This window comes from Streptomyces sp. NPDC096324 (assembly GCF_044763015.1).
GTDB lineage: Bacteria > Actinomycetota > Actinomycetes > Streptomycetales > Streptomycetaceae > Streptomyces.
Map to the genome: position 1 here is coordinate 286,042 of NZ_JBIWFK010000001.1, position 114,236 is coordinate 400,277.

Genomic DNA, 114,236 nt, shown 5'->3' on the forward strand with positions numbered 1-114,236 from the left:
GCGCACGACTTCATGTCGCTGCCGCTGACCGCGCTGCCCCGGGACCCCGTCACCCTCGCCCGCTTCGGTCTGGCCGGGCTGCCGCCGTCGACCTGGCTGATGCGCCGCTTCCGCGACGAGCGGGCCAGGGCGCTGTTCGCCGGTCTGGTGGCGCACGTCATGGCGCCGCTGGAGGGAATCGGCACGGGCGCGGTCGGCCTGGTCTTCGCGCTCGCCGCGCACGCCCGGGGATGGCCCGTCGCGCGCGGCGGCTCCCAGTCCATCGCGGACGCGCTCACCGCCTACCTGAAGGACCTCGGCGGCACGGTCCACACCGACTACGAGGTCAAGCGCCTGGACGACCTGCCTCCCGCTCGGGCGTACGTCTTCGACACCTCACCCAAGGCCCTGGCCCGCATCGCGGGCTTCGGGCGGTATTACGAGGGCTACCGGTACGGAGCGGGCGCCTTCAAGATCGACTACGCGCTGGACGGGCCCGTGCCCTGGACCGCCGAGCAGGCCCGCGTCGCCGGGACGGTCCAGGTCGGGGCGAGCCGGGCGGAGATCGGCACCGCGCTGCGGGCGGCCTCGCGCGAGGGCCGGGCGCCCGACGTGCCGTTCCTGATCACGGTGCAGCCGAGCGTCGTGGACCCCTCCCGCGCCCCCGAGGGCAAGCAGGTCTTCTGGGCCTACGGCCATGTCCCGAACGGCTGGACCGGAGACCTCACCGACGCGATCGAGCGCCAGCTCGAACGGTTCGCGCCGGGCTTCCGCGACCGCGTCCTGGCCCGCGCGACCGCCGGACCCCCCGTCCTCGCCGCCCGCAACGCCAACTACGTGGGCGGTGACATCGCCTGCGGCGCCGCCTCAGGACTCCAGCTCATGCTGCGCCCCAGACTGTCCCCGTCCCCGTACGGCACCCCGCACCCCGCCGTGTTCCTGTGCTCCTCCGCCACCCCGCCCGGTCCCGGAGTGCACGGGATGTCGGGACACAACGCGGCGAAGGCCGTCTGGAGGAGGCTGAGAGAGTCATGACCACGATCACGCTGGTGCAGGGCGACATCACCCGGCAGAGCGTCGACGCCGTCGTCAACGCGGCGAACTCCTCGCTGCTCGGCGGCGGAGGCGTCGACGGAGCCATCCACCGCCGCGGCGGTCCGGCCATCCTCGCCGAGTGCCGCGAGCTGCGCGCCGGCCACTACGGCAAGGGCCTGCCGACCGGCCGGGCGATCGCCACGACCGCGGGCGACCTCGACGCCCGCTGGGTGATCCACACCGTGGGCCCCCGCTACTCCCCGGAGGACGACCGCTCGGAGCTGCTGGCGTCCTGCTACCGGGAGTCGCTGAAGGCCGCCGACGAGCTCGGAGCCAGGACGGTCGCCTTCCCCGCCGTCTCCGCGGGCATCTACGGCTGGCCGATGGACGACGCGGCACGCATCGCGGTGGAGACCGTCCGGGCCGTCGAGACCGCTGTCGAGGAGGTCCGCTTCGTTCTCTTCGACGAGCGGGCGTACGACGCGTTCGCCGGGCAACTGCGATGAGGTGCCGGACGCCCGGGGCCGCGGGCTGAGCGGACCGGCGCGCCGGGCTCTCCCCGCGGGCACCGGGGCCGGTCCTTCGTGCGTTCGGGGCGCTCCTGGGCACCGTCCGAGGCGCCGGGCCTGCCGCTTCCGGCGGGTCGGCGGGCGGCGTCCTGCGTGCGGGCCGGCCGTATCGCCCGTCACAGGGGCAGTTCGACCACCAGGGGCCGGTGGTCCGAGACGGGGGTGCTCGGCGCGTGCGCTCCGGTGGCCGCGCCCGCCGCGATCCCGCCCGCCAGCACATGGTCGAGCTGGAGGAAGGGACGGTGCGCCGGGTAGGTGGGTGTACGGGCCAGATCCCGCCAGCCGCGCGGCGTCGGAGGGGTGCCACCGGGCCCCCTCCGGCTGCCGCGGACCGGTCCGGCGGGGCCGAGGACCGTCCGCGGAAGGGCGCCGGGCAGATTGAAGTCGCCGAGAAGCACCCGGGGTCCGGGCAGGTCGGCGATCCAGGCGCGGACGGCGCGCAACTGGAGCACGTTCCAGCCGGGCACGAACGACAGATGCAGCGCCACGACGGTGAACGGCCCCCGGCTTCCCTCCAGCACGGCGGCCAGCGCGGCCCGCGGCTGGTCCCTGGACATGGTGAGTCCCCGGCGGCCGGGTGTCCGCAGCGGCATGGGGACCGGTGCCGGCGCCAGTCGGCGTGCTCTCCAGTGCCGTACGGGCAGCCGGGACAGCAGGGCGATGCCGTGCGAGGGGACGCCGTCGCCAGCCTGGGCCTCGCGCGGCCCGTACACCCGCAGACCGGGTACGGACGGTTCCGGGACCCAGCCGCCGCCCGGCTTCGCCGTGCCGTGGAAGGCGGACGCGTAGCGCCAGTGCGGCGCGCCCGACCCCGCGGCCGCGGCGGACGCCTGGTCCACCCCGCCCGAGCGTTCCTGCAGCCGGTCCACTTCCTGGAGTGCCACCACGTCGGCGTCCAGTGACGCGACGGCCTCCACGAGAGGCAGCTCCGGGCCGCCCGCGGTCCGGACGGACACGGGTCTGCCGTCCACCAACGTCCGTCCGTGCAGCACGTTGAACGTCGCGAACCGCACCCGTCCGGAGCGCGGGGCACCCGGATCAGCCGTCTCGGAAGGTGTCATGACCGCGACCGTACCCGCCGGCACCGCCGAAGGGTGGCCGGTCCTTCCGGCGGGGCGGGCGCGGTCGGCGGTGGCGCGGGTCATCGGCGGGGCGGCGCCGTCGGCCCGGTGGGGTCACCGGCGGGCGAAGGCGCCGGCGCGCCGGGTCACAGACCGGGCCGCGTCACAGACCGGGCAGGGTCTGTGACAACAGGCGCAGCAGGTCGCTCGTGGCGTCGGCCGCGCCCAGCGCGGGCAGGGCGCCGAGCGCGAGCACGGCCGCGCCGACGGACCGCACGACGGGCGGGGGAGCGGTCTGCAGGGCCGCGATGCGGCGGGTGACGGCGTGCTCGGAGAAGTGCAGGGCGCATCGGGTGCGGGCGCGCTGGGAGACGAGGGCGGCGCGGGCCAGCGCGCGGGCCGTCGTGTTCCGGTCGCCGACGCTGCTCGCGGCCTCCTCGTCGGCCCACCGTTCCAGCAGGAAGACGACGGTGTCGCGGACGGGCACGAGCAGCGGGTTCGCCGCCGCGGCCAGGGCCACGGCGGTCGACAGCGCCGCGTGGCGGTGCGTCAGGTGAGCGCGCTCGTGGGCGAGCAGAACCCGTCGTTCGGCGGGCTCCAGCGCGCCGAGCATCGAGGCCGTGACCAGGATCCGGCCCGGCTTGCCGGGGATCGCGAAGGCGTGCGGGGTCGGCGAGGCGGCGACGACGAGTTCGCTGTCCGGTGGGTGCCCCTCGCAGAGCCTGAGCAGGACCCTGCGGGTCGCGTTGTGCGCGCGTACGACATGAAGGAGCCGGTGGGCGATCACGGCGAGGGCGGCCACGGCCAGCACGGCGACGGTCTCCGGAACGGGCTCGGGCAGTACCCGGCCCTCCTCGCCCGCCTCGGCGATCACCTCGGGAGCCTGGTTGATCAGCGTGACCCCGAGCAGCAGCAGCGCCCAGGTGGACGCGGCCGCGGTCAGCGCGGCGGCCGCGACCAGGACGCGGGCGGCCAGCGCGGGCGACACCCGCCTGCCGACCAGCGGGGCGACCGAGGTCAGGAGCAGCGCGAGGACGAGGGGAACGTAGACGTCGATTCTCACGGCCCGTTCCCTCCCAGGAGATCGCGCAGGGCTTCCTCCTCCTGGCGGCTGAGCCCGGTGACGAACTGCTGGAGGGCCGCGATCGGGTCGGGTCCGCGGTCGAGCGCCTCGTGCATGGCCTCCGCCGTCAGCTCGGCCGCGTTCTTGGCGGGGCGGTACGCGCCGCGCCGGCCGTCAACGTCCCGGAGCACAAGCCCCTTGTCGTACAGACGTTTCAGGATGGTGTGCACGGTGTTGTAGGCGAGGCCGCCACCGATCTCGGCCTGGATCTCGGCGGGCGTCAGGGCGTCGTCGGTGGCCCACAGGGCGGCGAGGACCTCGCTCTCCAGCTCGCCCGCGCTGCGCCGTTCCGCCCTTCCGTGGGGACCTGTGCCAGCCATGCCCGTCACCTTACAGCGCGTAGTCGACCCCGGATCGGTGCCGGTCCGGGGTGTGGACAGGGGTGTGGACCAGGGATGCGCGAGGTCGCGTACCGGCCCGGGTGTCCCCCGCGTGCCTGTCGTGTTCGGCGGCTTCTTCCGGTGGGCGGTAGTTTGTCCGTGATTCCCCGGCTCCCGGCCTCACCCTACGCCTTGTAGGGTGAGGAAACCCTACAGCGTGTAGGGCTGAAGGGTGGACGATGGCCAAGACCCAGAACGTCCCGCTCATCGGCGTCCGGCGGCCCGGACCGCCGGACGGGACGGCCCGGGTGTCCCGGAGGCCCGGTGACCTGGGCCTGCTCGCGCTGGTCGCGGCCGCCTTCGCCCTGGCCCAACTGGTCCTCGTGCACCCGGACATGGGCCTCGGCTGGGACGAGACCGTGTACACCAGCCAGGTCTCCCCGCATGCCCCCGCGGCATTCTTCAGCGCGCCACGGGCCCGCGGAATCTCCCTGCTCGTCGCTCCGGTGGCCTCCTGGTCCTCCTCCACCACCCTGCTGCGGATCTACCTCGCCCTGCTCTCCGGGCTCGGCCTGTTCGTGGCCCTGCGCGTCTGGCGCGGACTCTTCCCGGCGCGGGTCCTCGCCTTGGCGGGCGCCCTGTTCGCGACGCTCTGGGTGACCGTCTTCTACGGCCCGCAGGTCATGCCCAACTACTGGGTGGCGATCGGCGCCCTGGCCTGCGTCGGGTGCTTCGTCCGGGCCCAGGCGGGCGGCCGCGACCGGGCGGCCCTGTGGGGGACCGGACTGAGCGCCGCCCTCATGGCGTGGATGCGGCCCCCCGACGCGGTCTGGGTGATCCTGCCGCTCCTCGTCATCACCGTCGCGGCCCCCAGGTGGCGGCGGGTCCGGCCGCTGCTCGCGCTCGTCGCGGGTCTGTCGGCCGGAGCGGCCGAGTGGATCATCGAGGCCTACGTGAGCTACGGCGGCCTGGGGCAGCGGCTCGCCGACGGGTCGCGCATCCAGGGCGGCCTCGGCTGGAACATCGCGGTCGGCGACCAGATGCGCAGCCTCGGCGGACGCGTGCTGTGCCGGCCCTGCTCCGGCGGGATGCCGGACCCCTCGGTGATGGTGTGGTGGTTCGTCCTGCCGCTGATCGCCGCCCTCGGCCTGGTGATCGCCGTGCGCTCCCGTCGCCCGGCACCCACCCTGGTGCTCCTGGCCTGTGCCACGACGGCCGGGATCCCCTACCTCCTCATGATCGGATACGCGGCGCCGCGCTTCCTGCTGCCCCTCTACGCCCTCGTCGCGATCCCCGCCGCCGACGCGCTCGTCCACCTGGTCACCGCCCCCGGCGGTCGGTGGCGGCCGGTGGCCGTGACACTGGTGGCCCTCGCCCTCGCCGCGCATCTGGTCACACAGTTTGCGGTGCTGCAGTCCACGGTGCGGCGCACCGCCGACAGTCACCGGGGCTGGGCGGTGACGGCGGCGGAACTGCACCGGCTCGGAGTGCGGCCGCCCTGCGCGCTGGCCGGTCATCTGTCCGTCCCCATCGCCTTCTACGCCGGCTGCGCCTCGGTGGCGACCGACGGGCACAACGCCAACACCACCGCGGCCGACATCGCGCGTTCCGTCCGGCGCATGCCGGTCGCCGTCGTCGCGACCCCGGGCGGCTCGCCTCCCGGGTACGCCCGCGCCTGGGCACTCCACCGCGCCGGCGCCGTCGACATCTACGTCTCTCCGGGAGCGGGGAGCCCTACGCCGTGACGCCTCGGCCGAAGCAGCTCTCACCGGCGGACGAGAGCGGGCTGTCCGCTGCCCCAGGGGTGTCGCCGCCCGAGGTGGTGGGTGCTCCGGCGCGGGGCTCGGCGCCCTGGAGCGGGTCTCCCGGCGGTGCGCCCGCGTCGGTCGCGGGGTCCGGGGCGGCGGTCGGCGACCCGGGGACGCCACGGCCCGAGCGGGTGTGCGGTCCGCCCGAGCCGGTGTGCGGGCTGCCCGCGGGTGACACCGACCCGGGCGGTTCGGTGTCACCCGCGGGCGGCGGCCGGTGGGTGACCGTCGGGCGGCGGCTCGCCGGGCGGGACGGGCGGGTGGGGTGGCACGCCGGGCTTTCGCTGACCGTGCTGGTGTGCGCCGGGTTCCTCGCCCACCGGCACTGGCCGATGATCGCGGCGGGCGCCGGTCGGCTGGCCCACGCCGACCGGGGCTGGCTGCTGGTGGCCGCCGCCGCCACCCTCGCGACCTGGGTGTGCTCCGCACTCGCCCAGCAGGGCGCGGTGACGGAGCCGCTGCCCGCCGGGCGGCTGGTGGCGGTGCAGTTCGCGGCCGCCGCCGCCAACCATGTGCTGCCCTCGGGCCTCGGCGCGGGGGCGGTCAATCTGCGCTTCCTGACCCGGTGCGGACTGCCCCTCGCCCGTTCCGCGACCGCGCTCGCGGTCAAGGCCTGCGCCGGAACCGTCGTACGCGGCTGTCTGATCGGCGGACTCGCCGTGGCCTGTCCCGGCGCGCTGCGTCTCCCCGGACCGACGGCGAGCACCTGGACCGTGGCCGCCTGGACGGCCGGTGTCGTGGTCGCCGCCTCGGCCGCGGTCCTCTTCGCCGGACCGCTGCGGCGGGCGCTGCGCCGCGTGCTCCTGGACGTCCGCGCCGTGCACGAACTCCCCGCGCGGGCCGCCGCGCTGTGGGGCGGCTCGCTGGCCTTCGCCGCGCTGCACGCCACGGTGGTCATCGCCGTGGCCCAGGCCGTCGGCCTGCCGCTGTCCCCGGCCCGGGTGGCCCTCGTCTACCTCGCCGCCAGCAGTGCCGCCGTCCTGCTGCCCACCCCGGGCGGCCTCGGCTCCCTGGACGCCGCCCTCGTGCTGGCCCTCACGCTCGCGGGAGCGCCGGGCGAGGCGGCGGCGTCCACGGTGATCGGCTACCGGCTGCTCACCGTCTGGCTCCCCCTGCTCCCCGGCCTGGTGGCACTGGGCGTGCTGATCCGCCGCCGGGTGCTGTGAACGGCACCCCAGGGGCCCGGCCCGGGGGCGTACGGCGGTCAGGATGCGTTCAGGCTTCCGCTGACAGCCTCGGGCCTCATGAGCTACGAGACAACAGAGACCGACGGGACTCCCGAGGCCTACGGCCGCCGCTCCGGCGCCCAGGACACCCATGGGCGCCGCGTGCGCTGGAACAAGGTGCCCGAAGTCACCGCGTACTTCTGGATCATCAAGGTGCTGTGCACGACGGTCGGCGAGACCGCCGCCGACCTCCTGAACGAGAAGCTGGGCCTCGGTCTGACCGGTGTCTCCCTGCTGATGAGCGGACTGCTGGCGGTCGTCCTCGTGGTCCAGTTCCGGACCAGGAGCTACCGGGCGGGCGTGTACTGGCTCGCGGTGGCGCTGATCAGCGTCGTGGGGACGCTGATCAGCGACAACCTGACCGACAACCTGGGCGTGCCGCTGGAGACCAGCACCGCCGTCTTCGCCGTCGCCCTCGCCGTGACGTTCTTCGTCTGGTACCGCCGTGAGGGCACGCTGTCCATCCACAGCGTCGACACGCTCGCCCGCGAGGCCTACTACTGGCTGGCGGTCCTGTTCACGTTCGCCCTCGGCACCGCGGCCGGTGACCTGGTCGCCGAGCGCATGGCCCTCGGGTACTGGGTCTCCGCCGTGCTGTTCGCCCTCGCGATCGCCGCGGTCGCCGTCGCGCACTTCGCCCTCGGCCTGAACGCCGTGCTCAGCTTCTGGATCGCGTACATCCTGACCCGTCCGCTGGGCGCGTCGATCGGTGACTACCTCTCGCAGCCGACCGGCGACGGCGGTCTGGGCTTCGGCACCGTCGTCACCAGCGTGCTGTTCCTGGCCGTCATCCTCGGGCTGGTCGTGTACCTCTCGATCACCCGCCGCGACGTGGCCGGCGCCGACCGGTCCACCCTCCGGGCGGGCTGACCGGGGAGTGCCCGCGACGCGGCGCGTGGTCGGACTCCCGTCGGGCTCTCACCCCGACGGGAGTCCGACCACGAAGGTCGCGCCCACGGCGCCCGACTCCTCGTGATGGACCTCGCCGCCGGCGGAGCGGGCCAGGCGTCGCGCGAGCGGCAGACCGAGGCCCGCTCCGCCGTGTCCGTCCCCGGGATCGGCGCGGCGCCCCGGCAGGAAGAGCTGCGGCGCGAACGACGCCGGTACGCCCGGTCCGTCGTCGCCGACCTCCACCCGGACGCCGCCGGGCCCCGCTCCCGCCCGGATCGCGACCCGGGAGCGGGCGTGCCGCAGCGCGTTGTCGAGCAGCGGACTGACGATGCGCTCCAGCAGGGCGTCCGGAACCCCGGCCACCAGACCGCCTTCCGGGCCCCGGACGGTGATCTCCACGTCCGGCCGGGCCGTCGCGGCCCGGTCCGCGAGCCGGCGCAGCACGGACACGACCTCACCGGCGCCCGGCAGGGCGGCGGCGCTGTCACGGGCGTCGTCGAGCAGCGTGTCGCAGATCGTGCGCATGGAACCGGCCGCGTCCGCCACGGCCTCGTGCGCGGCCCGGGTCTCCTCGGCCGACCGTGGCCGGGACCGCAGCCAGTCGAGCTCGGCGATGATCCGGGCGAGCGGATTGCGCAGTTCGTGCGACAGCTCCCGGGTGAGCTGCCGCTCATGGCGCAGCAGGGCCCGGATGCGGTCCAGGAGCGCGTCCAGCGACTCGCCCAGCCGGGCGAGTTCGTCGGGTCGGGCGACGCTCCCGAAGCGTTCCTCGGAGGCCACGGCGCTCCACCGGGTGGCCTCGTCGGTCATGGTGCGTACGGGGCGCAGGGCACGCCCCACGGCGAGGCGCGTCAGCGCGTACGTGCAGGCGAGCATGACGGCGTCCAGCGCGAGCGACGCGAACAGCAGGGTGTCGGCCGAACTGCGGTAGGGGGACAGGTCGAGGGCGGTGACGACGGCCGCGTCGGCGCTGTCTCCCGGCACCGGCCGCGCGCACAGGCGGACCGGGCCGTGCGCGCGGGAGGTGAGGCAGCCGGTTCCGCCCCGGGCCGCGAGGGCGCCGGCCGCGCGGGTGAGCGGGCCCGCGGCGGTGGCCGTCGGCGGTCTCTCCAGGAGCCGCCCGCCCGCGTAGATCCACACGTTCGCGTCGAGCAGTTCCTCGCCCGGAGTCTCCAGGAGACGCACCCGGGCGCCGCTGGTGTCGACCGTCGCGGCGACGGCGGTGGCCCGGGTGCGCAGTTCGTCGTCCGCCTGGTGCTGGAGGTGCTGTCGTACGACGGTGTTGAACGCCACCGTGAGAATCACCATCAGCAGGGTGGCGGTGGTCAGCGCGACCAGCGAGAGCCGGCCCCGAAGGGTTCCCGGTGCCCAGCGCGCGGCGCGTGTCCGCCAGGGCACGGCGCGTGCCCCGGAATCCGCCGCCGGCCTCGGCCGCGTGTTCGGGGGACCGTCTTTCATGAGAGCCGGTGTCCGATGCCCCGGGCGGTCGTGACCGTCAGCTCGCTGCCGCCGTCCCGGAGCTTGCGGCGCAGCCGGGTCAGATACTGGTCGAGGGTGTTGTCGCTGACCCGCGCCCCCTCCGGCCAGCCGGCCCGGGTCAGCTCCCGCCGGCCGACGATCGCCCCGGACGCCGCGATGAGCGCCGCCAGCAGACGGAACTCCGTCGGGGTCAGCGCGACGCGGCTGCCGCGCACGGTCAGGCTGTGCGCGACGGGATCCAGCACCAGGTCGCCCGCGGTGCCGGACGGCACCGGTCCGGCGCGCTTGAGGGCGGCCCGCAGCCGGGCCGCCAGCTCCGTCAGATGGAACGGCTTGGGCAGGTAGTCGTCGCCTCCGGCCGCGAAGCCGGCCAGCCGGTCGGTGAGGTGGTGGTGGGCCGTAAGGAAGATCACGGGGGAGAGGAAGCCGCCCGCCCGGATCGCCTGGCACACGTCCCGTCCGTCGGCGTCGGGCAGGCCGACGTCGAGGACGGCCGCGTCGATGCCGTCCCCGGCCAGCCGCAGCGCGGTCGCGCCGTCCTGTGCCGGCACGGTGTCGAAGCCCTCGTCCCGCAGTCCGCGCCGCAGGACGTCACGCAGCGCGTGGTCGTCCTCGACGACCAGGATCCGCCGGCGCATACGGCCCGCTCACCCGCTCTTCGCGAGACGGGGAGCGAGGAGCAGGACTCCGAGCCGCGACGCGGTGAGCGGGTGTCCCGACACATCGGGCAGCCTGCGCAGGGCGGCCACCATCGTCATCGCGACCAGCGTGCCGACGAGCAGACCGGCCGCCACGTCGTGCGGATAGTGCGCGCCCACCCAGACCCGGGAGGCGGCCATCACGCCGGCGGCCACGACGGCGACGGTGCCGACGCGGCGCGCGACGAGGAACAGGGCCACGGCCGCGGCGGCGGCGATCGCCGCGTGGTTGCTCGGGAACGACCAGTCGCCGTGGGCCGGGCACGCCTCCAGCGTCGCCACCCGCAGGCTCTGACAGGGCCGGTCCTCGCGCACCAGCAGCTTCACACCGAGATCCACCCCGTACGCCACGACCACGACGACGGGCACGGCGAGCGCGACCAGCGCCGCCCCGGGGCTCTCGCGCCGGGCACGCCACCAGGCCACCACCATCAGCACGGCGAACAGGCCGAGCCCGTACGTCGACCAGAAGGCCACCAGGTCGTCGAGCCATGCGGGGGAGTCCCGCGCGAGATCGGTCACGTACCCGTAGGCGGAGCCGTCGATCGAGGATCCGTCGAATGCCAGGATCATCCCTGGACCTCCTCCTTTCCTGCGGCGCCCCGCCGGCGCGAGCGGTACAGCTCGACGGCGAGGGGGGCCAGGGACACCAGCACGATCACCGCGATGACCGGGAGCAGATAGTGGTCGACGTTCGGGATCGAGGAGCCCAGCGCGTACCCGGCGAGGGTGAGGCCGAGGCTCCAGACGAGGCCGCCGGCCACCTGCCACACGGTGAAGGTCCGCATCGGCACGCCCAGGGCGCCCGCCATCGGGTTCAGCACCGTACGCACGACGGGGACGAAGCGGGCCAGCACGATCGCCTTGGCGTGGCCGTACCGCTCCAGGAGTTCCTCGGCCCGGTGCGCGCCCGACGCGAGCCGGGGGGAGGAACCGCGGGCGAGCAGCGCGCCGCCCGCCTTCCGTCCGATCAGATAGCCCGTCTGGGCGCCGACCAGCGCGCCCACGGCCGCGGCGATCAGCAGCGGGGGGAGTGACAGCTTCAGGCCGTTCTGCCCCGACCCGGTGCACAGGAGGCCCGCCGTGAACAGCAGGGAGTCACCGGGGAGGAAGAAGCCGATCAGCAGGCCGGTCTCCGCGAACATCACCACGCCCACGCCCAGCACACCGAACGCGGCGAGCAGGGACTGCGCGCTGAGAATATTCACGGCGAGGTCGGACGCCGTGAACAAGGATGCGGCCATCGTCGCGGACCCTCTCATACTGGAAGGGGCAGGCACGGTCGAAACCCGTGCCCGACTGACTACAATTGTGTAGACGGTCTACTGAACTGTAGACGATGGTGGGGTGAGGATCGTTCCCATGAGCAGGGACAAGGACGAACGCCGGCCGGCCGGCGAGCTGGAGGCCGGCGTGATGGCGGCGCTGTGGGCCGCGGGCGTACCGCTCACGCCGGGACGCGTCCAGGCCGAGCTGGACTCCGGTCTGGCCCGTACGACCGTGACGACGATCCTGTCCCGGCTGCACGAGAAGGGCATTGTCGGCCGCGAGCGGCTGGGCCGGGGCTACGCGTATTTCCCCGTCCAGGACCCGCACGGCCTCACCGCGCGCCGCATGCACAGCGAACTCGACCGGGACGACGACAGGGGGACCGCGCTGGCCCGCTTCGTCGCCCAGCTCAGCCCCGACGACGAGCGGCTCCTGCGGGACCTGCTGGAGCCGGATCTCGGCACGCGTCCGGAACCGGGTGCCGGATGATCCTGCTCCTGGTTCCCCTGCTGGTCCCCTTCGCGCTCGGACCGCTGGCCCGCCGCTGCCTCGACCGGTTCGGCCCGGTGGCCGCGCTGTGGTCGGTGACCCTCGCGCTCGTCGTGCTGGCCGGAGCCTCCGTGGCCGCGCTGGGCGCGCTCGTCCTGACGGGCCTGCTCAAGGTGCCGCTCCTCGCCGGCCTCGGTGACCTCGTCCACCCACTGCGTACGGCCTCGGACCTCGTCGTCCTGCCCGCGGCCGCCGCCGCGACGGGTGTGCTCACCGTCGGCGCGTGGACCGTCGTCCGCTCGGCCCTGCGCCAGGTCCGCGCCTTCCGCACCGCGCGCAGCCAGGCCGACCGCCGCCCCGCCGCCGGAGACCTGTGCGTCATCGAGTCGCCGCACCCCGACGCGTACGCGCTCCCGGGCCGGCCGCACCGCATCGTCGTCACCACCGCGATGCTGCGCAGCCTCGGCGCCGACGAGCGCGAGGTCCTCTTCGCCCATGAGCGGGCCCACAACGCGGGCGGCCACCACCGCTTCCTCGTCGTGGCCGAACTCGCGGCCCACTGCCACCCGGGGCTGCGCGCGGTCCGCGCGACCGTCGCGCTCGCGGCGGAGCGCGCCGCGGACGAGGCCGCGGCCGCCGTCGTGGGGGACCGGCGGCTGACCGCGCGGGCCATCGCCCGGGCCGCCCTGGCCGTCGGCGAGGCCCGCTCCGAACGCCCCGGCTTCGCCCCCGCGGCCACCACGGGTCCCGTACCCCAGCGGGTCGCCGCCCTGCTCTCCGTCCCGCGGCGCCGCCCCCGGGCCGCCGCCTGGATCGCCGTCCTGCTCGCCGCCTGCGCCGCCGTCTCGGCCGGGGCGTCGGGGGCGGGCGTCGTCGCGTTCCACCACGAGGTGGAGGTCGCGCAGGGCGAGGAGACCCGCTGACCGGGTTCCGTCCGCGCGTGTCCGTACAGGCCGCGGCGGGCCTCCCCGGCGGGCGACGTTGATGTCGGATTCTCGCCAGCCCCGCCCTCCGGGGTGCCTGATGCTTGAGGCATGCAGAACGGGATGCACACGGACACGGAACGCTGCGTGCGTGCCGTCCAGTCCAAGGACGCGCGTTTCGACGGATGGTTCTTCACCGCGGTGACGACGACGGGGATCTACTGCCGGCCGAGCTGCCCGGTCGTGCCGCCCAAGCCCCGGAACATGACCTTCTATCCGAGCGCCGCCGCCTGCCAGCAGGCCGGATTCCGGGCCTGCAAGCGCTGCCGCCCGGACACCAGCCCCGGCTCACCCCAGTGGAACCACCGCGCCGACCTGGTGGCCCGCGCGATGCGGCTGATCGGCGACGGAGTCGTCGACCGCGACGGTGTACCGGGCCTGGCCGCCCGGCTCGGCTACAGCACCCGCCAGATCGAGCGGCAGCTTCTCGCCGAGCTGGGCGCGGGACCCCTGGCGCTCGCCCGCGCCCAGCGTGCCCAGACGGCCAGGCTGCTCATCGAGACGACACCGCTCCCGATGGCCGAGATCGCCTTCGCCGCCGGGTTCTCCTCGATCCGAACCTTCAACGACACGGTCCGCGAGGTCTTCGCGCTGTCCCCGAGCGACCTGCGCGCCCGGCTGCCCAGGAGCCGGGCCGGGGTCACGGCCGCAACCCCGCGCACGCCGGGGGTCCTGAACCTCCGGCTCCCCTTCCGCGCCCCGCTCAACCCCGACAACCTCTTCGGACACCTCGCCGCCACCGCCGTACCCGGGGTGGAGGAGTGGCGCGACGGCGCGTACCGGCGGACCCTGCGGCTGCCGTACGGGCACGGCGTCGCCGGTCTGACACCGAGGCCGGACCACATCGCGTGCCGGCTGACCCTCAGCGACCTGCGCGACCTGTCCGTCGCCATCAGCCGCTGCCGCCGCATGCTGGACCTGGACGCCGACCCGGTGGCGGTCGACGACCAGCTCCGCACGGACCCGCTGCTGGCACCGCTGGTCGACAAGGCCCCCGGCCGCCGGGTGCCGCGCACGGTCGACGAGGCCGAGTTCGCCGTACGGGCGGTGCTGGGGCAGCAGGTCTCCACGGCCGCCGCGCGGACCCACGCCGCCCGCCTGGTGACCGCGTACGGCGATCCGGTCGAGGACCCCGAGGGCGGCCTCACCCACCTCTTCCCCTCGCCGCGGGCGCTCGCCGCGGTCGACCCCGAGTCCCTCGCGATGCCCCGCACCCGGCGCACGACCTTCACCACCCTGGTGGGCGAACTCGCCGACGGAACACTTCATCTGGGGGTGGAGAGCGACTGGGAACAGACGAGGGCCCGGCTTCTCGCGCTCCCCGGATTCGGTCCCTGGACCGCCGACGTGATCGCGATGCGCGCCCTCGGGGACCCGGACGCCTTCCTCCCCACCGACCTCGGAATCCGGCGCGCCGCGCGGGAGTTGGGGCTCCCGTCCACGCCTGCCGCGCTGACGGCCCGTGCGGCGGCCTGGCGTCCCTGGCGGGCGTACGCGGTCCAGTACCTGTGGGCCACGGACAGCCACCCCATCAATTTCCTGCCGGCGCCGGGCGGCGCCCCGCACATCCCGGACGTCAAACGCACCGCACGCATCTCACGCACCGAGGACGCCCAGTGAAACGGCACACGGTCATCGACAGCCCCTACGACCCCCTCACGCTCGTCGCCGACGACGACGGCGTCCTGTGCGGCCTCCACATGGTCGCTCAGCGCCACCGTCCGCCGGAGGAGACCTTCGGCGAGCGCGACGACACCCTTTTCGACGAGGTGACCGAGCAGCTCAACGCCTATTTCAAGGGCGAGTTGAAGGAGTTCACCGTCGAACTGCGCCTGATCGGGACGCCCTTCCAGCGCAGTGTGTGGGACCAACTGCGGCAGATCCCCTACGGCGAGACCCGGTCGTACGGCGAACTCGCCGAAGCCCTGGGCAACATGGGCGCCTCCCGCGCGGTCGGCCTCGCCAACGGCAGGAATCCGATCGGGATCATCGTGCCCTGCCACCGGGTGATCGGCGCGGGCGGCAGCCTCACCGGCTACGGCGGCGGCCTGGACCGCAAGCGGCAGCTCCTGGATCTCGAGAGCGGATCGGCACTCTTCTGACCGGCGGCGGTCCGTGCCGGCCGGTGATCGAAACGTGTTGGCAACAGAGCGCAACCCATGGGGAGTTGACAGAGTCTGAACAGCCATGAAGATCTCCTTTCTGCTCCACAACGCCTATGGGATCGGGGGCACGATCACCACCACCTTCAATCTGGCCCGTGCGCTCGCCGCGCGGAACGAGGTGGAGATCGTCTCGGTGCTGCGGCACCGCGAGCGGCCGACGCTGTCCCTGGATCCCCGCGTCTCGTTGCGGTCGCTGGTGGATCTGAGGCAGGACAAGGAGCATCCGTCGCATCTGAGACCGGCCAGGGTGTTCCCCCGAGCCGAGTACCGGTACCGGCAGTACAGCGAGTTGACCGATGAGCGGATCGGCGCGTGCCTCGCGGAGACCGACGCCGACGTCGTGATCGGGACCAGGCCGGGGCTCAACGTGCATCTGGCCCTCCAGACTCCGCGGCACGTCGCGCGCATCGGCCAGGAGCACCTCACCCTGGACAACCATCCGCCCCGGCTGCGTTCCGCCCTGCGCCGGGCCTATCGCCGGCTCGACACGCTCACCACGGTGACCGAGGCGGACGCCGCCGCCTACCGGCGCAAGGTGCGGATGCCCGGAGTCCGGGTGGAGGCCCTTCCGAACAGCGTGCCGGAATCCGTGCTGTCACCCGCCGACGGCGCCGCCAAGGTGATCATCGCGGCAGGTCGTCTGGTCCCCGTCAAACGGTACGACCTGATCGTCGAGGCCTTCGCCGTGGTCGCCGCCGAACACCCCGACTGGCGGTTGCGCATCTACGGCAAGGGCGCGGAGCACGAGCGGCTGCGGCGGCTCGTCGGGGACCTCGGCCTGTACGACAGGGTCCTCCTGATGGGCGCGGCCACCCCCATGGAGGCCGAGTGGGTCAAGGGCTCGATCGCGGTGGCGGCCTCCGACTACGAGGCGTTCGGCATGACCATCATCGAGGCGATGAGCTGCGGCCTGCCGGTGGTGAGCACCGACTGCCCGCACGGACCGGGCGAGATCATCGAGGACGGCGTGGACGGCCGGCTCGTACCGGTCGGCGACCGCGACGCGCTGGCCGAAGCGCTGCGGGGACTCGTCCGCGACGACGAGTGGCGCCTGCGTGCGGGCCGCGCGGCCAGGAAGAACGCGCGGCGCTTCGCTCCGGGCCCCGTCGTCACCCAGGCGGAACGCCTGTTCGCCGAGGCCGTGTCGGCGAGACGGGAGGGCCGGCCGGTGCTCCGGGAACGCTCCGCCGCGTGCCGCGTCCTGGCCGGCCACGGCTTCGCCCTGCGCGACGTGGCGCACAGCGCCGCCGACGGCGCGCTGCGCACCCTGAGGAGGCAGAAGTGAGCACGGACCCGGAGACGCAACCCCACGTCGGCTGCTCGATCGGCGCGGACGGCCGGATCACCTTCGACCTGCCGCCCGGGTCACCCGAAGGGCAGCGGCTGCTGCTGGGACTGCGCCCGAAGAAGGGACAGCCCGAAGAGACCGTCCACGTACTCGACTTCGAGCCCGCCGGTGAACGCCGGTGCGCGGTCCTCGACGCGCACCCCGTTCTCGCCGAGGGCCGCTGGGACGCGTACCTGCTCCCGGAACCGGGAGCCGAGCGGCAGCGTCTGCGCGCCGGTCTGCGCGATCTGCGGGCACTCGTCGACGGACACCGTCGGCACCGGCCGTCCCCGGTCGCCGTCCGGATCCCGTACATGACCAAGGACGGCCACCTCGCGGTCCGCGCCTGGCTGCGCACCACCCACGTGGAGGCCGAGGCCGTCGACGTCACCGGTCGCTCGATGACGGTCAGGGCACGCCTGCACGGCGTCTCGCTCCAGGAGGGAGCCGTCGTGAGCCTGAGGCTGCGGGGTGCCGGTGCCACCGCCCGCACCGTGGAGCCGCGGGCCGAGGACGAGGGACGAAGCCTCTCCTTCACCGTCGACTACGCGGAACTGGCCGGCGGGACACCGTCGGGGGCCGGCGTCTGGGACGTCTTCGTCCGTCCCGCGGCCCAGGCACCCCGGATACGCGTCGGCCGCCTTCTCGACGACCTGGCGGACCGCAAGGAGATCGTCGTCTACCCGACGGCCGATGTCGGCGGTGCCGCCCTGCGCCCCTACTACACCGTCGACAACGACCTCTCCGTGGAGGTGGGCGCGAACGCATGACCTGTATGGCGCACCGCGGTCTGCCTCCCGGGTGACCCCGGTGGCGTGGCCCCGCGATCGCTGATGTCTGTACGAAGGGGAGAGCAGGCAGAAAGCGGGAGATCATGGAGCGGAAGCACAAGCGCCTCGCGACGCGCCGCGCCGCCGGGGTGGCCGGAGTGGTGTTCGCCGTCCTGACGGCCGCCGCGATCGCACTCGTGCGCACCGCTCTGCCCGGTGGCGGGGACGACGTGACCCTCGACGCCGGACAGCGCGGTGGCCTGCGGACGGCGCTGGAGCTGGTGCCGTTCGCCGGGATCGCGTTCCTGTGGTTCATGGGTGCCCTCCGCGAGCAGGGCGGCCGGGCCGAGGACCGGTTCGTCGCCACCGTGTTCCTGGGCAGCGGCGTGGTCTTCGTCGCCACGCTGTTCGGCGCCGCCGCGGCGGCCGGGACCGTGCTCGGCGACGGTACGCGGGACTCGACCTTCGGCAGCCACTTCGCGTACGCCCTGCTGACCACGTACGCCATGCGCATGGCGGCGGTGTTCATCATCGCGACCTCGACCATCGGCCGCCGTCTGGGCGCCCTCCCGCGCCCGCTCGTCGCCATCGGCTACCTCGCGGGACTGACCCTGCTCGTGGCGGGATCGGGCGTGCCGTGGTCCGAGATGGTCTTCCCTGCCTGGGCGCTGCTGCTCAGCCTGAACATCCTGTGGGGCCGGCCTCCCGCCGCGGCACGGAAGGCCACCCCCGCCTGACCTTCCCGGCACGGAGGTCGCCCCGGGCCCTCAGAGTCGGCCCGCTGCCGCGGTCCGGTCCGGCCCTGACGCTCACTCGAACGGTCTTCCCCTCGTCGCGGCTTCCCGTCAGGTCACCGACAGTGGTCGCAGGAGGGGTGAACGGGCCATTGGAGAGGACCGATCCCGTGGTAAGGATTGCCGTCGATCTGAACCGGTGTCAGGGGTACGCGCAGTGCGCGTTCCTCGCCCCCGAGATCTTCGCCATGCACGGCCAGGAGGCCCTGCTGTACGACCCGGACGCCGACGACGCGCACCGCGAGAAGCTGGATCGGGCCGCCGCGGCCTGCCCCGTGCAAGCCGTCCTCGTCGACGCCGTCGAACCCGGCGCGGTGGAACCCGGTGGCGCGGAGGCCGACGGCACGGAAAGCGCCGCGGACGTACCGGCCGAGGCGGTGTCCGGTGCCCGCTGACGGATCCCTGGAACGGCTCAGGCGCGACGGCCGCATCGTCGTCGTCGGCGCTTCGCTGGCCGGGCTGCGGGCCGCCGAAACCCTGCGGGACAAGGGCTTCGCCGGGTCCCTGACCCTGATCGGCGACGAGCCCTGCGAACCGTACGACCGGCCCCCGCTGTCCAAGCAGGTGCTGCTCGGCAGGGCGAGCGCCGAGCGCACCGCGCTGCCCAGGCTCCGGGCCGTCGACGCGACCTGGCGGCTCGGCACTCCGGCCACCGGACTGGACATGGCCGCCGGACGAGTGCGCCTGGCCGACGGGGACGAGGTGCCGTACGACCGGCTCCTGATCGCCACCGGCACCCGGGCGCGACCGTGGCCGCACGAGGAGGAGGCGGACCTCGACGGCGTCTTCGTGCTGCGCGGCCGCGACGACAGCGCCGCCCTCGCGCGGCGCCTCGACGCGGGCCCCCGGCGGGTCCTGGTCATCGGGGCCGGATTCACCGGCTCCGAGATCGCCTCCGCCTGCCGCGAACGCGGGATCCCCGTCACCGTCGCCGAACGCGGTGCGGGGCCCCTGGTCGGCGCGCTCGGCGGGGTCGTGGGCGCGGTCGCCGCCGAGATGCACCGCGAGCACGGGGTGGACCTGCGGTGCGGGGTCGAGGTGACCCGCCTGGAGGGCGACGCCTCGGGAAGGGTGCGCGCCGCCCATCTGTCCGACGGCTCGACCGTCGAGGCCGACGTGGTGATCGTCTCGCTCGGCGCCCTCCGCAACACCGAGTGGCTCGCCGGGTCCGGACTCGGCGCCGGACCCCGTGGCATCGCCTGCGACGCCGGCTGCCGCGCCTTCGACATCCGCGGGATCGTCACCGACGACATCTACGCGGCCGGCGACGTCGCCCGCAGCCCGCACGCCCTGTTCGGCTACCAGTTCCTCTCGCTCGAGCACTGGGGCAACGCCGTCTCACAGGCCCGGATCGCGGCGCACAACATGCTCAGCGAGAGCAGCGACCGGCTGCCCCACCTGGAGGTGCCGGCGTTCTGGTCCTCGCAGTTCGGCATCAACATCAAGTCCGTCGGGATCCCGTCGATGGGTACGGAGATCCTCATCTCCCAGGGCTCACTGGCGGACCACCGGTTCCTCGGCGTCTACGGCTACCAGGGCCGAGTCATCGGCGCCGTCGCCTTCGACCACGGCCGGTGGCTGCCGTTCTACCAAGAGCTGATCGAGACCACCGCGCCCTTCCCGCCGCCGTTCGCCACGGTCGACCGGCGCCCGGACGGACAGCGGCCGCTCGACGCGGACTTCCCCGACCCCTCGGTCCCCACCCACGGCCCCACCGTGACCCTCAGCGGATACTCGCCCGCCGACCGCCGGATGACGTTCACCCCGGCGCACTGACCGCACGGCCACGAGGACTCTAGGACCCGCCATGACGCCATCCCTGCTGCACCAGATCCTGGACTACGCGAACCGGGCCGACCCGTACCCGATCTACAAGGAGCTGCGGAAGACCCCGGTCCACCACGAGGGCGACGGGCCGTACGTGGTCAGCACGTACTACGAGATCCGGAGCCTGCTGCATGATCCCCGGATCAGCTCCGACGCCCGCAACCTGGCATCGAACACGGCCGATCCGCTGGCCTCGGAGGCGCCCGCGCAGGAGAGCACCCTCCCGCCGGGCTTCCTGAAGCTCGACCCGCCGGAGCACGACCGGCTGCGGCGCATGACGAACCGCCCCTTCGGCCCGCCGCACTCACCGCACCGGGTCGACGGGATGCGCGGAGAGCTCCGCGACATCGTCACCGGTCTCATCGACGGCATCGGCGACCCGGAACGGATCGACCTGGTCGAGCAGTTCTCGTATCCCTTCCCGGTGACGGTGATCTGCCGGCTGCTCGGCGTGCCGCGCGAGGACGAGGCGCGCTTCCACGTCTGGGCGGACACCCTCGCCGCCAGCCTGGACCCCGACCCGGACGCCGGTACCGCCCAGCGGGGCGAGGACACGCAGGACGCCCGGATGCAGTTGGGCATGTACCTGGCCGGCCTGATCGAGGAACGCCGCAAGAACCCCGGCGAGGACATGCTCTCCCAACTGGCCACGGCCGAGGGGGAGGACGGTCCCATGACCACGATGGAACTGCTCAGCACCGCGGCGCTGCTGCTGATCGCCGGGCACGAGACCACGGTCAACCTGATCACCAACGGAATGCTGACCCTGCTGCGCAACCCCGGCGTACTCCAGCGGCTGCGCGCCGATCCGCGGCTGGCCGTGCCCATCGTCGAGGAGCTGCTGCGCTTCGAACCGCCGGTGCAACTGGTGCCGCAGCGCACCGCCCTAGCCGACATCGAGGTCCGCGGGGTCACCATCCCCAAGGGCGCCCCCATCTGGCTGGTCCTCGCGTCGGGCAACCGCGATCCCCAGCGCTTCGAGGACCCGGACCGCTTCGACCCGGACCGCAAGGACATCCAGCACCTCGGCCTGGGCAGCGGCATCCACAGTTGCTTCGGCGCACCGCTGGCCCGGCTGGAGACCCAGTTCGCCCTGGCGGAACTGGCCCGGAGACTGGAGAACCCCCGCCTGCTGGAGGAGGTCCCCCCGTACCGCCGGAACGCCGTACTGCGCGGCCCGCGCCACCTCTCCATCACCTGCGACGGGATCCGCCCCTAGGGCCTGTCTGACCTGGTGCCGGCTAGTCGCGGTCGCCCCGGCCCAGGGTGTCCTCCAGCCAGTCGAAGACCACCTCGCAGTGCTGTTGCGGCGCCATCGGCGAGCAGTGCAGCTGGGCACCGGTGGCCGCCCGCATCAGCCGGAACTCCTTCCGGGTGCGCAGCAGTTCGAAGAACTCGCGTGGCTGACCCGGGTAGAAGAGCTCGTCGTCGTAGTCGAGGACCAGTGTGGGGCACTTGATGCGGCCCACGATCCGGGTGATGTCGAGTGCCATGATCCGCTGGGCCGGTGTCCAGAAGTCGGTGAAGAGCCGGCCCTGCCGGGCGGCGAGCATCGCCGGGATCGAGAAGGGCTCGATCCGCTTCTTGAGGACGAACTGCTCGGACGGCGTCAGCCCGGGGGCGACCTCCTCGTTCCAGATACGGTTGGTCTCCGCCTTGTCCGGCGTCACGATGTCCCGAAGCTCCGCCGGGAAGCCCAGCCACGGGGAGAGGCAGCCCGGCAGCGCGGCCAGAGCGGCGATCCGGTGCTCGAAGGCCGCGGCGCGTGGTGCGAGGTCACCGCCCATGGAGAGGCCGGTCAGCGCGATCCGACGGGCGTCGACGTCCCCGCGGCGCTCCAGCCAGTCCACGAGCGGCGAGACCACCTGCTCCCAGCGCGGGCTGAAGACGAGTTGGTCGACGAAGAGCAACTGGCCCTGGCCCGGGCCGTCGTACACGAGCGCGTTCCAGCCGCGGGCGAGCGCGGCGGAGACCCCGTAGGTCCACATGTCGACGTTCGGGCCGTCGCTCCCGTTCGTGAGGATGACGGTCGGCCGGGGTCTTCCCGAGTCGTCGGGGCGGAAGAACCAGACGGGAATCGAGGTCCTGCCCTGGTACGGGACCTGGTCGGTGATCGCCGCCGGCGTGCACAGCCGCGCGAAGGTGTCCCAGGACCGGCGCCCCGCCAGATAGAGCCTCTTCTCGTCACCCGGGGTCTCCGAGCCGAGCACGAAGAACAGCGCCTGCCCGTAGTACTGGGCGGCGCGCAGCGAGTGGGCGCGGTGCGTCTGCTCGTGAGGCGAGACGGTGGTCGTCAGCCGGTCGCCCCAGCGGCGGAACTCCGCGGTGTAGGTCTGCTCGCTCGCCCCGGCGGCGTTGATGGCGTTGACGGCGGTCAGCACCTCCCCGACCTCGGCCGCGCCGAACCCGGCGCCCCCGAGCGCGAGCAGCGCGTTGAAGTTGAGCCCCGGGTCCGTGAACAGCTGCATGGCACCGGGCGTCGGCGACGCGTCGGCTGCGGGAGCCGGGGCCGAACGGCGGCCGTCACGCTCCGTCGCGAACGCCGGTGCCGAGCTCGCCGGGGCGGCTGCCGCCGCGGACAGCGCGACCGCACCTGCCCCTGCCGCGAGCCCGGCGAGCGCGCCCCGTCGGGTGAGCGTCTGCGCATGGTCTGTGAACGCGTTGGTCATGAGACCGAACGTAGGAGCAGGCCTCGCCACCCACCGGCCCGCCGCTCCCGACGGTACTTCGAACGGACCCCTGGGAGCGCGGGAACGGCCTCCGGCGCAGCGACATCGCGGCCGGACGGGGCTTCGTGGCTATCGGCTCGCCGCGTGCAGCCGGCGCAACAGCTCCGGCAGGGCCGTGCCGATGGGTTCGCGGACGATCTCGTCGGCGAGTTCGTCGTACGGGGTCGGCTCGGCGTTGGCGATGACGAGCCGGGCTCCGTGGTCGGCGGCCACAGCCGCGAGGCCCGCCGCCGGCTGGACCTGGAGACTGCTGCCGACGGCGATGAAGATCTGGCAGGCCTTGGTGATCGCGGCGGCTTCGCCGAGGACGACGGGGTCGAGCCGTTCGCCGAACATCACGGTCGCCGGCTTGAGGATCCCGCCGCACGTCAGGCACGCCGGGTCGCCCTCCCCGGCGTCGACGCGGGCGAGCGCGTCCTCCATGGGCGTCCTGGCGTGACAGCGGGTGCACACCACCGCCCGTGCGGTGCCGTGCAGCTCGAGGACCTTGCGCGCGGGCATCCCGGCGAGCTGGTGCAGCCCGTCCACGTTCTGCGTGATCACCCGTACCGGGGTCCCGGACTTCTCCAACTCGGCGACGGCCCGGTGCGCGGCGTTGGGCTGTGCCTGGAGCGCACCGTTCTCGCCCCGCATCAGCCAGGCCCGGCGCCGGATCTCCGGATCACCCATGTAGTAGTCGTACGTGACGAGCTTCTCGGCCTCGGGATCCTTCCGCCACAGCCCGTTGGGCCCGCGATAGTCGGGGATCCCGGAGTCGGTGGAGATGCCCGCCCCACTCAGGACGGCGACGAGTGGCCTGTTCATGGCATGAAGGTACGGCGCTCGCCCGCCGGGAGCGACGGGATATCCGGGCGGGACACGGAGAGTCGCGGATGGGGACCGGGAGGAGGAACATCGGACTCACGGAGACAGAGTGGTGGTTATGGGGACGCCTTCGATGCATTTCAGCGAGAGTCCGGAGGATCCGTTCGCCCTCGGGCATGCCGCTTCGGCCGTGCTCGACGATCACGGCACAGTGGTCGGCTGGAGCGCACGTGCGCAGGAGGTGCTGGGCTACCCGGCCAAGGAAGTGATCGGCCGGCCGTGGCGGGACCTCCTGGTCGACGCCTGTGACCTGCCACTCGCGCGGTCCGTCGTCGTGGACGCCATGAGGGCGGGGGGCTGGTTCGGCGTCCTGCCGGTCCGGCACCACGACGGACGGCGTGTGGAGATGGGTTTCCGGGCGCGTGCGATCACCCGCGACGGAGATCGCCAGGAGTGGTTCCTGGTCGGTGCCCCCGCCGCGGAGGTCGTCGCCTGGCAACGGGACCGTGCGCTGCTGGACGGCCTGTACCACCGGTCCCCGATCGGTCTGGCCATCCACGGACCCGACCGGAAGGTGATCCGGGTCAACCGCGCGATCGAGAAGGCGAGCGGCATCACGGCCCAGGCACCGGTGGGCCGTAGTTCCGGTGAGTTCCTGGTCGACGAGGACGCGGGTCCGGCCGAGGAGCGGGTACGCCATGTCCTGGAGACCGGCGAGCCGTTGATCTTCACGGAGCAGTCGGCGCGCACACGCCACGCCCCGGGCCGGGAACGGATGGTGTCCGTCTCCGCGTTCCGGATGGAGGACTCCTCGGGCCGGGTCCTCGGCGTGGCGGAGACGATCGAGGACGTGACCCAGCGCTACCGGGCCCGCCGCAGGCTCACTCTGCTGAACGAGGCGAGCGCCCGCATCGGCACCTCACTGGACGTGACGCAGACGGCCCGGGAACTGGCCGAGGTGGCCACCTCCGGCCTGGCCGACTACTGCTCGGTGGACCTCCTGAGGCCGGTGACCCTCGGTGATGAACTGCCCCTGGACATGGCGGGTGCGCTCCTGCGCGTGGCCTTGTCGCCCGCGGAACCACGCGTCCCGTTCCAGGAGGGCGAGGTGGTCCCGCTCCTTCCGGAGTCGCCGCAGGCGCGGTGCCTGGCCGAGCGCCGCCCGATTCTCGAACGGCTGCTGTCCCTGCGCCCCGAGTGGTACGCCACGGACCGGCGGCGGATCGAGGTCGCCCTGGGTCTCGGCGTTCATTCCCTGATCGCCGTGCCGTTGATGGCACGCGGTCTGGTGCTGGGCGTAGTGAGCCTGTGGCGAGTGGGCCATTCCGAGCCCTTCGAGGACGACGATGCCGCGGTGGCCCATGAGTTCTCCTCGCGCGCGGCCGTCTGCATCGACAACGCGCGCCGCTTCACCCAGCAACAGAGCGCCGCTCTGACGTTGCAGCGCAGTCTGCTGCCGGGCACGGTGTCCGACCTGCCGGCCGTCGAGGTGGCCTGCCGGTATCTGCCGGCGAGCGGTGAACCGGGCATCGGCGGTGACTGGTTCGACGTGATCCCGTTGTCGGGGGCCCGAGTCGCCCTCGTCGTGGGAGACGTGGTCGGCCACGGAATCCACGCCGCGGCCTCGATGGGGCGCCTGCGCGCCGCCGTGCGCACCCTGGCCAGCCTCGACCTCGAACCGGACGAGGTGGTGGCCCGACTGGACGATCTGGTCAGTCTGCTGGCCGCCGAGATGGAGACGAACGCCGAGGGCAACCAGTCGGCGATCGAGCAGGTGCTCGGGGCCACGTGCGTCTACGCGGTCTACGATCCCGTCTCCCGGCACTGCTCCCTGGCACGCGCCGGCCACCCGGCACCCCTGGTCTCCACCCCGGACGGCCGGGTGACCGTGCTCGACCTGCCCGCGGGTCCACCGCTCGGCCTGGGCGGACTGCCCTTCGAGATGTACGACGTCGATCTCCCCGAGGGCAGCGTGCTCACGCTCTACACCGACGGCCTCCTGGAGGCGCGCGACGGCGACGTCGATGCCGCGATCGAGGGTCTGGGGGAATGCCTCGCCCACAGTGCCGATCCTCTGGAGCGCATCTGCGACGGGGTGGTCGAAGCGCTGCTGCCCACGGACCGCCGGCCCACCGACGACATCGCGCTGCTCATGGCCCGTACCCGGGTGCTGCCGCCGGAGAATTTCGCCACCTGGCACCTGCCCCTGGAGGCGACCGCCGCCGCCCGCGCCAGGGAGCAGGTCACGGCGAAGCTGGCCGAATGGGGGCTGTCGGACATGGCCTTCACCACCGAACTGGTAGCCAGCGAGCTCGTCACCAACTCCTACCGGTACGCGGACGGCCCCGTCACCCTGCGCCTCATCCGTACGCAGTGCCTGATCTGCGAGGTGTCCGACGCCAGCCACACCTCCCCCCACCTGCGAAGGGCCCTCAGCACGGACGAGGGCGGCCGCGGGCTCTTCCTGGTCGCGCAGCTCACCGAGCGGTGGGGCACCCGCTACAGCCACGACGGCAAGACGGTCTGGACGGAACAGCCTCTCCCGCCCTCCTGACCGGACAGGGCCTCCACGGCTCCGGCGGGTTCAGGCACTGCCCGAGGCGAGATACGCGCGTCTTCTGGCCATCCGGGCCGTGGAAGCGTGAAAGGTGATTCCCGACTGGCGTGAACCGAGGGTCACCTCGAAGACCTCCGCCCGCACGGTCATGTCGATACTTCCTGCGGCGGTGGCGTCCCATCCGGTGACCCGAAGTCCCGTCACCCCCGCGAAGACCAGGTGGAACTCGAAGGCGTTGAAGCCCTTCTCTCGCCATTCCGCAGGATTCGCAGAGCGTGTGTCCGTCCCAGGTGAAGGTGATTTCCTCCAGGACGCGCTCTTCGGCGGGGGCCAGGCGCTGCTTGGCGACGCGCCGCCCCAACGGGTCGTACCGGTAGCGCCACCGGGTGCCGTCGGGGGTGACGACGGAGGTCAGGCGATCCTCTGCGTCCCAGGTGTAACGCCAGGTATCCGGTTTACGGGAGAGGCGGGACTTCTGGCGCAGCACGATACGGCCTGCCGCATCGTGTTCGAAGCGGACGCTGCCGGCGCGCAGGATGCGGCTGCCTGCGTACACGCGAGGTCCCGTGGCGTCATGGTGAGGGTGAGTTGCAGGCCAGTCGGCGAACGTCTGGTTACCGGCGTCGTCGTAGGCGTACCGTTCCGTCCAGTTCTCGGCGCGGACCGCGGTCACGCGTCCCGCGGAGTCGAGGTCGATGTTCCGGGTGCCTTGCGAGCCCTCGATCCGGGCCAGTGCGCCGTCCGGGCGGTACGAGAAGGCGCGATGCTGGATCACACCCGCTTCGCCGACCAGGCTCTGCTCGGTGAGCCGGCCGACGGTGTCGAACGTCTGCGCCAGGGCGAGCGCGTCGCCGAACCGGTAAGCAGTCTCACGGCCGACCCCGTCACGCTCGAAGCCGATCGCGTGCCCGGAAACGGTGAGTTCGGCCGGCCGTCCGCCCACGTCGTATGTCCATGCGCTGGTGGCGCCCGATGGCGTGGTGCGGAGGGTACGGCGGCCCAGAGCGTCGTACGCGTATCGCAGAGAGCGGCCGTTCACCGTCTCCGACAGGCGTTTGCCGCCTTCGTCGAGTTCCAGCGCGAGCGTGGTGCCCGGTCCCGTCGCGCCGACGAGCCGACCGGATGGCGCGTAGGTGAAGGTCGTGAGCCGGCCTTCGGTGTCCTTGCTTGTCATCTGGCCGAGCGGGTCGCGTTCATAGCGCACGGTCTCGCCGAGAGCATTGCTTCGGCTCAGGAGCCGGCCCGCGGCGTCATGGGTGTAGGTGCGGGTGCGGTCGTCGAAGTCGATCTCCGCGACGAGGTGGCCCACGGAGTCGTAGCGATAACTCCATTCGAGACCGGTCGAGTTGATTACTCGTGTGAGGCGTAGCTCGCTGTCGTGGACGAACTCGTGCCGGACGCCGTCGGGGCCGGTACGCGCGGCGACGAGGTCGAAGTGCGTGTACTCGAACGACGTGACCGAGCCGATCGGATCCGTGTGTTCGACGCAGTTGCCCTCGCCGTCGTACGTCCACGTCTCGACGGCACCGTCCGCCGCGGTACGCCTCAGAGGCCGCCCCTCGACCGTCCACTCGAGCCGTGTCGTCGCGCCGACCGCGTCGACCATGGTGACCACACGCCCGAAGGAGTTCCGTTCGTAGCGAGTGACGGCGCCGGCCCGGTCCGTCACGGTCAGCGGGAGCCCCGCCGCGTCGCACCGCATGCGCGTGGCGGCGCCCAGGGCATCGGTGAGTCCGGTCAGACGTCCGTGGCCGTCGTACGAGAATCGCGTGACGGCTCCGGATGCGTCTGTCACCGCAGTGCGGTTGCCTCGCCGGTCGTACTCCTGGCGCCACACCGCGCCACCTGGCAGCGACACGGCCACCGGATGACCCAGATCGTCGTACTCAGTCCTCGACCCGTGCTCCCGGTGAATCCGAAGGCTTGTACGAGATGGACGGGATTCCGGAACTGACGCCCTGGCGCACGGCGACGGTCCGGGCCCACCTTCGGTAGGTGAGGTGAAGTGGGCCGTGCGGAAGGGGTGTTGGCCGGGCGACGGACCGGTCGGCGGGGAGCGGGACCCTGGTGCCGGGCAGCGCGGGTTGCGCCATGAGGGTGGAGATCGCGCGTCCACCCGGAGGGTTTCCGGAGCCCGGTGCGCGGGCCACGCAGGAACGGCGGATCCCGTGGGTACGCTCGCGCCCCGACGGCAGAGTCCCAGGGGCAGGGCCAAAGCCAGGGCGACGGCATGGGCGAGGGACGGCCACGGCACGGGCCTCGGTGCGGCTGCTCGCGGTGCCGGCCGTCACCCAGTCGTCCCACAACAGCACCCCGCCGAACGCACGTAGGAGAAGACCCATCACCGAGCCGAAGTCCGAGGAGACCGGGCCCGCTCCGGGGGAGCGGTCCGGCGAGGCCGAGTCCCCGCCGGACAACCAGCCCATGGAGGCCGAGCAGCTCAGGAACATGCTGGTCCAGCCCGCCTACCGGCGGGCGCTGGTGTTCTGCGCCGTGATCGGCGTCCCGGTCTCGCTCGCAGCGTTCTGGTTCCTGGTGCTCCTCCACGAGCTGGAACATCTGATGTGGGAGCAGTGGCCGCACGATCTAGGGTGGTCGGACCCGCCGTGGTGGTGGCCGCTTCCCCCGATGCTGCTGGCCGGGGTGCTGGTGGGCCTGATCGTGCTGTGGTTCCCGGGCCGGGGCGGACACATCCCGGCTTCGGGCCTGCACGCCGGCGGGACGTCCACATCCGCTCTGCCGGGCGTCGCGCTCGCCGCGCTGGCCAGCCTTCCGCTGGGAGCCGTGCTCGGCCCCGAGTCGCCGCTGATCGCCCTCGGCGGAGGTCTCGCGCTGCTGTTCCGGGATCTCGTACGGGCTCCCGCGACCCCGGCGGGCACGGCGCTGCTCGGTGCCGCGGGCGCCGCCGCGGCCATCTCGGCGATCTTCGGCAGCCCCCTGGTCGCCGCCGTGCTGCTCATGGAGGTCGCCGGTGTGGGCGGACCGCAGCTGTTCGCGGTGATGCTGCCCGCGCTGCTGGCCAGCGGAGTCGGCGCCATCGTGTTCACCGGGTTCGGCAGCTGGACCGGACTCCAGACCGGCAGCCTCAGGATCGGGATCCCCGCGCCCTCGACCCTGCACACCGGGGACGTGGTCTGGTCGGTGCTCATGGCGGTCGTCATCGGGTTCGGCGTCCACTGGATCATCGTGGGCGGCCGCTACGCGGCCCGTGCCGTGTCCGCTCACACGATGCGGACCACGGTGCTGTGCGCGCTCGGCGCCGGCGGCTGCGCGGCGCTCTACGCGGCCCTCACCGGGCGTTCACCGGCCGAGGTGGCCCTGTCCGGTCAGACCACCCTCTCCCAGCTCGCCGCCCACCCGCACGCGTGGTCGGTCGGCAGCCTCGTGGCCGTCGTGCTGCTCAAGTCCGCCGCGTACGCGCTGTGTCTGGGCACCCTCAGGGGGGGGCCGGTGTTTCCCGCGCTGCTCCTCGGCGGTGCGACGGGCGCCCTGCTGGCCCCGCTCCCGGGGTTCGGCGTGGCGGCGGCGATGGCGTCGGGCATGGCCGCCGCGTCCGCCGCCGCGCTCAGGCTGCCGGTGAGCTGTGTCGTGCTGGTCGTGCTCCTCGTGGGCAACTCGGGAACGGTGCCGGTGATCGTGCTCGCCGCCGTCGTGTCCTTCGTGACCGTGGAACTGCTTCCGCAGGGCCCGGACATCCCGCCGTTCAGGGCCGCGGCCCGTCGAGCGCCTCGTCCAGCGTCGTCGCGGCCATGATGAGGGAGAGATGGGTGAACGCCTGCGGGAAGTTGCCCAGTTGCTCCCCGCTCGGGCCGATCTCCTCCGCGAACAGGCCGACATGGTTGGCGTACGTCTGCATCTTCTCGAAGGTGTAGCGGGCCTGGGGGAGCCGTCCCGCGCGGGCGAGCGCGTCGACGTACAGGAAGGTGCAGAGGCTGAACGTCCCCTCCGAGCCGCGCAGTCCGTCCGGGGAGGCCTCGGGGTCGTAGCGGTAGACGAGGCTGTCGGAGACGAGGACGCGCTCCATCGCGTCCAGGGTGCGCAGCCAGCCGGGGCTCCGCGCGAAGACGAAGCCGACGCGGGGCGCCAGCAGCAGGGAGGCGTCCAGGACGTCACCGCCGTAGTGCTGGACCATCGCCTGACCCGTGTCGTCCCAGCCGCGCGCCATGACCTGTTCGAAGATGTCGTCCCGCGCCTTCGTCCAGCGGGCCGTGTCGGCCGGTCTGCTGAAGTCCGCGGCCAGCTTCAGACCCCGGTCGAAGGCGGCCCAGCACATGACGCGGCTGTAGGTGAAGTCCTTGCGCCCGCCCCGGGTCTCCCAGATGCCCTCGTCCGGGCGGTCCCACGAGTCCGCGAGCCAGTCGAGGATGCCGCTCAGCGCCTTCCAGCCGTGGTAGCCGCCCTGTTCACCCACCGCGCGGTCCTCGGCCAGCGCGTAGAGGGCCTCGCCGTAGATGTCGAGCTGCAACTGGCCGGCGGCCCCGTTCCCGGCGCGTACGGGATACGACCCACGGTAGCCCTCGAAGTGCTCCAGGATCTCCTCCGCCAGATGCGGGTCGCCGTCGACCCGGTACATGATCTGAAGGGGCTCGTCCTCCGGTCCCTCACGCTCCTGGAGGCGCTGGCCCAGCCAGCGCGTGAAGTGGGTCGCCTCCTCCACGAAACCGAGGTCGAGCAGGGCCCGCACCGACAGTGAGCCGTCCCGCACCCACGTGTACCGGTAGTCCCAGTTGCGCTCACCGCCGATCTGCTCGGGCAGTCCCATGGTGGCGGCGGCGACCGGCGCTCCGGTCGGGGCGTACGTCAGGAGCTTGAGGGTGATCGCGGAGCGGTGAACCATCTCCGTCCAGCGGCCTCGGTAGTTCGAGGTGCGGACCCACTTCTGCCAGAAGTCGACGTTGCTCCAGAGTTCCTCGGTGAGTCCGTCGAGGGTGGGCGGCGGCGGGGCCTCGCCGCCCGGCCCGCACACCGTGAACACGACGGCGGCCGCCTCGCCGTTCCGCAGGGTGATGCCGCCCCGGACGTCGTCGCCGTCGCGTTCGAGCGGGATGTTGCCCTGGAGGTACGCGGTCGCCACCGGGGACCTGAACGCCGCCGTACGGGGGGTGATGTCGAGTTCGTGGCTCGCCCGCGCGTAGTCGAACCGCGGCCGGCACTCCAGACCGAAGCGCACGGTGCCGCGCACCGAGCGGACGATGCGCACCAGACTGTGCCGGTCGCTCGGCGTCGGGCCCGGGAGGACCGGCATGTGATCGAGGACTTCGCCCACGCCGTCCGGGGACATGAACCGGGTCACCACGACGGCGGTGTCCGGGTAGTAGAGCTGCTTCCAGGTGCCCTCGGGGTGTTCGGGGGCCAGACGGAAGTATCCGCCGCCGTCGTGGTCGAGCAGCGAGGCGAAGACGCTGGGGGAGTCGAAGCGCGGTGCCGCGAACCAGTCGATCACTCCCTGGGACGACACCAGGGCCGCTGTCTGCAGGTCCCCGACCAGGCCGTGCTCGGCGATGGGCGGATAGCGATCCATGCGGGTCTCCTTGTCGGGCCGGAAAGGCCGGAGGGGCCGGAGGGGCCGGAGGGGCCGGAGGGGCCTGAAGAACCGGAAGAACCGGAAAGGACGAGGGCCGGGCGGGTCGGGCAGGGCGTGGTGTGGCGGGAGGAGCTGCGCCCGGGGTCAGGCCGCTTCGGCCTTGACGCGCCCCGAACGGACGGCGTCGACGAGTGCCCGGTGGTCCTTCTCGTTCTGGTCCGCGTACGCCTCGGCGAACGGGACGAGCGCGCGGTCGAAGACGTCGCCCCCGCCCAGATAGGAGGCGATGGCGATCCGGTCGCCCGACCTCGCGTGCGCGCGGGCCAGCGTGGCACCGCACAGCTCGCCGAAGGCCCGCATGCCCGCCGGCACCATCAGCTCGGGTTCCGCGATGCCCTTCCAGTCCCGCAACTGCCGTACGTAGAAGTCCCGTCGGCGGCCGTCGATGCCCTCGGCCCGCTCCCAGCCCAGGAAGATGTCGCTGGTGGCCTGCATGAGCCGCTGGCCGGCGACCACGCGCTCGCCCTGGGTCCGGTACTCGCTCGCGCCGGCGTAGGGCGCCAGCACCGACTCGTCCGCCTCCTTGGCCTGCAGCAGCAGCGGATCCGAGTCGTCCCGGCCGAGCATGAGGATGATCCAGCAGCGGGTGCCCACACTGCCGACCCCGACCACCTTGCGGGCGGCGTCGGCGAACCGGAAATGCTCCAGCAGGAACCGCCGGTCCGAGTTCAGACTCCGCCCGTAGCTCCCGATCAGCCGGCGGAGCTGCTTCTCCAGAGCACCGCGTTCGAGGTCGGGAAGCAGGTCATGCAGCGGCACGACGAGCGGGGGATCCGCGGCGATCAGGGTGTTGCCGTCGACCACGTGCGTGAGCTTGTTGAACGCCTGGAGGCTGTCCCGGCTGCGCGCCTTGTCGGTCGTCTTCTTCCAGCGGTCGCGGGCCCACGAGCCCAGCTCTCCCGCGATGTGGGTCCGCACCCAGTCCTCGTCGAAATGCGTGTACCAGACAGGCAGATTGCCCAGCCCGGCGAAACGTCTCATCCACTCGCGGTACGACCGCACCGTCGTACGGACGATGCCGGCACGCTCCTTCGCGCTGTAGCCGTTCGCCCGCCCGGCGATGACGAAGCTCGCGGACAGCCGCTTGACGTCCCACTCCCAGGGGCCGGGCAGCGTCTCGTCGAAGTCGTTGATGTCGAACATCATGCGGCGCTCCGGCGAGGCCAGCAGCCGGAAGTTCAACATGTGCGCGTCACCGCACAGTTGCGCCCGGATCCCGGACCGGGGGGTGCCGGCGAGGTCCGCGGCCATGATGGCGGCGGCCCCGCGGTAGAAACGGAACGGCGACTCGGTCATCCTGCCGTAGCGGATCGGTACGAGCTCGGGCACCCGGGTCGCGGACTGCGCCTCCACGATGTCCACCGGGTCGGGCCGCTTCGGCGAGGGGGCGAAGTCGGCATGGCTGGAGCGCGGCACGGCGGACCGGGCGGCCTTGCCGAGCGCGGCACGCTCCGCCGGGGTGTGGTGCGGATGACGGCTGGCGGCCGGATGCTTGGGGGTCATGGGGGACGCTCCCGCGATGTGGTCGCCGAGGCGGCTGGCGCCGGTTGGCGCCCGGCGGTCGACTCCGCCGGTCACCGTCCTCGGATCGTGGTCGGGCCCGCCCGTGGAGGGGCGTCCGGCCCGGATCACCAAGGTAACTCTGGGCGATTTGTCCGGCGAGTTGAGCTAATCGGGCGAGCCCAGCCGGCGGGCCATCGCGGGTTCCCGGGCGATGACGGCGCTGACGGTGATGCCCGCGGGGATGACGACGCACAGTCCGATCAGCCAGGACAGCACGGTGAAGACCGCGCCCAGCGATCCGTGGCGCTCCAGGCTGTGGTTGAGCGCCTTGGGCACGTACAGCTTGGCGACCACCGACAGCCCGGTGAGGGCCACCCCGGTCAGGATCGCCCCGGGCAGCAGCGGCGGCCAGGGGACGCGGCCCGCGAGCAGCAGATGCTGGGTCCACCACCAGACACCGACCTCGGTGACCAGGAGCAACGGGATACCTGGCCAGGAGCCCACACCGAATCCGGTGCGCAGCGGTCCCTGCAACGCGATGACGACGAGCATGGTCACGATCCACACGAACCGGCGCCAGACGGCGAGGCGCGCGCTCGCGCCCGGCAGCCGCCAGGCGCGCCGGCACAGCCGCTGCATCGCCCTGCTGCACGCGGTGGCGGAGAGCAGCACCATCAACAGGCTGACCACCCCGACGCTCTGGCGCAGGCTCGCGGAGCTCGCCCCGGCCACCTTCTTCAGTCCCTGTTCCGCGGCGCCGGTGATGCCGAGGATGTGCCGTCCGCCCAGGCCGCGAGCCCCGCGGCACGGGCGGCGTTGGGCCGTACGGGGAGGGTGCCGTCCGGTCGTACGGGGAGGTGCCGGGCTTCGATGTGCCGGGCGGGGCATCGGATTTGTGGACGCGCGTGGGGGAGGTGACGATGGGGGCATGCGCGACACCGCGGCGCTCGGCCGCGCGAGACCACGCGGGGGCCGTGATGGTCCTTGACCTGCTTCTCATCGCTCTGGCGATCGCGCTCGACCCCCTGCCGGTCACCGGATTCGTGCTGGTGCTCTCCGCGGACAGGGGAATCTGGAAGGGCCTCGCCTTCATCCTGACCTGGCTGGCCTCCTTCGTCGCGATCATCGCCGCCGTACTCCTCATGACCGGCGGCGAGCCACCGGCCCCCCACTCGGCGCCCTCCACGGCGGCGCTGGCCGTCAAACTGGCCATCGGCGTCGGACTCGTGCTCTACGCGGAACGCAGACGGCGCAACCTCGGCAAGCGGCCGAAGTCCTCCGGTTTCATGTCCCGGATCGAACACATCTCCGCCTGGACGGCGGCCGGCCTGGCGCTGCTGCTCCAGCCGTGGGGCATGATCGCGGCCGGAGCCTCCACCGTCGTGGACGCGAACCTCAACCACGCCGCGTCGTACGCGGCCCTGATGGGCTACGTCCTGCTGGCCAGTTCCAGCATCCTGGCGATGGAGCTCTACGCGACGTTCTCCCCGCGGTCGGCCCGCATCCGGCTCGGGAAGCTGCGTGCCTGGATGGAGCGGCACCAGGACCAGGCGCTGGTGTCGCTGTTCCTGTTCCTGGGACTGTGGCTGGTCGGCAAGAGCATCTACCAGCTCACCGCGTGAACCACCCGGACCGGACCCCGAACCCGAACCACCCGACCACCCGAATCACTCGAACGGCTCCCTCACCGGCGGCTCGCGGAGGCGCCGTACCGAAATGCGGCCGCTTCCGACCGGTGCTGCAATGGCATGGACCAGGGGCAGGGCAAAACCATGACCACGCAGGGGTGAAGCCGTGAGCGAAGATGAATTCGTCGAGATGGGACCGATCGACTATATCGTCGTGGAGTTTCCCGGTAACCGAATGACCGGTGAGGGACTTCCGATCCTGGTCGATCTGGTCGACCGCGGCGTCATTCGGATTCTCGACCTTCTGTTCGTGAGAAAGGACGAGGACGGGTCCGTGGTCGGCATGGAGGTCGCCGACTTCGACGGCGACGGAGCCCTCGACCTCGCCGTGTTCGAGGGCGTGTCCTCCGGTCTGCTCGGCGAGGACGACATCGCGGAGGCCGGGAAGGCGCTGGAGCCCGGGAACTCCGCCGGAATCCTCGTCTACGAGAACCTGTGGGCGGCGCCCTTCGCCGCCGCGCTGCGCCGCGGCGGCGCCCAGCTCGTCGCCTCCGGACGCATTCCGGTGCCGGCCGTGCTGGCCGCGCTCGAAGAGACGGACGCCTGAGGCCGGACCTCGCGCCGAACGGCCGTCGGGGGGCCCCCCCCCCCCGGGGGGGGGGGCCCCCCGCCCGGCGTGCCCGGGGGGGGGGGGCGGGCCCGGGGGCGCGGCGGCGGCCCCCCCCGCCACCCCGCCCCCCGCCCCCGCCACCCCCGCCGCCCCGCCGGCCGCCCGCCCCCCCCCCCCGGCCGCCCCCCCCCGACGGCCGGAGATTCCGGGGAGGTCGTGCGCGGCTACGCGGTACGGGCGGCGTCCCGGCCGGATCCGACGCACAGCGCCCAGATGACGAAGGCGTCGATGGCGATCAGCACGCTGGCCCACACCGGCGAGTACGGCAGCCACATGAAGTTGGCGACCATGGCCAGTCCCGCGAGCGTGATGCCGACGACCCGGGCCCACAGCATGCCGCGGAACACGGCGACGCCGGCGAGGACGACCAGGACGCCGAGGGTGAGGTGGATCCATCCCCAGCTCGTGAGGTTGAAGGTGTAGACGTAGTTGCCGGTGGTGACGAACACGTCGTCCTGGGCGATGGCGGCGATGCCCTGGAATATCGCCATCGCCCCTCCGAAGATCATCATGACTCCGGCGAAGGCGGTCCAGCCGGACACCCACGCCCCGGAACCCCCGGCGGTCTCCTGTCGGTGATGCGTACCCGTCGTAGCCATTGCGAGCTCCTCCCGCGTAGACCTCGCCACTGACCGGGCGACGGTCGGTGGCCCACTTTTCAGCTTGCCACGGGAATGACGGACCGGCAGATCATCGAAAAGCGCTCCCGGCGGCGACGAGATCGACGTGCGGGGAAACGGGTTCGGTGCTCCAATGGTTCTGCCCGGTGCGCCGAGAGGAATTCGGCGCGCGTTCCATATGCCGTGTGCCGGAAAGGAAACCACCGTGCCAGGTCTCCTCCGCGGGGTCGCCCGCACCGCCGTGGTGGCCGGTACGGCCACCGCCGTCTCCAACCGTGTGTCACGTCGTCAGCAGGGACGATGGGCGCAGCAGGAAGCACAGCAGCAGTACCAGTACCAGGAGCAGCAGGCCCCGCCGCCTCCGCCCGCCGCGCCGGGCGACGAGATGACCAGCAAGATCGATCAGCTCAAGCAACTGGGCGACCTCAAGGCCCAGGGCGTGCTGACCGACGCCGAGTTCGAGGCGCAGAAGGCCCGGATCCTCGGCTGACCCGTACGCCCGGTCGAGGCCCCTCGTCGAGGACCCCTGACGAACCCCGGCGAGGAACCCCGGCTGGGACCGGTTTCGTGAACACCGGCCGACGGCCGGGGGCCCGGCCCCCGGCCGCCGAGGTGTGTCGGGGCCCTGGGCGGCTCGGCCGGTGACCGTTGCCGGTCCGCTGTCGGCCCGCCCGTTCGCCGTTCTCGGTCCGCGCGGTGGTGCTCAGCCCACCCGGTGGCCGTTCTCCAGTTCCGCCGTGCCCGAGCCCTCCGCCAGGACGTCGAGTGCGGTGAGGACGCGACGGCCCGTGGCGCCCGACAGATGGCCCGGCACGTCCTCGCGCGGTACCAGCCGCCAGGACAGCAGCTCGTCCTCCTGCAGCCGGATCGACTTGAGCTCCCGGTCGTCCAGCACCCCGCCGTCGTACAGATAGGCCACCAGCGGCGGGCGCTCCGGTCCCAGGATCCAGTCGACCGCCAGCAGCCGTCCGAGCTCGACGTCGAGCCCGATCTCCTCGGCCGTCTCGCGGCGCGCCCCCTGCCGCGGGCTCTCGCCGTCGTCCGACTCCACGGTCCCGCCCGGGAGCGTCCAGCCGTCGCGGTAGTTCGGTTCGACGAGCAGCACCCGCCCCTCGGCGTCGCGGAAGAGGGCGGCGGCCCCGACGAGGACACGGGGCAGGCCGGCGATATAGGCGGCGTAGTCCGAAGTGCTCACCCCGGAAGCGTAACGAGAAGCCGGCTCAGGCCTCGACCAGCGCGACCGTGCGTGACGCGAGCTCGCTGATCCGTACCCCGTCGAAGCCGAACACCGCGCTGCGGACGGTGTCCTCCAGCGGGTCCTTCCACTGCGGCGGAATCGCCCGCGCACCGCACAGGACGCCCGCGACGGAGCCCGCGGTCGCGCCGTTCGAGTCGGTGTCCAGGCCGCCGCGGACCGTCAGCGTGATGGTGCGGGTGAAGTCGCCGTCGCCGTAGAGCAGCCCGGCGGTCAGCACGGCCGCGTTCGGGACCGTGTGGATCCAGCCCATCCCCGCGGTCTCCTCGGACACGGTGGTGAGCGTGTCCTCCCAGGACATGCGCGTCCCGTGGAGCGCGAGCACCCGGCGTACGGCGCGGGACAGGCGGCTGCTCGCGGGGATCACGGTGAGCGAGGTCTCCAGCGCGTCCCGGACGGAGGGGGCGGTGAAGGCCGCGGAGATCAGCGCCGCCGCCCACATCGCGCCGTACACGCCGTTGCCGGTGTGGGACAGGACGGCGTCACGCCGGGCCAGGGAGGCCGCGCGCGGCGGCATCCCCGGGGACGTCCAGCCGTAGACGTCGGCGCGGATCAGCGCGCCGATCCATTCCTGGTACGGATTCTCGTACGTGGCGGTCACCGGCGGCCTCAGCCCCTGGGCGAGGTTGCGGTAGGCCGCGCGCTCCGCCGTGAACGTCTGGAGATACGGAAGCCGCGTCAGCCACAGGTCACCGACCTGCTCGGTGCTGAACGAGAAGCCGTAAGTCTCCAGCAGGTCGAGTCCGAGGATCGCGTAGTCCACGTCGTCGTCGCGGCAACTGCCGTGGATGCGGCCGCGCACGCACGCGCGCCACTCGGGCCGCAGCTCGAACTCGCCCCCGTCGCCGGCGCCGTCCTCGGGGGGACCGGGGAGATAGTCGGTCAGGGGCAGGGCCGCGGCCCGCCGCAGATAACGGTCGATCCGGTCCCGCGTCCAGTGGTCGCCCTGCTCGACCGGCTTGCCGAGCATGTTGCCCGCGATCCGGCCGAGCCAGCCCCCGAGGACGCGGTCGGCGAGGTCGGTGCCCACAGGGGTCATGGCTCCGGTCTACCCAATTCCGGGCGGTCCCGCAGGCTGGGCGGGGGCATGACGGCGAGGGTCCGCTCCGGTTATGGTCGCAGCGGCGCGACTGCCTTGGTGTGTGCAAGGCCCGGAAGCAAGGGGAATGCAAGGTGGCGGACGCCGCTGTGGATCGGACCCCGCGTGTGCTCATCGCGGCGGACAAGTTCAAGGGATCACTGACGGCCGTGCAGGTCGCGGAGCGGGTGACGGCCGGACTGCGCAGGGTCGCACCGCACGCCCGGGTCGAGTCGCTGCCCGTGGCCGACGGCGGCGACGGCACCGTCGACGCCGCGGTCGCGGCCGGATTCGAGCGCCGCGAGGTGCGCGTCGCCGGACCGCTGGGCGACGAGGTGACCGCCGCGTTCGCGCTGCGCGGACGGACCGCGGTCGTGGAGATGGCCGAGGCGAGCGGGCTCCAGCGGCTGCCCAGGGGCGTCTTCGCGCCGCTCTCGTCCTCCACCTGCGGCACGGGGGAGCTGTTGCGCGCCGCGCTCGACGCGGGTGCCGACACCGTCGTCTTCGGGGTGGGCGGCAGCGCGACCACGGACGGCGGGGCGGGCATGCTCTCCGCGCTCGGCGCGCGCTTCCTCGACGCGGAGGGCGAGCCGGTGGCTCCGGGCGGCGCCGCGCTGGCCGACGTGCGGAGCGCCGATCTGTCCGGCCTCGACGACCGGCTCGCCGGCGTCGACCTCGTCCTCGCCAGCGACGTGGACAACCCGCTGACCGGTCCGAAGGGCGCGCCCGCCGTCTACGGCCCCCAGAAGGGCGCCGGTCCCGACGACGTGGCGGTGCTGGACACCGCCCTCGCCCATTTCGCCGGCGTCCTGGAGAAGGAGATCGGGCCGAAGGCCGCCGGGTACGCGACCGCGCCCGGCGCCGGTGCCGCGGGAGGGGTCGGCTACGGGGCCCTGGTCCTCGGCGCCCGCTTCCGGCCCGGCATCGAGGTGATGCTCGACGTGCTCGGCTTCGCGCCCGCGCTGGAGCGCGCCACGCTGGTGATCACCGGTGAGGGGTCGCTGGACGAACAGACGCTGCACGGGAAGGCGCCGGCCGGGGTCGCGGCGGCCGCCCGGGCGGCGGGCAAGGAGGTCGTCGCGGTCTGCGGGCGCCTCGCGCTCGCCCCCGAGGCGCTCGGCAGGGCCGGCATCCGGCGCGCGTACCCCCTGACCGAGGCCGAGCCCGACATCGCGAAGTGCCTCTCCGACGCCGGACCGATCCTGGAGCGGGTGGCGGAGAACATCGGGCGAGACTTCCTGCTCTGAGAGCCGCTCGCCCGCCGGGCCGAAGGCTGGTGGGCCGCTCGCCCGCCAGCCCCCGGCCCCTAACCCTCGGCCGCTGGCCCCCGGCCCCCGGCCCCCGGCCTTCGGCGACCGGCCCCCAACCACCGGCCCCCAATCCCCAACCACCGGCCACCGGTCCCCGGCCACCGGTCCCCGGCCACCGGTCCCCGGCCACCGGTCCCCGGCCACCGGTCCCCGGCCACCGGTCCCCGGCCACCGGTCCCCGGTCCCCGGCCACCGGTCCCCGGCCTTCGGCCACGGGCTCCCGGCCTTCGGCCACGGGCCCCCGGCCCCAAGGCCCAAGGCCCGCGGCCCGCGGCCCGCGGGCCGGGGCGCCGGCCGTTCTCGGCTCAGCGTCCCGGCACCGGACCCGCCCCCGCGACCGTCGTCGCGCTCGCCAGCCGGTAGGCGTCCAGGGCCAGCGTCATCTCGATCAGGTCGCGGGGGCGGGCCAGTGAGCGCGAGGTGAGCTGTTCCAGCCGGCGCAGGCGGTTGAAGACGGTGTTCCGGTGGCAGTACAGCCGTCCCGCCGCGCGCCCCGCTGACCCCTCGCAGGCCAGCCACATGTCCAGCGTCTCGATCAGCACCGCCCGGTCCCCGGGTTCGAGCTCCAGCAACGTGCCGAACACGTCCGCCACCAGGCGGCCCGCCAGCTCCGGCTGGCTCACGACGAGCGCCGTCGGCATCCGCTGATCGAGGCGTACGACACCGGTCGCGTCCGGCGGACAGGTGCGCAGCGCCAGTTCGGCCCACCGCCGGGCCCGCCCCAGCTCACCCAGACCCGTCACCACGGGAGAGATGCCGCCCGGGCCCGACCGCCGGCCGTCCAGCAGCCGGGCCACCCCGTCCAGGCCCTGTCCGGCGTCCAGCGCCACCACCGCGATCTCGCAGTCGGCCCGCATCCGCCAGATGAACCGCAGCCCCGCGCCCACCACCGGCCGGACGCAGACGTCCCGTCCGTCGTGGCGTTCCGTCCGCAGCACCACGACGGCGTACGGTCCGTGCTCGGGCAGATCGAGACCGGCCGCCGCCCGCGCCGCGAGCCCCGGGGCCTGATGACCCTCCAGCAGCGCGTCGAGCAAGGCCTGCAACTGCTCGTCCGTGCGCCGCCGCAGCTCCCGTTCCGTGGCGAGGTAGGACTCCGAGGCCGTCGTGGCCTGCGCGTCCACCGCGGACCACACCATCGTGGCGCACCGCATGAGCACCGCGAGCCGCTCGGGCTCACGGCTCGCCGCGCTCTCCATCAGCGCGTCCCACACCAGATAGCCCGCGGCACGGTAGGCGTGCACGAGGAGTTCGAGCGGCAGCCCCTGCTGGGCCCGTCTGCGGCCCGCCTCCTCGGCGTGCTCCAGATCGCGGCGCGGTGAGTCCCGCGGCGCGGAGATCGCCTTGATGCCGATGCGCATCGCCGTCTCCGCCTCCCGCCACTGCTGGTCGTACGGCAGCACCTGTCCGTAGACGGGGGAGTACTCGGTGAGCTGCCTGACGTGCTCGTCGACGAGCTCGGGCAGCCGTTCCAGCAGAGCCGTGCACGACTCCGCGAGCAGCTTCCAGTCATGACCGGTCCGCGGTCTGCGCCCTCCCATGGCCGGAGGATGCCACCGCGACCCGGGGTCGCACAGGCCCCTGACACGCGGTGTTGTGCGCGTGCACAACGGACGGGCGCCACCGGTGGGCTCCCGCCGCGTTTCCGCCGCGGCCCGTGGACGGGGGTGCCCGCCGGTGCTGAGGTGAGCGCCACACCGAGCGAGGACAAGGGAGATGCCATGGGCGGTTCCGCTCTGCACGTGCGGGATCTGTCGGTCGGATACGGCCCCGTACGCGCACTGCGTCATGTGTCGCTGGAAGTGCCCGAGGCGGCCGTGGTGACGGTTCTCGGCGGCAACGGCGCGGGCAAGTCGACGCTGCTGCGGGCGGTGTGCCGGACCCTCTCCTTCCACGGGGGCGCGGTCACCGGCGGCACGGTCACGCTGGGCGGACGCCCGCTCGACCGGCTGCCGCCGGACCGGGTCGTGGCCGCCGGCGTGTCCCAAGTACCCGAAGGGCGAAGGGTGTTCAGCCGCATGACGGTCGCGGACAATCTGCGCGCCGGAGCCCTCGGCGGCACCGGGGGCCGCGTCGCCAGAGCGCGCGCCCTGCGACGGGTGCACGAACTGTTCCCCGTCCTCGCCGACCGCGCGGGTCAGCGGGCGGGACTGCTGTCCGGCGGTGAGCAGCAGATGCTCGCGGTCGGCCGGGCCCTCATGGGCGCCCCGAAGGTGCTGCTGCTCGACGAACCCTCCCTCGGTCTCGCCCCGTTGATGGCCGCACGGATCGCCGACACCGTGCGGGAGATCAACGAGCAGGGCACCTCCGTCCTGCTCGTGGAACAGAACGCCGCCCTCGCCCTGCGGCTCGCCTCGACCGCCCATGTCCTGGAGGTCGGCGAGGTCACCCTGTCCGGTCCCGCGGACGAACTCGCCGCCTCCGACGAGGTGCGCCGCCGCTACCTCGGCGTGGTCGACGAGGACGCCGCGGCCGACGGCGCGGCCCCGTCCGACGGCCTTCCGTCCCTGTCCCGCTGGAAGGGGTGACCCCACCGTGGAAGAACACGACGACACGGCGGCCCGCCCGTCCGCTCAGGCGGCCCCCGCCCGTTCGGACGGCCCGGCGGCCACCGCGGCCGGTGCGGACGCTCCTACACCCGCGTCCGGCAAGGCCGTTCGGCCGGACGATCCCTCCGGCATTCCCTCGCTCGACGTCCGGGACGTGACCGTCCGCTTCGCCGGGCTGACCGCGCTCGACGCGGTGGGCTTCACCGTGCGGCCGGGCACCGTGCACGCCCTCATCGGACCGAACGGCGCCGGGAAGTCCACCTGCTTCAACGTGCTGTCCGGTGTCTGCCGGCCCGCCGCCGGAAGCGTCCGTCTCGGGGAGCACGAGCTCACCGGCCTGCCGCCCCACGAGATCGCCGGGCTCGGCGTGGCCCGGATCTTCCAGAACCTCGCGCTGCCCCCGCACGCCACCGTCGAGGACTGTCTGCTGCTCGGCCGGCACCGGCTGACCCGCGCCGGATTCCTCGCCACAGGCCTGCGGCTGCCCTCGGCGGCCCGCGAGGACCGGCGCCACCGCGAACGCGTCCGTGAGATCGCCGCGTTCGTGGGTCTGGAGCGGCAGCTCCGCCGGCCCGCAGGTTCGCTCCCGTACGGACAGCAGAAGCTCGCCGAGCTCGCCCGCGCGCTGTGCATGGAACCCCGGGTCCTGCTGCTGGACGAACCCGTCGCCGGGATGACCGGGGACGAACGGCGCCGTACGGCGGCGGTCGTCGCCGGGGTCCGCGACAGCCTCGGCATCTCGATCGTGCTCGTGGAACACGACATGGGGGTGGTGATGCGGCTCGCGGACGCGGTGACCGTACTCGACTTCGGGCGCCGGATCGCCGACGGCGCCCCCGCAGACGTACAGAACGATCCGGCGGTGGTGCGGGCCTACCTGGGCGAGCGCGCCGAGCCAGAGGAGACCGCGTCATGAGCACCTTCGTCGAACTCCTGCTCAACGGCCTGTCCATGGGCTCCGTCTACGCCCTCATCGCCCTCGGCTTCGTCGTCATCTTCCGGGCCACCGAGGTCGTCAACTTCGCACACGCCTCCCTGCTGCTGGCGGGCGGCTACGTCACCGCGACCCTCCACGACGACATCGGCTTCTGGCCCGCGCTGCTCGCCGGGGTCGCGGGCGCCGCGGTCGTCGGCGCCGCCGTCGAGTTCCTGGTCATGCGCCGCTACCGGGGCTCCGACCAGAGCGTCCTCGCGATCGTCACCATCGGCGTCGACATCCTGCTCACCACCGAACTCGCCCGCCGGATCGGCACGGACGTCCTGGCGCTCGGCGACCCCTGGGGCGACGCCGTCCTCACCGTCGGCCCCGTCTCCGTCGCCCACACCCGGATCGCGGCCTTCGTCACCGCGTCCCTGCTCATCACGGCTTTCCTGCTGGCCTTCCGGTTCACGTCCTGGGGCGTGGCCACGCGCGCCGCGGCCGAGAGCCCGGAGACCGCGGCCCTGATGGGCGTCCGGCTGGGCCGGGTGTCGCTGGGAGCCTGGGCGGTGGCCGGCGGCCTCGCGGCCGTCGCCGCGCTGTTCCTGACCGTCTTCCCGACACCCGGGCTGGAACGGGCCACCTCGCTCGCCGCGCTCAAGGCCTTCCCCGCGGCGATCCTCGGCGGTCTCGACTCGACGACCGGCGCGCTGGTCGGCGGACTCCTCGTCGGCGTCACGGAGTCCCTCGCCACCGGCTACCAGAGCGACCTCACCTTCCTCGGGCGCGGCCTCGGCGACCTCGCGCCCTACCTGGTGATGGTCGTGATCCTGCTCATCCGGCCCGCCGGGCTGTTCGGCACGAAGGAGCTCGCCCGTGTCTGAGGTCCTCACCCACGACGAGGCGGGCAGCGCGCCCCGCCCCGCCCGCCGGCGCACGGTCCGGCTGCCCGCGGCCCGGACCGCCGCCGGGGCCGCGGGCGCCCTCCTGTTGCTAGCGCTGCCCTTCTACGTCGACCGCTTCTGGCTCCAGGCCGGACTGTTCGCGATGGCCGCCGCGATCGGCGCCATCGGCCTGAACCTCCTGACCGGCGCGACCGGGCAGCTCTCCATGGGGCACGCGTTCTTCCTCGCGGTCGGCGCGTACGGCTACTGCGTGTTCGCCGCCGACGGGGGCGACGGACTGACGGGGCTCGGCCTGCCCTCCTGGCTGGCCGCCGTCCTCGCCGTGGCCGTCTCCGGGATCGCCGGAGGCCTGTTCAGCCCGATCGCGGGACGGCTGCGCGGCGCCTACCTCGGCATCGCCACGCTCGCCCTGATCTTCATCGGACAGCACGTCCTGTTCAACGCCAGGGATCTGACGGGCGGCTTCAACGGCCGCGACGTACCGCCGCTCAGCCTCTTCGGCCTCACCTTCGACGACCGCGAGCTGGTCGTCGCCCAGGTGCCCTTCGGCTCGGCCGAGAAACTCTGGTACGTGGGGCTGCTGCTGCTCCTCGGCTGCGGGCTGTTCGCCCGCGGGGTGCTGCGCGGCCGGCCCGGCCGGGCGATGAACGCGATCCGCGACCACCGGATCGCCGCCGGGGTGCTCGGCGTGCCCGTCGCCCGCTACCGCGCCGGTGTCTTCGTCCTGTCCTCGATGTACGCGGGCCTGGCCGGGGTGCTGCTCGCCCTGGTCTTCCAGCGCACGGTGCCCGACTACTTCGGGATCACCCTCTCGCTCGACTACCTCGCCATGATCGTCATCGGCGGGCTCGGCTCGGTGGGGGGAGCGGTGGCGGGGGCCGTGTTCGTCTCGCTGCTGCCCCAGGTGCTGACCCGCTACAGCGACACCCTTCCCCTGGTCTCCGACCCGGGCACGGGCGGGATCGCGCCGGGTGAGGCAGCCCGGTACCTGTACGGCGCCGCCGTCGTGGCGGTGGTGCTCTTTCTTCCGGGCGGCCTGGTCAGAGCGGCCGCCCGGCTTCGCGTCACACCCCGTCCCGGGGCCACTGAAGGGGAGGAACGATGAGAACGACACACACCGCGAGGCTGGCCGCCGGGGCGCTGGCCGCCCTGCTCGTGCTGGCCGGATGCAGCTCCAAGGCCAAGGACGGTGACGACGGCGAGGGGGCGGCCGGCGGGGTGAAGACCGGCGAGGGGATCTCCGGGAAGACGATCAGCCTCGGCGTGCTCACCGACATGAGCGGGGTCTACGCGACGCTCGGCAAGAGCGTCACCCAGGCCCAGCAGCTCTATGTGAAGCAGACCAACGCCGCCGGCGGCGTCTGCGGCTACAAGCTGGCGCTGACGGTCCGCGACCACGGCTACGACCCGCAGAAGGCCGTCTCCGGCTACACGGAGCTGGCGCCGAAGGTGCTGGGCTTCACCCAGTTCATCGGCTCGCCGTTCGTCGCGGCCGTCAAGCAGCGCATCGACGGCCAGGACAAGGCGCTGGTCCTGCCGCAGGCCTGGTCGGCGACCTTGCTGGGCAGCCCGTACATCCGGCCCATCGGCTCCACGTACGACATCGAGACGATCAACGCGATCGACTTCCTGATGAAGGAGAAGGGACTGAAGAAGGGCGACAGCATCGGCCATGTCTACTTCGAGGGCGACTACGGCGAGAACGCCCTGACCGGCTCCCGGTACATGGCGAAGCAGGCGGGGCTCAAGGTCGTCGAGCAGAAGATCAAGCCGACCGACAACGACATGACCGGCCAGGTCGTCGCGCTGAAGAAGGCCGGGGTGAAGGCCGTCGTGATCAGCGCGGGCCCGCGGCAGGCGGCCTCGCTCGTCGGGGTCGCGGCGGCGGTGAAGTTCGACGTGCCGGTGATCGGCAACAACTCGGCGTTCGCCCCGCAGCTCCTGGCCACCGCGGCCGCCCCGGCCCTGGAGGCCAACTACTACGTCGCGAACCCCTCGCTGCCGGTCGGCGCGGACACCCCGAAGGCGAAGAAGCTGGTCGCGGACTACAAGGCCGCCTATCCGAAGGACTCCCTCGACAACGGCGTGGTCGCGGGCTGGACGGCCGCGTCGGCGTTCGGCGAGGCGCTGAAGAAGGCCTGCGCGGCCAAGGACCTCACCCGCGAGGGCGTCGACAAGGCCCTGCTGACGATCAAGGGGTTCGACCCCGGCTTCGGCATCCCCCAGGACTTCACCGACCCGAAGTCGGCCTCGTCGAAGGAGAGCGTCATCCTGCAGCCCGACAAGAACGCCGTGGGCGGGATGAAGGTCGTCCGTGAGGCCGAGGCCTCGTCCGTCGCGCAGGGGTACACACCCGGCGCCTGACCCCGGCGCACGCCCGGTACGTGACCCCCCGCGCCCCAGCGCGGGGGGTCACGTGCGGGGCGGCGGACTCCGCCCAAGCGGAAGGGCCCCGAACCGTGTGGTTCGGGGCCCTTCCGTGTCGTACGGGGTGTTACGGGAGCTGTGCGGCTCGTGCCTCACGGCGGTTGCCCCGGAAGTTGTTCACCCGGCGGGCCGTGGCGAACAGCGGGATCACCGCGCCCATGACGAGCTGCAGCGCGCAGCCGGTCTGGAGGAGGAGCTGGCCGCCGGGGGCGTCGAACGCCCAGGCCGCCAGGAGCGCCATCGAGAGCACGATCCACGAGAGCATCGCCACCGCGAGGCGGCCGCGGGGCTTCGGGTACTCGACCCGGCTCACCATCAGCCAGGCGGTGCCCATGATCGCCATGAGCGTGGCGACGAAGGGCAGCTCCAGCAGGATGATCGAGACCACCGTCAGCGCGCCGAACGGGCTCGGCATGCCCTGGAACGTGCCGTCCTTCACCGTGACGCAGGAGAATCTCGCGAGCCTCAGCACCACGGCCAGGAGCACCACGATCGCCCCGACCGCCGCCACCTTCTGGTAGGCGTCGTCCGCGACCATGCCGTAGACCAGCACGAAGTACGCCGGCGCGAGGCCGAAGCTGATCAGGTCGGACAGGTTGTCCAGCTCGGCGCCCATGGGGGAGGAGCGCAGCTTGCGGGCCACCAGTCCGTCGAACAGGTCGAAGACCGCGGCGCAGAGCATGAGGATCACGGCCGTCGCGGCGGAGTGACGGGCCATGCCCGACTCGTCGCTGCCCGTGAGGTGCGGGATCAGGATGCCGGTGGTGGTGTAGTACACCGCCATGAAGCCGCAGGTGGCGTTGCCGAGCGTGAGCGTGTCCGCTATCGACAGGCGGAGCGAGAGAGGCATCTCCTCGTCGTCGTCCACCTCATCGGCCTCCGGCACCCAGCCGGCCTGTGTCTCGGGATCAATCACGGTCAATTCGAGTCACCCCAGCCACGGTCTTCTGACCGACCTCCACGTCGACCTCGACACCCTCGGGGAGGTAGATGTCCACGCGCGAGCCGAAGCGGATCAGGCCGATCCGGTCGCCCTGCTCGACCTTCGTCCCCTGCGGGATGTAGGGGACGATGCGGCGGGCGACGGCGCCGGCGATCTGGATCATCTCGATGTCACCGAGTTCGGTGTCGAAGTGCCAGACGACGCGCTCGTTGTTCTCGCTCTCCTTGTTGAACGCCGGAACGAACCCACCGGGGATGTGCTCGACCGACGTCACCGTGCCGGAGAGTGGCGCGCGGTTGACGTGGACGTTGAGCGGGCTCATGAAGATCGCGACGCGGGTGCGTCCGTCCTTCCACGGCATGATGCTCTGCACCACACCGTCGGCGGGCGAGATGACACGGCCCTGCGTGATCTCGCGCTCGGGGTCGCGGAAGAACCACAGCATCCCGGCCGCGAGTGCGGTGACGGGTACGGCCACGGCCTTGGCCGCGCCGGAACGGCGCGAACGGGCCAGGCTGAGTGCTGCGGTGGCAACGGTCGGGAGAAGCCACGGCGATGCTCCGCGCGCGAGGCGGACCCGGCCGCGAGGTGCAGAGGTTTGGCTGTGGGGCATGGATGACCTTCGTAGCGGATGATGCCGCGCTCGAACGGGGGACGGCGGCTTTCACGCGATCGTACCGGTCGCAGACCGCAACTGGGCAAGCCAAGTTGCGGAGTCGACGGCTGAAGAGAGCTGACGGGGTGTGACCTTCTTCGCGAAGAAAACACCCCGAACCCGGACATCTAGCCCTGGAGTCGATACTCTTCGAGCAGCCGGCGCCCGATGATCATTTTCTGGATTTCGGCGGTACCTTCGCCGATCAGCAGCATCGGCGCCTCACGGTAGAGGCGCTCGATCTCGTACTCCTTGGAGAAGCCGTAGCCGCCGTGGATCCGGAAAGCATCTTCCACGACCTCTTTGCAGTACTCGGAGGCGAGGTACTTCGCCATCCCTGCCTCGAGGTCGTTTCGTTCCCCGGAGTCCTTTTTGCGAGCCGCGTTCACCATCATTGCATGGGCGGCCTCGACCTTGGTAGCCATCTCGGCCAGCTTGAACTGGATCGCCTGGTGCTGGGCGATCGCCTTGCCGAAAGTGTGACGTTGCTGGGCATATGAGACACCGAGCTCAAATGCACGCTGTGCGACGCCGCAGCCACGAGCCGCGACATTGACGCGGCCGACCTCGACTCCGTCCATCATTTGGTAAAACCCTCGGCCGGTGGTGCCGCCGAGGACTCGATTGGCCGGAATGCGCAGTCCGTCCATGATGAGTTCGGTGGTGTCGACCCCCTTGTAACCCATCTTGTCGATCTTCCCGGGGATCGTGAGGCCCGGACGGACCTCTCCGAAGCCGGGCTCCTTCTCCACGAGGAAGGTCGTCATCGACTTGTGGGGCGCGGTGCCCTCGGGGTGTCCTTCGTCACTTCGGACGAGAACGGCCACCAGAGTCGACGATCCGCCGTTCGTCAGCCACATCTTCTGGCCGTTCAGGACGTACTCGTCGCCGTCCTTGACCGCCTTGGACGTGATGGCCGACACATCGGAGCCGAGACCCGGCTCCGACATCGAGAACGCGCCGCGCACCTCGCCGAGCGCCATCCGGGGCAGGAAGTGGTCCTTCTGCTCCTGCGTCCCGTGCTGCTTGAGCATGTACGCCACGATGAAGTGGGTGTTGATGATGCCGGAGACCGACATCCAGCCGCGGGCGATCTCCTCCACGCACAGCGCGTAGGTGAGGAGCGACTCGCCCAGGCCCCCGTACTCCTCGGGGATCATCAGACCGAACAGACCCAGCTCCTTGAGTCCGTCGACGATCGCTTGCGGGTACTCGTCGCGGTGCTCCAGCTCGGTGGCGACCGGGATGATCTCCTTGTCCACGAAATCGCGGACCGTGGAGAGGATCTCCTGCTGGACATCGGTCAGACCGGCGGTCTGGGCGAGTCGCGCCATGACTACTTCTCCGTCTTCTTCTCCGCCGGGGCGGTGAGTTCGGGCCGGCCGGGCTGCTCGCCGCCGCGCTCCTTGATGTACGTCTCGGTGGGGACCATCACCTTGCGGCGGAACACGCAGACGAGCGTGCCGTCCTGCTTGTAGCCCTTGGTCTCCACGTAGACGATCCCGCGGTCCGACTTGGACCGGGAGGGCGTCTTGTCGAGGACCGTGGTCTCGCCGTAGATCGTGTCGCCGTGGAAGGTCGGCGCCACGTGCTTCAGCGACTCGATCTCCAGGTTGGCGATCGCCTTGCCCGAGACGTCCGGCACGGACATGCCCAGCAGCAGCGAGTAGATGTAGTTGCCGACGACGACGTTCCGGCCGAAATCGGTCGTCTTCTCCGCGTAGTTGCTGTCCATGTGGAGCGGGTGGTGGTTCATGGTCAGCAGACAGAAGAGGTGGTCGTCGTACTCCGTGACCGTCTTTCCGGGCCAGTGCTTGTAGACCGCCCCGACCTCGAACTCTTCGTAAGTGCGTCCGAACTGCATGGTGCTCAGGCCTCCGGGGCTTCGAACGACGTGGTGCGCTGCATGCCGGCGGCCCGGCCCTTGCCCGAGATGACGAGCGCCATCTTGCGGCTGGCCTCGTCGATCATCTCGTCGCCGAGCATTGCGGAGCCCTTCTTGCCGCCCGCCTCGGACGTGTAGTAGTCGTACGCGTCCAGGATCAGCTCGGCGTGGTCGAAGTCCTCCTGCGAGGGCGAGAAGATCTCGTTCGAGGCCTCCACCTGACCCGGGTGCAGCACCCACTTGCCGTCGAAGCCGAGCGCGGCGGCGCGCTGGGCGACCGCGCGGTAGCCGTCGATGTTGCGGATCTGGAGGTAGGGGCCGTCGATCGCCTGGAGGTTGTTGGCGCGCGCGGCCATCAGGATCTTCATCAGGATGTAGTGGTAGGCGTCCGCCGGGTAGCCGGGCGGCTGCTCACCCACGACGAGCGACTTCATGTTGATCGACGCCATGAAGTCGGCCGGGCCGAAGATGATGGTCTCCACGCGCTGCGAGGCGGTGGCGATCTCGTTGACGTTGTTCAGGCCCTGGGCGTTCTCGATCTGCGCCTCGATGCCGATCTTGCCGACCTCGAAGCCCATCGTCTTCTCGATCTGCGTGAGCAGGAGGTCGAGCGCCACGACCTGCTGGGCCGTCTGGACCTTCGGCAGCATGATGCAGTCGAGGTTCTGCCCCGCGCCCTCGACGACCGTGACGACATCGCGGTACGTCCACTCGGTCGTCCAGTCGTTGACGCGCACGACCCGCGTCTTGCCGGTCCAGTCACCCTCGTTGAGGAACTTGACGATGGTGTGCCGGGCGTCGGGCTTGGCCAGCGGCGCGCACGCGTCCTCCAGGTCCAGGAAGACCTGGTCCGCGGGGAGTCCCTGCGCCTTCTCCAGGAAGCGGGGGTTGCTTCCGGGGACCGCGAGACAGGAGCGTCGCGGACGCAGACGGTTGACGGGCGTGGTCATGCGGGGACCTCCAGGGGGTCGAGCTTGTTCGCTTTCCGGATCTCGTCGACGATACGGCCGATGATTCCGGTGATGTCGAAGTCCTTCGGTGTGAAGACCGCGGCCACTCCCGCGGCCCTGAGCAGTTCGGCGTCGGCGTTCGGGATGATCCCGCCCGCGATCACCGGAATGTCGGCCGCGCCGGCCGCGCGCAGCTTCTCCAGGACGTCCGGCACGAGCTGGGCGTGCGAGCCGGACAGGATGGACAGGCCCACGGCGTGCACGTCCTCGGCCACGGCCGCGTCCACGATCTGCTCGGGGGTGAGCCGGATGCCCTGGTAGACCACCTCGAAGCCGGCGTCACGCGCCCGCACGGCGATCTGCTCGGCGCCGTTGGAGTGTCCGTCCAGGCCCGGCTTGCCCACCAGGAAGCGGAGGTTGCCGGCGCCGAGGTCCTTGGCGGTCAGCTCCACCTTGCGACGCACCAGGGCCATCGCGGTGCCCTCCTCCGCGGTCACCGCGACGGGCGCCGAGGAGACACCGGTCGGGGCGCGGAACTCGCCGAACACCTCGCGCAGGGCCCCGGCCCACTCGCCGGTGGTGACACCGGCGCGGGCGCACTCCAGGGTGGCCTCCATGAGGTTGGCGGTGCCCTTCGCGGCCTCCTTCAGCTTCTCCAGCGCCTTGCACGGGCGCGGGTGGTTGAAGGGCGGCTGGTAGCGCGTGTCGCGCCAGGTCCCCAGGGCGGAGATCACCCGGGCCTCGACCGCGGGGTCGACCGTCATGATCGCCGCGTCCAGGTCGGCCGTGAGCGGGTTCGGCTCGGTCGACTGGAAGACGTTGACGCCGACGATCTTGTCGGTGCCGCCCTCGATGCGGCCCCGGCGCTCGGCGTGCGAGGAGACGAGCTGCGACTTGAGGTAGCCGGACTCGACGGCGGCCATCGCGCCGCCCATCTCCTCGATCCGCGCGATCTCGGCCAGCGACTCCTCGACGAGGGCGGTCACCTTGGCCTCGATGACGTGCGAGCCCTCGAAGATGTCCTCGTACTCCAGCAGATCGCTCTCGTGCGCCAGCACCTGCTGGATGCGCAGCGACCACTGCTGGTCCCACGGGCGGGGCAGGCCCAGCGCCTCGTTCCAGGCGGGCAGCTGGACCGCACGCGCGCGGGCGTCCTTGGAGAGGGTGACGGCCAGCATCTCCAGGACGATCCGCTGGACGTTGTTCTCCGGCTGCGCCTCGGTCAGACCGAGGGAGTTGACCTGGACGCCGTACCGGAAACGCCGCTGCTTGGGGTTCTCGATGCCGTACCGCTCGCGGGTGATCTTGTCCCAGATCCGCCCGAACGCCCGCATCTTGCACATCTCCTCGATGAAGCGGACACCCGCGTTCACGAAGAAGGAGATACGGGCCACGACCTCGCCCTTGCGGTCCTCGGCGATCTGCCCGGACGCGAACACCGCGTCCAGGACGGCGATCGCGGTGGACATCGCGTACGCGATCTCCTGGACCGGGGTGGCGCCCGCCTCCTGCAGGTGGTAGCTGCAGATGTTGATCGGGTTCCACTTGGGGATGTGGTTGACCGTGTACGTGATCATGTCCGTCGTGAGACGGAGCGAGGGCACCGGCGGGAAGACGTGCGTCCCCCGCGAGAGGTACTCCTTCACGATGTCGTTCTGGGTCGTGCCCTGGAGCTGGGTGATGTCCGCACCCTGCTCCTCGGCGACGACCTGATAGAGCGCCAGCAGCCACATGGCGGTGGCGTTGATGGTCATCGAGGTGTTCATCTGCTCCAGGGGGATGTCCTGGAACAGCCGGCGCATGTCACCGAGGTGCGAGACGGGGACACCGACCCGGCCGACCTCGCCGCGGGCGAGGATGTGGTCGGGGTCGTAGCCCGTCTGCGTCGGCAGGTCGAAGGCCACGGAGAGCCCTGTCTGCCCCTTGGCGAGGTTACGCCGGTACAACTCGTTGGACGCCTCGGCCGTGGAGTGGCCGGCGTACGTGCGCATGAGCCACGGCCGGTCCTTCACTCTTTGCGCCTGCTCCTGAGGGCGCTCGGTGCCGGTGCCGACGTTCCTCAGCCCGCGGTCGCTGCGCTCCCTCGGCTTCGTCTCTTTCGGCACCGGCGTACCCTCAGTAGCCGGCGCGGACACCCTCTGCCCGTCGGCTGTCTGACGCTCTGTCATGGTGGACCTCAGACGTTCCGGAAGCGGTTGATGGCGTCGATGTGCTGGGCGCGCTTCTCGTGGTCGCGGACTCCCAGGCCCTCCTCGGGCGCCAGCGCGAGGACGCCGACCTTGCCCTGGTGGAGGTTGCGGTGCACGTCGTGGGCGGCCTGCCCGGTGTCCTCCAGGGAGTAGACCTTGGAGAGCGTCGGGTGGATCTTGCCCTTGGCGACGAGCCGGTTGGCCTCCCAGGCCTCGCGGTAGTTCGCGAAGTGCGAGCCGATGATCCGCTTCAGCGACATCCACAGGTAGCGGTTGTCGTACTCGTGCATGTAGCCCGAGGTCGAGGCGCACGTGGTGATGGTGCCGCCCTTGCGGGTGACGTAGACCGAGGCGCCGAAGGTCTCGCGGCCCGGGTGCTCGAAGACGATGTCGATGTCCTCGCCGCCGGTGAACTCGCGGATGCGCTTGCCGAAGCGCTTCCACTCCTTCGGGTCCTGGGTGGTCTCGTCCTTCCAGAACTTGTAGCCCTCGGCGCTGCGGTCGATGATCGCCTCGGCGCCCATCGCGCGGCAGATGTCCGCCTTCTGCTCGCTGGAGACCACACAGATCGGGTTGGCGCCGCCGGCGAGCGCGAACTGCGTGGCGTACGAGCCCAGTCCACCGCTCGCGCCCCAGATCAGGACGTTGTCGCCCTGCTTCATGCCGGCGCCGTTGCGGGAGACGAGCTGCCGGTAGGCGGTGGAGTTCACCAGGCCCGGAGCGGCGGCCTCCTCCCAGCTCAGGTGGTCCGGCTTCGGCATGAGCTGGTTGGACTTGACGAGCGCGATCTCGGCGAGGCCGCCGAAGTTGGTCTCGAAGCCCCAGATGCGCTGCTCGGGGTCGAGCATCGTGTCGTTGTGGCCGTCGGAGGACTCCAGCTCGACGGACAGACAGTGCGCGACGACCTCGTCGCCGGGCTTCCAGGAGTTGACTCCCGGGCCGGTGCGCAGGACGACGCCCGCGAGGTCCGAACCGATGATGTGGTACGGCAGGTCGTGGCGCTTGCTGAGGTCGCTGAGGCGCCCGTAGCGCTCCAGGAAGTTGAAGGTCGACACCGGCTCGAAGATCGAGGTCCAGACCGAGTTGTAGTTCACGGAGGACGCCATCACCGCGACCAGGGCCTCGCCCGGGCCGAGTTCCGGCACCGGCACGTCGTCCAGGTGGATCGACTTGCGGGGGTCCTTGTCGCGGCTGTTGAGCCCGGCGAACATCTCCGCCTCGTCCTTGTGCACGGTGATCGCGCGGTAGGAGTCGGGGAGCGGAAGAGCGGCGAAGTCGGCGGACGTGGCCGTCTGCGACTGAATCGCGTCCAGGATTTCCTTCACGGTGTTGCCTCCGGCGATGCGCGTTCCGAGGGAGAACGCTGAGGGGTACGTCGGTGCTGCTGCTGAGGGGTGTGCCGTCGGTCCGGCGGAGGTGGTGCTGTGGCAGCGCTGTGGTTGGCGCAGGAGGTTGCCTGTGACGCAGGCGTCCGGGCGCGCAGGCCATGGGGCTTGCGGGGACAGCCGGCGTACGCATGGTCTCTGCACGCCGGCCGCCCGGACTCCTTCAACGTATGGCACGCCGTGTCACCTGACAAGGCACGGAGTGCCAGAAGTTGCGCTCAGGTGAAATCTTTACGTAACACGTGAGCGATGATCGATCAGATCGGGCCGCAAAACACTCAAACCAGGGCACAAAAAACGCCGGACGCGCTCGAAGTGAGCGTGTCCGGCGCGTGGTCGGAGAAGTGGGCCGTCCTCGGACGGCGGGCCGCTACGACCGTTCCTTGAGGGCCTGCTCGATGGTGCGCATCACCTGATCCAGCGGGGCGTCCACACGGGCGACGGTCACCAGGACGTCCCCCTCGGTGAAGGACGACGCCGGCGCCGGTCGCGGCGCGGTCTCCCGTCCCGCGCCGATCCCGGTGCCGAACGTCTTGCGGACGATGGCGAAGGCGTGGTCGAGCTGGGACTCCACGTCGCCCTGGCCGCCGGCCCGCAGCCACCGCCGCAGGACGTGGTTGTGGGCCGTGACCACGGCCGACGCGGCGACCTCGGCGAGCAGGGGATCGTCGTTCGCGTCGTCGTCGTGCGCGTGTTCGTCGAAGTGGCCCAGGAGATAGCGGGTGAAGAGCCGCTCGTAGCGGGCCACCGAGGCGATCTCGGCCTCGCGCAGCGTCGGCACCTCGCGCGTCAGCTTGTAGCGGGAGACGGAGATCTCCGGCTGGGCCGCGTACATCTTCATGACTTCCTTGATGCCGCGGCACACGGTGTCGAGCGGATGCTCGTGCGGGGGTGCCGCGTTGAGCACCGCCTCGGCCCGGATCAGGGTGTCGTCGTGATCGGGGAAGATCGCCTCTTCCTTGGAGCGGAAGTGGCGGAAGAACGTCCGGCGGGCCACTCCGGCCCGGGCCGCGATCTCGTCGACGGTGGTCGCCTCGTACCCCTTGGCGGCGAACAGCTCCATGGCCGCGGCCGCCAGTTCCCGGCGCATCTTGAGGCGTTGGGCCGCCGCGCGACTGCCCGCGGCGCTCTCCGGCGCGTCGGGCGTGGCTGGTGTACGTGAGGACCTGGCGGGCTGGGACATGCCCCGAACGTACTGCATGTGCGCAGGAGAGCGCGCATGTCCGGGGATCCCCCCGCCCTGGAAGGGCGGGGGGTGTCCGGCGGGGCCCAGCAGTCCGCCCCAGTCGGCGTCCTCGGTGAACCAGTCGCCCTGACCCTCAGCGGCGGGCATATTCGCGGAAGCCGCGGCCCGTCTTGCGGCCGAGGCAGCCCGCGGCCACCAAGTGCTCCAGGAGCGGGGCGGGGGCCAGTCCCGGGTCCCGGAACTCGCGGTGCAGGACCTTCTCGATGGCCAGCGAGACATCGAGCCCGACCACGTCGAGCAGCTCGAAGGGCCCCATCGGGTAGCCGCCGCCCAGCTTCATCGCGGCGTCGATGTCGTCCAGCGAGGCGTAGTGCTCCTGCACCATCTTGATCGCGTTGTTCAGGTACGGGAACAGCAGCGCGTTCACGATGAAGCCGGCCCGGTCACCGCAGTCCACCGGGTGCTTGCGGATCTTCGCGCAGACCTCGCGCACGGTGGCGTGCACGTCGTCCCCGGTCAGCACCGTCCGCACGACCTCGACGAGCTTCATCGCCGGGGCCGGGTTGAAGAAGTGCATCCCGATGACGTCCTGCGGGCGCGAGGTGGCGCGGGCGCAGGCGACGACGGGCAGCGAGGACGTGGTGGTGGCGAGGATCGCGCCGGGCTTGCAGACCTTGTCGAACGTGCCGAAGAGCTGCTGCTTGATCTCCAGGTCCTCGGCGACCGCCTCCAGGGCCAGGTCCACGTCGGCGAAGTCGTCGTAGCTGCCGGTCGGCGTGATCAGCTCCAGGGTCCGCGCCGCCGCCTCGGCCGTCATGCGGCCCTTGTCGACGGAACGGGAGAGCGACTTGCCGATCCGGGCCTTCGCCGTCTGCGCCTTCTCCTCCGTACGGGCGGCGAGGACGACCTCGTACCCGGCCTTGGCGAAGACCTCGGCGATCCCGGAGGCCATCGTGCCCGAGCCGGCCACACCCACCGAGCGGACCGGGCGGCCCTCCGCCAGGACGGCGCCCTCCAGCGGCGTCAGCGCGTCCCGCACGACGGCGTCGCTGCCCGGGGCCTCGTACGAGTAGAAGCCGCGGCCGGACTTGCGCCCGGTCAGGCCCGCCTCGCTGAGCTGCTTGAGGATCGGCGCGGGGGCGTGCAGGCGGTCGTGCGACTCGGAGTACATCGCCTCCAGGACGGTCCGCGCCGTGTCCACGCCGATCAGGTCGAGCAGGGCGAGCGGGCCCATGGGCAGTCCGCAGCCGAGCTTCATCGCCGCGTCGATGTCCTCGCGGGAGGCGTACTTCGCCTCGTACATCGCGGCCGCCTGGTTGAGGTAGCCGAAGAGCAGTCCGTCGGCGACGAAACCGGGGCGGTCGCCCACCGCGACGGGCTCCTTGCCGAGCTCCAGCGCCAGGTCGGTGACCGCGGCCACGGCCGTGGGCGCGGTGAGCACCGAGGAGACGACCTCGACGAGCTTCATCGCGGGCGCCGGGTTGAAGAAGTGCAGACCGAGCACGCGCTCGGGGTGCGCCGAGTCGGCGGCCAGACGCGTCACGGACAGGGCGTTGGTGCCCGTCGCGAGGATCGCCTCACGGCGCACGATGCCGTCGAGCGCCCGGAAGACCTGCTGCTTGATGTCGTACGACTCCGGGGTCACCTCGATGACGAGGTCGGCGTCGGCGGCGGCCGCGAGGTCGGTGAAGGTGCGGAAGCGGGCGAGGGCGTCGGTGCGCTCCACGTCGCTCAGGTGCTCGCGGCGCACGGCGCGGGCGGTGGAGGCTTCGAGGGTGGCCACGGCCTGGGCGGCCGCGGCTTCGCTGATGTCGATGCCGATCACGTCACGGCCGGCCCGGACCAGGACCTCGGCGATGCCGGTGCCCATGGTGCCGAGGCCGATGACGGCGACGGTCTTCAGCGGGGACAGAGGGGTGTCGGACAGGGGAGTGGCCATCGCGGGACTCCAGAAATTGGTGACGACTGAGGAGCGCACGCGGGTACGCCGACAGGCGCACACCGTGCGGAGGTTGCGGGTGTTTCCGGGCTGACGAGCGCACACGCCCGGTGCCGTCCCGGGGCGCCGTCGAACGGGCGCCCATGGGCGGTGAAAGCCGACCGGCCCTGTCCCGGAGCCATGTCGTACTGAGAGGTACCTGAAGTACCGAACCGACTGCTCTCACGGTGGCTGCGTCACCAGGCCACCGAGAGGTGAGACACGAGTGGGTAACTCGCTCGTCTGAGCTTAACCCGCCGGTAACGAGCGCGCCAGCCCCCGACTTTGTGATGTACGTCCCCGCAGCTCATGTGCTTGCCTAAGCTCGGCCCATGGACGAAGCGTTGCGATCGCTCACGGAGCGTCTGCGGACCGAGGCCGGGTCCGGTGCCTCGGCGGCGTACGAACGTCTGGTGGGGACGGAGGACCCCGAGATACTCGCGGCGGCGCTGACCGAGCCGGGACAGCCGCTCTGGGCGCGGGAGTTGGTCGCCTTCCGGCTCGGTACGGCAGGGGACCGGCGGGCCTTCGAAGCACTCGTCCTGCTGCTCAACCACCGGGATCCGCACCGCTGCGCGTCCGCCGCCCGCGCCCTGGCCCGGCTCGGCGACCCGCGCACCGCCCGCGCCGCCGCGGCGCTCGCCACCAACGAGCTGCGGGTCGCGTACGCACTCCAGCCGGTGCGGCTCCTGGTCGAACTGCGCGCGCCCGAGGCCGTACCCGCGCTGATCACCACCCTGGAGCGCAGGCTGCGCCCGCACGACCCCTACCGCAAGGTCGCGCTCGCGTGCGCGGAGGGGCTGGGCGTCCTGGGCGACGCGCGCGCCAGACGGGTCCTGAACGAGGCGCTGGCCCACCCGGCGCTCGCGGAGACGGCCGTGCGCGCGCTGGCCCGGCTGCCCGAGGGCCGGTTCTAGGAACCGTCGGGGACGGACTCCGCCGGTGCGTGTGCCGGGGCAGGGCCGGCGGCGGTCAGCACGCGGGCGTAGCGCACCTCGGGCACCGCGACCCCGGCCGCCTCGAAGGGCTCCTCGGCGCCGTCGGGGCCGAAGCCGGCTCTCTCGTAGAAGCGGCGGGCCGGGGCGTTCTCCTTGAGGACCCACAGCAGCATGCGCTCGTGCCCGGCCGCCGCGCAGCGGTCCACCGACTCCCGCAGCAGGGCCTGCCCGATCCCCTGGCCCAGCACGTCCGGGTGTACATAGATGGCGTACAACTCGACGTCCCTGGAACGGACTTCGTCGTCCCGGTGCGGGCCGTGGCAGGCCCAGCCGACCACGGATCCGGCACGCTCCGCGACCAGGTTCACGACGGACCCGTCGCCCCGTCGGAGGCGGTCGCGCCGGCGCGCCGCGTCCTCGGCCACGCTGAGTCCGTCCAGGTACGACTGCGGCATCAGGCCCTTGTACGCGTTCTGCCAGCCGCGCACCCGGATCTCGGCCACGCGCGCGCAGTCGGCGAGGGTCATCTCACGGACCCGCGGCCCGTCGGGGGCGGAGGCGGTCGTCGGCTCGTTCATGGGTCCATCGTGGACCATGGGTCCGACAGCGCCCCCGACGGGCTTGCGGGCGGGGGAGGTTCAGCCCCGGTAGCCGAGCAGTCCGTGCAGCGTCGAGCCCTGCGACGAGGAGGACGCGGCCTTCGCGGTCAGCGGCTTCGGATCGGGCAGTGCCTCACACACCGCGTCGGCCTCGCCGCTGCCGTGCGGCACCTTGCCGTCGGTCAGGTAGGCGGCGAGGTACTTGTCGAGACAGGTGTTGCCGCTCAGGGTGATGCCGTGGTTGCCGCCGCCCTGCTCGACCACGAGGCTGGAGCCGCGCAACTGGTGATGGACGGTCACCCCTCCCTCGTAGGGAGTGGCCGCGTCGTCGGTCGCCTGGAACAGCAGCGTCGGAGGCAGCTTGCGGTTGGAGATGTCCACCGGCCGGAGCGAGTCCGTGGACCAGAACGCGCACGGCGCGTTGTACCAGGCGTTGTTCCAGGTCATGAACGGCGCCTTGTCGTACACCGCCCAGTTGTCCTCGCGCCACTGGCTCCAGTCGCGCGGCCAGGACGCGTCACGGCACTGGACCGCCGTGTAGACGCTGTAGCCGTTGTCGCCCGAGGCGTCGACGGCGCCGAAGTTCTCGTACGCCTCGACGAGCGCGTCCGACTTCTTGTCGTTCACGTAGGACGCGAACGCCTCGGCGAGGTAGGGCCAGTAGCCGTTGTAGTAGCCGCCCGGGATGAAGGTGTCCTCCAGCTCGGAGGCGCCCACCTTGTTCTGGGCGGGGGCCTTGGCGAGCGCCGCGCGCATCGCGTACCACTTGGCCTCGACCGCGGCCGGGTCGCTGCCGAGCTTGTAGGCCGCGTCGTTCTTGGCGACCCACGCCAGGAACGCGAGGTGCCGGTCGTTGAAGGCGTAGTCCTGGCCGATGTTGTCGTCGTACCAGACCCCGGTGGGGTCGACGATGGAGTCGAGGACCAGCCTGCGCACCCGCTGGGGGTAGAGCTTGGCGTACACGGCTCCCAGATAGGTGCCGTACGAGTAGCCGAAGTAGTTGATCTTCTTGGCGCCGAGGGCGGCCCGGATCGCGTCCATGTCGCGGACCGCGCTCACCGTGTCGAGGTACGGCAGCAGGTTCTCGTACTTCTTGGCGCACGCCGCGGCGAAGTTCCTCGCGCGGGCGAGGTTGGCCTTCTCGATGGCCCTGGTGCTCGGGACGGTGTCGGGGCGCACGGGCTTGAAGTGCCCCGGCTCGCAGTCCAGCGCCGGCTTGCTCTTGCCGACACCGCGCGGGTCGAAGCCGATGACGTCGTACTGCGCCGCCACGGCCTCGGGCAGCGCGGAGGCGACGAAACCGGCCAGGGTCAGTCCGCTGCCGCCGGGACCGCCCGGGTTCACCAGCAGCGGTCCCTGGTACGTCTTGGCGGTGTGCGGGACGCGGGACAGGGCGAGGGTGATCCGCTCGCTGTAGGGGTTCGAGTGGTCCAGCGGCACCTTCACGGACGCGCACTGGAGCGTCGGATAGTTGCTGGTGCCGCACTTCTTCCAGACGGGTCCGGCGGTCCGGGTGGTGGGCGGTGCGGCGGCGGGGCCGGTGCTCGCGTCGGCGGGGATCGACGTGATCATCCCGGCCAGCACGACGGCCGCCCCGCACAGCGCGGCTGCGTGTTTCTTCACAAGGCCTCCCAGGACGGAGGAATCTGAGCCGTGCACGCCACGGCCTTCGCCGTATCGTGCCGGGCGGCGGTCCTGGAAGAACGTGTTCCGGCGAGACTCGACCCGATTGGATGGCCCGATGCGCTCGGATGCCGTCACGTGCCTCACCCGCGGCCTCGGCGAACGGGTCGCGCGCGACAGGCCGTCGTGACGGGTCGTCATCCGCCTTCAGAGCAACGTCAACTGCGTCGGTTCCGGGACGGCGGGAGCCGGTGCGTCCACGGGCTCGGGCGGGGAGATCCGGCGCGGCATTCCCGCCCGCGCGGGGCCGATGCCGTACTCCTGCGCCAGCTCGTGGACCTGACGGGTGATCCGGCGCTGGTACCACTTCGGGGCGTACGCGCCCTCCGCGTACAGCCGCTCGTAACGCCGTACGAGGTGGGGGTGGTGGTGCTCCAGCCAGGCCATGAACCACTCGCGCGCGCCGGGCCGCAGATGCAGCACCAGGGGGGTCACCGAGGTGGCTCCCGAGGCGGCGACGGCCCGTACGGTGGCGCGGAGCTGGGCGGGGTGGTCGCCCAGGAAGGGGATCACGGGGGCCATGAGGACACCGCAGCCGATGCCGTGGTCCGTCAGGGTCCGGACGACGTCCAGGCGGCGCTCGGGGGCCGGGGTGCCCGGCTCCACGGTGCGCCACAGCTCGCCGTCGGTGAAGCCCACGGAGACCGAGATCCCGACGTCGGTGACCTCGGAGGCCTGCTTCAGCAGGTCGAGGTCGCGCAGGATGAGCGTGCCCTTCGTCAGGATCGAGAAGGGGTTCGCGTGGTCGCGCAGGGCCGCGATGATGCCCGGCATGAGCCGGTAGCGGCCCTCGGCGCGCTGGTAGCAGTCGACGTTGGTGCCCATGGCGATGTGCTCGCCGAGCCAGCGGCGCGAGGCCAACTGGCGGCGCAGCAGCTCCGGAGCGTTGACCTTCACCACGATCTGCGAGTCGAAGCCGAGGCCGGTGTCGAGGTCCAGATAGCTGTGCGTCTTGCGGGCGAAGCAGTAGACGCAGGCGTGTGAGCAGCCGCGATAGGGGTTGACCGTCCACTCGAACGGCATCCGGGAGGCCCCCGGTACCCGGTTCACGATCGACCGCGCCCGGATCTCGTGGAACGTGATCCCCCGGAACTCCGGTGTGTCGAACGTCCTCGTCGTGACCGCGTCCGCGCCGAACAGGGCGGCGTCCCGGGCGGGGCCCCCGGCGGGGTCCGCTGTCAGGTTCTCCCAGCGCATGGCGCCTCCTAGCTAGTACTGGACAGAGAATAGAACACATGTTCCCTTGATCGTGCGACCTGATTCCCGACTCGCCTTCGCGCGATTCCCGGAAAGCTCCGCGCGCGCCCACGGGCACCCCGATTTGGGCGGCCGGGGCGCCGGGTGGTTGGCTGGCCGTACATCCCGGGAACCAAGTGCTGGAGGAAGTGCCATGGCGCAGGTCGAGGCCACGACGGAGCGGGTCATCGCGGCGGACGCGGAGGCGGTGTTCGACGCCCTGGCCGACTACAGCGGCACGCGGCCGAAGCTGCTGTCCGAGCACTTCAGCGAGTACGAGGTGCGCGAGGGCGGCGACGGCGCGGGCACCCTCGTGCACTGGAAGCTCCAGGCCACGAGCAAGCGGGTCCGTGACTGCCTGCTGGAGGTGGGCGAGCCCACCGACGGCGAGCTCGTCGAGAAGGACCGCAACTCCTCCATGGTCACCACCTGGCGGGTCACCCCGGCCGGTGAGGGGAAGTCGCGCGTCGTGGTCACCAGCGTCTGGAACGGCGCGGGCGGCATCGGCGGCTTCTTCGAGCGGACCTTCGCGCCCAAGGGCCTCGGCCGCATCTACGACACCCTGCTCGCCAACCTCGCGGCGCACACCGAGAAGTGAGCCCCCTCCTCCGGGGGCCGGCGGTTCCCGGAGGCTCAGGTGCGGCCCCCGGGCGGCGACTTGACGGTCGTGGCCGCCAAGAGGCCGTTCCCGAAAGCGTGTTGTGCCCTCACCGTTTCGGGTGGATCTCCCTCCCGCCCGACGCTGTGCCGTAACTCGTCACGCCTGCCGGAAGTTGTCGCGATTGGCGGCAATTGCGCGGCGGGCGCGACGAGGGGAGCGGACACGTGGGCGGGATCACTCCGGTGCGGGACGAACCGGCCCTCGCACCCGCGCGCCACCCCGCCCCGCCGGCCGCCGAACCCCTCGGGCCGACCCCGCGACAGGTGCGGCTGATCTTCTGCGGACTGATCCCGGCCCTGCTCCTCGCCGCGCTCGAGCAGATGATCGTGGCCACCGCGCTCCCGAGGATCGTCGGAGAACTGCACGGCCTCGACAGGATGTCCTGGGCGATCACCGCCTACCTGCTCACCTCCACCGTCGGACTCCCCGTCTACGGCAAGCTCGGCGACCTCTACGGCCGCAAAGGCGTCTTCCAGTTCGCCATCGCCGTCTTCGTCGTCGGCTCCGCGCTCGCCGGACGGGCGCGGACCATGGACCAGTTGATCGCCTTCCGCGCGGTCCAGGGCGTCGGCGCCGGCGGACTCATGATCGGCGTGCAGGCGATCATCGCGGACATCGTGCCGCCGCTCCGCCGCGGCCGGTTCATGGGGCTGATCGGCGCGGCGTTCGGGCTCGCCTCGGTCGCCGGCCCCCTGCTCGGCGGCTTTTTCACCGACCATCTGTCCTGGCGGTGGTGCTTCTACGTCAACGTGCCCTTCGGGCTGCTCACCCTGGCCGTCGTCACCGTCGTCCTGAAACTGCCGAAGCCCGCCGTCCGAGGACGTGTCGACGTCCTCGGCATCCTGCTCCTCGCCGCCGCCTCCACCTGCCTGGTCCTGCTGACTGGTTGGGGCGGCACCGCCTACGCATGGAGCTCATGGACCGTCCTCGCGCTCGCGGCGGGCGCGGTCGCGGCGACGGCGCTCTTCCTCGTCGTCGAGCGGTTCGCGGTCGAACCCCTCATCCCGCTCCGGCTGTTCAGGGACCCCGTCTTCAACGTCACCGCGCTCGTCGGCCTGGTCGTCGGAGCCGCGCTCTTCGGAGCCGCCGGCTATCTCCCCACCTTCCTGCAGATGGCGCACGGCGCAGGCGCCACGGAGTCCGGGCTCCTGATGCTCCCCATGATGGGCGGCATCGTCGTCGCCTCCGTCGTCTCCGGGCAGATCGTCAGCCGTACCGGCCGCCACAAGGTCTTCCCGGTCCTCGGCTGTGCCCTCTCGGCCGTCGGCATGTGGCTGCTCTCCCGCCTCGACGCCGACACGCCCCGGCCGCAGTACAGCCTCTGGATGGCGGTCCTCGGCGTCGGCATCGGCATGGTGATGCCCGTGCTCGTGGTCGCCGTGCAGAACTCCGTACGGCCCGCCGACCTGGGCATCGCCACCAGCGCAAACACCTACTTCCGCCAGATCGGCGGCAGCGTCGGCGCCGCGGTCTTCGGCACGCTCTTCGCCGCCCGGCTGGCCGACGCGCTCGCCGACCGCCTCCCCGCGCACGCGGGGAGGGCGGCCCCGGACCCCGAGTCCATCACCCCGCAGCTCGTCCACGCGATGCCCGCCGCCCTGCGCGCCCCGTACATCGGCGCCTACGTCGAGGCCATGCCGAGGATCTTCCTCTATCTCGTGCCGGTACTCGTCCTCGGACTGCTCATCGCCTTCTTCCTCAAGGAGAAACCGCTGGTGTCCCACAACGCATCCACCGCAGACCCGGCTGCCGCGCGGACGAACGACCGGATTCCCCAGGCGCGTTCGGGGTACGCCGCCGGGCTCCCCGTCTGCGGCACGGTGCAGCACCCCGACGGCACCGCCGTTGCGCGGGCCGCGCTCACCCTCATCGACATCGGCGGACAGCAGATCGGCCGGGGCGCCAGCGCGGAGGACGGCCGGTACGCGCTGTCCACGCCCGGGGCGGGCTCGTACGTGCTGATCGCCGCGGCCGGGGGCCACCAGCCGCAGGCCGTCTCGGTCACGGTCGGCGAACGGCCGGTCGAGCTCGACGTCGTGCTGGGCGGCGCCGGACGGCTCACCGGCAGCGTTGTGACCGCGGACGGCACCCCCGTGCGGGAGGCCACCGTCACCCTCACCAACGCCCACGGCGAGGTGGTCGCCACCACTCGCAGCGGACGCGAGGGCGGCTACGTCATCACGGAACTGGTGGCCGGCGAGTACACCCTCGCCGCCGGCGCGCCCGCGTTCCGCCCCGCCGCCCTCCCGGTGACCGTCCACGCGGCCCGCGAGACCCGCCAGGACGTCGAACTCTCCGGTGGCGCCGTGCTGCGCGGCACCGTCCGGGCGGGCGGCGGACGGCCCGTGGAGGACGCGCGCGTGACCCTGCTGGACGCCGCGGGCAACGTGGTCGACACCCTCACCACCGGCCCGGACGGGACGTTCCGGTTCATCGACCTGTCGTCCGGCGAGTACACCGTCATCGCCGCCGGCTACCCGCCCGTCGCCACCGTGCTCCAGGTCGCCGGAGGCGGCCGCACGGAGCACGACCTGCAGGTGGGACACGAGGACTGACGCGCGCGTACCCACGTGCCGACCGGACCCGACAGGCGCCCGGGCGGACACACCGCGCGCCGGAACCGCCCCTCTCGGCGCCAATTCCCGCGTTGCCGCACATCGCGACGGGCCGCCGCCGTACGGTGGTCGAGGCGGCACAGATCTTGCGGAGCCGTGGGGAGAGAGGGCCTGGGCCATGGACCGTGGCACCGAATCGGGCGCGGCTCCCAGCCCCGGAGCTGGGAACGGCGCGCCGGAGCACGCCGACGCCGGTCGCATCCCGCTGGCCGTGGTGGTCGTGGACCGCGACGGACTCGTCTCGCACTGGAGCAGCGGCGCACGGCGTCTGTTCGGCGCACCCAAGGAGGAAGCGCTGGGCCGTCATGCGGTGGACCTGCTCCCGGTCTCCGGGGCGCTCCCCGACGACGCGGGCGCGACCCCCTTCGGCAGTCGTGCCACGTACGACGGACTCGGGCCCGGCCTGGAGTCCTCCCTGGACGGACACCTCTCCTATCCCGCCGCCGGACGCGCCCGGCTCAGCGCGGCCGGTCCCGAGCGGATCGACGTCCTGTGGTGGGCCTACCCGCTGGTGGGCCCCGGCCCGGAGCGGCTGCTCGTGCTCGCCGCCGACGCGGCCGCGATGCGGCACGAGGACGACGACGTCTCGTTCGAGCGCATCGCACCCGGCTTCGCGCTGCACACCGACTTCCCCGGCGCCGAGGAACTGGCCCGTCGGCTCCCCGACATCCTGCCCAGCATGAGCGTCGGCGAAAGCGCCCGCATCGTCTCGCAGGTGCTGGAACTGGGCTATCCCGTCCTGGAGTTCAGCCAGAACGACCGGGTGCCCGTCACCCCCGACTGGGGCGTGCCCCGGCGCGCGGAACGCAGGGCGCGCCGCGAGCGGGCCGTCCGGGCCGCCGCCTTCGGAGCGCACCCGCCGCAGGACCTCCCGGACGACGAGGGCGAGGAACTCGAGTACGTGGCGGTGCGGGAGCGCCTGGAGTTCCTGAACGAGGTCAGCGGACGCATCGGCACCTCCCTCGACCTGTCGCGGACGATCGTGGAGGTCAGCCGGGCCGTCGTGCCGCGCTTCACGGACGTGGCCGGCACCTATCTGCGCGAACAGGTCGTCGCCGGTGAGGGCTTCCCCGAAGGCGTCCCCGACACGACCACCCTGTGGCACCGGGTCGCCCTGGAGCACACGGACGAGCCGGGCCGCTGGGACGACGTCGTGCCGGTCGGCGAGGCCATGCCCTTCCCGGCGCACACACCCTTCTTCCAGTGCATGACCACCGGCGAGCCCGTCCTCGTGCCGCGCATCAGCGAGCGGATGGGGCACATGATCGCCGCGCAGTTCGAGAAGCGCGACATCAGGCCGCTCATCACCAACCGTTCCATGCTGGTCGTGCCCCTCAAGGCCCGGCAGGTGGTGCTCGGGTTCATGATCCTGCTGCGGCATCCCGAGCGCGTCGAGTTCAACGACATGGACCGGGTCACCGGCGCCGAACTGGCCGCCCGCGCGGGCCTGGTGCTCGACAACGCGCGCATGTACACCTATCAGGAGAGCGTCGCCGAGACCCTCCAGGACAGCATGCTGCCGACCATCGAACCCCGCATGGCCGGCTGCGACATCGCCACCCGCTATCTGCCGGGAACGCTCCTCGGGCGCGTCGGCGGCGACTGGTTCGACTCGGTGAAGCTGCCCGGCGCGCGCACCGCCCTGGTCGTCGGGGACGTCATGGGCCACGGCCTCAACTCCGCCGCGATGATGGGCCAATTACGCACCGCCGTACAGACCATGGCCGCGCTCGACCTACCGCCCGCCCAGCTCCTGCGCAACCTCGACGACCTCGCCCAGCGCCTGGGCGACACCTACCTCGCGACCTGCCTGTACGCCGTCTACGACCCGATCGCCGGAATGCTGCACCTCGCCAACGCGGGCCACATCCCGCCGGTCCTGGTCCGCGCCGCGGACGGCCGCAGCGAGCTGCTCGACCTGCCGACCGGAGCGCCCATCGGCGTCGGCGGAGTGCCCTTCGAAGCGGTCCGGGTACGGGTGGAGCCCGGGGACCGGCTCGTGATGTGCACCGACGGACTGGTCGAGGTGCGCGGCGAGGACATCGGTGTCGGCCTCGCCACCCTCTGCGAATCCGCCGCCCACCCGGCCGCCTCCATGGACCAGGCCTGCGACACCATCATCCGCGCCCTCAACACGCGAGGCGGGCGCAAGGACGACGTCGCCCTGCTGATGGCCCGGCTCAACGGCATCGGGCCCGAGGCCGTCGCCGCATGGCGCCTCGCGCTCGACCCGGCGGAGGCCGGCCGAGCGCGCGCCGTCGTCCGGGAACAGCTTCACGCGTGGGGCCTGACGGGTCTCGCCGACAACGCCGAGCTGATGGTCGGCGAGCTCGTCACCAACGCCGTACGGCACGCGCACGGCCGCGGGATCGAGCTGCGGCTCGTTCGCGGCGACACCCTGCTGTGCGAGGTGGACGACGACGACCACACGCTCCCGATCCTGCTCAGCGCGGGTCCGGGCGACGAGTTCGGACGCGGACTGCGGCTCGTCAGCGCGCTGTCCCGCGAGTGGGGAGCCAGCCGCACCGGCGCGGGCAAGACCGTGTGGTTCGAACTGACGCTCCCGCGCGGGTGATCCGTTCGCGGCGCGTCCCGCACACCGGAGCGGCTCCGGTGGGTGAAGGGGGACGGGGTTCGAATGAGCGGTGAAGGAATGCGCCGGCGGCTTGTCGGCGTCCGCTCGGCGCGGTAGACCGATCAGGCCCGCCGGGTCCCGGCGGGCGCGGTCGCGACCCCGGGAGCGGGCATGAGCGTGAGCAGTCGGTACAGGGGAGCCTGGGAGGGCTTCTGGCGCGAGGCCCCCGGCGGACAGGGCGGGGTCCTCTGGGACGCCGAGCCGGCGCTCACGGCCGCGGTCCACCTCGCCCACTTCGAGCCGCACCTGACGGCGCCGGACCTGCCGCTGGTGGACCTCGGCTGCGGCAACGGCACCCAGACCCGCTTCCTGTCCGACCGGTTCCCGCAGGTCGTCGGCACCGACCTCGTGTCCGCGGCGCTCGACCACGCCCGCGGAGCGGATCCGGCGGGCCGGGCCAGGTACCGCCTGCTCGACGCGGCGGACAAGACCGAGACCGAGGCGCTGCACGCGGAGCTCGGTGACGCCAACGTCTACATGCGGGGTGTGCTCCACCAGTCGGAGCCCGAGGACCGACAGCCGCTGGCCGACGGTCTGGCCACCCTCGCGGGCGACCGGGGCCGGGTCTTCCTGGTCGAGCTCGCCGAGGCCGCCGGTCCGATCCTGCGCTCCCTCGCGCAGAGCCCGGACGGCCCTCCGGCCAAGCTGGCCCCGGTGTTCCGGCACGGCATCGCCCCGGGCGCGGTCGAGGACGCGGCGGTCCCCGAGCATCTGCGCCAGGCCGGCCTCACGGTCCTCGCGAGCGGTGAGCTCCCGCTCTTCACGACCGAGCACACGCCCGACGGCACCCTCATCGAACTCCCGTCGCGGTGGCTGGTGGCCGGACGCGCCGGGTGACACGCGCGGCCTGGACCGGCGGGAGTTGTCCACAGGCTCTGCCGGGTCCGGGCCGAAGCGCGTACGGTTTCGGCATGAAGATCCTCATCAGCGCCGACATGGAAGGCGCCACAGGTGTGACCTGGCCGGCCGACGTGTTGCCGGGGACGCCGCAGTGGGAGCGGTGCCGCGAGCTGTTCACCTCGGACGTGAACGCCGCGGTGCTCGGCTTCCTCGACGGCGGCGCCGACGAGGTGCTGATCAACGAAGCCCACTGGACCATGCGGAACCTGCTGCTGGAGCGGCTCGACGAGAGAGCGGAGATGCTCACCGGGCGGCACAAGTCGCTGTCCATGGTGGAGGGCGTGCAGCACGGGGACGTGGACGGCATCGCGTTCGTCGGCTACCACGCGGGCGCGGGCATGGAGGGCGTCCTCGCCCACACCTATCTGGCGAACTCCATCACCGGCGTGTGGCTCGACGACGTACGGGCCAGTGAGGGACTGCTCAACGCGCATGTCGTCGCCGAGTACGGCGTGCCGGTCGTGCTGGTCACCGGCGACGACGTGGCCTGCGAGGACGCCCTGGGGTACGCGCCCGAGGCGCTGAAGGTCGCCGTCAAGGACCACGTCTCGCGGTACGCGGCGGTGTGCCGCACACCGGCCAGGACCTCCGCGGACATCCGGGCCGCGGCCAAGGAGGCGGCCGCCCTGGCGGTGCGGCACGAGCCGGTCGCCGGCGGGCCGTTCACGATCGCCCTGGAGTTCGACGCCGAGCATCTGGCCATGGCCGCCACCGTCGTCCCGGGCGTCGGCCGTGTCGGTGAGCGGAAGATCGCGTACACCAGCGACACGATGTACGAGGGGATTCGGACCTTCAAGGCGGTCACCACGATCGTCTCGGCCGCGGTGGAGGAGCAGTATGGCTGACGAACGGGCACTCGACGAGGTCGTCCGGTTCACCTCGGACCTCATCCGGATCGACACCACCAACCGCGGCGGCGGGGACTGCCAGGAGCGCCCGGCCGCCGAGTACGCCGCCGCGCGGCTGGCCGAGGCGGGCCTGGAGCCCACGCTCCTGGAGCGCACCAAGGGGCGTACGAATGTCGTGGCCCGGCTGGAGGGCACCGACCCGTCCGCCGACGCGATGCTCGTCCACGGCCACCTGGACGTCGTGCCCGCGCAGGCGGAGGACTGGAGTGTCCACCCGTTCTCCGGGGAGATCCGCGACGGCGTCGTCTGGGGGCGCGGCGCGGTCGACATGAAGAACATGGACGCGATGATCCTCTCCGTCGTCCGGTCCTGGGCGCGCGAAGGGGTACGGCCCCGCCGTGACCTGGTCATCGCCTTCACCGCCGACGAGGAGGCGAGCGCGGAGGACGGCTCGGGCTTCCTGGCCGACGAGCACCCCGGACTCTTCGAGGGCTGTACGGAGGGCGTCAGCGAGTCGGGGGCGTTCACCTTCCACGACGGCAGCGGACGGCAGCTCTATCCGATCGCCGCGGGGGAACGCGGCACCGGCTGGCTCAAGCTGACCGCGCGCGGACGGGCGGGGCACGGCTCCAAGGTGAACCGGAGCAACGCGGTGACCCGCCTCGCCGCGGCGGTCACCCGTATCGGCGCCCACGAGTGGCCGCTGCGCATCACCCCGACCGTGCGGGCCGCCCTGACCGAACTCGCGGCCCTGTACGGCGTGGACGGCGGCCTGGACGACGTGGACGCCCTCCTGAGCAAGCTCGGACCGGCCGCCGCGCTGGTCGAGGCGACCGTCCGCAACAGCGCCAACCCGACGATGCTGAGCGCCGGTTACAAGATCAACGTGATCCCGGGGGAGGCCGTCGCCCACGTCGACGGCCGCTATCTGCCCGGTGGCGAGGACGAGTTCCGCACCACCATGGACCGGCTCACCGGACCGGACGTGGAGTGGGAGTTCCACCACCACGAGGTGGCGCTCCAGGCGCCGCTGGACTCACCGACGTACGCGCGGATGCGCGCGGCCGTCGAGGAGTTCGCACCCGAGGGCCATGTCGTCCCCTACTGCATGTCCGGCGGTACGGACGCCAAGCAGTTCTCCCGCCTCGGCATCACCGGCTACGGCTTCTCGCCGCTCAAACTCCCGGAGGGCTTCGACTACCAGGCGATGTTCCACGGAGTCGACGAGCGTGTCCCGGTCGACGCGCTCCACTTCGGCGTCCGCGTCCTCGACCGCTTTCTGCGCACGGCCTAGGGGGACGAGATGCAGACCACGGCATACGGTTCATGGCCCTCGCCGATCGACGCGAGGCTGGCCGCCGCGCACGACGGGCATCCCGAGTTCGTCGGTTTCGTCGGCGACGAGGCCTGGTGGACCGAGCCCCGGCCGGCCGAGGGCGGGCGGCGCACGCTGGTGCGGCGGACGGCGGACGGCACCGAGGAGCCGGTCCTCCCGGCCCCGTGGAACGTACGCAGCCGCGTCATCGAGTACGGCGGCAGCCCCTGGGCGGGGGGCATGCGTGCCGAGGGCCCGCTGATCGTGTTCGTCGACTTCACCGACCAGCGTCTCTACCGCTGGGAACCCGGGAGCGAACCGCGCCCGCTGACTCCGCTCTCGCCGACGGGGGGCGGACTGCGGTGGGTGGACCCGCAGGTGTGGCCCGGGCGCGGCGAAGTCTGGTGTGTCATGGAGGAGTTCACCGGCGACGGACCCACCGATGTGCGCCGGGCCGTCGTCGCGGTGCCGCTCGACGGATCGGCGGCGCGGGACCGGGACGCCGTGCGCGAACTGTCCGACGGGCGGCACCGGTTCGTCACCGGGCCCCGGCTCTCTCCGGACGGCCGGCAGGCGGTCTGGCTGGCCTGGGACCACCCGCGGATGCCGTGGGACGGCACCGAGGTGATCCTCGCGGACGTCACCGAGGACGGCACGCTGTCCGCTCCGCGACCCGTCGCGGGCGGCCCGGAGGAGTCCGTCGTCCAGGCCGACTGGGCGGCCGACGGCACGCTCCTCTACGCGAGCGACCGCAGCGGCTGGTGGAACCTCCACCGCCTCGGCGCGGACGGCGAGACGATCGCCGTCTGTCCGCGCGAGGAGGAGTTCGGCGGTCCCCTCTGGAGGATCGGCCTCCGGTGGTTCGCGCCGCTGGACGACGGACTGGTCGCCGTCGTGCACGGGCGGGGCTCCACCGCGCTCGGAATCCTGGACCCCGAGACCGGCGAAGTCGTCGACGCGGCCGGTCCCTGGACCGAGTTCGCGCCCACGCTCGCCGTGCACGGCAGCAGGGTCGTCGGCGTGGGGGCCAGTCCCCGCAGCGCCCACGAGGTCGTCGAACTGGACGCCCGCACCGGGCGGGCCCGGGTGATCGGCGCCGCGCACGACGACCCGGTCGACCCCGCGTACTACCCGGAACCCCAGATCCGCACCTTCGCCGGCCCCGCCGGTCGCGAGGTCCACGCGCACATCTACCCGCCGCACCACCCCGGCCATGTCGGCCACGCCGACGAACTCCCGCCGTACGTCGTACGGGTCCACGGCGGCCCCACCAGCAGGTCGGCGCTCGTACTCGACCTGGAGATCGCCTACTTCACCTCCCGGGGCATCGGGGTGGCCGAGGTCAACTACGGCGGATCGACCGGGCACGGACGGGAGTACCGCAACCTGCTGAGGGAACAGTGGGGTGTCGTCGACGTCGAGGACTGCGCGGCCGTCGCGCTCGCGCTCGCCGAGGAGGGCACCGCCGACGGGCGGCGGCTCGCCATCCGCGGCGGCAGCGCGGGCGGCTGGACCACGGCCGCCTCACTGGCCACCACCGACGTCTACGCCTGCGGCACGATCCTCTATCCCGTCGTCGACCTCAGCGAATGGGCCTCGGGGGAGACCCACGACTTCGAGTCGCGGTACCTGGAATCGCTCGTCGGCCCGATCGCCGAGGTGCCCGCCCGGTACACGGACCGGTCGCCGTCCACGCACGCCGACCGGATCACGGCGCCCTTCCTGCTGCTCCAGGGGCTCGAGGACGCCGTCTGCCCGCCCGTGCAGTGCGAGCGCTTCCTGGCCAGGGTCGAGGAGCAGGGCCGCCGCGTCCCGCACGCCTACATCGCCTTCGAGGGGGAGGGACACGGTTTCCGTCGCGCGGAGACGATGGTGCGCGCCCTGGAGTCGGAACTCTCCCTGTACGCCCAGGTCCTCGGACTGAACCCGCCCGGCATCCCCACCCTGGAGCTGTCCAAACGAGCCGACGGCCCGGCCGCGCAAGACACCTGAACACCAGCACCTGAACCATCAGCCTGAACACCAGCACCTGAACCATCAGCACCTGGAGCCCCACGAGTGACCCGAACGACCGCACCGATCGCCGCACTGACCAGGCCCGCGCGGCTCGCCGCCGGGGCCAGGGTGGCGGTCGTCGCACCCAGCGGGCCCGTCCCCGAGGAACGGCTCGAAGCCGGCCTCGACATCCTGCGCGGCTGGGACCTCGACCCGGTCGTGGCGCCCCATGTCCTGGACCGGCACGCCGAGTTCGCCTACCTGGCGGGGACGGACGCGGACCGGGCCGCCGACTTCCAGGCGGCCTGGTGCGACCCGGACGTGGCCGCGGTGCTGTGCGCCCGCGGCGGCTACGGCGCCCAGCGCATGATCGACCTCCTCGACTGGGACGCCATCCGCGCCGCGGGTCCCAAGGTCTTCGTCGGCTTCAGCGACATCACCGCCCTGCACGAGGCGTTCGCCACACGGGTGGGGCTCGCGACCCTGCACGGCCCGATGGTGTCGTCCCTCGGCTTCCTGAAGAACGAGCGATCGCGGGAGCATCTGCGGGCGACGCTCTTCGAACCCGAGTCGGTGCGGACCATCGCCTCCGCCGAAGCCGCGCCGCTCGTGCCCGGGAAGGCCCGCGGAGTCACGCTCGGCGGCTGCGCCAGCCTGCTGGCCGCCGGGCTCGGCACCCCGCACGCCCGTGCCGGGGCCCGCGGCGGGCTCCTCCTGATCGAGGACGTCGGCGAGGAGGCCTACCGGCTGGACCGGATCCTGACACAACTGCTGCGCGGCGGCTGGCTCGACGGGGTGGCCGGGGTCGCACTCGGCTCCTGGGAGGACTGCGGCCCGTACGACAGCCTCCGCGCGGTGTTCGCCGACCGGCTCGGCCCACTCGGCGTTCCGGTCGTCGAGCATGCCGGGTTCGGGCACGCGGAGGGGACGCTGACGATGCCGTTCGGACTCCGCGCCGAGCTCGACGCGGACGCGGGGACACTGACCCTGGACGAGCCCGCGCTGCGCTGACCCGATGAGGCCGCCGCCACGCCGGTGATCGCGTAGGGTGACCGGATGCCTGAGAACGTCGGCTTTCTCGCCGAGGGCCCCCGTGTGGGCATCCGCCCCTTCACCATCGAGGACGGCGCGGAGTTCACCGCACGGGCCAGGGAGAGCAGAAGCCTGCACCGCCCCTGGCTCTTCCCGCCCGGTGACGTCGATTCCTATGCCGTCTACGCCGGCCGGCTCATCGACGATTCGACCAAGGCCGGGTTCCTCGTCTGCGAGCGGGACGGCGGGGGCATCGCCGGGTTCATCAACATCAACAACATCGTCCGGGGCGGCTTCCTGTGCGGTGCCCTCGGCTACGGCGCCTTCGCGCACGCCGCCGGGCGCGGGCTCATGACGGAGGCACTGGGCCTCGTCGTGCGGTACGCCTTCGGGGCGATGGGCCTGCACCGGCTGGAGATCAACGCGCAGCCCGGCAACGCGGGGTCGATCGCGCTGGCCCGCACCTGCGGCTTCCGGCTCGAAGGCTTCTCGCCGGCCTTCATCCACATCGACGGCGCCTGGCGGGACCACGAACGGTGGGCGATCACCGCGGAGATGGTCAAACCCGGCTGACCGGCCGCGCCTTTGCGCAATCCTGACCGGATTCTGATGAGCGGACACCCTGGTCAGCGGGCCGATCACCCTGTTCCATGGTCGTCGTGACGACGATCCGACGTGACGTACTGGCCCTTCCCTCGGCGGAACTGGGCCCGAGCAACCCGCTGCCGCCCCTGCGGACCCTCGACGAGATGCACCAGATCGACGACCGCGACCGCGTCGGCCTGCCGGGCGACATGGCCCGGCAGATCGGGTACGAGCCGCTGCGCAGCGTGCTGCCCGAACGCATACGCGACGGGTACGAGCGAGAGAGGACGCCGCGCGGACTCGACACGATAGTGATCGAGAACGACCGGCTGCGCGCCACCGTGCTGCCCGGCTACGGGGGCCGCATCGTCTCGCTCTTCCACAAACCCACCGAGACGGAACTGCTCTACACCAACCCGGTGCTCCAGCCGGCCTGCTTCGCCCTCAACGGCGCGTGGTTCTCCGGCGGCATCGAGTGGAACATCGGAGCGACCGGGCACACCACCCTGTCGTGCTCACCCGTCCACGCGGCCCGCGTCCCCGCCCCGGACGGCGGTGAGATGCTGCGCCTGTGGGAGTGGGAACGCCTGCGCGACCTCCCCTTCCAGGTCGATCTGTGGCTGCCGGACGGCTCCGACTTCCTGTACGTCGGCGTCCGCGTCCGCAACCCGCACGAGAGGCCCGCCCCGCTGTACTGGTGGTCCAACATCGCGGTCCCCGAGGAGCGCAGGGTGCTCGCCCCCGCCGAGGAGGCCTGGCACTTCGGCTACGAGCGGCGGCTGCGCCGGGTGCCCGTGCCGGCGTACGACGGGACCGACCGGACGTACCCCCTCAACAGCGTCTTCCCCGCCGACTACTTCTACGAGGTGCCCGACGGGCGGCGCCGCTGGATCGCCGCGGTCGACGACTCGGGCGAGGGCCTGGTCCAGACGTCCACCGACGTCCTGCGCGGGCGCAAGCTCTTCGTCTGGGGCTCGGGACCCGGTGGCCGGCGCTGGCAGGAGTGGCTCACCGAGCCGGGGACCGGCGGGTACTGCGAGATCCAGGCCGGACTCGCCCGTACCCAGCTCGAACACGTACGGCTCGAGGCCGAGAGCGACGTCTCCTGGCTGGAGGCGTACGGGCCGCTGTCCGTGAGCGCGGAGACGGCGCACGGGGCGGACTGGGAGGCCGCGCGGGCTGAGGTCGAGGGCCGGCTGGACAGCGCCCTGTCCCGGGACGCGGTCGACGCCGCGTACGCCGCCTGGCTGCCGCACGCCGACACCGCGCCCGGCGAGGTCCTCGCCGTCGGCTCCGGCTGGGGCGCGCTCGAAGTGCTGCGCGCCGCCCACAAACTGCCCGGGACGCCGTTCGAGGAGAGCACCCTCGGCGAGGACCAGGAGCCGTGGCGGGAACTGTTGAGCTCCGGCGCCTTCCCCGAGCTCCGGCGCGTCGGGCCGCCCGGCGAGACCCTGGTGGCCTCGCACTGGCGCGACATGCTGGAGACGGCACCCGCCACCCCGGCCGCCGAGTACCACCTCGGCGTCGCCCAGTGGCATGCCGGAGACGTGGCCCAGGCCGTACGGAGCTGGGAGCGGGCCCTCGAACTCGCCCCGTCGCTCTGGCCGTTGCTCCGCTGCCTCGCCGTCGCCGACCAGGAGGCCGGCAACGACGAGCGGGCCGCCGACCGTTACGCCGAGGCCTTCGACGATCTGTGCCGGGAGCGGCGCGACGACGGGGAACGGTGGACCGCCGTGACCGCCGCGCTCGGCCGCGAGGCCATCGAGGCGCTGCTGAAGGCCCGCCGTCCGGCGCAGGCGCGTGCCGTGTGGGAGCGGCTGCACTCCGGAACGAGGGACCGTGGCAGGTTCCGCCTCGTCGAGGCCGAGCTGCTGCTCGCCGAGGGCCGCCGCGAGGACGCGCGGGCGATCTTCGACGCGGGCTTCGAGGTCGCCGACCTGCGGGAAGGGGCGGAGACCATCGACCGGCTGTGGTCCCGGATCGCCGACGAGCCGCTGCCGGCGCGCTACGACTTCCGCATGCGGCCCCCGTCCACGCCCTGAGGCGTCCGCCCCCGGATTCCCCGTGACGACGGCCCCGGGTGCCCCACCGCCGGGTGGGGCACCCGGGGCCGTCGCGCGGTACGGGAGAGCGGCGCGGACGAGCGCCACGGCACCCGGCCGGCACCCTGCCCGGGCGGGTCATGGGCGACCTCGCGCGCCAAGCGGCACGGGCCTGACGTACCCGCCGGTCCCGGTCGGGCCGCCCCACGTCCCCGGCGCGGACACAGGCCCCTCCGACGGCCCCGAGGTCCGGCCGTACCGGGCGCGATGAGGGACCACCCCGAGCACCGGGAGCCGTGAAACGCCGGGCGTGCCCGTGTTTGGGTCCCCGGGTCGGGGGGACGCGGAAAGCCCGTACGGCGGGCGGAGACCGGCCTCACCCACGCCGGTGAGGAGAGGCCGGAGCACCGAGCTGTCCGGAATCCGCCGAACGCAGGGAAGGAACATCATGAACACACGCGAGCTCAACGACCTGGCCCGGCAACTGCGCGTCGACAGCGTCCGGGCCGCCGACGCCGCGGGCTCGGGACACCCGACGTCGTCCATGTCCGCCGCCGACCTGATGGCGGTCCTGCTGGCCAACCACACGCGCTACGACTTCGAGCGCCCGCAGCATCCCGCCAACGACCGTTTCGTCCTCTCCAAGGGACACGCCTCACCGCTCCTGTACTCCGCGTACAGGGCGGCCGGCGCGCTGAACGAGGCCGAGCTGCTCACCTTCCGCAAGGCCGGCAGCCGGCTCGAAGGGCATCCCACGCCCCGGCGGCTCCCGTGGGTCGAGACCGCCACCGGGTCACTCGGCCAGGGATTGCCCGTCGGGGTCGGCATCGCGCTCGCCGGCAAGCGGCTCGACCGCACCGGATACCGCGTCCGGGTGCTGTGCGGCGACAGCGAACTCGCCGAGGGCTCCGTGTGGGAGGCGGCCGAGCACGCGGGGTACGAGCACCTCGACAACCTGACCGCCGTCGTCGACGTCAACCGCCTGGGGCAGCGCGGGCCGACCCGGCACGGACACGACCTCGACGCGTACGCGCGCCGGTTCGCGGCCTTCGGCTGGCACACCGTCGAGATCGACGGACACGACGTGGACGCGATCGACCGGGCCTTCACCGAGGCGGACTCCATCAGCGGACGGCCCACCGTGATCCTCGCCCGCACCCTGAAGGGCAAGGGCGTGGCATCGGTCCAGGACCGCGAGGGCATGCACGGCAAACCGCTGCCGGACGCCGACGCGGCGATCGCCGAACTCGGCGGCGTGCACGACCACCGGGTCACCGTCCAGCCGCCGCCCGCCGCCAGGATGCTGCACGCCGTACGGTCCGGCCACCTCGACCTGCCCCGGTACGAGACCGGCGACGAGGTCGCCACCCGTGACGCCTTCGGAAAGGCGCTCGCCGCGCTCGGCGACGCCCGCGGCGACGTCGTCGCGCTGGACGGCGAGGTCGGCGACTCGACCCGTGCCGAGTTCTTCGCCAAGGAACACCCTGAGCGGTACTTCGAGTGCTACATCGCCGAGCAGCAGCTCGTCGCCACCGCCGTCGGCATGGCCGCGCGCGGCTGGGTGCCGTACGCCTCGACGTTCGCGGCCTTCCTCACCCGGGCCCACGACTTCGTGCGCATGGCCGCCGTCAGCGGTGCCGGAATCAACCTCGTCGGCTCCCACGCGGGCGTCGCCATCGGCCAGGACGGGCCTTCGCAGATGGGCCTGGAGGATCTGGCGATGTTCCGGTCCGTGTTCGGCTCGACCGTGCTGTACCCGTGCGACGCCAACCAGACGGGAAAGCTCGTCGCCACGATGGCGGGCCTGGAGGGCGTCCGCTATCTGCGCACCTCACGCGGTGCCGGCCCCGTCATCTACAGCGCCACCGAGGAGTTCCCCGTCGGCGGCAGCAAGGTGCTCCGCGCCTCCGCCGACGACCGGCTCACGCTCGTCGCCGCGGGTGTCACCGTCCACGAGGCGCTGGCCGCCGCGGAGGCACTCGACCGCGAGGGCATCCAGGCCCGGGTGATCGACCTCTACTCGGTGAAGCCGGTGGACCGCGCGACCCTGCGCGAGGCCGCGGAGGAGACCGGCTGCCTGGTCACGGTGGAGGACCACCGGGAGGAGGGCGGCCTCGGGGACGCGGTGCTCGACGCCTTCACCGACGGCCGCCCCGTGCCCCGGCTGGTGCGCCTCGCCGTCCGTACGATGCCGGGCTCCGCGAGCCCGGACGAGCAGCTCCACGCCGCGGGCATCGACGCCGAGTCGATCGCGGCGGCGGGCCGTCTGCTGGTCGAGACGGCCGTGGTGCGCTGACCGGTGTCCGGAGGGCACCATGGTCAGTACGCCGCGGGGGGTGCGAGTGGAAGCGCGGGAGGAGATTCATGAGCGCTCTGCGCTACGTCTACGCGATCTGCCGCCCCTTCCCGGCGGCGCTGTCCGTCGAGCTGACCGGCGTCGGCGGTGTCCCGCCCAGACTGCTGCGCCACGGCGACCTGATCGCCGTGGTCGGCTCGGTCCCGGAGCGTGATTTCGACCCCGAGCCGCTGCGACGCAGGCTGGAGGACGTCCACTGGCTGGAGGAGACGGCCCGCGCCCACCAGGGCGTCCTCGACGCGCTCACCGCCGTCACCAGCCCGCTGCCGCTCCGGCTCGCCACGGTCCTGCGGGACGACAGCGGCGTCCGCGTGATGATCGACGAACGCAGGGAGGACTTCCTGCGGACGCTCGACCGGCTCGACGGACGGGTGGAATGGGATGTGCGGGTGTACGCGGACACCGCCCCCGAACACGCCGAGGCGTTCACGCGCCGGCTGCACCACACCCTCTCGGAGTGCGCCGAGGAGAACCGGCTGCTGACCCCGACGACGGCCCCGTCCCGGGAGGCGTCTCCCGGGGAAGAGGGGCACAGGGTCCTCGACGCGGCCTATCTGGTGCCGCGCGCGGACTCGGGGGCCTTCGTGGAACGGGTGAACAGCGAGGGCGAGCAGCGGCCGGGGATGCGGGTGGAGCTGACGGGACCGTGGGCGGCGTACTCCTTCACGGGATCCACGGGCCTCACCGGGTTCGCGGGCCTCACGGGGTTCACCGGTCTCACGAGCTGTACGGGCTGAGCGGCGCCGTCCGGGCTGAGCGGCGCTGTGCCGGCCGAACGGCGCTGCATTGGCTGGGGCGAGCGGCCCGGTGGCGGCGAGCGACCCGGTGGCCGGGACGCGCGCTGGCCCCGGGCCGCGTGCAGCCGTTCGCCGCCGTGACCGCGTGCAGCCGTTTACCGCCGTGACCGCGCGCGGCCGCCCCCGACTCTCCCAGCGGTGTCACGCCGCCTTTCGGCAGAGGATCTCTCCGTGCAGCACGGCGAACCAGCCGTCCTCCTGCCGTCCCCACTGCCGCCAGGCGTCCGACACCGCCCGCAGTTCCTCCGGGGTCGCATGGCCCCCTCGCGTCGCCCGCTCCGCGTACGCCGAGGCCAGCGTGCGGTCGGCCCACAGTCCGCTCCACCACGCCCGCTCGTCCTCGGTGGCGAAGGTCCAGGTGCTCGACGTGGCCGTGACGTCCCGGATGCCGGCCGCGCGTGCCCATGACGTGAGACGGCGGCCTGCGTCGGGCTCGCCCCCGTTGGCTCGGGCCACCTTCAGATACAGGTCCTGCCAGTCGTCGATGCCCGGCACCGCCGGATACCAGGTCATGGCCGAGTAGTCCGCGTCGCGGACCGCGATGATCCCGCCGGGCCTGGTGACCCGGTGCATCTCGCGCAGCGCCTGGACCGGATCACCCACGTGCTGGAGCACCTGGTGGGCGTGGACCACGCAGAACGTGTCGTCCGGGTACTCGAGCGTGTGGACGTCGGCGACGGCGAACTCGACGTTTTCCAGGCCGCGTTCGGCCGCCGTCCGGCGCGCCTGGTCCAGGATGCCGGGGGCGTGGTCGACTCCGGTGACATGGCCGTCCGGCACCCGTTCGGCCAGGTCCGCCGTGATGGTGCCCGGTCCGCAGCCGATGTCCAGGATCTTCATGTGCGGCTTCAGCGAGTCGAGCAGGTAGGCCGCCGAGTTGGCGGCGGTGCGCCAGGTGTGCGACCGGAGCACCGACTCGTGGTGGCCGTGCGTGTAGACGGCGGTCTCCTGCGGCTTCGACGGTGACTCAGACATGACCGATGCCCTTCTCGTCGTACGGGCCTCCGCGGGCGTGCGCGCACTCCCTGAGGCGATGTCATCACCGTACGCGGTCATGCCGAATAATGAGACCCGCATCTTGCGATGTGGACAGCGGGGGTGCGGTGCCCGGTCAGTGGGTGGGAAGCGGGCGGTAGACGGTCAGCGCCTCACGGCTCTTGTGCAGCGTCACCTCGCCGCTCACCTCGGTGACCTCACCGTCGTAGGCCAGCAGCGTGCCGGGCGCGACGCCCTCGACGCGAAGGCGGCCCACCCGTACGGCCGCGTGCGCCGGCGAGCGGGTGAGCGGCCCCGCGAAGGCCGCGGCCAGCAGCCGCACCGCGGGATGACGGCCCCCGTGCACGACCCGTACGTCGAGACGGCCGTCCGCGAGGTCGAAGCGGCGGGCGGGAGCCAGGCCCATCCGGTGGTAGGTGCCGTTGCCCGCGAACAGGAGCCACAACGGGTGGCTGCGGCCACCGAGTTCGGCCCGCAGCGGATGATGGTCGGCGCGCAGCACGCGCAGCGCGCCCAGCACTCCGGCGGGCCAACTGCCGATCACCTTCGACCAGTTCTCCCGCTCACGCACCAACTCCGGGTAGATGCCGAGGCTGCAGGTGTTGAGGAAGATGCCGCTCCTGCCGCCGGACGCGAACCGGCCCACGTCCACCCGGACCGCCTCGCCCTCCCGGAGCGCGCGGACCAGATCGCGTTCGCCCTCCACGCCGAGGTCGTGGGCGAAGTGGTTGAGCGTGCCGCCCGGCAGAACGGCCAGGGGGATCCCGTGGCGCAGGGCCACCTCGGCCGCGGTGTTCACCGTGCCGTCGCCGCCGCACACACCCAGCACCCGGGCACGGGCCGCCGCCTTCTCCAGCTCCTCCCGTATGCCGTCGGGTTCGCATTCCACGATCTCCGCCCGCGGCAACGCGCCGGCCAGCGCCCCGACCCGCTCCACGGTGCCCGAGGCCCTGTTGGCCACCATGACCAGCCCCTCGCCCTCGCCGTCGGCCAGCGCGGGCGCGTCCGTGCGCGGACGGCCGGGCGGGGTGAGCCCGTCCCGGGTGGGCACCAGCGCGCGCACCGCGTACGCGGCCCCGACCCCCAGGACCGCACCGGCCACGACATCGCTCGGGAAGTGGACGCCGGTGTAGACGCGAGACAGTGCCACCGCCGCGGCCAGCGGTGCGACGGCCGCGCCCCAGCCACGGGACTCCAGTGCCACCCCCGTCGCGAAGGCGGCCGCGGACGCGGCGTGCCCCGACGGGAACGACGTGGTGATCGGCTGCCGCTTGAGCTGCCGGACGGCGGGGACCGGCCCGAGCCCGGGGCGGGTGCGGCGCACCGAGCGCTTGCCGACGGTGTTGATCGCGGCGGAGGCCAGGGCGAGCGAGGCGACACCCCGTGCGGCGGCCCGGCGGGCCCGCGGGGTCCGGCTCGCCGCCACGGCGGCGGCCGTCGCGAACCACAGCACACCGTGGTTCGCGCCCCGGCTCAGCCGCGGCAGCACGGGGTCGCCACCCGGCCAGTGCCGGGCCGCGACCGCCTCGAAGAGCCGGCAGTCCAGGGCGAGGAGACGGTCCCGAAGGGCGTGGCGGCCCGGTACGAGGGTGGTCAGGTCGACAACCGGGGTCGTGGTCATGCGGCCCCGTCTTCCCCGGATCCGGCGGTTCCCACCCCCGCGCTCCGGGCCCGTCGTCGCATACGCGTTTGCCCCGCACCCCCGCTCCCCGGAGAATGCCTGCCCATGGGACATCTCGAAGCCGCACACCTTGAGTACTACCTTCCCGACGGGAGGGCGCTGCTCGGCGATGTGTCGTTTCGGGTGGGGGAGGGCGCCGTCGTGGCCCTGGTGGGTCCGAACGGCGCCGGGAAGACGACGCTGCTGCGGCTGATCTCGGGGGAGATCAAACCGCACGGCGGGACCGTGAACGTCGGCGGCGGGCTCGGGGTGATGCGGCAGTTCGTGGGGTCCGTACGCGACGAGACGACCGTGCGCGAGCTGCTCGTCTCCGTGGCCCCGCCCCGCATCCGCCAGGCGGCCGAGGCCGTGGACGCCGCCGAGCACGCGATGATGACCGTCGACGACGAGGCGTCACAGCTCCGCTACGCGCAGGCGCTGTCCGACTGGGCCGAGGTCCGCGGGTACGAGGCCGAGACCCTCTGGGACATGTGCACGATGGCCGCCCTCGGCGTCCCCTACGAGAAGGCCCAGTGGCGCCTGGTCAGGACCCTCTCCGGAGGCGAGCAGAAGCGCCTGGTGCTGGAGGCGCTGCTGCGCGGCACCGACGAGGTGCTGCTCCTCGACGAGCCGGACAACTACCTCGACGTGCCCGGCAAGCGCTGGCTGGAGGAGCGGCTCAAGGAGACCCGCAAGACCGTCCTGTTCGTCTCCCACGACCGCGAACTCCTCGCCCGCGCCGCCCAGAAGATCATCAGCGTCGAGCCCGGCCCGGCCGGCGCGGACGCCTGGGTGCACGGCGCCGGTTTCGCGACCTATCACGAGGCCAGGCGCGAGAGGTTCGCGCGCTTCGAGGAGCTGCGCAGGCGCTGGGACGAGAAGCACGCGCAGCTCAAGAAGCTGGTGCTGAACCTCCGTCAGGCGGCCGCCGTCAGCCATGAGATGGCGTCCCGCTACGCGGCGGCGCAGACCCGGCTGCGCAAGTTCGAGGAGGCCGGACCGCCCCCGGAGCCGCCGCGCGAGCAGGACATCACGATGCGGCTGCACGGCGGGCGGACCGGCGTGCGGGCGGTGACCTGCAAGGGACTTGAGCTCACGGGCCTGATGAAGCCCTTCGACCTGGAGATCTACTACGGCGAGCGCGTCGCCGTCCTCGGCTCCAACGGCTCGGGAAAGTCGCACTTCCTGCGGCTCCTCGCGGGCGGCGACGTCGCGCACACCGGTGAGTGGAAGCTCGGCGCCCGCGTGGTCGCCGGCCACTTCGCGCAGACCCACGCCCACCCGGAACTGGAGGGCCGCACGCTCCTGGACATCCTGTGGACCGAGCACGCGCAGGACCGCGGAGCGGCGAGTTCCCGGCTGCGCCGCTACGAGCTGACCAACCAGGCCGAACAGCGCTTCGAGAAGCTGTCGGGCGGCCAGCAGGCACGTTTCCAGATCCTGCTCCTGGAGCTGGAGGGCTCGACGGCCCTGCTCCTCGACGAGCCGACCGACAACCTCGACCTGGAGTCCGCGGAGGCGCTCCAGGAGGGCCTGGAGGCGTACGAGGGGACGGTGCTGTCGGTCACCCACGACCGCTGGTTCGCCCGCTCCTTCGACCGCTACCTGGTCTTCGGCTCGGACGGCCGCGTACGGGAGACACGGGAGCCGGTGTGGGACGAGCGCCGCGTGGAGCGCGAGCGGTAGTCGGGCGGGAAGCGCGAGCGGAAGGCGGGCGTGGAGCGGCAGGCGGGCGGGAGCGGAGGCGCCGGCCGGGCCGCGTCCCGGTGGGGACGCGGGGGCGCCGGGCACGTTCCGGGGAGGCCCGGCACCCCGGATGTTCGTAGAGTGGAGGGAGTGGGTCTCGATCCACGGCTCCCTCCCGGACGCCGCTCGGGGCAGTGTCTGCCCGGGGCGGATGCCCGGACCGCACCGACGGCCACGACGAGCGGGGTAGCACCATGACCGGAGTCGACCCGGGCCGGCTGGACGATCAGCAGCTCATGAAAGAGCTGGAGGCCATCCACCGCACCCGCCACGACACGCTGTTGCACGGCTCGAACGACGCGCTGCACACCCACAACGTGCGCATGGCCCAGTTGGAGGGCGAGTATCTGCGCCGCCACCCGCGGCGGCCCGTCGCTGCGGCCCGCACCCGGGACGGTGCCCGGGAACGCGGACCCGCGGGGGTGCCGCCGACATGAACGAACCGCATCCGGTCCTGGCCCGGCAGACGGAGGCCCTGGAGCTCTTCGGCCGCCGGGTCCACGCCGTCCGCGACGACCAGTGGGAGGCCCCCACGCCCTGCACCGGCTGGAGCGTGCGCGACCTCGTGGGCCATCTCGTCTCCGAGCAGGCGTGGGTGCCCGCGCTGGTCCGGGACGGCGCGACCGTCGACACGGTCGGTGACCGCCTGGACGGCGATCTGCTCGGCCCCGACCCCGTCGCCGCCTGGGAGGCCGCGGCCGACGCCTCCCGCGCGGTGTTCGCCGAGCCAGGCGCGCTCGACCGCACGGTCCATCTCTCCTTCGCGGACCTGCCGGCGGAGGACTACTGCGCGCAGCTCGTCACCGACCTGACGGTCCACACCTGGGACCTGTCCCGCGCCATCGGCGCCGAGGAACAACTCCCCGAGGACCTGCTGTCGTTCGCGGTCCGGGAGGTCACCCCGCACGCGGCGGAACTGGAGCGGACCGGACTCTTCGCGGCCCCGGAGGAGCCCCCGCCCGGCGCCGACGTCCAGACGAAACTCCTCTGCCTGGTCGGACGTCGCCCCTGACCCCGGGGCCGATCAGGGACCCCCGGAGGACGCGTGGTCCGAAGTCGGGGAGAATGGAAGGGTGTTTGCCCCGCATGGCGCGGGGCAGACGCCACTGCAGTGCTTCGGACAGGAGGCACGTCCGTGGGAGCGGCCAGCCGCGCCATGGGTGTACTCGTCCGGAGCACGGGTGCGTTCCCACGATGACTGTCCATCACATGGCACCATCGAGGGAGTTGCGACGCACCATGCGAACCCGAGCGAGCGCGACGCACCATCCGCACGACGACGCCCCCGACACCGGAGAGGCATTCCGCAGGCTCGCCACGCTCCCGCCGGGACAGCAGCGCGACGCGCTCCGTGCCGAGATCGTCGAGTCCTGGCTGCCGATGGCCGAGCGGCTCGCGGGCCGCTTCCGCAGCCGCGGCGAGAGTTACGAGGACCTGCGCCAGGTCGCGTCGCTCGGGCTGGTCAAGGCCGTCGACCGCTACGACCCCGAACTCGGCAACGCCTTCGAGAGCTACGCGGTGCCGACGATCACCGGCGAGATCAAGCGTCACTTCCGTGACCACATGTGGACCCTGCACGTGCCGCGCCGGGTCCAGGACCTGCGCAACCGGGTCCGGTTCGCCTCCCAGGACCTGTCCCAGACCATCCCGGGCCGCAGGCCCACGGTCGTCGAGATCGCCGAGCACGCCAGTATGAGCGAGGAGGACGTCCGTACGGGCCTGGAGGCGCTGGAGAGCTTCACCGCGCTCTCCCTGGACGCCGAACTGCCGGGCAGCGAGGACGGCTACTCCCTCAGCGACGCCCTCGGTTCGCCCGATCCGGCCCTCGACACCGTCATCGACCGCGAGGCCGTCAAACCCCGGCTCCAGGCCCTGTCCGAGCGGGAACGCGCCATCCTCTACATGCGGTTCTTCAGCGACATGACCCAGAGCCGTATCGCCGACGAACTGGGCATCTCCCAGATGCACGTCTCCCGTCTCATCAGCCGCTGCTGCACCCGGCTGCGCGACCAGATCATGCGCGACGCGGCCTGAGGCCCGGCCGGTTCCGGCTTCGTGGGCGTACGGGCTTCGGCCGCGGGGCCCGTACGACTCGGAGGTCGTAAGGGCTCGGGCCGGGGGTCGTAAGGCTCCGGCTTCGGGGGCGTCCAGGGCTCTCGACGGAGGCGGTTTCCGGCGCGGGCGGCGTCGCGGGGCGTGTACGGGGGACCGGTCGCGCCCCGCCCGTGATGTCACCCGCTCGGGCCCCGCTTTCCCGCGAATGGTGCCCGGCCGTTCGCGCCCGGCGGTACGGCGGGCTCTGATGGCCCCGAGGGACACGACGGCCGTGGCTCTCGGACCGCAGCCCGCCGAAGGAGCCCCGCTCATGCGCCGTACCGCCCGTGTCCTGTACGCCACCGCCCTGGCCGGCGCCGCTCTCGGCGCCGCCGCGTCGGGAGCGGCCGCGGATCCGGCCGCGGAGGTCAGTCCGGGCTCCGTCGAACCCGGCGGCACCGTCACCGTCACGGTGAGCTGCGACGCGATCGGGGGGACCCTGCCCGACTCCATCGACGCCAGTTCCCAGGGTTTCCAGGACGGCAAGGTCCAGCTTCACCGGGTCGACGGCACCGGGTCGGCCGCCGCGGGCGCGGCCTCCTACAGCGGTACCGCCCACATCGCGTCCGGCGAGCCCGACCCGGCCACGCGAGGATCCGACGACCCGGGGCGCGGCTTCGACGAGGCCAGCCCCGGCACGCTCGGCTCCGGCGCGTCGGACGCCTCCGACGCGAAGAACTCCGGCGGGGCGCGCGCGGACGTGCGTGCGGCGGCGGTGAACCCCGCCGCCGGGGCCTCGGACACCGCCGGGCCCGGCGTCCAGGCCCCCGCCGCCGGGGTCGACGACCCCGCGGCCCACGACTCGCTGATCCCCGATACCGACAGCCCGGACGCGGTCGCCCCCGACACTGTCGGCCCGGATGCACTCGGCCCGGATGCGGTCGGCCCCGACTCGGTGGGGCCCGACTCGGTCGGCCCCGACGACCCGGGCCCGGACGCCGTGGGGCCCGACACGGTCCCCGAGCCCGTGAGCCCGGACACCGTGGGCCCCGGTTTCACGGCTCCCGGCACGGTGGGCCCGGACGAGGCGGCCCCCGACACCGGAGGCGCCGACGGACGGTGGAACGTCGGCGGGAGCTGTCCCGCGCCCCCGGGCGGTCACGGGAAGCAGTGGACCGCGTCGTACGCCGTGGCCCGCGGCGCCACGGCGACCCATGCGCCCGACGGCGGGACCGGCACCGGAGCGGACCAGCGCCCGTCCGGCGGCCGGCAGGGCGTGCACGCCGGTGAGGGCGGGGTGTTCACCGACTCCGTGCCGGCCCTGGTCACCGGCGGGCTGCTGATCGCCGGTGCCCTGGGCGCGGCCGCGCACCGGCTGCACCGGCTGCGCCGACGGCGGAGCTGGCACCTGTAGTCGTACGAGGGGACGAGGACACCCGGAACCGCACGGGCAGGCAGGCTCCGGAACAGGGAACGGCGGCATCCACGGTGCGGAGGCAGGTATGCGGCGGACGGACCCCGAAGGCCACGGACCGGTCCGGTACGGTCCGCCCCTGCCCGACCAGGGCCTGCCCGTGCTGCCCGAACTCCGTTCCGTGCTGGCCGCCGCCGCGGACCGCTCCGCCGCAGAGCCCTGCGGCGGCGGCCCCGTGCTCCTCGACGCCGCCAGCGGCTACTGGACCCGGCGCGGACTGCGCGCCGCGCCCGACCGGGTGGCGGCCGCCCCGGGAGCCGCCGCGTTGCTGCTGGCCCTGACCGGCGCGCTCGGCGGTGACATCCTCGTGACCCGCCCGTGTGCCGCGTGGTGGGCTCCGCAGGCCCGTCTGCTGGGCAGATCCGTGTTCCACGTGGCGACCCCCGCGGAGTGCGGTGGCGTCCCCGATCCGTACGCCCTCCTGGAGACCGTCCGCAGGGTCCGCGCGGAGGGCGGCGACCCGAGGCTGCTCCTGCTGTCCGTCGCCGACGACCCGACCGCCACCGTCGCCCCGCCCGAGGTGGTGCACGAGGCCGTGGAGGCCGCCGCGGGCGCCGGACTGCACATCGTCAGTGACGAGACCTGGCGGGACACCCTGCACGAGCCGCGGGACACCGTGCTGCTCAGCCCCGCCGAGATGCTCCCCGACGACGTCTGCGTGATCACCGACCTCGCGGGTGCCTTCCTGCCGCAGGGCTGGCCCGCCGCCGTCGCCCGCTTCCCCGACAACGAGGCGGGCGCGTCCCTGCGTTCCCGCGTCCTCGACGTGCTCACCGTGCTGGGCGCGCGCGTCGCCGAACCGGTCGCGGCGGCCGCCGCGTACGCCCTCGGCGAGCCCGCCGCGATCACCGAGCGGCTCACCGCCGCCGTACGCCTGCACGCGCGCGTGGCCGACGCGGCCCACCGCCTGGTCACCGCCGCGGGGGCCGTCGCACGACCCCCGCAGGCCGGCCGGCACCTGTACGTCGACCTCGGCCCGCTCCGCTCGGCCCTCGGCGCGCACGGCGTCGGCGACGCGCAGGACCTGGAGGACTGGCTCTCCGCCCGGCTCGGCATGCCCGCGCCGGGCGGACACCGCTTCGGCGACGACCTCGCCTCCCTCCGCTTCCGCCTCGGCACCGGACCGCTGGTCGGCTCGACCGACGAGGAACGGGAGGAATCCCTCGTCTCCCCCTCGCCGCTGGAACTGCCGCACGTGCACCGCGCGTTGACCCTCCTGGGGTCGGCCTTCGGTGATCTCCGCGACGACGCCGAGCGACGGGAGCCTCCGCGATGACGCAGCAGTCCGAGTCGACCACGAGCACGAGGCCCCAGGACACCGACGGTCCCGTACCCGCGACCGCCCCTGCACCCGCGACCGCCCCTGCGTCAGTGACCGCCTCCGTATCGGTGCCCGCCGCGGTGCCGGTGACCGCCCCGCCACCAGGGACCGCCCCGCTGCCGGTGTCCGGCCCCGTACCGGTGACTGCCCCCGTGCCGGTGACCGCCGCGGTGTCGGTGACGGCGCCCGTACCGGTGACGGCCCCCGTGCCGGGGAACCCCGCCGCGCTTCCTCCTCCCCTGCCCTCTCTTCCCTCGTCTCCCCCTCTTCCTCCGTCGCCGCCGCTCGCCGAGCCCCGTCCGCTCGGCGAGCGGCGTATCTGGCCCCGGTCCTTCGTGGACCGGCTGACCGCGCCGCTGCCCGGGCTGCGGGCCTTCGCGCGGCTCGCCCGCGAGGGTGCGCCGCGCCCGTCCGCCGAAGGGCTCGCCGAGGTCCCGCTGCTGCCCTTCGCGCCGGGACCGCTGCCCGGTGTGGACGCCCGGACGGTCGCCGTCTCCTGGGCCGGGCACGCGAGTTGGGTGATCCGGATCGGCGGGCTCACCGTCCTCACCGACCCGGTCTGGTCCCGCCGCATCGTGGGAACCCCGGCCCGGATCACCCCGGTGGGTGTGGCCTGGAGCGCGCTGCCGCGCGTCGACGCGGTCGTCATCAGCCACAACCACTACGACCATCTGGACGCCCCGACCCTGCGCCGACTCCCGCGTGACACACCGGTGTTCGTACCGGCCGGGCTCGGACGCTGGTTCAGGCGAAGGCGGTTCGGCCGGGTCACCGAACTCGACTGGTGGGAGGCGGCCCAACTCGACAGCGTTCGCTTCGACTTCGTCCCCGCCCACCACTGGTCCAAGCGCACCCTCACCGACACGTGCCGCTCCCTGTGGGGCGGCTGGGTGCTCACGGCACCCGAGGGGCAGCGCGTCTACTTCGCGGGCGACACCGGCTACGGACACTGGTTCACCCGCATCGGGCAGCGCCACCCGGGGATCGACCTCGCCCTCCTGCCCATCGGCGCGTACGACCCCCGCTGGTGGCTGAGCGACGTGCACTGCGACCCGGAGGAGGCCGTGCAGGCGGCGGTCGACCTGCGCGCGCGGAGGATGGCCCCGATGCACTGGGGCACCTTCGTGCTCTCGGCCGAACCGGTCCTCGAACCCCTGCGGCGGGTGCGGGCGGCCTGGGAGCGGGCGGGCCTGGCCCGGGAGAACCTGTGGGATCTGGCGGTGGGAGGATCCCGGGTGCTGGAGGCGGCCCCGCCGCGCCCCGGGGGAGAAACGGTGATCGTCCCCTCGTAGAAGACGGCCAGGGCCGGGCAGACGGGAATTGTCGGCCAGGCCCCAGCGCACCCCTAAGAGGCCTTCGTCCGGCGGAACCTGCGCCACACACTCGGCGCCACGCTGATCGCGACGGTCAGCGCCACCGCCGCCACCACGCCCTGCCACGGCTCGGGGAAGAGCGAGCCGCCGAGGATGCCGATGATCTGGTAGGTGGCCGCCCACGCGAGACAGGCCGGGACGTCTCCGCGGGCGAAGACACGCAGCGGCATGTTCGCGATCAGACAGGCCAGCATCACCGGGATGCGGCCCGCCGGCACGAGGCGGGACAGGACGAGGACGGCGATTCCGTGGTCGTCGAGTTTCTCCTGTGCCTGGGCGAGCCGGTCCTCGGGGGCGCGTTCCCGGATCGCCTCCAGCCAGCGCGACCCGCTCTTCGAGCCCATGCCGCGGTGCCCGAGCCAGTAGAGCGACATGTCGCCGAGGAACGCGGCCACCGAGGAGACCAGGAACACCGTCAGCAGCGCGAACGGCGACTCCTGATGAAAGGCCACCACCGCTGCCGAACTCACCAGGGCCCCCGTCGGCACCACCGGCACCAGAGCGCCGATCAGCACCAGCAGGAACAGCGACGGATAGCCGATCGCCTGCTGGGTGGACTCCGGAGGCACGGTCGGCGCCGTGGCGGCCAGGAAGATCACCGAGCGGCCTTCGGACGTACGCTCTCTCCCTGGCTCAGCAGATGCACCGCCACCTGGGGCGCACGTTCGGCGGCCAGGCGCACGAACTCCTCGCCCGGCGCGTGGAATTCATGGGGGCGCACGGCATCCATCCCGATGGGCCAGAACGTGCCGTAGTGCACCGGCACAGCGCTGCGCGGACGCAACGCGGCGAGCGCCTCCGCCGCGCGCCCCGCGTCCAGATGCCCCTCCCCGAGATACGGGCCCCAGCCGCCCACCGGCAGCAGGGCCACGTCGACCGGACCGACCTCCTCGGCCATCGACGCGAACAGCCCCGTGTCCCCGGCGAAGTACGTCCGCGCCTCTCCCTCGATCACGTACCCCACGGCGGGGGAGCGGTGCGGTCCGATCGGTAGCCGGCGCCCGTCGTGCCGGGCCGAAACCGTGCGTACGGCCAGGTCACCGACCCGGGTGCGGTCACCGGGCGCGACCTCCGTGAGCCGTAGATGGCGCAGCTTGCGCAGCCCGGGCACCGAACGCGGAGCACCGCGCGGCACGAGCAGCCGGGTGCCCGGGGCCAGCCGTGCCAGCGAGGGGAGATGCAGATGGTCGGCGTGCAGATGGGAGACGAGCGCGACGTCCGCGACCGCCGCCGGGGGAGGGGGCGGCGCCCCGCGCCTGCGCCGCAGGTGCGCGAGCCGGCGCGCGAAGAGCGGATCGGTGAGCACGCGTGTCCCGGAGTCCTCCAGCGTGCAGGTGGCGTGCCCCCACCAGGTGATCTCCACCGGCACCTCTTTGCCTCCTTCGCACGACTCCCCCCGAGCCTACGGGCAGGAGTAGGGTCTGCGGCGAAACCAGGAGGTGAGGGGGACACCATGGGAGACGCACGCGGTGCCTCCGGCGCGCACGCCCTCACACGCCCGCACGAGCACGGCGGCCCGCCGCCGAACTCCTCGTCGCTCCGCGTCACGGCGATCGCGAGCCTGACCCCTCTGGAAGAGCTCGACGAGGACCCCTTTCTCGTCGACTCCCGCAGCCAGCACGCGATGTGCGCCCGCTGGGCCGCCGAGCGCGGCTATGTCGTCACCCGGGAACTTCTCGTACGCGGGCTGCGCCCCGACCACCGCAGCCTGTGGGCGGATGTCGAGGCCGGTCTCGTGGACCTGTTCGTGGCGCCCAGCCGTCGGGTGCTGGAGCGCGCCCTCGCCTCCGTGGAGGAGTTCACCGCCGAGTGCGTCCGCCGCGGCGTACGGGTCGAGACCGTCGGCACCGCCGAACCGTCGTACGACGCCCAGATGAAGGCCAGGGTCCACCGCCGGCTGTCGATGCCGACCGCCGGCTACGACGGGCGCTGACCCCTCACCCGCCGCCCGGGGAAACCCGCCGAGGCATCGCTCGGGCACTTCTCACGGCACTGCGCGCGGCTTTTGGGGACTTCTGGGGATCTCCGGCCGTTGTGACAGGGTGGGAGCAGGCCGCGCGGACCGGGCGGGCCGGGACGCGAGGTGGACTGGGCGTGGACAAGGGACGTTGGCGGCGCCTCGCCAGCGCGGCCGGGCGCAGCATCACGGTGTGGGCCGTGTCCACGCTCACGATGCTCGTCCTCGCCGGTGCGCTGCCCGACTTCCGGCTGCAGTCGGAGAGCGGGGACAGCGCGACACGGATCGCCGTCACCGCGGCGGCCGGCGCGGGCGTCTTCGGCCTCCTGTCGGCACTGGTGTGGCCCCTGCTCGTGCGGACCCTGCTGCTCGTCCCCGCGTTCGTGCTCGGTCTGCTCGTCTTCTTCCTGAACGGCTCGCTGCTGCTGATCGCCCTGCGGCTCAACCCCTCCGGGCACGGCGAGGCGGCCCCCGAGACCGCCGTGGTCGTGGCCGCCGTCATGTCGGCCGTCGCCTCGGCCACCGGCGGCGCCCTCGCCGTACGGGACGACGACGCGTACCGCCGCCGCCTCTACCGGCTCGCCGACCGGCGCCGCAGACGCGCCGCCGGACGGCCCGGCCCCTCGACTCCCGGCGTGGTCTTCCTCCAGCTCGACGGCGTCGGGCACGACGTGCTGCGGGAGGCGATCGGCAAGGGCCTGATGCCGACCGCCGCCCGATGGATCGACGGGAACCGTCCCACCCACCGGCTCACCCCGTGGAGAACCGACTGGTCCAGCCAGACCGGCGCCAGCCAGCTCGGCATCCTGCACGGCACCAACCACGACGTCCCGGCCTTCCGCTGGTACGAGAAGGACACCCAGGAGGTCATGGTCTGCAACCGGCCGACCGGTGCCGCCGAGCTCCAGCGGCGGGCCGTCGCGCGCACCGGCGACGGCGGCCTGCTCACGGCCGACGGTGCGAGCCGGGGCAACCTCTTCGGCGGCGGTGCCGACGAGCTCGCCCTCGTGCTGTCCGTGGCCGCGCGCAGGGGCCGGGACAACCGCTCACGGGCCGGATACTTCGCGTACTTCTCCGACCCGGCCAACGCCGTCCGTACGGCCATGTCGTTCGTCGCCGAGGTCTTCCGGGAGACGGGCCAGTCCACCCGGGCCCGCCTCCAGCGACGACGGCCCCGCGTCGGACGCGGCGGTCTGTATCCGTTCGTCCGCGCCTTCGCGACCGTGGTGGAACGGGACGTCGTGGTCGCCGCGGTGATCGGCGACATGCTCGCCGGACGCAACGCCGTCTACGCGGACCTGGTCGCCTACGACGAGGTGGCGCACCACTCCGGGCCGCGGAGCCGGGACGCCGAACGGATCCTGGAGCGGCTCGACCGTTCGCTCGCGCTGATCGAGAAGGTCGCCGAGCACGCCCCGCGGCCCTACCGCGTCGTCGTGCTCTCCGACCACGGCCAGAGCCCGGGTGAGACCTTCCTGACCAGGTACGGCCTCAGCCTCGGCAATCTGGTCCGGGCCGGCTGCGGGCTGCCCGTGCCCCGCAGGGTCCGGCGCACCCACAGCGGTGCCGAGGCCCGGACCGCCGTCCGGGCCGCGCTGCGCCGGCCGGTGGAGGAGCGCGAGGAGCGGCGCGGACCGGCGGGGCGCCGCTCCGAGCCCCTGGTCCTGGCCTCCGGCAACCTCGGTCTCGTCTCCTTCCCGGACGTTCCGCACCGGATGAGCCGTGAGGAGATCGACCGGCGTCACCCCGCGCTGCTGTCCACGCTCGCCAACCACCCCGGCGTCGGCTTCCTCCTGGTGCGCAGCGAGGAGCACGGCGGCCTCGTGCTCGGCGCGCACGGCGTCGAGGTGCCGGTGGGCCGGCTCGACGACGAACACCCGGGCCCGCTGGCCGACTTCGGCCCCGGCGCCGCCGCCGCGGTGCGGCGTACGCACACGTTCCCGCACACCGCCGACATCATGGTCAACTCCTGGTACGACCCCGTGGAGGGCGAAGTCCTCGCCTTCGAGGAGCAGATCGGCTCGCACGGCGGGCTCGGGGGCGCCCAGGGGCACCCGTTCCTCCTCTCCCCGCTGACCCTGTCACCGCCGGTCGGCGGCGCTGCCGGACTCGTCGGCGCCGAGCGGGTGCACGACGTCCTGCGGCGCTGGCTGCGTGAGTGCGACGGCGCCCAAGTCCCGCTGCCGTCCCACCCGGACGAGCGGGCGGCCTGAGCGGGTATTCCGGCGCGACGGGACGTGCGCGTGGGTGACGGAAAATGGGAGGCGGCGGGCGTACCGCCGTGGCCACACTGTGGGCATCGCACGCCGCGCTCTCGCGCGCGTCCCTCGCGTCTCTCCCACCTCTCCCGTCTCTCTCACGCTGTCAAGGAGCCCGCCTGTGCAGGCAGCCGTCACCGTCACTCCCTCCCGTGTCCCGGAGCTGCTGCTCGGTCTCGCCACCGTGCGGCCGGTCTTCCTCTGGGGCGCCCCCGGCATCGGAAAGTCCTCCCTGGTCAGGGAGTTCGCCGAATCGCTCGGACTGGAGTGCGTGAGCCTGCTGGGTACGCAGCTCGCGCCCGAGGACCTGATCGGTGTGCCGCAGATCCGCGACGGGCGTTCCGTCTTCTGTCCGCCGCAGGCCATCGCCCGCGACGAGCCGTACTGCCTGTTCCTGGACGAGCTGAACGCGGCGACCCCCGATGTGCAGAAGGCCTTCTACTCGCTGATCCTGGACCGCCGCATCGGTGAGTACGAGCTGCCGAAGGGCTCCATCGTGATCGGCGCGGGCAATCGCGCGACGGACAACGCGCTGGCCCGCCCGATCGCCTCGGCGCTGGTCAACCGCCTCACCCACGTCCATCTGGAGGCCTCTCCGAAGGACTGGCTCGTCTGGGCCGCCGCGAACGACATCCACCCCTGGGTGCTCGACCACGTCACCGACCGCCCCGACCACCTGTGGTCCAAGCCGCCGAAGACCGAGGAGCCCTTCTCCACGCCGCGCTCCTGGCACATGCTCTCCGACGCGCTGCGCTCCTTCGGCGAGGCGCTCGACGAGGAGACCCTGAAGGTGATCGCCCACGGCACGCTGACGTCGGCGCACGCGGTCGCGTTCTGCGGCTACGTCAAGATCGTGCGCAGTCGCTTCGGTATCGAGGCCATCCTCAAGGGTGACGCCCGCTGGCCCTCCCGCATGGAGGACCGCGATCTCCTCTACTACCTCGCGGAGTCCTTCCGCGGCCGTCTGATCAAGGAACTCCCGGCCGGCCGGGACCACATCTCGGCGAACGCCCGCCAGACCGCGTACCGGGCCAAGTCCCTGCTGATCCAGCTCGCGGAGATATCCGTCGAGGTCGCCCAGAGCGTCATCGCCTCGGACGCCGACGGCAATCCGGTCCTGCCCGCGTGGTTCCTCGTCGAGGCCGCCCGGGACATGCCGCGACTGGTGGAGGCCCGCCGGTGAGCCGTTCCCGCAAGACCGGGACCAAGGCCGAGCCCGACCCCGCCGGCGAGGCGTTCGCCCAGGGGATGCTGCTGGTCCGGGCCAATCCGGCGCTGGACGCCGTGGACTTCCGTATCTGCCGCGAGGAGTCGTGTGCCAGAGCGCCCCGGGACGGGCTGGTGGTCGTCACCTCCAACGGGGTCGTGCACGTCAACCCGACCCGGCGCGCCGAACCCGTCGCCTGGGCCTGGGCCGTGGCGCACGCCGTCATCCATCTGGGCTTCGGTCATCTCCCGGCCGCGTCCGGCGAGCGCGAGCAGCCGGACCGCTTCGACCTCGCCGCCCGCTGCGTGGTGGTGAACCGCTTCCTGCGCGGCTTCTCGGCACGGCTGACCCCCGAGGACCTCCCGGACTCCTACCCCGACGGCGACGAGGAACGGCTCGCCGCCGCCTGGCGCCGCGACGGCATTCCGCCCCGGTACGAACACTGCGGTACGGCGGGCGGTGCCCCGGACCAGGTCCTCGTGCCCTGGAGCACCTGGCAGGGAGCCACTCCGACCGACTGGCAGGTGGCCTTCGCGCACGCGCTCACCCGCACCATGGCCGCGGCGATGGACATGGCGGGCGGACGACGCGTCTCCCTGGGCGACGGGCCCACCCCGCTCCGGCCCTGGGAGCGGGCGCTGAGCTGGTTCGTCTCCTCCTACCCGCTGCTCGGTGGCCTCGCCGCCGGCATCACCCTCGTCGCCGACGCCGAACTCGCCCGCGCCCACGGCATCTCCGTCGCCGCCGTGGACACCGGGGCGGCCGAGATCTACATCAACCCGCTGTGCCGGTTCGACGACGAGGAATGGCGGTTCGTCCTCGCCCACGAGATGCTGCACGCCGCCCTGCGCCACGGCGACCGCCGCGGCACCCGGGACCCCTACCTCTTCAACGTCGCCGCCGACTACGTGATCAACGGCTGGCTGTGCGAGATGGGGGTCGGCACGATGCCCGAAGGGCTGCTCCACGACCCGGAGCTGAAGGACCTGTCGGCCGAGGAGGTGTACGACCGGATCGCCGGAGACCTGCGCCGCGTGCGCCGCCTGGCCACCCTGCGCGGCAAGGGTGTGGGCGACATCCTGGGCGGACCGCTCGGTTCCGCGCGCGACTACGTCGACCTCGACGAGTTCTACCGGCGGGGCCTGGCCCGGGGCCTCGATCTGCACCAGCAGCAGGAACGCGGCTTCCTCCCCGGCGGCCTGGTCGAGGAGATCCGCGCGCTCAGTCATCCGCCGCTGCCCTGGGACGCCCGACTCGCCCGCTGGTTCGACGAGTTCGTGCCCCGGCCCGAGCCGCTGCGCTCGTACGCCCGTCCCTCCCGCCGGCAGGCGGCCACCCCGGACATCCCGCGCGCGGGCCGCTGGTTCCCGCCCGAGGAGATCGCCCGCTGCACCTTCGGCGTCGTCCTCGACACCTCCGGCTCCATGGACCGCACCCTGCTCGGCAAGGCACTGGGCGCCATCGCCTCGTACGCCGAGGCCCGTGACGTACCGGCCGCGCGCGTCGTGTTCTGCGACGCCGCCCCGCACGACGCGGGCTATCTGCCCGTCACGGAGATCGCCGGACGCGTACGGGTGCACGGGCGCGGCGGCACCGTGCTGCAGCCGGGAGTCGATCTGCTGCACCGTGCCGACGACTTCCCGCCGGGCGCGCCCGTCCTGGTGATCACGGACGGATACTGCGACGTGCTGCGGGTGCGGCGCGAACACGCCTATCTGATCCCGCACGGCGCACGGCTGCCGTTCACCGCGCGCGGGCCGGTCTTCCGGGTGACCTGAGCTCCCGCCGCGCCGTCCCGGCGGGCCCTTCCACCGCCCTCGGCGACGAAATCCCGGACACGCACCGGCAGGTCGCCACCCGAAGCGCGGGGTGCGCCGGGCCCAGGTGTGATCGGATGGGGGACACGGACCCCGGCAACGGGACCACTCCCGAAAGGAATCACCGTGGCAACCACGCGCACCGCACACACCGTGTGGGAAGGCAACCTGCTCGAGGGCAACGGCGTCGTCACCTTCGACTCCTCCGGCATCGGCCAGCAGCCGGTGACGTGGGCTTCGCGGGCCCAGGACGCCAACGGTAGGACCAGCCCCGAGGAACTGATCGCGGCCGCCCACTCGAGCTGCTTCTCCATGGCGCTGTCGCACGCCCTCGCGGGTGCCGGGACGCCGCCCACCAAGCTCCTGACCAACGCCGACGTCACCTTCCAGCCCGGCGAGGGCATCACCGGCATCCACCTCACGGTCGAGGGCACGGTGCCGGGTCTCGACAACGACGGCTTCGTCGCCGCGGCCGAGGACGCCAAGAAGAACTGCCCGGTCAGCCAGGCCCTGACCGGCACGACGATCACCCTGTCGGCGAAGCTCGCCTGACACGCGTACACCGGTGCCGCGCCCTCCTCCCGGGGGCGAGGCACCGGCGTGTCCGCCCCTGTAGGGCCGTCCGCGCCATTGACAAGCGAGAACACAGGTTTTGTGCTTGAGGGCGGGCAGAGCCGGGGCGGAAGGGGACGGACATGGGACGAGCGGTCGGGATCGATCTCGGTACGACGAACTCGGTGGTGGCCGTCCTGGAGGGCGGTGAGGCGACGGTCGTCGCCAACGCCGAGGGAGCACGCACCACGCCCTCGGTGGTGGCCTTCGCCAAGAACGGAGAGGTGCTGGTCGGCGAGGTCGCCAAGCGGCAGGCCGTGACGAACGTGGAGCGCACCGCGCGGTCCGTGAAGCGGTACATGGGCGATGTGAACTGGCGGTTTCCCGGCAAGGGCAGCGTCGACGGCACCCGTTACCGCGCCCAGGAACTCTCAGCGCGAGTCCTGCAGAAGCTGAAGCGGGACGCCGAGGCCTACCTCGGCCAGGACGTCACGGACGCCGTGATCACCGTGCCGGCCTACTTCGACGACGCGCAGCGCCAGGCCACCAAGGAGGCGGGCGAGATCGCGGGCCTGAAGGTCTTACGGATCATCAACGAGCCGACCGCCGCCGCCCTCGCGTACGGGCTCGACCGCGGGGAGGAGCAGACCGTCCTCGTCTTCGACCTGGGCGGCGGCACCTTCGACGTCTCGCTCCTGGAGATCGGCGACGGGGTCATCGAGGTCAAGGCGACCAACGGGGACACCCGGCTGGGCGGTGACGACTGGGACCAGCGGATCGTCGAGCACCTCGCCCAGCGCTTCAAGGCCGCGCACGGCATCGATCTCGGACACGACAAGATGGCTCTGCAACGGCTGCGCGAGGGTGCCGAGAAGGCCAAGATCGAGCTGTCCTCGTCCACCGAGACCACCGTCAACCTGCCCTACATCACCGCCACAGCCCAAGGCCCGCTGCACCTCGACGAGAAACTGACACGCGCTCAGTTCCAGGAACTGACCGCCGACTTGCTCGACCGCTGCAAGACGCCCTTCCATCAAGCCGTCAAGGACGCCGGTGTGAAGCTGTCCGCCGTCGACCACGTCATCCTGGTCGGCGGCTCCACTCGGATGCCCGCCGTCACCGACCTGGTGAAGGAACTCACCGGCAGGGAACCGCACAAGGGCGTCAACCCGGACGAGGTCGTGGCCCTCGGCGCGGGACTCCAGGCCGGTGTGATCCGCGGCGACGTGAAGGACGTCCTGCTCCTCGACGTCACCCCGCTGTCCCTCGGCATCGAGACCAAGGGCGGCATCATGACCACCCTCATCGAGCGCAACACCACGATTCCCACCCGGCGTTCGGAGATCTTCACGACGGCCGCCGACAACCAGCCCTCGGTCGGCATCCAGGTCTACCAGGGAGAACGCGAGATCGCCGCGTACAACAAGAAGCTCGGCGTCTTCGACCTCACCGGTCTGCCGCCCGCGCCGCGCGGGGTCCCGCAGATCGAGGTCGCCTTCGACATCGACGCCAACGGGATCACCCATGTCTCCGCGAAGGATCTGGCCACCGGACGCGAGCAGAAGATGACCGTGACCGGCGGCTCCGCGCTGCCCAAGAACGACATCGACCGCATGGTGCGCGAGGCCGAGCAGTACGCCGAGGAGGACCGGCACAACCGGGAGGCGGCCGAGACCCGCAATCACGGCGAGCAACTCGTGTACCAGACGGAGAAGTTCGTCCGCGAGAACGACGAGCGCATCCCCGCGGACACCAAGGCCCAGGTCGCCTCCGCGGCCGACGAACTCAAACAGCTCCTGGAGGACTCCTCCACCGACACCGCCGCCCTGCGCGGCGCCATCGAGCGGCTGGCCACCGTCAGCCAGCAGATGGGCCAGGCCATGTACGCCCAGGCTCAGCAGGGCTCGGCCCCGCAGGACCAGCCGCCCACCGAGCAGGCCCCGGGCGACGACGACGTCGTGGTGGACGCGGAGATCGTGGACGAGGACCGCGAAGAGGACCGGGGGAGCACCCGGGACGGATACCCGGGACCGGGACCCGCTCAGTAACGGTCGCGGAACTCCCGGAGGATCTCCTTGGTGCGCTCGGCCGAGGCGGAGTGGGCCGACATGTGGTCCAGCACCTCCAGATGCAGGGCGACCTCCTCACGCGCGTCGAGATAGAGAGCACCGGTCACGTACTCGCTGTAGACGATGTCCGGCAGCTCTCGCTCGGCGAAGCGGAACAGCGCGAAGGACGTGTACGTCCCCGGGTGCGGCCCCGCCGCGTACTCCGCGACCTGGAGCGTGACGTGATCGAGCTCGACCCATTCGAGGAGCCGGTCCATCTGCTCGCGCATGACGTCACCCCGGATGCTCACCGGACGCAGCAGAGCCGTCTCGTCCATGATCACCCAGAGGTGGGGCGGGTCCTCGCGGGTGAGCAACCCCTGCCGCTTCATGCGCAGCGCCACATGCCGGTCGATGGCCTCGGCACCCGTCTGTCCGACCGTCCCGGCCTCCAGCACGGCCCGCGCGTACTCCTCGGTCTGCAACAGCCCCGGCACGAAGTGCGGTTCGTAGCTGCGGATCAGCCGGGCCGCGCCCTCCAGGCTGACGTGCATGCTGAACCAGTCCGGCAGCACGTCGTGGTATCGCTGCCACCAGCCCGGCTCGTTGGCCTCCTCGGCCAGCGCCACGAAGATCTCGGCCTCGTCGTCGGAGACGCCGTACGTCGTCAACAGGACCTGCACGTACGGGATCTTGAGGGATACCTCGGCCGTCTCCATCCGGCGCACGGTCGCCGGCGCGACCCTCAGGACACGCGCCGCCTCTTCCCGTTTCAGGCCCGCGGCCTCGCGCAGCTCCTGCAGCCGTCGGCCCAGGACCATCTGCCCCACCGTGGGTGCCGGCCGCCGCTCACTCACGCCACGCCTCCCCACGCGCCGAAGTATGCGTGCAGTGTGCCATGTCCGTGCGGAACCATCATCGTTTGGTCTCAACCCGACGCCATGCAGCGGGATATGACGCCTCGTGAGTCTCTCCGCGCCCTCCCCGCACCGCCGTCACCGGTCGGCGGTCCCGCCCGGTGACACGCCACGGTGTCGAGCCGTCACGAGTGCAGTGAATGAAGGTACTTGGCCGTCGCCGGGTCCGCCGGGAGGAACGTCTCGATGGCCAGCTCGGCGACCGTCACGTCCATCGGGGTGTTGAACGTGGAGATGGACGAGATGAACGACAGCACCCGGCCCTCGTGCTCGATCCGCAGCGGGAGCGCGAAGTGGCCGACGGGACCGAGCGGCTCGTCGGCGTCCGCCTCGGCGTCCCGGTCCGGGACCGGATACGCCGCCACCTCCTCGTACAGCGCTCGCAGCGGCTCCGAACGGCGCAGGGCGATCTGCCGGTCCATCTGGGCGAGCAGGTGATCCCGCCATGTGCGCAGATTGCGGATGCGCGGCGCCAGGCCCTCCGGGTGCAGCGTCAGCCGCATCGCGTTCAGGGGCGGTACGAGGAGCCGCTCCGGGACACCGTCCAGCAGCAGGGCGATCCCGCGGTTCGCGGCCAGCACGTCGTACGTCGCGTCGACCACCAGCGCCGGATACGGCTCGTAGCCCTGGATCAGCCGCTCCATGCCCTCGCGCAGCGCGTCCATCGACGGGTCGTCCAGCGGGGTCTCCGCGTAGCGCGGGGCGTAACCCGCCGCGAACAGCAGCGCGTTGCGCTCGCGGACCGGCACGTCGAGGTGTTCGGCGAGCCGCAGCACCATCTCCTCGCTGGGGCGCGAGCGGCCCGTCTCGATGAAACTGATGTGCCGGGCCGAGGAGTCAGCCCGCAGGGCCAGTTCGAGCTGACTCACCCGCCGCTGCTCCCGCCAGCCGCGCAGCAGCGGCCCGACACCCTTGTCCGTGGCGGCACTTGAGGCGGTGGTCCTTGGGTTGAGGGCCGGACCGGGCGGGTCGATGGTCATGGGAGGACGGTAGCCGAGGGGAGGCGCGTGAACGACCCGGGAATCCCCGCCCTGGGGGACGGAGGGCCGCGGCCGGGCATGAGTACCCCGCTGTCCGCCGGTGGCCGGGCATGAGTACGCGGTTGTCCGGCGGTGGCCTCGACCGCGCACGGGTACGTGGTGGTCCGGCGGTGCTCTCGGCTTCGCGGGGGTACGCGGTTGTCCGGCGGTGCCCCGAAGCGCACCGGTGCGCGGTTGCCCGCCGGTGCCGGTGCCGGTGCCGGTGCCGGGGACGGCCGGGTAGCCCGTTCGGCCGTGGCCGCCGAGCCGGCCTGCCCGCCGTGCCCTGCCGTGGGGTGGTGGCTGTGGCACGCTGGGCGAAGGGCCTGGTCCGCCCGGCCCTCGCCGCCGGTCCGACCCCCGCGCCCCAGCCCGGACCCACCACGCCCCACACCGGACCCACCACGCCCCACACCGGACCCACCGCGCCCCACTCTGGACCCACCGCCCCGCACGCCCCATCCGCCGTACGAAGGGATCACGTCCATGGCCGTCGAACCGCTGGAGCCCGAGGAGATCGAGGCACGGCTGGCGGAGCTGCCCGGCTGGTCGCTGGACGGCGACCGGCTCGCCCGTACCTACCGGCTCGGCACACACTTCGCGGCCGCCGCGATGGTCGTGCACATCGCCCAGGTGCAGGAGGAACTCGACCACCACTCCGACCTCACCCTCGGCTACAACACGATCGCCCTCACCGTGAACACCCACAGCGTCGGCGGCGCCGTCACGGTGCTCGACTTCGATCTCGCCCGCCGGGTCGAGGCACTCGCGCTGGGGCACGGGGCGAGCTGACCTCCGTGCTGGACTACGACAAGGAAGCGGACCGCTACGACGCGACGCGCGGCGGCGAACCACGGGCGGCCGCCGCCGCGGCCGCCGTCCTCGCGCTGGTCCCCGACACCGCCCGCAGCCTGCTCGACGTGGCCTGCGGCACCGGCATCGTGACGAGTGGACTCGCCGCCGGACGGCCGGGGCTGCGGGTGACGGGGGCGGACGCGGCCCACGGCATGGCGTGCCGGGCGGCGGAGCGCCTGCCCGGAGCCGTCGTCCGCGCCGACGCCCGCCGACTCCCCTTCCCCGACGGCTCGTTCGACGCCGTGTGCGCCGTCTGGCTGCTCCATCTGCTGGACGACGCGGGACCGGTCGTCGCCGAAGCCGCGCGCGTCCTGCGCCCCGGCGGTGTGTTCGTGACCACCGTCGACAAGGCGGCGGCCCACCATGTCGGCAGCGACATCGACGCGTTGACCGTGCCCTGTCGCGCCGAGCACGCCGAGGACGCGAGCGAACGCGTCACGGCGTACGCCGCCGAGCACGGCCTGGTCCCGAGCGGCACGGCCCTCTTCCGCGGGCACGGCCAGGGCCGGACCCCGCGCCGCGTGGCCCAGTACATCCGCGACGGCCGCCTCTACGCGGCCGGCGGGCCTCGGCTCGCCGAGCGGATCGAGACCCTGCCCGGGCCCGATGTCCCGCGCCGCGAACCGGACTTCACGCTGCGAGCCTTCCGCAGGCAGTGAACCGGCCCCGGTCCCCGCGGGCCGTCCGCGAGGGGCTGCCGGCTTCACCCACGGGACGTCCGCGAGCGGCGAACGCGCGGGACCGGGCCGGACCAGGACGTCAGCCGGTCTCCCTCCGGGTGAAGTCCATGGTCCAGTTGGTCAGCCAGGTCTTTTCCCCGTCCACGGAGAACGCCTGCTCCCAGCGGGCCGTCGTCTCCGAGATCCCCGACCACACGAACCGCACCCGCACGTCCTTCCCGTCATGGGTGTCGTCGCCGTGGAACTCGCCGCGCCCGTCCGGTCCGAACTCCCCGAACACCGGCGGGAACAGCCGACCGCTCCGGCTGGACGACCAGTTCAGGGACCACAGCTCGCTCTCCACGTCGAAGAGCCGCAGCGTCAGGCCCGTCCACCCCCGGCTCGGCACGTCCATCTCGTCGATGTTCGCCGCGCCGCCGAACAGGGGCCGGCAGCGGGTGACCGCGGGGAACTCCTCCCAGTCGCTTTCCGGGTCGAGGAAGTCGGTACGGCGGCGATGGGCGACGTCCCAGTCGCCGTGGAAGAAGTCGAAGCCGTGCGCGGCCGGGGCGTTGTCGCGGGCGTCGTTCATGCGCGGTCTCCCGTGGTTCCCTCGGGCAGCGAGTCGGCCAAGTAGGCGTCGAGGTCGGATACTTCGGAGGCGAGCAGATGCCGCACCCAGGCGTCCCGCTCATGCAGGATCGGCGGCAGCTCCCAGACGCAGCCGATCCACGGGCGCTCCGTCACGACGAAGTTCGTCGGATCCCGGTCGGGACAGCCGAGCACCGGCTGACCCGCGGCGGCGGCCCGGAAGTGCAGGACGTTGTCCCACACCCAGCTGTACGCGTTGAGATAGGCGCCGTCGTCGGCGCCCCGGTGCAGGACGACGAACGTGGCGGGCGGGGTGCCGTCCGGCTCGGGGAACAGCCGCGGCAGGATCGCGTAGGCCGCCCTTTCGACCTCCGGCTCGATACCGGCGGGGTCCGCGGTCACGTGGTACCGCTTGATCCGCCGTCCCGCCGATTCGATGGGCGGCGGCACGGTCAGGAGCTTCTCCCGGAAGACGGCGGGGGCCGCGTCGGAGCCCGCGGAGGCCCCGGAGGACGCCGGTCCCGCGGGCGCAGCCGGGACCGTGGCAGGGGTGTGGGCGGAGGTGGCTGAAGTCATGGCAGGACGTTAGGTCCACTTCACTGACACCATGTGTCAGTGAAGTCCAGCCGTCTCGTCTCGATCCTGCTGCTGCTCCAGACCCGCGGCAGACTCACCGCCGCCCAGCTCGCCGAGGAACTGGAGGTGTCGGTCCGCACCGTGTACCGGGACGTCGAGGCGCTGAGCGCGGCGGGCGTCCCGCTGTACGGCGACGCGGGACACGCGGGCGGCTATCGCCTGCTCGACGGCTACCGCACCCGCCTCACCGGTCTCACCACCGAGGAGGCCGAGGCGCTCTTCCTCGCCGGGGTCCCCGGACCCGCCGCCGAACTCGGACTCGGTGCGGTGCTCGCGGCCGCCCAGCTCAAGGTGCGGGCGGCCCTCCCGCGCGAACTGCGCGAGCACGCGGACCGGGTGAGCGGCCGCTTCCACCTGGACGCGCCGGGCTGGTACGCGGACGCCGACGCGACCCCGTATCTCACCGCGGTCGCCGACGCCGTCTGGAACGGCCGGGTCCTCGACATCCGCTACCGCCGCTGGCGCGAACCCACTGACGTGGACCGCCGCCTGGAACCGTACGGGCTCGTCCTGAAGGCGGGCCGCTGGTACGTCGTGGCTGGCCCGGGACCACGCACCTACCGCGTGGACCAGATCCTCGAACTCCATTCGTCCGAAGCGGAGTTCACCCGGCCCGAGGCATTCGACCTGGCGGAGTACTGGGCCGCGTACCAACGGGGTTTCCACGAACGCCTGCACAGGGCGGAGGCGGTCGTGCGGATCGCGCCCGGAACCGGCCTGAGCGGTCCCGTCGGCCAGGCCGTGGCGGCCAACGGGCTGACGGACGAGCAGGGCTGGACCCGTGCGACCGTCCCCGTCGAGTCCCTGGACCAGGCCCACGACGACTTCCTGCGCCTCGGCACGGCGATCGAGGTCCTGGCCCCGCCCGAACTGCGCGCCCGCATCGCCGAAACGGTCGCGGAACTGGCCCGCAGATACGCCTAGAGGACGCATGCCGCGAGACGGCAAGTCCCGTGCGGACAGCGGCGACTGGGCCGTTCCCGTGCCCCCGTGGGCTCGCGTTGCCCGGGGTTCTTCGTTTCCTGGCCGATGGCTCAGCGATGGATCCCCTGGCCTCGTTCCGCGCGCTGTCCGACCCGCAGAACGGTGAGATAGCGGCGGGCCACGCGGTCGTCCAGCCGGGTTCTGATGTGTTCGGCGACCCCGTCGAGCAGTGGCTCGCGGACCTCGGGGTCCAGTCGCCGGTACGGCGATGTCGAGCGGAGGTGGTCGGCGAAGCCTGTCCCGTCGAACCACTGGACCGTCGGGTACCAGCGCACGATCGTCGGGCCGAACAGTGGTCCTGGGTCCTCGACCAGGCCCCAGCCGGCGTCGGTGGCGCGCACCTCGTCCTCCAGTGGGGGATGGCCCCAGTCGGGGTTCCCGGGCGCGAACCGCTCGTGGAGGGCGGAGGTCTCGGCGTAGACCTCCGGTTCTCCCGGTCTGCGGACGACTACATGGCCGAGCAGGGCCGCCCAGCCTCCGGGCCGCAGCACCTCGTACGCTCGCGGCCAGCCGATGGCCGGGTCGACCCAGTGCCATGACGCCGCGGCCACGAGGACGTCGAAGCGCCGCCCCCGGTCGTCCCACTCCTCGAACGTCGACACCTCGATCCCGACGTCGATGTCGCCGAGGGACGTGAGCCGTCGGCGGGCGAGCGCGGCCATGCCTGTGCCGGGTTCCACGGCGGTCACCGAGTATCCGAGCGCCGCCAGGGACCGCGTGGCCTGACCCGTGCCGCAGCCCACCTCCAGGGCCGACGATCCCTCGTCCAGGCCGGTGATGGTGGTGAGGTCCGCGAACAGCTCGTCGGGGTATCCCGGCCGGACCCGGTCGTAGAGCTCCGGCACCTCGTCGAACACCCGGCCGAGGCGGAGCCGGTCCCTGCGCGTCTTCTGCTCATCGGTCACGAAGGCACAAACTAGGAGGCCCGGCCGGGAGCCGCCACCGGATCGTCCCGGCCACACGACTCAAGCGATCGATTTTCGGCCGGACTCTATTGCTGTGGCCGGTTCCTGATGCATGGTGTGCGTGTGACCTTCCTGGCTCTTCCGGGCCTGGACCGCCACCCCCCGGACCCCGCCTGAGCTGTGCTCTTCACGGGGCCCGCCGCTCCTCCCGGCTCCCCACGGGAGGCTCTGCGGCTGCCCGCGACCAGCCGGGCCGGGCTTCGCGCCGGCCGGGCGGTCCGGGGCGGCGGGATGCCGTCAGCTGTACGTCCAGCGCCATCCGCCGGAGCGGTACGCGCACGTGATCCTGGTGCCGCCCGCGGTGGTCGTGCCGGCGCCGTGGTCGCTGTTGCGGCAGTACTGGCCCGCCGAGTAGCAGTTGCCGGCGTTCGAGGTGATCGAGCAGGTGCTGACGCTGGTTCCGCTACCGCTACCGCCACTGTTGCCGCTGCCGCCGGAGCCGCTGCCCGAGGCGGCGTGCGCGGTGACGGTGACCTTCACCTTGACGGTCTTCGTCGCGGTCACGGTCGGGGCCGGTTCCGGCTCCGCGGTCACCGTCTCGGTCGCCGTCGCGGTGACGGTGACGGTGGGCCGCGCCGTGGCGGCCGCGACCTTCGTGGTGGCGCCCTTGTCGTCGCCACCGTCACTGCCGCAGGCGCTGACGCCGAGGAGGACCGCGACGGCGATCACCGGCAGCAGGTGGCGCTTTCGTGCTCTACGGGCTCTCGTCGACTCCGGTGCGGATCCGGGTGCTACGGGCGGCCGCTCGTGCTCGTGCGGCGGATTGTCGTGCGACATGGTCCCCCCAGGGATGGTTCGTGGTGAGGTGACGCTATCGGGGGATGTGAAGACGATGTGAGGCATACGTGAAGGAGGTGACGCAGTCGTGATCATCGCGGGGAGTCGGGGCCGCTCAGGGCCACCTGTCCGACCCGGTGGGTCCGGCCGACAGGTGCCCCTGAGGGCGGTGGGTCACGGACTCAACTCACCACACAGGCCTGACCCCCCAGCTTGAAGACCGACGGTTTCGTGTTCGTGCCCGTCCAGCTCCCCGTGAAGCCGAAGCCGACCGTCGAACCGGGGGCCACGTTCGCGTTCCATCCCACGTTCCTGGCCGACACCGCCGCGCCCGACTGGGTGTGGTCGGCGTTCCAGAGCTGAGTGATCTTCTGGCCGTCGGTGAAGGACCAGCCCAGGTTCCAGCCGGTCCAGGCCGACGAGCCGGTGTTGGTGAGGGACACGTCCGCCTGGAAGCCGCCCTGCCACTGGTTCGTGATCCGGTACGTCACCGCGCAGGCTCCCGTGGACGGTGGCGTCGGGTCCGTGCCGCCGCCCCCGTCACCGCCCCCGGTGTCCGACGTGTCGCCGTAGACGATCCCGCGCCCGTTCGTCGCGACGTACACGCGCCCGTAGATCCGCGGGTCCCCGGTGATGGCCGCGCCGGTCCAACCCCACTGGTGGGCGTCGTCGTTGAGGCGCGTCCAGCTCGCGCCCTTGTCCGTCGAGCGGAAGATCCCGCGTACGCCGCCGATCTTCGCGCTGGTGTAGAGCGTCTGGTACGAGGAGCCGGTCGCCGCCTTGCCGAAGCCGATCGTGTCGGCCTGGTCGACGCCCGACAGCTTGGCGAAGGTCGAGCCGCCGTCCGTCGAGTGCCACAGCCCATATGCGCCGTCACTCGCGCCGCCCGCCAGCCACACATCGCCCCTGGTGCCGGGCAGTGCCTTGAAGCGCACGCTGTCTCCGGCCGGCAGGTTGGCGGCCGCGGACGCCGTGAACGTAGCTCCGCCGTCCGAACTGACGTAGAACTTGCCGGACTTGAAGCCGTAGAACGTCTTCGGGTCGACCCGGTCCGACTCGACGACCGCACCGGCGGGGATACCGCTCGACGCGGACCACGACGTACCGAACCCGGTGGTGTACTGCACCCCGGCGCCCGCCGGGCTCCACACGAAGCGGCCGCCGTCCGAGGCCGCGGCGACCGTGCCGCCGCCGGTGACGCCCGAAGGGTCGCTGCCCGCGAACCAGTTGGCGCCGTTGTCCGTCGAGAAACCGATGTGCGGCCCGGAGTCGAGGTTGCCGACGCGTACCACCGTGTTCGGGTTGGTCTCGGCGTAGTCGAGGCTGGTCGTCGTGGTGAGGTTCGGCGAGGTGTACATCATCGAGGGGACCTTGGTGAAATCCGTGTGACGGAAGCCGCCGATGTCACCGAGCGCGCTGAGCAGCGGAGCACCCGACGGAGGAGAGGCGAGGTCGTTGACGGCCGTCTCCTCCAGACCCTGGACCATGGGCCTGACGGTGAACTGGGTCCCGCTGTCCCAGTTGGTGAGGTTCTCGGTGCCGTAGACGGTCGCGCCCGTCCCGTACATCATCCGGGCCGAGTCGAAGGGGTCGATCTCCAGGGCCTCGGTCATCCAGCCGAGTTTGGGGGTCTGTTCGGGTGGCGAGGGATTCGCGCCGAACGTCAGCCAGGGAACGGACGAGACGTCCATCGTGTAGCGGTTGGACCGGTTCGGATACGACGTGTAGTCCCACGCCTTGGTCCAGGTCCCGCCGCTGTCGGTGGACCGGAAGATCTGGGTGTCCGGCCACCAGGAGCTGTACGCCGTCGCCATCACGGTTCCCGGGTGCTGCCGGTCGACGGTCAGGCCGCTGAAGCCGTAGTAGGTGTCGGCCTCCGCCACCGGGCTGATGTCCGTCCACGTCCCGGTCTTCGTCGCGTACCGCCACAACTGGCCCTTGCCGCCGTCGTACGGGCCGCCCTTGTCGCTGTAGGCGATATAGAGGTAGCCGTTCGCGGCGTCGAGGACGCCTTTGTGGGCGAGGCGGCCGGTCGGCTGGCCGGCGAGCCGGGACCAGGTCGCGCCCGCGTCGGTCGAGCGGTAGACCGCGTTGTCCTTGTCGGCGACTCCCACGTAGACCGTCTGCGTGGCGCTGCCCCGGGTGCCGGTGGACTCGTCGAAGGTGACCCAGACGACGCCCTGGTTGTCGGAGGCGTAGCCGCTGGTGTCGGTGGAGTCCTGGACGTAGTTGCCCGGGTTCGGGAACGCCGTGACCTGCGACCAGTTCACTCCGGAGTCCGTGGAGCGCCACAGCCCCTTGCCGCTGGGCGCGCCGAGGTAGAGCACGCTGTTCTTGTTGGGGTCGACGGCCAGCCGCTCACCCATGCCGCGTCCGGGCATGTTGCCGCCCAGCTTGAAGGGCAGGTCGGTCTTCTGCCAGCTCGCCCCGCGGTCGGCGGAGCGCAGGACGGCCCCGTTCGTCGGGTCCCAGTCATTGGTGTACGTGCCGACCGCCGCGTACACCTTGTCCGGGGCGACGGAGTCGGAGGCGAGGCTGACGACGCCGGTGTGCCCCCACTCGTTCCAGCCGACCGAGTCCAGCAGCGGCGTCCAGCTCTTGGTGGCCTGGACCCAGCGGTAGGCGCCGCCGATGTCCGTGCGGGCGTAGGCGAGGTTCTTCTCGGAGCGGTTGAAGACGATGCCGGGGACGAAGCCGCCGCCGTCGACGCGGGCGTTCTTCCAGGTGTACGTGTCCGCCGCGAGCGTTGTCGTGGGGGTGCTCGCGGCCGTCTTCGTGGGGGTGTTCGCGGCCAGTGCGGGCGGGGTGCCGGCCAACAGCCCGGCGGCCAGGGCGAGTACGGCCGTGAGGATGCGTGTTCTTCGCACGGGGGGAGTCCTCTCCGGTGCACAGGAGGAGTGGGGAAGGGGGCGGACCGAGCAGGGAAAGGGGGGCAAGTGACGGCCGGGCGGCCCTCGTTGCGGTGAGGGACCGCCCGGCCGGTGGTCCTGCCGTCAGGGACAGGACCGCGTACCCGGAGCCACAGCGGGGACTATTCGAGAAGCTCCGCGTACGAGCCCATGGCGAGGGCGATGTCCGCCTGCGCCCAGAACCGGTGGTACGTGAAGGACGGCGCGGCGCCGCCCGCCAGATAGGCCTGGATCTTCGACCAGGCCGGGTCGTTCTTGTAGAAGGACCGCAGCGAGGCGAACGTGGACGACGAGTTGATCGCGTCGCCGTTCGGCATCGTGCCGGTGAAGGTGCTCGGCACGTACACGCTGTCGTTGAAGCGGTTGTAGTCGGCGCGGGTCTCCGGGACGGCTATGCCCAGACCGTCCTGGTAGTTGTTCCACATGCCGTCCAGAAGCGCCTTGGCCGTCGTCTTCGCCTGGGTGTTGCCGGACTTGGCGGCGTAGTACGACAGGGTCTTGGCGTACGCGGCGGCCACCCCGACGTCGTTCGTGTAGTCGGCGACGGTGACGTGAAGTCCGCTGTTGGAACCGGGACTCGACGCGTTCCAGGTGTCAGGGGCGCCGGACCACTGGAGGGTGGACGGGATCTGGTAGGTGCCGTCCGGGTTGATCGTGGTCTTGGACAGTGCCCAGGCGACCCACTTGTCGAGGACCGCCTTGGCGCTCGCGTTGCCCGTCTGCTGGTAGTACTCGGCGACGCGCTCCATGGACCACGCCTGGAAGCCGAACCACTGGTTGGACGGCGGATCGTGGTACACCGGCTGCTGGTCGTAGTACATGCCGTAGAAGGTCGGCGTCCCCGTGGGAGGTGTCGCGTAGCGGCCCGCCCAACTGTTGGTCGCGCCGCCCGCGATGGCGCCCTCGCTCGACTGGAGCCAGCGGTAGAACTCCAGTTGCCGGGTGAGGGACGTGCCCCAGTCCGCCGCGCCCGTCGAGGACTTGGGCTTCAGGTCGGCGTTCGTGCTGAGCGCGTACGCCGCCAGGGGGTTCTGGTAGCCACCGTGGACATGGCTGGAGCCGATCCGCCAGGCCCAGCCCGCCGAGGTGTCGTTGGCGCCGCCCCAGGCGTAGTACCAGGAGAGCAGGTAGGAAGAGGCGTCCTTGCCGGTGCCGGCCGCGCAGGTCGACGGGCCGACGCAATTGCCTATTTTCTTGAAGTACTTGTCGTACATGGCGTAGCGCAGATAGTCGCCCATCTTCGCCGCCTTGCCGACGGTCGCCGACACGTCGGCGCTCTTCCCCTGGGCCTTGGCCCATACGTCGGCCCAGTACGCGGCCTGCACCGCTCGCGCGTCGGCGTCCGGAGCGTCCGTGTACTTCCACTGCTTGGCGTACGAGGAGTCCCCGGTGAAGAGGTCCAGGTAGCCGTTCTTCCCGCCGTACTTGAAGGAGTCGCAGGTCGGCTGCGGGACCGTCTCCCACACCGACTCCTGCGCGCCGCGCTGGAAGGTGTTGATGTACGACGGACCCGTGGCGGTCGGACCGGCCTCGCACTTGCCGGGTTCGTTGCCGTAGCCGTAGGTGTTGTCCACGTCCTGGAGCCAGTGCATGCCGTACACGTCGTCCGTGCCGTACGCGCTCTTCAGCTCGGAGGCGATCGGGTCGGAGCCGACCGATACACCGGTGTCGAGCTTGGCCGGGTACTCGTTCGGGGTGTCCAGCTCCGGCGCGTAGGTGGCCGGTTTGGAAGCGTTGTAGAAGGAGTTCGTCGGCTGGTCGGCGTGCGTGGGGATCATGTACGTCTCCATGGTCGTCCACGCGGCGTTGAACTTCGACCAGTCGCCGGTGACCTTCCCGTACATCGCCTGGAGCCAGATCAGATAGCTGTACGCCTCCGACGTCGTCTCATGGCCCTGGTCCGGCGCCTCGACGATCAGCGTCTCCACCGAGTGGTACGGAATGCCCTCGGGGGAGAAGTAGCCGTTCGCCGGGTTGGTGATCTTGCCGTAGAGGTCCAGGAAGCGCGCGTCGTACGCCTTCGTCGCGGCCAGCTCCGTCACGGTCACCGTGGCCTTGGCCTGACCGGTCGCCGAGGCCGTGAAGGTCGCGGAGCCGGTGCCCGAGGCGTCGGCGGTGATGGTCACCGTCTGGGCGGTGTTCCAGTTGGACGGGGTGAACGTCAGACTCGAACCGCCGGTCACCGACAGTCCGGTGTTCCCGGCGGTACGCGCCACCGCCACCGTCACACTGGCGCTCGGCTGCGTCGACAGCTTGACCGCGAACGTCCCCGACTTGCCCTGCTGGACGCCGAGTTGGGTCGGTGAGGCGACGATCGCCGGCCCCGCGGCCACGGTGATGCCGGCCGGAACGGAGTCGGCGGACGCGCCCAGACTGTCGTACGCCTTCGCGACGACGGAATGACTTCCCACGGCCAGTCCGGACGCCGACAGCGTGTAAGGCGAGCTGGTGTCGGTGCCGAGCAGGGTCGTGTCGTCGTAGAACTCGACCTTGGAGATGGTCGCGCCGTCGGCCGCCGCCGCGGTCGCGGCCAGCGGGACGGCGTCGCCCTGGGTGTAGACGGCGCCCGCCGCGGGGCTGGTCAGCACGGTGATCGGCGGCTGGTGCGCGCCGGTGCAGGTGGTGCCGTTGACGGCGTAGGACGCGGGAGCGGTGTTGGTGCCGCTGTAGGTGAACTGCGCGCCCGTGGTCACGGCGGTCCCGGCGCCGATCGTCCCGTTCCACGCGGCGTTCTTCACGGTGACCGACTTGCCCGACTGGGACCAGGTGCCGTTCCAGCCGTTGGTGAGCGTCTGGTTGCCCGTGTAGGCGTAGGTCAGGGTCCAGCCGTTGATGGCGTCGGTGCCCCGGTTGGTGATCGTCAGATCAGCGGTGAAGCCGGAGCCCCAGTCGTTGGTCTTGTAGTCGACGCTGCACTGAACCGTGGCCGCGTGTGCGGGAGTCGTACCGGTCGCCAATGTCGTGAGCGGGAGGGCCAGCGCCGCGACTACGGCGGTCCACAACCGTCGTGACCTGCGGCGACGTCTCCATCGAGGGCTCGGATCCATAGTGCTGGTTCCTCCTTGCGGCTCGGAGAATGGGGGGAGGAGCAACAAGCCTTGAACCAGTGGGAGCGCTCCCATATTGGAGAGAGGGGTGTGAGCGGTCAAGGTGCTTGAAGAGTCGAAATGATTCGACAGATCAACTGCGCGACCCCTCTGGGCAACGCGGGCACTTGGCGCTAGCTTCATCCGCACCAGTGGGAGCGGTTCCATCAGTCGACGCGTCCGTCACGGCGCGTCAGAGCTGCAAGGAGTCGCTTCATGCGTCACCCCCCGCGTTTGTCTCTCTTAGTCATCGGCGCCGCCGTCGCCCTCCTGGGCACCGCCGTCGCGCCGGTCGTCACGGCCTCGGGAGCAACTCCCGCGTGCACGGTGGAGTACTCGGTCACCGGCCAGTGGGACACCGGCTTCCAGGGCGCCGTGAAAATCACCAACAACATGGCCGCGCTGAGCAGTTGGAGCCTCGGCTTCGACTTCCCGGCCGGCCAGAAGGTCACCCAGGGCTGGAACGCCAAGTGGTCCCAGTCCGGTACGGCGGTGACCGCCGCCAACGAGAGCTGGAACGGCTCGCTCGCGAGCGGCGCGAGCGTCAGCGCCGGCTTCCTCGCGTCCTGGTCGGGAAGCAACGCGGTGCCGACGGCCTTCCGGCTCAACGGCACCACCTGCAACGTGGACACCCAG

Annotated in this window: 97 protein-coding genes and 1 pseudogene (2 of these 98 only partly in view); 56 read left to right on the forward strand and 42 right to left on the reverse strand. The window is 72.3% G+C overall.

The features are described from left to right. Both ACIQ7M_RS01205 and ACIQ7M_RS01210 read left to right on the forward strand, forming a co-directional pair. A protein-coding gene (locus ACIQ7M_RS01205) for a phytoene desaturase family protein (RefSeq protein WP_386986986.1) crosses the window boundary here: on the forward strand, window positions 1-1,014 show its 3' portion. It extends 396 nt beyond the left edge of the window; only the last 1,014 of its 1,410 coding nucleotides appear in the window; its start codon lies off the left edge, out of view; the stop codon is at window positions 1,012-1,014. Beyond that, complete coding sequence (locus tag ACIQ7M_RS01210; protein WP_403638525.1) at window positions 1,011-1,520, forward strand: O-acetyl-ADP-ribose deacetylase; 510 nt, start codon at window positions 1,011-1,013, stop codon at window positions 1,518-1,520. Before ACIQ7M_RS01205 ends, ACIQ7M_RS01210 begins: the two co-directional genes overlap by 4 nt. A gap of 179 nt (window positions 1,521-1,699) precedes the next feature. On the opposite strand, the gene ACIQ7M_RS01215 is transcribed toward ACIQ7M_RS01210, so the two are convergent. From ACIQ7M_RS01215 to ACIQ7M_RS01225, 3 genes are all read right to left on the reverse strand, one after another. Continuing rightward, on the reverse strand, window positions 1,700-2,644 hold the full coding sequence (locus ACIQ7M_RS01215) for an endonuclease/exonuclease/phosphatase family protein (RefSeq protein WP_403638527.1): 945 nt from the start codon (window positions 2,642-2,644) through the stop codon (window positions 1,700-1,702). 163 nt (window positions 2,645-2,807) lie between these two features. Next, a complete protein-coding gene (locus ACIQ7M_RS01220; RefSeq protein ID WP_403638529.1) occupies window positions 2,808-3,707 on the reverse strand; it encodes a M48 family metalloprotease in 900 nt (299 codons plus the stop codon). Further along, a complete protein-coding gene (locus ACIQ7M_RS01225; RefSeq protein WP_355764440.1) occupies window positions 3,704-4,087 on the reverse strand; it encodes a BlaI/MecI/CopY family transcriptional regulator in 384 nt (127 codons plus the stop codon). Before ACIQ7M_RS01225 ends, ACIQ7M_RS01220 begins: the two co-directional genes overlap by 4 nt. A 239-nt stretch (window positions 4,088-4,326) precedes the next feature. Between ACIQ7M_RS01225 and ACIQ7M_RS01230 the strand changes: the two genes are divergently transcribed. The 3 genes from ACIQ7M_RS01230 to ACIQ7M_RS01240 all read left to right on the forward strand — a co-directional run bounded on the left by ACIQ7M_RS01230 (window position 4,327) and on the right by ACIQ7M_RS01240 (window position 7,991). After that, window positions 4,327-5,832 (forward strand): hypothetical protein, encoded by a 1,506-nt coding sequence (locus tag ACIQ7M_RS01230; RefSeq protein WP_403638531.1) that lies wholly within the window; start codon window positions 4,327-4,329, stop codon window positions 5,830-5,832. 284 nt (window positions 5,833-6,116) lie between these two features. Further along, window positions 6,117-7,061 carry a YbhN family protein gene (locus ACIQ7M_RS01235; protein ID WP_403639217.1) on the forward strand — a complete coding sequence of 315 codons (945 nt, stop codon included), beginning with the start codon at window positions 6,117-6,119 and terminating at the stop codon, window positions 7,059-7,061. A 78-nt stretch (window positions 7,062-7,139) separates the two neighbouring features. Then, complete coding sequence (locus ACIQ7M_RS01240; RefSeq protein ID WP_403638534.1) at window positions 7,140-7,991, forward strand: hypothetical protein; 852 nt, start codon at window positions 7,140-7,142, stop codon at window positions 7,989-7,991. Between the two features lie 48 nt (window positions 7,992-8,039). Here ACIQ7M_RS01240 and ACIQ7M_RS01245 read toward each other — a convergent pair whose 3' ends face one another. Genes ACIQ7M_RS01245 through ACIQ7M_RS01260 form a run of 4 tightly spaced genes read right to left on the reverse strand, consistent with a single transcriptional unit; the run spans window position 8,040 to window position 11,433 of the window. After that, entirely contained in the window at window positions 8,040-9,410 is a 1,371-nt protein-coding gene (locus ACIQ7M_RS01245; RefSeq protein WP_403638535.1) for a sensor histidine kinase, read from the reverse strand. A gap of 56 nt (window positions 9,411-9,466) precedes the next feature. Further along, window positions 9,467-10,129: a response regulator transcription factor gene (locus ACIQ7M_RS01250; RefSeq protein ID WP_386986289.1), complete on the reverse strand. Its 663-nt coding sequence runs from the start codon at window positions 10,127-10,129 to the stop codon at window positions 9,467-9,469. Between the two features lie 9 nt (window positions 10,130-10,138). Continuing rightward, complete coding sequence (locus tag ACIQ7M_RS01255) at window positions 10,139-10,762, reverse strand: phosphatase PAP2 family protein (protein WP_403638537.1); 624 nt, start codon at window positions 10,760-10,762, stop codon at window positions 10,139-10,141. Continuing rightward, the gene (locus ACIQ7M_RS01260; protein ID WP_386986283.1) at window positions 10,759-11,433 is read right to left on the reverse strand and encodes a DedA family protein; all 675 of its coding nucleotides are present in this window, start codon (window positions 11,431-11,433) and stop codon (window positions 10,759-10,761) included. The genes ACIQ7M_RS01255 and ACIQ7M_RS01260 overlap by 4 nt, the downstream gene beginning before the upstream one ends. Before the next feature lie 118 nt (window positions 11,434-11,551). Here ACIQ7M_RS01260 and ACIQ7M_RS01265 point away from each other — a divergent pair, with 118 nt between their 5' ends. From ACIQ7M_RS01265 to ACIQ7M_RS01310, 10 genes are all read left to right on the forward strand, one after another. Further along, on the forward strand, window positions 11,552-11,947 hold the full coding sequence (locus ACIQ7M_RS01265; protein ID WP_355767017.1) for a BlaI/MecI/CopY family transcriptional regulator: 396 nt from the start codon (window positions 11,552-11,554) through the stop codon (window positions 11,945-11,947). After that, a complete protein-coding gene (locus ACIQ7M_RS01270) occupies window positions 11,944-12,870 on the forward strand; it encodes a M48 family metalloprotease (protein ID WP_386986279.1) in 927 nt (308 codons plus the stop codon). Before ACIQ7M_RS01265 ends, ACIQ7M_RS01270 begins: the two co-directional genes overlap by 4 nt. A gap of 111 nt (window positions 12,871-12,981) precedes the next feature. Next, window positions 12,982-14,550, forward strand: coding sequence for an AlkA N-terminal domain-containing protein (locus ACIQ7M_RS01275; protein WP_403638540.1), 1,569 nt, complete (start codon window positions 12,982-12,984; stop codon window positions 14,548-14,550). Beyond that, window positions 14,547-15,032, forward strand: coding sequence for a methylated-DNA--[protein]-cysteine S-methyltransferase (locus ACIQ7M_RS01280; RefSeq protein WP_403638542.1), 486 nt, complete (start codon window positions 14,547-14,549; stop codon window positions 15,030-15,032). Before ACIQ7M_RS01275 ends, ACIQ7M_RS01280 begins: the two co-directional genes overlap by 4 nt. An 85-nt stretch (window positions 15,033-15,117) precedes the next feature. Then, window positions 15,118-16,380, forward strand: a complete 1,263-nt coding sequence (locus tag ACIQ7M_RS01285; RefSeq protein ID WP_403638544.1) for a glycosyltransferase family 4 protein — start codon at window positions 15,118-15,120, stop codon at window positions 16,378-16,380. Beyond that, a complete protein-coding gene (locus tag ACIQ7M_RS01290; RefSeq protein WP_403638546.1) occupies window positions 16,377-17,192 on the forward strand; it encodes a hypothetical protein in 816 nt (271 codons plus the stop codon). Before ACIQ7M_RS01285 ends, ACIQ7M_RS01290 begins: the two co-directional genes overlap by 4 nt. A 104-nt stretch (window positions 17,193-17,296) precedes the next feature. Continuing rightward, a complete protein-coding gene (locus tag ACIQ7M_RS01295; protein WP_403638548.1) occupies window positions 17,297-17,929 on the forward strand; it encodes a hypothetical protein in 633 nt (210 codons plus the stop codon). 167 nt (window positions 17,930-18,096) lie between these two features. Further along, window positions 18,097-18,381 (forward strand): ferredoxin, encoded by a 285-nt coding sequence (locus ACIQ7M_RS01300; protein WP_355767032.1) that lies wholly within the window; start codon window positions 18,097-18,099, stop codon window positions 18,379-18,381. After that, the gene (locus tag ACIQ7M_RS01305) at window positions 18,371-19,762 is read left to right on the forward strand and encodes an NAD(P)/FAD-dependent oxidoreductase (RefSeq protein ID WP_403638550.1); all 1,392 of its coding nucleotides are present in this window, start codon (window positions 18,371-18,373) and stop codon (window positions 19,760-19,762) included. The genes ACIQ7M_RS01300 and ACIQ7M_RS01305 overlap by 11 nt, the downstream gene beginning before the upstream one ends. A gap of 31 nt (window positions 19,763-19,793) precedes the next feature. Then, complete coding sequence (locus ACIQ7M_RS01310; RefSeq protein ID WP_403638552.1) at window positions 19,794-21,032, forward strand: cytochrome P450; 1,239 nt, start codon at window positions 19,794-19,796, stop codon at window positions 21,030-21,032. A 22-nt stretch (window positions 21,033-21,054) separates the two neighbouring features. Here the strand turns inward: ACIQ7M_RS01310 and ACIQ7M_RS01315 are convergent, their stop codons facing one another. Beyond that, window positions 21,055-22,482 carry an alpha/beta hydrolase family protein gene (locus tag ACIQ7M_RS01315; RefSeq protein WP_403638554.1) on the reverse strand — a complete coding sequence of 476 codons (1,428 nt, stop codon included), beginning with the start codon at window positions 22,480-22,482 and terminating at the stop codon, window positions 21,055-21,057. A 129-nt stretch (window positions 22,483-22,611) separates the two neighbouring features. Continuing rightward, window positions 22,612-23,346, reverse strand: coding sequence for an SIR2 family NAD-dependent protein deacylase (locus ACIQ7M_RS01320; protein WP_403638556.1), 735 nt, complete (start codon window positions 23,344-23,346; stop codon window positions 22,612-22,614). 133 nt (window positions 23,347-23,479) lie between these two features. Here ACIQ7M_RS01320 and ACIQ7M_RS01325 point away from each other — a divergent pair, with 133 nt between their 5' ends. Further along, window positions 23,480-25,900 (forward strand): SpoIIE family protein phosphatase, encoded by a 2,421-nt coding sequence (locus tag ACIQ7M_RS01325; RefSeq protein WP_403638558.1) that lies wholly within the window; start codon window positions 23,480-23,482, stop codon window positions 25,898-25,900. 30 nt (window positions 25,901-25,930) lie between these two features. Here the strand turns inward: ACIQ7M_RS01325 and ACIQ7M_RS01330 are convergent, their stop codons facing one another. Both ACIQ7M_RS01330 and ACIQ7M_RS01335 read right to left on the reverse strand, forming a co-directional pair. Next, window positions 25,931-26,122 (reverse strand): hypothetical protein, encoded by a 192-nt coding sequence (locus ACIQ7M_RS01330; protein WP_403639219.1) that lies wholly within the window; start codon window positions 26,120-26,122, stop codon window positions 25,931-25,933. Window positions 26,123-26,285: 163 nt separating this feature from the next. Continuing rightward, a pseudogene (locus ACIQ7M_RS01335) lies at window positions 26,286-28,157 on the reverse strand (hypothetical protein); the annotation flags it as partial. A gap of 194 nt (window positions 28,158-28,351) precedes the next feature. On the opposite strand from ACIQ7M_RS01335, the gene ACIQ7M_RS01340 reads away from it, so the two are divergent. Further along, window positions 28,352-29,656: a chloride channel protein gene (locus ACIQ7M_RS01340; RefSeq protein WP_403639221.1), complete on the forward strand. Its 1,305-nt coding sequence runs from the start codon at window positions 28,352-28,354 to the stop codon at window positions 29,654-29,656. Here the strand turns inward: ACIQ7M_RS01340 and ACIQ7M_RS01345 are convergent. From ACIQ7M_RS01345 to ACIQ7M_RS01355, 3 genes are all read right to left on the reverse strand, one after another. After that, complete coding sequence (locus ACIQ7M_RS01345) at window positions 29,607-31,424, reverse strand: glycoside hydrolase family 15 protein (protein ID WP_403638559.1); 1,818 nt, start codon at window positions 31,422-31,424, stop codon at window positions 29,607-29,609. The genes ACIQ7M_RS01340 and ACIQ7M_RS01345 overlap by 50 nt on opposite strands. A gap of 147 nt (window positions 31,425-31,571) precedes the next feature. Further along, on the reverse strand, window positions 31,572-32,990 hold the full coding sequence (locus tag ACIQ7M_RS01350) for a DUF2252 domain-containing protein (RefSeq protein WP_403638561.1): 1,419 nt from the start codon (window positions 32,988-32,990) through the stop codon (window positions 31,572-31,574). A gap of 165 nt (window positions 32,991-33,155) precedes the next feature. Continuing rightward, the gene (locus ACIQ7M_RS01355) at window positions 33,156-33,722 is read right to left on the reverse strand and encodes a hypothetical protein (protein ID WP_403638563.1); all 567 of its coding nucleotides are present in this window, start codon (window positions 33,720-33,722) and stop codon (window positions 33,156-33,158) included. 245 nt (window positions 33,723-33,967) lie between these two features. Between ACIQ7M_RS01355 and ACIQ7M_RS01360 the strand changes: the two genes are divergently transcribed. Together ACIQ7M_RS01360 and ACIQ7M_RS01365 are read left to right on the forward strand one after the other, a co-directional pair. Then, a complete protein-coding gene (locus tag ACIQ7M_RS01360; RefSeq protein ID WP_403639223.1) occupies window positions 33,968-34,612 on the forward strand; it encodes a GAP family protein in 645 nt (214 codons plus the stop codon). Window positions 34,613-34,808: 196 nt separating this feature from the next. Next, the gene (locus tag ACIQ7M_RS01365) at window positions 34,809-35,225 is read left to right on the forward strand and encodes a DUF6325 family protein (protein WP_355767072.1); all 417 of its coding nucleotides are present in this window, start codon (window positions 34,809-34,811) and stop codon (window positions 35,223-35,225) included. A gap of 227 nt (window positions 35,226-35,452) precedes the next feature. Here the strand turns inward: ACIQ7M_RS01365 and ACIQ7M_RS01370 are convergent, their stop codons facing one another. Next, on the reverse strand, window positions 35,453-35,887 hold the full coding sequence (locus tag ACIQ7M_RS01370; RefSeq protein WP_355775588.1) for a hypothetical protein: 435 nt from the start codon (window positions 35,885-35,887) through the stop codon (window positions 35,453-35,455). Between the two features lie 226 nt (window positions 35,888-36,113). Between ACIQ7M_RS01370 and ACIQ7M_RS01375 the strand changes: the two genes are divergently transcribed. Continuing rightward, window positions 36,114-36,398 (forward strand): SHOCT domain-containing protein, encoded by a 285-nt coding sequence (locus ACIQ7M_RS01375; RefSeq protein ID WP_355775589.1) that lies wholly within the window; start codon window positions 36,114-36,116, stop codon window positions 36,396-36,398. Window positions 36,399-36,611: 213 nt separating this feature from the next. On the opposite strand, the gene ACIQ7M_RS01380 is transcribed toward ACIQ7M_RS01375, so the two are convergent. Continuing rightward, entirely contained in the window at window positions 36,612-37,103 is a 492-nt protein-coding gene (locus ACIQ7M_RS01380; protein WP_403638566.1) for an NUDIX domain-containing protein, read from the reverse strand. Window positions 37,104-37,128: 25 nt separating this feature from the next. Beyond that, window positions 37,129-38,202, reverse strand: coding sequence for an ADP-ribosylglycohydrolase family protein (locus tag ACIQ7M_RS01385; protein WP_403638568.1), 1,074 nt, complete (start codon window positions 38,200-38,202; stop codon window positions 37,129-37,131). 134 nt (window positions 38,203-38,336) lie between these two features. Here ACIQ7M_RS01385 and ACIQ7M_RS01390 point away from each other — a divergent pair, with 134 nt between their 5' ends. Then, window positions 38,337-39,488, forward strand: a complete 1,152-nt coding sequence (locus tag ACIQ7M_RS01390; protein WP_403638569.1) for a glycerate kinase — start codon at window positions 38,337-38,339, stop codon at window positions 39,486-39,488. A 368-nt stretch (window positions 39,489-39,856) separates the two neighbouring features. Here the strand turns inward: ACIQ7M_RS01390 and ACIQ7M_RS01395 are convergent, their stop codons facing one another. Next, on the reverse strand, window positions 39,857-41,092 hold the full coding sequence (locus tag ACIQ7M_RS01395; RefSeq protein WP_403638571.1) for a PucR family transcriptional regulator: 1,236 nt from the start codon (window positions 41,090-41,092) through the stop codon (window positions 39,857-39,859). Window positions 41,093-41,272: 180 nt separating this feature from the next. On the opposite strand from ACIQ7M_RS01395, the gene ACIQ7M_RS01400 reads away from it, so the two are divergent. The 5 genes from ACIQ7M_RS01400 to ACIQ7M_RS01420 all read left to right on the forward strand — a co-directional run bounded on the left by ACIQ7M_RS01400 (window position 41,273) and on the right by ACIQ7M_RS01420 (window position 46,288). Further along, window positions 41,273-42,079: an ABC transporter ATP-binding protein gene (locus ACIQ7M_RS01400; protein ID WP_355764076.1), complete on the forward strand. Its 807-nt coding sequence runs from the start codon at window positions 41,273-41,275 to the stop codon at window positions 42,077-42,079. Window positions 42,080-42,230: 151 nt separating this feature from the next. Then, window positions 42,231-43,016 (forward strand): ABC transporter ATP-binding protein, encoded by a 786-nt coding sequence (locus ACIQ7M_RS01405; protein ID WP_403639225.1) that lies wholly within the window; start codon window positions 42,231-42,233, stop codon window positions 43,014-43,016. Further along, a complete protein-coding gene (locus ACIQ7M_RS01410) occupies window positions 43,013-43,903 on the forward strand; it encodes a branched-chain amino acid ABC transporter permease (protein WP_403638573.1) in 891 nt (296 codons plus the stop codon). The genes ACIQ7M_RS01405 and ACIQ7M_RS01410 overlap by 4 nt, the downstream gene beginning before the upstream one ends. Further along, window positions 43,896-45,029: a branched-chain amino acid ABC transporter permease gene (locus ACIQ7M_RS01415; RefSeq protein WP_403638575.1), complete on the forward strand. Its 1,134-nt coding sequence runs from the start codon at window positions 43,896-43,898 to the stop codon at window positions 45,027-45,029. The genes ACIQ7M_RS01410 and ACIQ7M_RS01415 overlap by 8 nt, the downstream gene beginning before the upstream one ends. Beyond that, the gene (locus tag ACIQ7M_RS01420) at window positions 45,026-46,288 is read left to right on the forward strand and encodes an ABC transporter substrate-binding protein (protein ID WP_403638577.1); all 1,263 of its coding nucleotides are present in this window, start codon (window positions 45,026-45,028) and stop codon (window positions 46,286-46,288) included. Before ACIQ7M_RS01415 ends, ACIQ7M_RS01420 begins: the two co-directional genes overlap by 4 nt. 130 nt (window positions 46,289-46,418) lie before the next feature. Here the strand turns inward: ACIQ7M_RS01420 and pssA are convergent, their stop codons facing one another. The 9 genes from pssA to ACIQ7M_RS01465 all read right to left on the reverse strand — a co-directional run bounded on the left by pssA (window position 46,419) and on the right by ACIQ7M_RS01465 (window position 57,483). After that, window positions 46,419-47,237: a CDP-diacylglycerol--serine O-phosphatidyltransferase gene (gene pssA / locus ACIQ7M_RS01425; RefSeq protein ID WP_328458001.1), complete on the reverse strand. Its 819-nt coding sequence runs from the start codon at window positions 47,235-47,237 to the stop codon at window positions 46,419-46,421. Between the two features lie 22 nt (window positions 47,238-47,259). After that, window positions 47,260-47,907 carry a phosphatidylserine decarboxylase gene (locus ACIQ7M_RS01430; RefSeq protein ID WP_328552592.1) on the reverse strand — a complete coding sequence of 216 codons (648 nt, stop codon included), beginning with the start codon at window positions 47,905-47,907 and terminating at the stop codon, window positions 47,260-47,262. 170 nt (window positions 47,908-48,077) lie between these two features. Then, window positions 48,078-49,283 (reverse strand): acyl-CoA dehydrogenase family protein, encoded by a 1,206-nt coding sequence (locus tag ACIQ7M_RS01435; protein ID WP_037621472.1) that lies wholly within the window; start codon window positions 49,281-49,283, stop codon window positions 48,078-48,080. Window positions 49,284-49,285: 2 nt separating this feature from the next. Continuing rightward, window positions 49,286-49,813, reverse strand: coding sequence for a MaoC family dehydratase (locus tag ACIQ7M_RS01440; protein WP_355764065.1), 528 nt, complete (start codon window positions 49,811-49,813; stop codon window positions 49,286-49,288). Between the two features lie 5 nt (window positions 49,814-49,818). Continuing rightward, window positions 49,819-50,784, reverse strand: coding sequence for a CoA ester lyase (locus tag ACIQ7M_RS01445; RefSeq protein WP_326784643.1), 966 nt, complete (start codon window positions 50,782-50,784; stop codon window positions 49,819-49,821). Beyond that, the gene (locus ACIQ7M_RS01450) at window positions 50,781-52,796 is read right to left on the reverse strand and encodes a protein meaA (protein ID WP_403639227.1); all 2,016 of its coding nucleotides are present in this window, start codon (window positions 52,794-52,796) and stop codon (window positions 50,781-50,783) included. The genes ACIQ7M_RS01445 and ACIQ7M_RS01450 overlap by 4 nt, the downstream gene beginning before the upstream one ends. Window positions 52,797-52,960: 164 nt before the next feature. Beyond that, on the reverse strand, window positions 52,961-54,298 hold the full coding sequence (gene ccrA / locus ACIQ7M_RS01455; protein WP_386984550.1) for a crotonyl-CoA carboxylase/reductase: 1,338 nt from the start codon (window positions 54,296-54,298) through the stop codon (window positions 52,961-52,963). 430 nt (window positions 54,299-54,728) lie between these two features. After that, window positions 54,729-55,541, reverse strand: a complete 813-nt coding sequence (locus ACIQ7M_RS01460) for a TetR family transcriptional regulator (protein ID WP_386984552.1) — start codon at window positions 55,539-55,541, stop codon at window positions 54,729-54,731. Window positions 55,542-55,677: 136 nt separating this feature from the next. Further along, window positions 55,678-57,483, reverse strand: a complete 1,806-nt coding sequence (locus ACIQ7M_RS01465) for a 3-hydroxyacyl-CoA dehydrogenase family protein (RefSeq protein ID WP_403638582.1) — start codon at window positions 57,481-57,483, stop codon at window positions 55,678-55,680. Between the two features lie 371 nt (window positions 57,484-57,854). Here ACIQ7M_RS01465 and ACIQ7M_RS01470 point away from each other — a divergent pair, with 371 nt between their 5' ends. Then, a complete protein-coding gene (locus ACIQ7M_RS01470) occupies window positions 57,855-58,439 on the forward strand; it encodes an adenylosuccinate lyase (RefSeq protein ID WP_355764054.1) in 585 nt (194 codons plus the stop codon). On the opposite strand, the gene ACIQ7M_RS01475 is transcribed toward ACIQ7M_RS01470, so the two are convergent. From ACIQ7M_RS01475 to ACIQ7M_RS01485, 3 genes are all read right to left on the reverse strand, one after another. Continuing rightward, complete coding sequence (locus tag ACIQ7M_RS01475; RefSeq protein ID WP_403638584.1) at window positions 58,436-59,038, reverse strand: GNAT family N-acetyltransferase; 603 nt, start codon at window positions 59,036-59,038, stop codon at window positions 58,436-58,438. The genes ACIQ7M_RS01470 and ACIQ7M_RS01475 overlap by 4 nt on opposite strands. A gap of 60 nt (window positions 59,039-59,098) precedes the next feature. Next, on the reverse strand, window positions 59,099-60,682 hold the full coding sequence (locus tag ACIQ7M_RS01480) for an alpha/beta hydrolase (protein WP_403638586.1): 1,584 nt from the start codon (window positions 60,680-60,682) through the stop codon (window positions 59,099-59,101). A gap of 207 nt (window positions 60,683-60,889) precedes the next feature. After that, entirely contained in the window at window positions 60,890-61,939 is a 1,050-nt protein-coding gene (locus ACIQ7M_RS01485) for an Rv2578c family radical SAM protein (protein WP_403638588.1), read from the reverse strand. 193 nt (window positions 61,940-62,132) lie between these two features. On the opposite strand from ACIQ7M_RS01485, the gene ACIQ7M_RS01490 reads away from it, so the two are divergent. The 12 genes from ACIQ7M_RS01490 to ACIQ7M_RS01545 all read left to right on the forward strand — a co-directional run bounded on the left by ACIQ7M_RS01490 (window position 62,133) and on the right by ACIQ7M_RS01545 (window position 79,699). Further along, the gene (locus tag ACIQ7M_RS01490; RefSeq protein WP_355764044.1) at window positions 62,133-62,576 is read left to right on the forward strand and encodes an SRPBCC family protein; all 444 of its coding nucleotides are present in this window, start codon (window positions 62,133-62,135) and stop codon (window positions 62,574-62,576) included. 227 nt (window positions 62,577-62,803) lie between these two features. Continuing rightward, entirely contained in the window at window positions 62,804-65,194 is a 2,391-nt protein-coding gene (locus tag ACIQ7M_RS01495; protein WP_403638590.1) for an MFS transporter, read from the forward strand. A 178-nt stretch (window positions 65,195-65,372) separates the two neighbouring features. Further along, entirely contained in the window at window positions 65,373-67,829 is a 2,457-nt protein-coding gene (locus ACIQ7M_RS01500; RefSeq protein WP_403638592.1) for a SpoIIE family protein phosphatase, read from the forward strand. 171 nt (window positions 67,830-68,000) lie between these two features. After that, window positions 68,001-68,726, forward strand: coding sequence for a class I SAM-dependent methyltransferase (locus ACIQ7M_RS01505; RefSeq protein WP_403638594.1), 726 nt, complete (start codon window positions 68,001-68,003; stop codon window positions 68,724-68,726). 74 nt (window positions 68,727-68,800) lie between these two features. Next, the gene (locus ACIQ7M_RS01510) at window positions 68,801-69,634 is read left to right on the forward strand and encodes a M55 family metallopeptidase (RefSeq protein ID WP_403638596.1); all 834 of its coding nucleotides are present in this window, start codon (window positions 68,801-68,803) and stop codon (window positions 69,632-69,634) included. Continuing rightward, window positions 69,627-70,931, forward strand: coding sequence for a M20/M25/M40 family metallo-hydrolase (locus ACIQ7M_RS01515; protein WP_403638598.1), 1,305 nt, complete (start codon window positions 69,627-69,629; stop codon window positions 70,929-70,931). The genes ACIQ7M_RS01510 and ACIQ7M_RS01515 overlap by 8 nt, the downstream gene beginning before the upstream one ends. A gap of 9 nt (window positions 70,932-70,940) precedes the next feature. After that, window positions 70,941-72,944, forward strand: a complete 2,004-nt coding sequence (locus ACIQ7M_RS01520) for an LpqB family beta-propeller domain-containing protein (protein WP_403638600.1) — start codon at window positions 70,941-70,943, stop codon at window positions 72,942-72,944. A gap of 87 nt (window positions 72,945-73,031) precedes the next feature. Next, window positions 73,032-73,958, forward strand: a complete 927-nt coding sequence (locus ACIQ7M_RS01525; RefSeq protein WP_403639229.1) for an LD-carboxypeptidase — start codon at window positions 73,032-73,034, stop codon at window positions 73,956-73,958. Between the two features lie 45 nt (window positions 73,959-74,003). Continuing rightward, a complete protein-coding gene (locus ACIQ7M_RS01530) occupies window positions 74,004-74,552 on the forward strand; it encodes a GNAT family N-acetyltransferase (RefSeq protein WP_386984571.1) in 549 nt (182 codons plus the stop codon). Between the two features lie 77 nt (window positions 74,553-74,629). Beyond that, window positions 74,630-76,606: a DUF5107 domain-containing protein gene (locus ACIQ7M_RS01535; RefSeq protein WP_403638602.1), complete on the forward strand. Its 1,977-nt coding sequence runs from the start codon at window positions 74,630-74,632 to the stop codon at window positions 76,604-76,606. A gap of 448 nt (window positions 76,607-77,054) precedes the next feature. Further along, window positions 77,055-78,902 (forward strand): transketolase, encoded by a 1,848-nt coding sequence (locus ACIQ7M_RS01540; protein WP_403638604.1) that lies wholly within the window; start codon window positions 77,055-77,057, stop codon window positions 78,900-78,902. 68 nt (window positions 78,903-78,970) lie between these two features. Then, complete coding sequence (locus ACIQ7M_RS01545; protein WP_403638606.1) at window positions 78,971-79,699, forward strand: GvpL/GvpF family gas vesicle protein; 729 nt, start codon at window positions 78,971-78,973, stop codon at window positions 79,697-79,699. Window positions 79,700-79,900: 201 nt separating this feature from the next. Here ACIQ7M_RS01545 and ACIQ7M_RS01550 read toward each other — a convergent pair whose 3' ends face one another. Together ACIQ7M_RS01550 and ACIQ7M_RS01555 are read right to left on the reverse strand one after the other, a co-directional pair. Then, entirely contained in the window at window positions 79,901-80,734 is an 834-nt protein-coding gene (locus tag ACIQ7M_RS01550) for a class I SAM-dependent methyltransferase (RefSeq protein WP_403638608.1), read from the reverse strand. Window positions 80,735-80,870: 136 nt separating this feature from the next. Next, window positions 80,871-82,376, reverse strand: coding sequence for a bifunctional phosphatase PAP2/diacylglycerol kinase family protein (locus ACIQ7M_RS01555; protein ID WP_403638610.1), 1,506 nt, complete (start codon window positions 82,374-82,376; stop codon window positions 80,871-80,873). A gap of 105 nt (window positions 82,377-82,481) precedes the next feature. Between ACIQ7M_RS01555 and ACIQ7M_RS01560 the strand changes: the two genes are divergently transcribed. The 7 genes from ACIQ7M_RS01560 (at window position 82,482) to ACIQ7M_RS01590 (ending at window position 90,282) form a co-directional block, all read left to right on the forward strand. Further along, a complete protein-coding gene (locus ACIQ7M_RS01560; protein ID WP_355771044.1) occupies window positions 82,482-84,101 on the forward strand; it encodes an ATP-binding cassette domain-containing protein in 1,620 nt (539 codons plus the stop codon). A gap of 254 nt (window positions 84,102-84,355) precedes the next feature. Then, window positions 84,356-84,598 (forward strand): DUF6158 family protein, encoded by a 243-nt coding sequence (locus ACIQ7M_RS01565; protein ID WP_403638613.1) that lies wholly within the window; start codon window positions 84,356-84,358, stop codon window positions 84,596-84,598. Then, the gene (locus ACIQ7M_RS01570) at window positions 84,595-85,173 is read left to right on the forward strand and encodes a TIGR03086 family metal-binding protein (RefSeq protein WP_355771038.1); all 579 of its coding nucleotides are present in this window, start codon (window positions 84,595-84,597) and stop codon (window positions 85,171-85,173) included. Before ACIQ7M_RS01565 ends, ACIQ7M_RS01570 begins: the two co-directional genes overlap by 4 nt. A gap of 227 nt (window positions 85,174-85,400) precedes the next feature. Next, window positions 85,401-86,195 (forward strand): RNA polymerase sigma factor SigF, encoded by a 795-nt coding sequence (locus ACIQ7M_RS01575; RefSeq protein WP_403638615.1) that lies wholly within the window; start codon window positions 85,401-85,403, stop codon window positions 86,193-86,195. A gap of 331 nt (window positions 86,196-86,526) precedes the next feature. Beyond that, window positions 86,527-87,609, forward strand: coding sequence for a hypothetical protein (locus tag ACIQ7M_RS01580; protein ID WP_403638617.1), 1,083 nt, complete (start codon window positions 86,527-86,529; stop codon window positions 87,607-87,609). 88 nt (window positions 87,610-87,697) lie between these two features. Then, window positions 87,698-88,945, forward strand: coding sequence for an aminotransferase class I/II-fold pyridoxal phosphate-dependent enzyme (locus ACIQ7M_RS01585; RefSeq protein WP_403638619.1), 1,248 nt, complete (start codon window positions 87,698-87,700; stop codon window positions 88,943-88,945). Beyond that, on the forward strand, window positions 88,942-90,282 hold the full coding sequence (locus ACIQ7M_RS01590; RefSeq protein WP_403638621.1) for an MBL fold metallo-hydrolase: 1,341 nt from the start codon (window positions 88,942-88,944) through the stop codon (window positions 90,280-90,282). The genes ACIQ7M_RS01585 and ACIQ7M_RS01590 overlap by 4 nt, the downstream gene beginning before the upstream one ends. Before the next feature lie 53 nt (window positions 90,283-90,335). On the opposite strand, the gene ACIQ7M_RS01595 is transcribed toward ACIQ7M_RS01590, so the two are convergent. After that, complete coding sequence (locus ACIQ7M_RS01595) at window positions 90,336-90,962, reverse strand: DedA family protein (RefSeq protein WP_403638623.1); 627 nt, start codon at window positions 90,960-90,962, stop codon at window positions 90,336-90,338. Beyond that, window positions 90,959-91,732: an MBL fold metallo-hydrolase gene (locus tag ACIQ7M_RS01600; protein ID WP_403638625.1), complete on the reverse strand. Its 774-nt coding sequence runs from the start codon at window positions 91,730-91,732 to the stop codon at window positions 90,959-90,961. The genes ACIQ7M_RS01595 and ACIQ7M_RS01600 overlap by 4 nt, the downstream gene beginning before the upstream one ends. Window positions 91,733-91,816: 84 nt before the next feature. Between ACIQ7M_RS01600 and ACIQ7M_RS01605 the strand changes: the two genes are divergently transcribed. The 6 genes from ACIQ7M_RS01605 (at window position 91,817) to dnaK (ending at window position 100,202) form a co-directional block, all read left to right on the forward strand. Then, complete coding sequence (locus tag ACIQ7M_RS01605) at window positions 91,817-92,296, forward strand: hypothetical protein (protein WP_403638627.1); 480 nt, start codon at window positions 91,817-91,819, stop codon at window positions 92,294-92,296. Between the two features lie 239 nt (window positions 92,297-92,535). Further along, window positions 92,536-94,533 (forward strand): alkaline phosphatase family protein, encoded by a 1,998-nt coding sequence (locus tag ACIQ7M_RS01610; RefSeq protein ID WP_403639231.1) that lies wholly within the window; start codon window positions 92,536-92,538, stop codon window positions 94,531-94,533. Window positions 94,534-94,699: 166 nt separating this feature from the next. Next, window positions 94,700-95,761, forward strand: coding sequence for an ATP-binding protein (locus ACIQ7M_RS01615; protein WP_403638629.1), 1,062 nt, complete (start codon window positions 94,700-94,702; stop codon window positions 95,759-95,761). Window positions 95,762-95,826: 65 nt separating this feature from the next. Then, a complete protein-coding gene (locus ACIQ7M_RS01620; protein ID WP_403639233.1) occupies window positions 95,827-97,563 on the forward strand; it encodes a hypothetical protein in 1,737 nt (578 codons plus the stop codon). Window positions 97,564-97,728: 165 nt separating this feature from the next. Then, window positions 97,729-98,154 carry an OsmC family protein gene (locus ACIQ7M_RS01625; RefSeq protein WP_355771011.1) on the forward strand — a complete coding sequence of 142 codons (426 nt, stop codon included), beginning with the start codon at window positions 97,729-97,731 and terminating at the stop codon, window positions 98,152-98,154. A gap of 143 nt (window positions 98,155-98,297) precedes the next feature. After that, a complete protein-coding gene (gene dnaK / locus ACIQ7M_RS01630) occupies window positions 98,298-100,202 on the forward strand; it encodes a molecular chaperone DnaK (RefSeq protein ID WP_403638632.1) in 1,905 nt (634 codons plus the stop codon). Here dnaK and ACIQ7M_RS01635 read toward each other — a convergent pair. Next, a complete protein-coding gene (locus ACIQ7M_RS01635) occupies window positions 100,196-101,059 on the reverse strand; it encodes a helix-turn-helix domain-containing protein (protein ID WP_403638634.1) in 864 nt (287 codons plus the stop codon). The genes dnaK and ACIQ7M_RS01635 overlap by 7 nt on opposite strands. Window positions 101,060-101,244: 185 nt before the next feature. Continuing rightward, complete coding sequence (locus tag ACIQ7M_RS01640) at window positions 101,245-102,099, reverse strand: helix-turn-helix domain-containing protein (protein ID WP_403638636.1); 855 nt, start codon at window positions 102,097-102,099, stop codon at window positions 101,245-101,247. A 525-nt stretch (window positions 102,100-102,624) separates the two neighbouring features. Here ACIQ7M_RS01640 and ACIQ7M_RS01645 point away from each other — a divergent pair. Further along, window positions 102,625-102,930: a 4a-hydroxytetrahydrobiopterin dehydratase gene (locus ACIQ7M_RS01645; RefSeq protein ID WP_403638638.1), complete on the forward strand. Its 306-nt coding sequence runs from the start codon at window positions 102,625-102,627 to the stop codon at window positions 102,928-102,930. Window positions 102,931-102,935: 5 nt separating this feature from the next. Further along, window positions 102,936-103,652, forward strand: coding sequence for a class I SAM-dependent methyltransferase (locus ACIQ7M_RS01650; RefSeq protein ID WP_403638640.1), 717 nt, complete (start codon window positions 102,936-102,938; stop codon window positions 103,650-103,652). A 100-nt stretch (window positions 103,653-103,752) separates the two neighbouring features. On the opposite strand, the gene ACIQ7M_RS01655 is transcribed toward ACIQ7M_RS01650, so the two are convergent. Both ACIQ7M_RS01655 and ACIQ7M_RS01660 read right to left on the reverse strand, forming a co-directional pair. Continuing rightward, window positions 103,753-104,244 carry a hypothetical protein gene (locus tag ACIQ7M_RS01655; RefSeq protein WP_403638642.1) on the reverse strand — a complete coding sequence of 164 codons (492 nt, stop codon included), beginning with the start codon at window positions 104,242-104,244 and terminating at the stop codon, window positions 103,753-103,755. Continuing rightward, entirely contained in the window at window positions 104,241-104,819 is a 579-nt protein-coding gene (locus ACIQ7M_RS01660; protein WP_403638644.1) for a hypothetical protein, read from the reverse strand. Before ACIQ7M_RS01660 ends, ACIQ7M_RS01655 begins: the two co-directional genes overlap by 4 nt. 39 nt (window positions 104,820-104,858) lie before the next feature. On the opposite strand from ACIQ7M_RS01660, the gene ACIQ7M_RS01665 reads away from it, so the two are divergent. Further along, window positions 104,859-105,803 carry a helix-turn-helix transcriptional regulator gene (locus ACIQ7M_RS01665; RefSeq protein ID WP_403638646.1) on the forward strand — a complete coding sequence of 315 codons (945 nt, stop codon included), beginning with the start codon at window positions 104,859-104,861 and terminating at the stop codon, window positions 105,801-105,803. Between the two features lie 110 nt (window positions 105,804-105,913). Here ACIQ7M_RS01665 and ACIQ7M_RS01670 read toward each other — a convergent pair whose 3' ends face one another. The 4 genes from ACIQ7M_RS01670 to ACIQ7M_RS01685 form a co-directional block, all read right to left on the reverse strand. After that, a complete protein-coding gene (locus tag ACIQ7M_RS01670) occupies window positions 105,914-106,768 on the reverse strand; it encodes a class I SAM-dependent methyltransferase (protein WP_403638647.1) in 855 nt (284 codons plus the stop codon). Window positions 106,769-107,065: 297 nt separating this feature from the next. Beyond that, entirely contained in the window at window positions 107,066-107,605 is a 540-nt protein-coding gene (locus ACIQ7M_RS01675; protein ID WP_403638649.1) for a hypothetical protein, read from the reverse strand. Window positions 107,606-107,787: 182 nt separating this feature from the next. Then, window positions 107,788-110,472, reverse strand: a complete 2,685-nt coding sequence (locus ACIQ7M_RS01680) for a cellulose binding domain-containing protein (protein ID WP_403638651.1) — start codon at window positions 110,470-110,472, stop codon at window positions 107,788-107,790. 164 nt (window positions 110,473-110,636) lie between these two features. Beyond that, entirely contained in the window at window positions 110,637-113,561 is a 2,925-nt protein-coding gene (locus ACIQ7M_RS01685) for a glycoside hydrolase family 48 protein (RefSeq protein WP_403638653.1), read from the reverse strand. Window positions 113,562-113,816: 255 nt separating this feature from the next. Between ACIQ7M_RS01685 and ACIQ7M_RS01690 the strand changes: the two genes are divergently transcribed. Continuing rightward, window positions 113,817-114,236, forward strand: partial view of a cellulase family glycosylhydrolase gene (locus ACIQ7M_RS01690; RefSeq protein ID WP_403638655.1) — the start only. 1,065 nt of this gene lie beyond the right edge of the window; 420 of the gene's 1,485 nt are visible here — the first part of the coding sequence; the start codon lies at window positions 113,817-113,819; its stop codon lies beyond the right edge, outside the window.

Excerpts from the sequence above, each read along its gene's own strand:
- ACIQ7M_RS01340 (WP_403639221.1), top strand. The coding sequence starts at position 28,352 with ATGCTGGTCCAGCCCGCCTACCGGCGGGCGCTGGTGTTCTGCGCCGTG.
- ACIQ7M_RS01560 (WP_355771044.1), top strand. The coding sequence starts at position 82,482 with ATGGGACATCTCGAAGCCGCACACCTTGAGTACTACCTTCCCGACGGG.
- ACIQ7M_RS01445 (WP_326784643.1), bottom strand. The coding sequence starts at position 50,784 with ATGACCACGCCCGTCAACCGTCTGCGTCCGCGACGCTCCTGTCTCGCG.
- ACIQ7M_RS01570 (WP_355771038.1), top strand. The coding sequence starts at position 84,595 with ATGAACGAACCGCATCCGGTCCTGGCCCGGCAGACGGAGGCCCTGGAG.
- ACIQ7M_RS01620 (WP_403639233.1), top strand. The coding sequence starts at position 95,827 with ATGCTGCTGGTCCGGGCCAATCCGGCGCTGGACGCCGTGGACTTCCGT.
- ACIQ7M_RS01275 (WP_403638540.1), top strand. The coding sequence starts at position 12,982 with ATGCAGAACGGGATGCACACGGACACGGAACGCTGCGTGCGTGCCGTC.
- ACIQ7M_RS01520 (WP_403638600.1), top strand. The coding sequence starts at position 70,941 with ATGCAGACCACGGCATACGGTTCATGGCCCTCGCCGATCGACGCGAGG.
- ACIQ7M_RS01490 (WP_355764044.1), top strand. The coding sequence starts at position 62,133 with ATGGCGCAGGTCGAGGCCACGACGGAGCGGGTCATCGCGGCGGACGCG.
- ACIQ7M_RS01250 (WP_386986289.1), bottom strand. The coding sequence starts at position 10,129 with ATGCGCCGGCGGATCCTGGTCGTCGAGGACGACCACGCGCTGCGTGAC.
- ACIQ7M_RS01260 (WP_386986283.1), bottom strand. The coding sequence starts at position 11,433 with ATGGCCGCATCCTTGTTCACGGCGTCCGACCTCGCCGTGAATATTCTC.
- ACIQ7M_RS01590 (WP_403638621.1), top strand. The coding sequence starts at position 88,942 with ATGACGCAGCAGTCCGAGTCGACCACGAGCACGAGGCCCCAGGACACC.
- ACIQ7M_RS01610 (WP_403639231.1), top strand. The coding sequence starts at position 92,536 with ATGCTCGTCCTCGCCGGTGCGCTGCCCGACTTCCGGCTGCAGTCGGAG.
- ACIQ7M_RS01535 (WP_403638602.1), top strand. The coding sequence starts at position 74,630 with ATGGTCGTCGTGACGACGATCCGACGTGACGTACTGGCCCTTCCCTCG.
- ACIQ7M_RS01270 (WP_386986279.1), top strand. The coding sequence starts at position 11,944 with ATGATCCTGCTCCTGGTTCCCCTGCTGGTCCCCTTCGCGCTCGGACCG.
- ACIQ7M_RS01315 (WP_403638554.1), bottom strand. The coding sequence starts at position 22,482 with ATGACCAACGCGTTCACAGACCATGCGCAGACGCTCACCCGACGGGGC.
- ACIQ7M_RS01320 (WP_403638556.1), bottom strand. The coding sequence starts at position 23,346 with ATGAACAGGCCACTCGTCGCCGTCCTGAGTGGGGCGGGCATCTCCACC.
- ACIQ7M_RS01565 (WP_403638613.1), top strand. The coding sequence starts at position 84,356 with ATGACCGGAGTCGACCCGGGCCGGCTGGACGATCAGCAGCTCATGAAA.
- ACIQ7M_RS01400 (WP_355764076.1), top strand. The coding sequence starts at position 41,273 with ATGGGCGGTTCCGCTCTGCACGTGCGGGATCTGTCGGTCGGATACGGC.
- ACIQ7M_RS01440 (WP_355764065.1), bottom strand. The coding sequence starts at position 49,813 with ATGCAGTTCGGACGCACTTACGAAGAGTTCGAGGTCGGGGCGGTCTAC.
- ACIQ7M_RS01350 (WP_403638561.1), bottom strand. The coding sequence starts at position 32,990 with ATGACCCCCAAGCATCCGGCCGCCAGCCGTCATCCGCACCACACCCCG.
- ACIQ7M_RS01385 (WP_403638568.1), bottom strand. The coding sequence starts at position 38,202 with ATGACCCCTGTGGGCACCGACCTCGCCGACCGCGTCCTCGGGGGCTGG.
- ACIQ7M_RS01655 (WP_403638642.1), bottom strand. The coding sequence starts at position 104,244 with ATGAACGACGCCCGCGACAACGCCCCGGCCGCGCACGGCTTCGACTTC.
- ACIQ7M_RS01675 (WP_403638649.1), bottom strand. The coding sequence starts at position 107,605 with ATGTCGCACGACAATCCGCCGCACGAGCACGAGCGGCCGCCCGTAGCA.
- ACIQ7M_RS01215 (WP_403638527.1), bottom strand. The coding sequence starts at position 2,644 with ATGACACCTTCCGAGACGGCTGATCCGGGTGCCCCGCGCTCCGGACGG.
- ACIQ7M_RS01420 (WP_403638577.1), top strand. The coding sequence starts at position 45,026 with ATGAGAACGACACACACCGCGAGGCTGGCCGCCGGGGCGCTGGCCGCC.
- ACIQ7M_RS01530 (WP_386984571.1), top strand. The coding sequence starts at position 74,004 with ATGCCTGAGAACGTCGGCTTTCTCGCCGAGGGCCCCCGTGTGGGCATC.
- ACIQ7M_RS01605 (WP_403638627.1), top strand. The coding sequence starts at position 91,817 with ATGGGAGACGCACGCGGTGCCTCCGGCGCGCACGCCCTCACACGCCCG.
- ACIQ7M_RS01395 (WP_403638571.1), bottom strand. The coding sequence starts at position 41,092 with ATGGGAGGGCGCAGACCGCGGACCGGTCATGACTGGAAGCTGCTCGCG.
- ACIQ7M_RS01295 (WP_403638548.1), top strand. The coding sequence starts at position 17,297 with ATGGAGCGGAAGCACAAGCGCCTCGCGACGCGCCGCGCCGCCGGGGTG.
- ACIQ7M_RS01515 (WP_403638598.1), top strand. The coding sequence starts at position 69,627 with ATGGCTGACGAACGGGCACTCGACGAGGTCGTCCGGTTCACCTCGGAC.
- ACIQ7M_RS01435 (WP_037621472.1), bottom strand. The coding sequence starts at position 49,283 with ATGGCGCGACTCGCCCAGACCGCCGGTCTGACCGATGTCCAGCAGGAG.
- ACIQ7M_RS01345 (WP_403638559.1), bottom strand. The coding sequence starts at position 31,424 with ATGGATCGCTATCCGCCCATCGCCGAGCACGGCCTGGTCGGGGACCTG.
- ACIQ7M_RS01370 (WP_355775588.1), bottom strand. The coding sequence starts at position 35,887 with ATGGCTACGACGGGTACGCATCACCGACAGGAGACCGCCGGGGGTTCC.
- ACIQ7M_RS01240 (WP_403638534.1), top strand. The coding sequence starts at position 7,140 with ATGAGCTACGAGACAACAGAGACCGACGGGACTCCCGAGGCCTACGGC.
- ACIQ7M_RS01585 (WP_403638619.1), top strand. The coding sequence starts at position 87,698 with ATGCGGCGGACGGACCCCGAAGGCCACGGACCGGTCCGGTACGGTCCG.
- ACIQ7M_RS01460 (WP_386984552.1), bottom strand. The coding sequence starts at position 55,541 with ATGTCCCAGCCCGCCAGGTCCTCACGTACACCAGCCACGCCCGACGCG.
- ACIQ7M_RS01210 (WP_403638525.1), top strand. The coding sequence starts at position 1,011 with ATGACCACGATCACGCTGGTGCAGGGCGACATCACCCGGCAGAGCGTC.
- ACIQ7M_RS01475 (WP_403638584.1), bottom strand. The coding sequence starts at position 59,038 with ATGAACGAGCCGACGACCGCCTCCGCCCCCGACGGGCCGCGGGTCCGT.
- ACIQ7M_RS01505 (WP_403638594.1), top strand. The coding sequence starts at position 68,001 with ATGAGCGTGAGCAGTCGGTACAGGGGAGCCTGGGAGGGCTTCTGGCGC.
- ACIQ7M_RS01555 (WP_403638610.1), bottom strand. The coding sequence starts at position 82,376 with ATGACCACGACCCCGGTTGTCGACCTGACCACCCTCGTACCGGGCCGC.
- ACIQ7M_RS01410 (WP_403638573.1), top strand. The coding sequence starts at position 43,013 with ATGAGCACCTTCGTCGAACTCCTGCTCAACGGCCTGTCCATGGGCTCC.
- ACIQ7M_RS01360 (WP_403639223.1), top strand. The coding sequence starts at position 33,968 with ATGGTCCTTGACCTGCTTCTCATCGCTCTGGCGATCGCGCTCGACCCC.
- ACIQ7M_RS01510 (WP_403638596.1), top strand. The coding sequence starts at position 68,801 with ATGAAGATCCTCATCAGCGCCGACATGGAAGGCGCCACAGGTGTGACC.
- ACIQ7M_RS01645 (WP_403638638.1), top strand. The coding sequence starts at position 102,625 with ATGGCCGTCGAACCGCTGGAGCCCGAGGAGATCGAGGCACGGCTGGCG.
- ACIQ7M_RS01640 (WP_403638636.1), bottom strand. The coding sequence starts at position 102,099 with ATGACCATCGACCCGCCCGGTCCGGCCCTCAACCCAAGGACCACCGCC.
- ACIQ7M_RS01310 (WP_403638552.1), top strand. The coding sequence starts at position 19,794 with ATGACGCCATCCCTGCTGCACCAGATCCTGGACTACGCGAACCGGGCC.
- ACIQ7M_RS01225 (WP_355764440.1), bottom strand. The coding sequence starts at position 4,087 with ATGGCTGGCACAGGTCCCCACGGAAGGGCGGAACGGCGCAGCGCGGGC.
- ACIQ7M_RS01685 (WP_403638653.1), bottom strand. The coding sequence starts at position 113,561 with ATGGATCCGAGCCCTCGATGGAGACGTCGCCGCAGGTCACGACGGTTG.
- ACIQ7M_RS01500 (WP_403638592.1), top strand. The coding sequence starts at position 65,373 with ATGGACCGTGGCACCGAATCGGGCGCGGCTCCCAGCCCCGGAGCTGGG.
- ACIQ7M_RS01230 (WP_403638531.1), top strand. The coding sequence starts at position 4,327 with ATGGCCAAGACCCAGAACGTCCCGCTCATCGGCGTCCGGCGGCCCGGA.
- ACIQ7M_RS01470 (WP_355764054.1), top strand. The coding sequence starts at position 57,855 with ATGGACGAAGCGTTGCGATCGCTCACGGAGCGTCTGCGGACCGAGGCC.
- ACIQ7M_RS01265 (WP_355767017.1), top strand. The coding sequence starts at position 11,552 with ATGAGCAGGGACAAGGACGAACGCCGGCCGGCCGGCGAGCTGGAGGCC.
- ACIQ7M_RS01465 (WP_403638582.1), bottom strand. The coding sequence starts at position 57,483 with ATGGCCACTCCCCTGTCCGACACCCCTCTGTCCCCGCTGAAGACCGTC.
- ACIQ7M_RS01430 (WP_328552592.1), bottom strand. The coding sequence starts at position 47,907 with ATGCCCCACAGCCAAACCTCTGCACCTCGCGGCCGGGTCCGCCTCGCG.
- ACIQ7M_RS01660 (WP_403638644.1), bottom strand. The coding sequence starts at position 104,819 with ATGACTTCAGCCACCTCCGCCCACACCCCTGCCACGGTCCCGGCTGCG.
- ACIQ7M_RS01485 (WP_403638588.1), bottom strand. The coding sequence starts at position 61,939 with ATGCGCTGGGAGAACCTGACAGCGGACCCCGCCGGGGGCCCCGCCCGG.
- ACIQ7M_RS01540 (WP_403638604.1), top strand. The coding sequence starts at position 77,055 with ATGAACACACGCGAGCTCAACGACCTGGCCCGGCAACTGCGCGTCGAC.
- ACIQ7M_RS01365 (WP_355767072.1), top strand. The coding sequence starts at position 34,809 with ATGGGACCGATCGACTATATCGTCGTGGAGTTTCCCGGTAACCGAATG.
- ACIQ7M_RS01550 (WP_403638608.1), bottom strand. The coding sequence starts at position 80,734 with ATGTCTGAGTCACCGTCGAAGCCGCAGGAGACCGCCGTCTACACGCAC.
- ACIQ7M_RS01545 (WP_403638606.1), top strand. The coding sequence starts at position 78,971 with ATGAGCGCTCTGCGCTACGTCTACGCGATCTGCCGCCCCTTCCCGGCG.
- ACIQ7M_RS01285 (WP_403638544.1), top strand. The coding sequence starts at position 15,118 with ATGAAGATCTCCTTTCTGCTCCACAACGCCTATGGGATCGGGGGCACG.
- ACIQ7M_RS01325 (WP_403638558.1), top strand. The coding sequence starts at position 23,480 with ATGCATTTCAGCGAGAGTCCGGAGGATCCGTTCGCCCTCGGGCATGCC.
- dnaK (WP_403638632.1), top strand. The coding sequence starts at position 98,298 with ATGGGACGAGCGGTCGGGATCGATCTCGGTACGACGAACTCGGTGGTG.
- ACIQ7M_RS01575 (WP_403638615.1), top strand. The coding sequence starts at position 85,401 with ATGCGAACCCGAGCGAGCGCGACGCACCATCCGCACGACGACGCCCCC.
- ACIQ7M_RS01255 (WP_403638537.1), bottom strand. The coding sequence starts at position 10,762 with ATGATCCTGGCATTCGACGGATCCTCGATCGACGGCTCCGCCTACGGG.
- ACIQ7M_RS01580 (WP_403638617.1), top strand. The coding sequence starts at position 86,527 with ATGCGCCGTACCGCCCGTGTCCTGTACGCCACCGCCCTGGCCGGCGCC.